The sequence below is a fragment of the Pseudomonas sp. B12(2026) genome (genome assembly GCF_057767015.1).
The window spans coordinates 3,442,697-3,556,661 of sequence record NZ_CM173430.1 but is presented as its reverse complement, the minus strand read 5'-3'; the positions used below and the strand labels follow the sequence as shown (position 1 = coordinate 3,556,661).

Sequence of the window (113,965 nt, the reverse complement as noted above, 5' to 3'; positions counted from 1 at the left end):
GCTTGCTGAGCTGCTCGATCACCATGCCGGCATCGCCCTCGCTGACACCGAAGCGGATGCGGTCGCCGACCTTCAGGCCGTCGGCCAGCTCGGGGCGGGCGAGGGCGTAGGGCATGGTCATGGCGGGCATGCCCAGGGTGTTGATCGGACCGTGGCTGATGGTCAGCCCTTGCGCGTCGATCTCCACGATGCGGCCTTCCGCCTCATGCACGGCGGGCATCGCCGTGGCCTGGGCGGGCTCTTGCGCCGTGCGCGCCTCGATGCCTTTCAGGCTGGCTTCCGAGTCGATCAGGAACTGCCCGGAGGCGACCACCCGCTGACCTTCCTCCAGCCCCTGCAGGACCGCCACCAGGCCGCCGTTCTCCTGGCCGAGACGAACCTCGACCGGGCGGAACCGCCCCTGGTCCTCCGCCAGCATCACCAGGTTGCGCTTGCCGGTGCGGATCACCGCTTCGCTGGGGACCTGCAGCACGGCGGCCTGGCCGGCGAGGTCGAGGCTGACCTCCACGGTCATGCCCGGGCGCAGCTGGCCGTCGGGGTTGGGCAGCTCGATGCGCAGGCGCAGGGTGCGGCTCTGCTGGTCGTTCTCCGGCAGGATGCTGGCCAGGGTGCCGGTCACCGGGCGATCGGGGAACGCCGGCAGGCGGGCATCGACGGTCTGGCCGACCTTGAGCCCCCCGGCCTGGGTCTCGGGCACCGCCGCTTCCAGCCAGACCTGGCGCAGGCCGTTGATCCGCGCCAGCGGCGCGCCGGCGGACAGGGTCATGCCGGGGCGCACGTCCAGCTCGCGGATCACCCCGGCGATCGGCGAACTGAGGGTGATCACCGGGCGCGTCCGGCCGCTGCGGGCGATCTGCGCCACCAGCGTGTCCGGCATCCCGGCCAGCAGCAGGCGTTGCCGCGCCGCCTCCAGCAGCGCCGGTTCCGCGCTGCCGCGCAGGGCGAGGTATTCCTCCTGCAGGCCGGCCCATTCCGGCACCAGGATGTCGGCGACCGGTGCCCCGGCCTTCACCACATCGCCCGGCGCCAGGGCGTAGGTGCGCTCGACGAAGCCGCCGGCGCGCGCCTGCAACAGGGCCACGTCGCGGTCATTGAAGGTCAGCAGGCCGGTGACCTTCAGCGTGCGGTCGAGCTTGCCGCGGCTGACCGTGGCCAGGCGCATGCCGAGGTTCTGCTGGATGCCCGGTTCGATGCGCACCGCCAGCGCGCCGTCGCCCGCCTCGGCGTCGTCGGCGTACTTGGGCACCAGCTGCATGTCCATGAACGGCGACTTGCCGGGCGCGTCGAAGTGCTGCTGCGGGGACATCGGGTCGTACCAGTAGAGCGGCTTGCGTTCCGCCGTGGCCGAAGCCGCCGGTGCCGGCGCGTGGCCTTGCCCTTGCTGGGCGAACCAGTAGCCGCCAGCGCCGCCGGCGGCCAGCGCGAGGGTCAGCGCGACGGGAGTCTTCCAGGGGAAACCGCTCATGCGTGTGCCTCCTCGTAGGTGAAATACAGGCGCGCCGCGACCAGCGCGAGGGAGCCCTGCAGGTCGATGTGCCGCAACCTCGCCTCGACCAGTTGCTGGCGGGCGCCTATCACGTCGTTGAGTTCGAGCTTGCCGGCGCGGTAGCCGGCCGTGGCCAGGCGTACCTTCTCCTCGGCCAGTGGCACCAGGGTGGCGCTGCTGCGCTCGACCGCGCGCTGCAGGCGCCGGTACTCCGCCAGGTCGTCTTCCAGCGCCTGCTCGTGTTCGCGGGTCAGCGCCTCGCGCTCGGCTTCCAGCTGCCGGACCTGGGCGCGCCGTGCGGCGATCTTCGGGTCCTGGCGCGTGCCGGTGAACAGCGGCAGGTCGAAGCTGACCTGCAGCGTCATCATGTCGCCGAAGTCGCGGCCACGGCGCTGGTAGTCGACCTGCCAGCTCCAGTCCGGCTTCTTCTCCGCCACGGCCTCGCGGACCAGCGCTTCGGCCTCGCGGGTCATCGGCCCGTAGGCGGCGAGTTCCGGGTGCTGGTGCAGCGCCTGCTGGTAATGGGGAGCCTCGATCGACCAGCGCGGGAAGTCGCCGCTCAGTGCGTCCGGCGCCTCCTGGCCGATCCAGCGCCGGAGCGCCGCGCGGGCCTGGGCCTGCTGGCGCAGCAGGTCATCCTTCTGCTCGTCCAGCAGCGCGGCTTCCTGGCGCGGCGCCACCGCATCGACGGTGCTGGCGCCGCCGCCGGCCAGCCGCGCGCGGACGGTCGCCTCCAGCAGGCGGTTCTCGCGGTAGAAGTCGTCGAACATCGCCAGCTTGCGCTGCAGCGTGTAGGCGGTGATCCAGGCCTGCGCCGAGGCGCCGCGGACCTTCAGGCGCTCGACGCCGGCTTCGGCGTCCGCGCGTTCGACGGCGGCCTGGGCGGTCTCGATGCGTGCCTTGCGCTTGTCGCCGTTGGGCATTTCCTGCATCAGGCCGACCACCTGCATGCTCATGGAGTCGCGCTGGGTGGTCCAGCGGTCGTCACCCTCGATGGGGACGTTCTGCAGGCCGAGGTTGAGCTTGGGGTCGGGCAACTCCCCGGCGGGGATCGCGGCGCTTCTCGCCGCCGAGACTTTCTCGCTCTGCGCGAGCAGCGACGGGGCGTTGCGTTCGGCCAGCGACAGGGCTTCGTCCAGCGACAGGGACGCGCCCCGGGCGGACAGGCTGGACAGCAGGACGAGCAGCATCCAGCCCGGGTGGATACGGATGGAAGTCACGGTGATTCCTCTGGAAAACCGGCGCATGGGCGCGTGCCACCCGGCAGCCTTCGGGGCCGCGGGAGGGGTTCAGGTCGGAAGAGGAATCAGGCGCAGGGAGGTCGCCAGAGGTCGGCGGGCGCCTGGCTGAGGACCAGGTCGGAATAGTGTGCGGGGTGCTGGCGCGCGGCAGCGGCGGGGAAGGTGGCTTTCAGGACGCTGACCTGCAGCACGCTGCTGGTCTTGCACTCCGGCCCGCTCTTGCAGTCCTTCTTGCCATGCTCGGTCATCTTGCCCATGTCCTGGCAGCCGTCATGGTCCATGTCCGCCATCCGGCCCATGTCCATGTCCTGCATCGGGCAGGGTTCGGCCGGCGCCTCGATGCCCGCCATCCCGGTGAGGGGAAGCGCGAAGCTGAGCAGCAGGATCAGGAGCAGGCGAAGGTGACGGAGCATGCCGCGCAGTTTATTCGCGCCCATCCGTGGCGGCAACAGACTCCCGGGGGGATTGTATCGACATGTAGTCGCAGGGCTCGGTGTCCGCTATTGGTCCAGGCAGTTCCCGTGGGGGGGGTAAACAGCCGTTCCCGGCCGGACGCCATGGACGTTCGTGCGCCAGGAAACGTATCTCAGTTTGCATCGACAATTGAACGGAGTGATCTGAAGTAGAGACTCGGCTGACGACGGATTGTCATCATCTGCCCATGTGTGTACCAATCGCTGCTGCTCGTTATATGGGAGTCCCGTCACCAACAGGAGGCAGGCGAGTGAAGTGCGTCAAGAGGATGATTGGGAGTTGTCATGAAGTCGAGTGCGTCCATGAGTGATTCCAGACTTTCCGTCAGTGATCTGAGCCGATGGGAGCACGCGGTGAACCCGGTTGTCTCAATGGCGAAAGACTATCCTGCCGGGAACAGGATTGATTGGCACCGGCACCCACGTGGGCAACTGATTTACGCCAGTTCTGGAGTGATGAAGCTACGCACACGTGATGCATACTGGGTTTTGCCACCTATGCGTGGAGTTTGGATGCCGCCTGATACCGAACATTCAATGGCGAATTCCACCCCGGTTGCGTTGCGCACGCTATACGTTAACATTGATAGCTTTTCTTCCGCTTTTTCGGATCGTCCTGTCGGTATTTTTGTTTCCCCTTTACTTCGGGAATTGTTGCTAAGAGCTGCCAGCTTTTCGGTGGATTATCCAGATGATAGTTTTGATGCGAGATTGTTGGCGCTGGCTATCGAGGAAATGAAAGCCTCTTCTGAATGCGGCATCAATTTGCCAATGGGGCGGGATCGGCGTTTGATCAGGCTTTGTGAGTCTCTGATGGAGAATCCCGGGGATACCCGCTCACTTTCAGATTGGGCGACAATCGTCGGCGCGACTACTCGCACCTTGACAAGATTGTTTCATGATGAAATTGGCGTGTCTTTTCTAGCTTGGAAACAGCAGTTGCGTATTGTAGGCGCTGTGCCGAGATTGCTCGCGGGGGAGAAGATCGGTGATGTCGCAATGAGTCTGGGCTATGGGACTCAAAGCGCCTTCACGGTAATGTTCAAGCGGGTAACGGGAAAACTGCCCAGTGACTATCAGATACGTTAGTCCTTTTTTCAAAAGGAATTGTCCTGTTTGAAATAATCGTGTGTGAAATTTCGAATTTATGATGGCGGAGTACAATCTGTACCATCTGAGAAATTACACATGTCGAATATTCACGGTGATCCTAGGCAATACTTCTCTTTGATTCTGGTATCGACCTTCTTGCAAGGATCGTCTTTTGTCAGTACGAAAGTGGTATTGGAAGATGTCGCGCCATTATGGGCCGCCGCATTGCGTTTTTTTCTGGCGGGACTGTCGCTTATTCCTTTTGTTTTGGTCCTGATGCAACGGCGGCGATTGACGTTGTGCGATATGCCATGGTTGCACCTCATCGCCATCGGGATATTGCAAACGGCTGGCGTCATGTCGTTTTTGAATATTGGTTTGACTGCAACAACGGCAGCAGCGGCTGCCATTATCATGGCAAGCAATCCGCTGCTCGTGGTGATTCTTGCTCGTGTGTTCTTGGGTGAGAAAATATCTGCAATCGCACTTTTTGGACTGGTATTTGCCTTTGTTGGCGTGGTTGTCTGCGTTGGCGCGACTGGGGGCGCCGGCCTGGGTGTCGGGCGTGGCGAAATACTGGTTGTGCTGGCTTCGGCTTGTTGGGCAGGTTCAACGGTCTTGAATAAGAAATTCAATCTCGACCTTTCCCCCTGGATTGTGAACTTCTGGCAAATGCTGATTGGTGCATTTGTGCTGGGAATTGTCGCCCTTGTATACCATCAACCCTTGTCATGGCCTGCAGGAACTTATCATTGGATCGCTTTTATCTGGCTTGCGATTCCTGCCTCTACGGGGGCAATGGGGCTATGGTTTGCCGCACTGAAGATTGGCGGGTCTGTGCAGACCAGTGGCTTTCTTTTTCTCTGCCCGCTGTTCGCCGCGATCATCGCTTTTGTGATAACGCATCAAATACCGCAGCAGCATGAAATGGTCGGGGGTGTTTTGATTGGACTTGGGCTGTATGCCATGTCCAGGCAGCGACGCACAGTGCCAGTGAGGCGGGGCTTGGTGCGGAAGTGATTTTGTCACTGCCATCCTGAGGACTGCGTTAATCAATTGGTTTAGGGGGTAATTCAGGATGGCAGTTTTCAAGAGTGCTACTGTGTTGAAAGGTATTTGATTACTGGATTCCGATGCTTCGGCTTGGCAAGTTGTCGATCAAGTTCAGGAGATTTTTGCAATTTTCCGGTACGCCGCCACGAATTCCCATATCGGCCACTTCGCCATCGGCGATTGCAAAACGACGGCAGCCCAAAATACGGATAACTCGAAAAAGGGATGGGTCTGTTTTCGACGCTCTGAATCCTGATCCACTGGCCCGCTTCCGCGTGGAAAAAATGGATCCGAGACGCCAGACCGACTAAGGGCGGGCTTTTTCTCCTTTCCTCGCCCCTCCGGGCCGGGCTGCCAGGCTCTCTGCCCCGCGGCTTCGCGCCGCATCGGCGGTGGACCGGATGCTGGCAATTACACATTACTGTCACAACTCTTTCATATCCTCTGCACGCATTTTCCCCAGCTCGGCAGAGCATCACAGTGGTAGTGGTATTTGTGATGAAGACCCTGAAGCACTTCCTCGCCCGTCTTGCCCGTTGGCAACCCATGCGCCGCCTGCGCATCGGGCATCGCACGCTGCTCTGTTTCCTCGTCTGTGCGTTGCTGCTCGGCGGCGTCGGCAGCTACGGCCTGTACCAGATGGCGACCATCCGCGCCCAGGGCGCGGCCATCGACAGCGTGCAACTGCCGAGCATCGCCCTGGCCGACAGCATCGCCCTCCACCTCGCGCAGCTGCGCGTGAATTCCCTGCAGCAGGTGGCCAACCCCGATCCCATGGTGCGCAGCGGCAACAAGGTGATCATCGAGCAGTTGGCCATCGACATCGAACAGGAATTCCGCGACTACGCCGCGCTGATCACCGACGAGAGCGAGCGCGGCGCCGCCGATGCGTTGCACGAGGCCTTCAAGCAGTTCGTCGAGACCATCCGCCAGGAGCAGCAGTTGCTCGACCAGCAGAAGCTCGACGACGCCAGGGTGCTGCTCACCGCCAACATCGACCAGCAGGCCGGCATGATCGACACCCAGGTGCAGCTGCTGCGCGAGCTCAACAGGCAGGCCGCGGCCAGCGCCACCAGCGAGGCGGCGGCGACCTACGAGAAGGCCCGGCGCATCGTCCTGGCCACCCTCGGCGGCGCGCTGCTGCTGATCCTGCTGCTGGCCTGGAGCCTGACCCGCAGCCTGGTGCGCCCGCTCGCCGAGGCGCTGTCGGTGGCCGAGCGCATCGCCGCCGGCGACCTCAGCGAGAGCGGTCTCAACGCCCGCGGCCGCGACGAGGCGGCGCGCCTGCTCGACCGCCTGGGCTGCATGCGCGACAACCTGCGCGGCACCATCCGCCAGATCGGCGAGGCCGCCGAGCAACTGGCCACCGCCAGCGAGCAGATGAGCGCGGTGATGGAGGAGGGCACCCGCGGCCTGCACCAGCAGCACGACGAGATCGACAACGTCAGCCGCGCCATGAGCCAGATGAGCGAGGCGGTCGGCAGCGTCGCCGAACACGCCCAGTCCACCGCCCAGGTGGCGCGCCGGTCCAGCGACAGCGCGCAGAGCGGCCAGGAGCAGCTGGCGGTCACCCTGAGCTCGATCCAGAACCTCGGCAGCGGCGTGCGCCACGCCGCCGAGCAGGCCCAGGGCCTGGCCGAGCAGACGCTGAACATCAGCAAGGTGCTCGACGTGATCCACTCGGTGGCCGAGCAGACCAACCTGCTCGCCCTCAACGCGGCCATCGAGGCGGCGCGCGCCGGCGAGGCCGGGCGCGGCTTCTCGGTGGTGGCCGACGAGGTGCGTGCGCTGGCCAAGCGCACCGGCGACTCGACCCGCGAGATCGAGCAACTGATCAATGCCATCCAGAGCGGCACCGGGCGCACCGTCGAGGCCCTGCAGAGCAGTGCCGAGCAGGCCGACCACACCCAGGGCCAGGCCGGCGCCGCCGACCGCGCGCTGGCGGTGATCATCGACGCCGCGCACAGCATCGACGAACGCAACCGGATGATCGCCGAGGCGGTCGAGCGCCAGGCCGACATGGCCCGCGATATCGAGCGCAACCTCAGCAACATCCGCGACCTGTCCAACCAGAGCGCCGCCGGCTCGCAGCAGACCAGCACCGCCAGCCAGGAACTGTCGCGCCTGGCGGCCGGGCTCAGCGGCCTGGTGCAGCGCTTCAGCCTGTAAGCCGCGCGGCGTTCAGGCGCCGGGAAAGCGGATCAATTGGCGAGCGACGGCAGCCTGATCGAACCTTCACCCGGTGCGGCGAAGGTGACCTCCACATAGCGGCGCGCATGGATATCCGGAGCGGGCACGATGGGCGCGTCGAGCGCCGCCCCGGAGAAGCAGCGCAGGTGGTTCGTCACCATGTCGTAGCCGGAAAGCTGGCTGAACACGACTCCCCCGGAAAAGCGCGGGTTGATATCCATCACCAGGGACCGGCCGCCGCCGACGAGAAACTCGATATTGATGCAGCCGTCGACGTCCAGGGTCCGGGCGATCTGGTTCGCCGCATCGAGCAGGGCCGGCTCGTCCAGCATCCGCACCGTCAGGCCGGCGCCGTTGGAGCTTCGCACCAGCTCCTGCCTGGCCATGCCGGCCCACTGGCCGGTATCGCGCTGGCGCACGATGTCCACGACGCAGACGTCGCCATCGAGCAAGGGCTGCACGATGTACGGACGACCCTTGAGCTTCTTGCGCAGGTAACGCAGGTCCTCGGCGTCGTGGATGCGCGCCAGCCCCTCGCTGCTGCGGCCATCCCGCGGCTTGGCGTGCAGGGGGAAGGGCAGGGCGTCCACCGCGGGGTCTTCCATCCGCCAGGTCGGGATCGGGTGAACGTCCGGATGGTTGCGGAAGGCCTGGTGGACGAGCCACTTGTCCCGGCTGATGCGAACGGCCTCGGCGGGCGCCATGCAGAGCAGGATGCCGTGGTTGGAAAACGCCTCGCGATAGCGATTGAACGCATCGACCTCGAGGTCGATGAGCGGCAGTACGTGGGTGACCCGTTCCGCCTCGCAGATGCCCAGGATGCGGTTGATGTAGGCGGGTACGTCGCGCGCCGGGGGAACCCGGTGGAAGGCATCCAGCAGCGCGGACGTGGCGCTCCATTCCCGGGGCAGCGTGCTGACCCCCACGACCCGCGCCTGAGGGTCGCGCCGCAGCGAATGGATGACCGCTTCGGCGGAGAGCGAGCCTATCGCGGTGATCAGGTAGATCGCTGAGAAACCTGAGCAAGATCGTCTGTTCAATGGATAACTCTGCCGGCAGCACGCCAGTTAACAGAACAATGAAGATCTATCCCGACCTGGACCTGCCTGCGTTCCATCCGGTGATGGTCGGAGAACGTCCCGAGGGGGCGCTCCTGCCGTCCTCAGTCGCGTTGTAGCCTGGAGCCTGCGCCAGGCACCTTAAGACAGTGTGAAGAGGCGGGAGTGTTTGGCGGTCGTGAGCCTCGGGGGATGAGGCGGGCGGCATGTTCCCCCCGGCTGCGCGTTGCGTGCTGCCGGGGCTCGGGCCTGGATGTGCAGCCCGACGGAGGGGGGGCGGGTGAGGGGCGATTCGAGTCAAGCGACCGCTCTTCCGACTCATCAACCCCCCAGGGCGATGATCGCGAACAGCAGGGCCGTCCCCACTACCGCCAGGGCCACTCCGCTCGCCCAGGGGTTGCCGCCGGAGTGGCGGGCGAGGAGCCAGCCGGAAATGAACAGCATCCCCAGGGCCACGAGGTTGGATGCGCGAATGGCCGGTCCGGTCTGGTCGATCAGCAGGAACGGGATGACCAGTGGGAACGTCGCCAGCACCACCAGCAGGAAGGTGCCCAGGGCCGCCTTGAAATCGTCCAGCCCAAGCCTTGCGGAAACCGGTGTACCGGCACTGGCGAGCAGGCGAAGACGCAGCATCTCCAGCCCCTCCGCTCCCGCCGCCTCGGCGATGCGCGGCGGCAGGGCATCGGCGATCAGGCCCTGGCCTTCCTGCGGGGCGGCGTTGCCCTGCAAGCGGGCAAGGAGTGTCCGGCTGCGGGTGCGCTCGGTCCAGGTGCGCAGCAGGTAGATGACGGCATCGGCCAGACCCCAGGCGAGGTTGCAGCCGAGGGCTGCGATCAGCATGGTTCGTGCCTCTTCGCGGCCCGCCGTCGCTACGCTCAGCGAGCCGATGAAGGTCATCGCCATCAGCAGGCCGAATATCACCTCGGTAACGCGGTCAACGGGGTCGAGGACTCGGCGCCACGTTCCATCTCCAGATCTGTCCATTGCGCTCTCTCCAGAACGGCGGCGCATTGCACCGCCTGACCGCATCAGAGGTTGGGGGCCGTTGCGCAGGCCGCACTCGGCCAATCAGCACCATTGCGAAGATCAAACGTTCCACGGGAGTCAAGACCGGCCAGGCTTTCTGGAGAAGCTTCGCCGGGATGCCCTCAGTGTAGTGAACAAATGGAAGGCAACCGGGCAGTTGGCCGGTTCCCGGATGCTTCGTTCTGCGAAGGATCAGCGAGTCTCTGGTTCTGTCCGGCGTCTGAGGGCGCGGACTGTCACCACGCCCCCTTTTCCTCATCTATCAGCATTCCAGACAGGACAGATTTAAAAGGCTGTGTTGAAGAATCATCGCTTCCCGACTGTTGAGTGATGGGGTTGGATTGCCTTGCCAGCCACAACAAATCCCAAGTTGGAAATCAAGAACCCTAAGCTTTTGAGGAACATGAATAGCTATATGGATCGCATGTTGTTGCGTAAGTCTTGAAGCCAACTTTGGCGGCCCCTGATGGGGTGTCAACTGCTCCATTTATTATTTTCAGGTGATGGCTCATGGATGACTCGGATATCGCTATTGCATCGGTATTGATCTCGGCTGTGATGCATGCCACTTGGAATGCCGTTGTCAGGGCGGGTAGCAGTCGCTTCATGACATTGGCAATGGTCGATGCAAGTGCATTGATAATTTGCTTGGCGGCTCTTCCCTTGGTCAATGTGCCAAGGTTGGAGGTGTGGATTTATGTATTGATATCCGTGGCGCTGAATACTGTTTATCGCCTGTTCCTGATAAAAGCCTATGAGATAGGGGATTTTGGTCTGGTCTACCCGGTCATGCGGGGTGTTCCACCGGTCATCGTGGCCGTACTTTCATATTTCATGTTGGGTGAAGAGCTTGCCCCTTATGCTTTGCTGGGCGTGATACTGATTTCCCTTGGGATTGTCAGTCTCGTATTTGTCCGGAACATGACGGCGAGCATGCTCAAGCCAATCGTGATGGCTGTTTGTGCGGGTGTATTCATTGCCTCCTATACAGTGGTGGATGCCAAGGGTGTCAGGGCCAGCGAGACGGTTCTCCAATATGTCATCTATCTGACTGTCTTTCAGAGCATTCCTATTCCTGTTCTTGCCATTTCTCAATACCGCCTTCAGTTTTTCCAAACTGTTCGTAGTAAATGGCGTATAGGGGGACTTGGAGGGTTGTTCTATCTTGCCTCTTATGGTCTTGTTCTTTTTGCCTTGTCGTTGGATGCCGTTGCAAAAATATCGGCGCTACGCGAATGCAGTGTAATTATTGGCGCAATCATCGCCGCTTTGTTCTTTCGTGAACGATTTGGTTGGAGGCGGATGGTTGCCGCATTCGTCATTTTCAGCGGTATTGTCATGATCAAGATGAGTATCCGATGACGTTACGGCCCCCGCCAACGACCATGTTGCAAGCCTTTGTCAGTGCAGGCAGGGCCGGAAGCTTTGCCCGGGCAGCAACGGAGTTGAACTTCACTGCCAGCGCGATAAGCCATCAGATCAATGGACTGGAAGAGTGGTGGGGCATCCAGCTATTCGAACGTCATTCCCGTGGGGTAAAGCTGACCGCATCGGGTCAAGCACTGCTTCCCGTTGCGGAAAGATTCTTCATCGATTTGGAACATGTCTTACAGACCCTGAATCCTGGGAAGCGCACCCCGTTGCAGCTGTACAGCACTTCCTCGCTTTGCGCGGCCTGGCTGATTCCACGCCTGTATGCTGGCCAGGAGGATGAAAAATTCAATTTGGATGTGGTTTTGACAAGCGCGGACTTGTCGGAAGGCAACCTGAATTCCAGCCAATATGATGTGGCTGTTGTCATGGGGTATGGGAGTTACCCGGGAAATCATGTGCAACTGTTGATGCACGATGCGGTTTTCCCGGTCTGCTCACCGGATTTCCTGAAAAGGCACGGTGAGATTCCACTTGCCGATATAGCCAGCTGTCCCCTGATACATCGGGTCGATGATCCGCTATGCCCGGGCTGGGAAAGCTGGTTTTCCTGGCAGGGTCTGACTCCACCTCCTTATCACCAAGGCCCTCGTTTCCCTGATTCAAACCTGGCCATCGGGCTGGCGGCAAAAGGCGGCGGGATTGCGCTGGCGCGTGCATCCCTGGTTCATGAAAAACTGCGTGACGACAGTCTGGTGAAATTGGCGGGTCCGGCGATGCGCTCACCCTCCGCCTATTACGTTATTTGCCGGAGCGGCCGGGAATCCGAGCCTGAAATATCCAGGCTGATGGATTGGCTGAAAATTCAAGCCTCTGATTTCCTGGAGGAGTTGAGGCTTGAATTTCCGGAGTTATACGCGGCCACGATTCCGTAGATCGAATTAAGCCTCCCTTTTCCTATTGCGGCTCGACGCTGACGGCGATGGCGGAGGTGATGCGCATCACCAGTTCGCGGCCCACGTATTCGGGCTTCATTTCCACGTCCGGGCGAACCTTGACGGTGTGCAGGCTGCCGTCGGCGAACTGCAGGGTGGCGGTGCGCTGGGTGGTGTCGATGGACTTGACCCGCGCCGTGATCTCGATGGCATCGGCCGACAGCATGCCCGGCTTGTCGCCCAGCCGCGTCGTGGCCAGCATCCCGGCGGCGGCGTTGGTGGCCGCCTCGCCGGGTTCGCGCAGGTAGACGACGCGCTCCATGGCGACGATGGCCCTGACCCGGTCGCCGACCTTGAGCTGGTCGAAGTTGCGCATCTGCGGCGGCGCCTGGAGGGTGCGACTGTTGCCCTGGTCGTCCTTGAGGGTGAAGCTGCGCTTGGCCGGGTCGATGGCGCTGACGGTCGCCTGGAGTTCCTCCGTCTCGGTCACCGCGCCGCCCGGCACGCCTTTGGCGACGGCCTCGGTGCGGTCGTATTCGGTGTTCAGTTCCTTGTCGGCCTGGCTCTGGCAGCCGGCGAGCAGGCTGGCGGCCAGGGCCAGCGGGATCAAACGCAATGCACTCATGGGCGAATCCTTGCTTCAGGGTGTTTGGGGACTGGTGTTGCGGATCTCGTAGACGGCATCGTCGGCGCGCATCGGCGTCACGTGGATCAGGTAGCTGGGGCCGGGCTGGCCGAGCACCATTTCGCTCAGGTTGAAGCGCACGGCGAGCTTCAGGTACTTGATCTCGCCCGGAGCGATGGAGAAGGTCTGCTTGATGTCCCGTGGCTCCCAGTTCGCCTCGCGGGTCAGGCCGGTCACGCGCAGGTTGTGGCGGCCCGGTCGCAGCTCGACGCGGCGATAGGAGTTGAACTTGAGCGTGCCGACGCTCTGTTCGTCGATCAGCACGTCCGGATAGGAGAAGCGCAGGGGCTGCCGGCCTGGGTTGTCGGCCTCGGGGCGGTACAGGTAGAGGGTCGCCAGTTGCGGGTTGCTGGGCGGTACGGGTTCGAAATATCCAGGGCCGGAACAGCCCGTGAGCAGGAGGAGGGTGAGCGGGAGAACGGCTGGGCGCATGACGGTCCTTCGTGGCCACTTCGGTCAACCCAGCGTAGCAGGGCATCGGTGCTCTCGCCCGGCTGCGCGGCAATATGATGCGAGGCGAAGGCGCCTCGTCATTGGCCGCTCTCTTCTTGTGTGGGGCGGGAAACCCGGACGAACAGCGCCCCCGGCGCGAGGGCGACGGGGGCGGGATTCGTCGGGGACGACTCGATGCCGGCGCGCGGGGCGCCGCTCGCCGGGCCCGCGCGCGACAACGCGCAGGCCGCGGCCGGAGGGTGGCGTCAGGCCACCGGGATCAGCGGGTCGGCCGCTGCCAGGGCGGTGCTGCGGTCGGCTGCCGGGGGGTAGATCCACACGCTGTTGATCTGCGTCTTGAGCTCCTTGGCCTCATCCTTGACCAGCTTGACCTGGCGGTCCCAGCCCTCGGTGTACACCGCTCCCCAGGCGCCCAGGTCCAGGCAGGTGACGTACTTGGGCTGGCTGTAGGGCGTGGCCGGCACGCCCAGCAGGTCGGCGGCGGCGTTGTTGCCGGCGTGGCGGCCCAGGGAGATGGCGTGCTGGCAGGACATCACCGCGAAGTTGCCGAGATCGTCGGTGGCGGCATAGGCCACGTCGCCGGCGGCGAACACCTTGTCCTGGCCGCGCACCTTCAGGCTACCGTCGACGTGCAGGCGGCCCAGGGCATCGCGCTCGCCGTGCACCTGCTCGGTCAGCGGGCTGGCGCGGAAGCCGACGGTCCAGATCAGCGTGTGGCTGTCGATGCGGCGGCCATCGGCGAGGGTCACGCCGTCGGCGTCCACCGCCGCGACGCTGGCACCGAGTATCCATTCGACGCCCAGGTGCTCGGAGGCCTCGACGATCGACGGGCGGATGCCGTCGCCCATCGCCGCGGCGATCTGCGGGCCGCGGTCGACGATGACCACGCGGATGTCCTGGTCAGCGCCGAGCGCTTCGCGCAGGCGCGCCGGCAACTCGGTGGCGGTCTCGATGCCGGTGAAGCCGCCGCCGGCGATCACCACGGTGTTGCGCGCGGGGCTGGCGGGGCGGCTGGCGAGGGACTTGAGGTGCTGCTCCAGGCGCACCGCGGTCTCGATCTGGTCGACATCGAAGGCGTGTTCCTGCAGGCCGGGCACCGGCGGGCGGGCCAGTTGGCTGCCGGTGGCCAGCACCAGGCGGTCGTAGCTCAACTCGCCCGGGCGGCCGCTGGCGTCGCGGTAGCCGACGGTCTGCGCCTGGCCATCGATGCGCTCGGCGCTGCCCTGGACGAAGCGCACGCCCACGGTGTCGAACAGGGCATCCAGCGGGGCGAACATCCGGCCCACGCCAGGCTCGTAGAAGCGCGGGCGGATGCGCAGTTCTGCCTGGGGTGCGAGCAGCGTGATCTGCACGTCGTCGCGGGCGTGCTTGTCCAGCAGGCGGGCCGCGCTCAAGGCGCTCCAGACACCACCGAACCCGGCACCGATAACCAGAATCTGCTGTTTCATGAGTTGCTCCCGAGAATTGAAGTGGTAAACGGCCCTGAAGTTTTCGCTTCAAGTCCAGCGTGACGATTCCCACTTTCCAGATTCGCCGGATCGGCTCGCCCGCTGTGGAAAACATGCTATTCGGGAGTTGCGCGGCACACACTTCTACATGCGACTAGCGGGATCATGCATTGGTGTAGCGGATATATACCCAGGTATATGTCAGGCGTGCCGGCGAACGTGCGCGGGCAACTTCAGCGGGGCTGGCGCAGGGCGATCTCGACGCACTCCAGCAGGCGCTCGGCGTCGAAGGGCTTGGGCAGGCGGGCGACCACGCCGGGAATGCCGGTGGCGGGGCCCAGGGCCGCCCCGGGGGAGGCGCTGACGAACAGGGTGGGAATGCGCAGGCCCCGGGCGACGAGCCTTTCGTGCAGCTGCAGGCCGCTCATGCCGGGCATCTGGATGTCGGAGATCAGGCAGTGGGCCGCCTCCGGCGAGTCGGAAGCGAGGAAGCCGGCGGCATCGCCATAGCTGCGCACGCAATAGCCGCCGGACCTCAGCAGGCTCTCCAGCGCGGCGCGAACGGACTCATCGTCGTCGACGACTGCGATGACGGTTCGGGTACGGCTCGCTGTTTCCTCGGACATGTCGACTCGCTGATGACGGTGCCTCTCGTACATTCAAAAATACGCCGTCGGATAATGCAGAGAAGTACACCTAGGTATAGTCGGCGGATATTCCGCCAATGAACTTCCGCCGTTCGTTGAGCGTGTTATTGCCGGCAACTTTCCGCCGTTGCGTGTGGCGCCCTCGGGGGGAACTTCATACCTACGGGCCTTGGAGTGACAGGTGCGCACCTTGTCGTAGAAATAGCCGGAAAATGTGGCTTTGGCCTATCGGGTCTGACGAAAAAGAACCAACCGGCTTCGGAAGCGACTGGCATACGTCTTTTAGCGTGACTGCTCCCATGCGTGGCTTTCCTGCCATGAACGGAGTCCGCAGTGTCCACTACGCTCACCGCCCACCATTTCACCCTCGACATTCCTGGCGTCCGCCATGACCTGGAAGTCCTGTCCTTCCGCGGCGAAGAGGCCCTGAACACGCCGTACCGCTTCGTCATCGACTGCATCAGCGAGCGTGCCGACCTGGACCTCGAAGTGCTGCTGCACAAACCGGCCTTCCTGCAGTTCGATGACGCCGGGCAAGGCGTTCACGGCCTGCTCCAGCAGGTCAGCCAGGGCGAGAGCGGACCGCGCCTGACGCACTACCAGCTCGAACTGGTGCCGCACCTGGATTACCTGAGGTTTCACCACCAGCAACGTATCTTCACTTCCAAGTCGGTGCCGGAAGTGCTTCGCGAGGTGCTTCAGCAGCACGGCATCCTCGAAGGCGACGGCTTCCGCTTCCAGCTCAGCCAGCAATATCCCAAGCGCGAGTACTGCGTGCAGTACGAAGACAGCCTCCACTTCGTCAACCGCCTGTGTGAAGAGCTGGGTCTGAGCTACCACTGGCGCTGGGAACGCGACCGCCACGTGCTGGTGTTCGGCGATGACCAGACGGTGTTCCCCAGGCTCGCGCCGGTCGCCTACCAGCCACACAGCGGCCAGGTCACCGATCAGCCGGTGATCCATCAGTTCGGTGTGCGCGTGGCGACCCGCAGCAATGCCGTCGTGCGTCGCGATTACTCCTTCGAAAAGCCCCACATCCAGCTTCAGGCGCGGAAGAAGCTCGACGGTCTGCCTGTGCTGGAGGATTACGCCTTTCCCGCCGCCTTCAGCGACGAAGCCACCGGCAAGCAGCGCGCCGCCCGCACCCTGGAGCGCCACAGCTGCGACCGCATCCAGGCCGACGCCGAGAGTGACCAGCCTCTGCTGCACAGTGGTCGTTTCCTGCCGCTGACCGACCATCCCCGTGCCCAGTGGAACGAGCTCTGGCTCATTACGGGGATCATTCACCAGGGCCGCCAGCCCCAGGTGCTGCAGGAGGACGGCCTTGACCAACCGGTCGACCCGGACTTCCGCCAGGGCTACCGCAACCAGTTCCAGGCCACGCCCTGGGACGCCATCTGGCGCCCGGCCCTGCGGCATCCCAAGCCGCGCATCCATGACACGCAAACCGCCCGCGTCACCGGCCCGAACGACGACCAGACCGGCATCCACACCGATGAATACGGCCGCATCAAGGTGGTCTTCCCGTGGGATCGCCGGGACGACGAGAATCCCGAGCAGAGCAGTTGCTGGGTGCGGGTGGCCTCCAACTGGGCCGGCGCCCGGTATGGCAGCGTGGTCATCCCGCGCATCGGCATGGAGGCGCTGATTGTCTATGAAAACGGTGATGTGGATTTTCCGATATGCATCTCTGTCATTGCTAACCGGCAAACGCCGGTTCCCCATCCACTGCCCGCCCACAAGACCCGCAGCGTCTTCCGCAGCCACAGCACGCCGGGCAGCGGCGGCTACAACGAGTTGTACCTGGAGGACCGCACCGGCAGCGAGCTGATCTCCGTGCGCGCCCAGCGCGACATGCAAACCCATATCCTCAACGACAGCCGCACCCACATCGACAACGAGCGTCGGCAGAACATCCAGGGCAACAGCTACAGCGAGCTGCACGCCGAAGAGCAGCGCCTTACCCACGGCGAGCGCAAGGTGCAGTTGGGCGGCAGCGACCACCTGACCGTCGCCGGCACCAGTCATCAGCAGATTGGCCAGGTACTCACCGTACAGGCCGGGCAGCAAATCCACCTCAAGGCCGGTGCGAACATCGTCATCGATGCCGGCGCCAGCCTCAGCCTCAAGGGTGGCGGCCAGCACATCCTGATCGGCCCCGGCGGCATCTGGAGCAGCGTGCCCATCGTCCTGGGCGGCGCGCCGATTCCCGGTACGCCGGCCGTCCCGTTACTGCCCACACCACTCTCGCCGGCCACTGCCGGCACCCTTGTCCCCGTACCGGCCGCCATGTCAATCGGTCTGCCCGATTCGACTATCGCCACGCTCACCGCCTGCGCGGATAAGCCCCAGCCCGTGGTGTGCAAGGAATGCCTGGAACTGGCCCGCAAGCAGCAACAAGCCTTGGTAGCCCGCTAACCCACGTCAAGGAACGACCCATGCCCCAGACCCATGCCTGGCTCGACCTGCTGCACCGGCAGGCCGACAGTCACCAACTGCCCTGCGTCGACCTGCTGATCGATGCCACCGGGCTCGATACGCCCCTGCCCGAACCCATCGAAGGCGTCGCCACCATGCGCCTGCTCGACGGCACCCCAGAGCAGGCCATCGCCGAATTCGGCCCCCACTTGTGGCGCCTGCGCCTGGACGTCCCCAAGCACAACGGCATGCTTCGTCAGTTGGCCATCGACCTCGGGTGCAGCCGCTTGCTGGCACTGTTCAGCCGCTGGCCGTTCGACGAACTGGCCAGCCACTTGCGCCACTTCACCCAGGCCCACTGGGGCAAAGGCGACAGTGGCCTGCTGCGCTACTTCGACCCGCACCTGTTCCTCGCCTGCTGCGAAACGTTGAGTCCGGAGGAGAGTCGCGTCTTCCACGCCGCCGCCCTCAGCTGGCACTGGCGCGACCGCGACGGCCAGCCTGCGCAGTTGCCTGGCCGGCCGCAGGCCGCGCATGAGTTGCCCGCCGAGCTTGCGCCGCTGACGCTGAAGCCGGCGCAGATCGCCGAAATCCTCGACTGGCACTACGCCCACCAATACCGGGAAACCCATTCCCTGCGCCGCCAGGACTACGGCATGCAGAGTGAAGAGGCCTTGCTTCGCCTCCTTGTGCATGGCCTGCGCGTCGCGAGGCGCGAGGCCGTGCCCACCGCTGAGCAGGATCGCTACCTGCACACATGGCTCACCGCATACGCGAGCCCCACGAACTTCGCCTGACCGCACGGAGCAACCATGCAACGCCTCGATATCTTCCAGCGCGCGGTTCGCGCCGTGCCAGTCCTGCTAGCCGGGCTTTCGCTTACTGCCTGCTCGGCGCAGACCCCTGAATACCTGGGGGCGCCTATCACTGGGTACAACCACACCCAGGCGGCCATCAACTCGTTCAGCGTCAATGGCGCCGGCGGCCCCAATCTCGGGCCGAACCAGGGCGGCGGCGGTGAAACCTGCTGCGCCGTGATGCCTGTGAAATGGCGTCCCGGCCTGACCGTGGTGGTGGAGTGGGAGAAAGACCCTACCCCTTACGCCTCAAAAAACTGGCCTCAGCCACCGTTTTCCGAGGCCTGGAACAAAGCGGCGGCCGAAGATGAAAAGCTAAATAGCCGCCACCGCGCCGTGGTTGAGGTGGCGCCTTATGAGGCACTCGGTGAGGTCGGTGTGCATTTCCTGCCGTGCAACCAAATCAGGGTCACTGCCGGAATCGAGATCTACGGACATCCGAATTACCCCTACAAATTCCCCGGGAACATGGAGGAGCCCAAAACATGTCCAGCTACATAACTCGCTTGAATCGCCTCGGCTGCGTTCTGCTCGCCGGGTTTTCGCTCGCCGCCTGTTCGGCGCAAACGCCCGAATACTTGGGTGCGCCTATCACTGGGTACAACCACACCCGGGCGGCCATTAACTCGTTCAGCGTCAATGGCGCTGGCGGCCCCAATCTCGGGCCGAACCAGGGCGGTGGTGGGGAAACCTGCTGCGCCGTGATGCCTGTGAAATGGCGTCCCGGTCTGACTGTGGTGGTGGAATGGGAGAAGGACCCTAACGTTGGTGCATCTCGCCAATGGCCGGAACCCATGTTCTCCGACGCTTGGAACAAGCGCATGGAAGAGCATGAATCCCACTACACCCGCCACCGCGCCGTTGTTGAAGTGGCGCCTTATGAGGCACTCGGCGAGGTCGGTGTGCATTTCCTGCCGTGCAATCAGGTGAAAGTCGCTGCCGGGACTTCTTATCTCGGTCGTCCGGATTATCCCTATCAGTATCCAGGCAACATGGAAGAGCCCAAGACATGTCCAGCGCAATGAGTCGCTTGAGCTCGCTCGGCTGCGTCCTGCTCGCCGGGCTTTCGCTTACCGCCTGCTCGGCGCAATCACCAGAATACCTGGGGGCGCCCATAGAGGGTTATAGCCATACCTCGGCTGCTATCAATCATTTCAGTGTTAACGGCGCTGGCGGCCCCAATGTTGGTCCCCATGGTGGCGGAGGACAAAACTGCTGCGTGACCATGCCGATGAAATGGCACCCCGGCCTGACCGTGGTGGTGGAGTGGGAGAAGGACCCTCAACCTCGTGGATATGGCAAGTGGCCCGAGCCAATGTTCTCCGATGCCTGGAACAAGCGCATGGAAGAGCATGAATCCCACTACACCCGCCACCGCGCTGTTGTGGAAGTCGCGCCCTATGAGCGCCTTGGAGCAGTTAGCGTGCATTTCCTGCCCTGCAATCAGGTCAATGTCACCGCATCAGTTGAGGTATACGGCCACCCTGCATACGCCGTGAAAGATTCGCTCGATTTGGAGGAGCCCAAGACATGCCCAGCCGCATAACTCGCTTGAGTCATCTCGGCTGCGTCCTGCTCGCCGGGCTTTCGCTTACTGCCTGCTCGGCGCAAACGCCCGAATACCTGGGCGCGCCCATCGTTGGCTACAACCACACCAGCGCGGCCATCAACTCGTTCAGCGTCAATGGCGCCGGTGGCCCCAATGTCGGGCCGGGGCAGGGCGGTGGCAAGGAAACCTGCTGCGCCGTGATGCCTGTGAAATGGCGTCCCGGCCTGACCGTGGTGGTGGAGTGGGAGAAGGACCCCAACGTTGGTGCATCTCGCCAATGGCCGGAACCCATGTTCTCCGACGCCTGGAACAAGCGCATGGAAGAGCATGAATCCCACTACACCCACCATCGTGCCGTCGCGGAGGTGGCGCCCTACAACGACCTGGGTGCTGTCGCGGTGCATTTCCTGCCGTGCAACCAAATCAAAGTCACCGCCGGGATCGAGGTCTACGGACATCCGAATTACCCCTACAAATTCCCCGGGAACATGGAGGAGCCCAAAACATGTCCAGCTACATAACTCGCTTGAATCACCTCGGCTGTGTCCTGCTCTCCGGGCTTTCGCTTACTGCCTGTTCGGCGCAAACGCCCGAATACTTGGGCGCGCCCATCGTTGGCTACAACCACACCAGCGCGGCCATCAACTCGTTCAGCGTCAATGGCGCCGGTGGCCCCAATCTCGGGCCGAACCAGGGCGGCGGTGGGGAAACCTGCTGCGCCGTGATGCCCGTGAAATGGCGTCCCGGCCTGACCGTGGTGGTGGAGTGGGAGAAGGATCCGGATCCCTACGCCTATGGGAAGTGGTCGGAAAAAGTATTTTCCGACGCCTGGAACAAGCGCATGGGGGAGCATGAATCCCACTACACCCGCCACCGCGCCGTGGTTGAGGTTGCGCCCTATGAAGCCCTTGGCAGGGTTAGCGTGCATTTCCTGCCGTGCAACCAAGTGAAAGTGGCCGCCGGCACAACGTATGTCGGCCGGCCAGATCATCCCTATCAGTATCCAGGCAACATGGAAGAGCCCAAAACATGTCCAGCACAATGAATCATCCAGTCCCTCAATCCGCCCTCAAGGCGCCGAAAATGCGGGAAGGTGGCTTGCTGCCTTCCACTCCCCAGCAAGTGGCCGCCAATTTCCGCGTGCAGAACCAGCGCTACCGGCACGCTGAACTGCTTGAGCAGCAGCTCGGTGCTGAGCAAGGCAAAGTGGTCCTTCCACCCTGCGCCAAGACGCTATTCGTGACCCTGTGCTTCGATGGGACCAACAACCATGAGCCATCTGACAGCAAGGCAAAACCGCCCACTACCACCAATGTGGCACGGCTGTTTCACGCCAGCCTGGATAAGGAAGTGGTGGGTAAAGGCGACGGCAAACGTGTGTTCTATCGTTACTACCTGCCGGGCGTGGGCACCGTCTTCAAGGAAGTCCACGAATACAAGCCGGAGGCTTGGGGTCTGAAGGCGGCCTTTGGAGGCGAGAATCGTATCAACTGGGGGCTGACCCGCCTGGTCTATGCCCTCAAGCAGGAGCTGGGGTTGTCATTGCTGGAGGACGATGAGGCCTACAAGCTCGTGGAAGCCATGGCCAGCAGCGATGTGCTGGACTACGCCACCCTGGGCAATCTGGACAACGGCACCGGCAACCGCGAAGCGGCATTGCGCCCCGAAATCGAAGAATTGCAGGCCGCCATAGCCGCGCGGCCAAAACCGCAGCTGCTGGGCATCCAGCTGTATGTCTACGGCTTCTCCCGTGGTGCGGCGGAGGCGCGCACCTTCGTCAACTGGCTGGCTGAACTGTGCCGGCAGGAGGATGGCCGTTACTTGTTCGCCGGTGTTGAAATCTGCGTGGAATTCCTCGGCATCTTCGACACCGTCGCGACCGTGGGCCTGCCGGACCTGGTGCCGTTCTGCAGCGGCCACATGAGCTGGGCCAATGGCACCCAGCGGCTGCCCGATGATGAGCATTTCCTCAAGCGTTGCGTGCACCTGGTGGCGGCTCATGAGCAGCGCGCCTGCTTCCCGCTGGACTCCATCCGGCGCCCGCAGGACCCGAAGGCCGACGACAGCCCCTCGACCTATCGCGCCGGCACCGAGGAATGCCTCTATCCCGGCATGCACTCGGATGTTGGCGGCGGCTATCCGCCCGGCGACCAGGGCAAGGCCAGGACAGGGATGGAGCATGTGTTGTCTCAGGTGGCGTTACATCACATGTATGACGAAGCCTTTCGGGCCGGTGCTCCCTTGCAAGTCCCAGAATATGCAATGGACGATAACCAGATGCAGAGCTGGCCATGGCTGAAAATGGGTGCCAGCACAGCTAAGGAGTTCGCCATATCTGCCGAACTTGTCACCCGCTTCAACACCTGGGCCGATCACCTGCAAGGCGGCCCGCTGGAAGACATGCTCAAACGGGAAACCGCACTGATCACCGGCTGGCGCATTTCCCGCTTCGCCGAGCACGGGCAGGAGCATCTGAGTTACTACCAGAGCTGCAGGACCGATGTCGGGCCGGAGGAGCGCAAAGCCTTCGAAACCCTGCACAGGCTGGAGCTCAAGCAGGAAGCGTACAGGCTCGAAAATCCCAAGGACCCCAATCCCCTGTCGCTGAGCGCCGCCGAAGAAGCCGAACGGGCCAGGGCCCAGGCCGTTGCCGACAAGTACTTCCGCCGTACCGGTCAGGCGCCCAGCGCGCCCAACACCAATAAGGACTACGACCCCAAGCTCGACCACTGGCAATTGCAGAAAGGCGCGGAAGAATTCCTCCGTGATTACTACCAGCAGTGGTCGCTGGCCACCGATTGCGGTTTCAGCATCGGCAAGCTGGCCAACGTGCTGCTCGGCGGCATCGTCTACATGACCAACGAGGTGGATGAAGCCGAGGAATACCAGCGCATCCGCGAGGAGGGCACGGCGCAGTTCGCGAGGATGTTCCACGACGGCAGCGACACGCCGCGCGGCGAGCCGATGGCGCGGATCGTCGCGCTGTTCGACGACCAGGTGCACGACTCCCGCGCCTGGTTCATGAATGCGCAGATCAACGACCGCGAAATCTGGAGCGACTATTTCCGCGACCGCTGCGTGTTCTTCGACAACCGCAGCAACAAGCACCTCGGCCTGCTGGCCACCGGTGTGCAGGTGATGGGCGTGGCCATCGCGCTGGCCAGCATCGGCCTGACCATCAAGCGCCGCGACCCGCGCTGGCTGGTGGGGCTGTCGCTGCCCTCGCTGGCCACCCCGGTTCTGCTGGGCCGCACCGGCTTGCCGGAGCTGGGTGTTCCGGCGATCAGCGCGTTCGACACCCTCAGCGGCATCGCCCTGCCCATTCAGGAAGTTCCCAAAGCCTTGCGCAGCTTCAGCCAGGACACCGGCGACCTGCTCGGCATGGCCGCCGCCCTGCCGCCGCCCGTCCCGCTCAGCGAAGCCACCGCCACCACGCCGGACCTGCAGAGCATCCTGCGCGCCCACCAGAAGGCGGACGCGGCCCGCGTGGCGAAGGAGAAGACCGACTGGCTGGCCGTGGCCGGCGAAGCGCTGGATGGCGCACTCAACTGACCCTGGAGGAGCCTTCTGCAATGGGGCGCCACCGCCCTGTTGCTCGCCAGCCAGGACCTCGCTGCCTGGGTAGCCTGCCTTTCCCTCCCATCTGTGGCTGACTTGTCCGGAGTTTCCCTACGGCGCCAGGTACCGTGGCTCACCCGTAGGAAACTTCGGCCGGTTCCCGGGCACTAATGACGAATGCCCGCGCCCGCCGCGGCATTGCCGCCACGGCGCGGGTCGACAACCCGGAACCTCCACCCTGGTGGGCCCGGCGGCGCGGCGCTAACATCGGCGGCTTCGCCGGCGTCCGGCCTCCCGCGTGTCACCTGTCCGGCCGGCGTGCCGGCGCGTTGTCGGGCCGGGTGTCATGGACTAGATTTTTCGCGCGCATCCGGTCACAGGAGAGCAAGTCAAATGAATGGGTCGCAACCGAAGGCGGGCCATGCAGCCGCCGGCCCCAACGACCCGGTGGTCTACGTGGTCGACGACGACGAGTCGATGCGCCTGGCGCTCTCCGGCCTGCTGCGTTCCATCGGCCTGCAGGTGGAAATCTTCGAGTCCACCGAGGACTTTCTCGCCTTCCCCCGCGAGGACGCGCCCAGCTGCCTGGTGCTCGACGTGCGCCTGCGCGGCGAAAGCGGCCTGGCCTTCCAGGAGCGCATCGAGAAGAACGGCCTGCGCATCCCCATCGTGTTCATGACCGGCCACGGCGATATCGCCATGACGGTGAAGGCGATGAAGGCCGGCGCGGTCGACTTCCTCGCCAAGCCGTTCCGCGACCAGGACATGCTCGACGCCGTGGCCAGCGCCCTGGCCAGGGACAGCGAACGGCTCGCCGCCGAGCGGAGCAGCGCCGGGCTGCGCGAGGCCTACGCCGCGCTGACCAGCCGCGAGCGGGAGGTCATGGGCTTCGTGGTGGCCGGCCTGATGAACAAGCAGATCGCCGCCGAACTGAACCTCAGCGAGGTGACGGTGAAGGTCCACCGCGGGCAGCTGATGAAGAAGCTGGCGGTGCGCTCGGTGGCCGACCTGGTGCGCACGGCCGAGGCCCTGGGCGTCGCGCCGCAGTTGTGCCGGTCGTCCTGAAGCGGGGCGCGGGGATGGACAGCGCACGGCAGCTTTCGTGGGGCGACGGCGAGCGGGTCTTCAGCCGTGGGCCGCACCCGCGCCGCGAGGGCGTCGCCGTGCTGCTCGCGCGGCCGGCCGCAGAACCCGCGTCGGCCGCCTGCCTGGAGCGGCTGAGCCACGAACTCGGCCTGCGCGACGAACTGGACGACGCCTGGGCCCTGTGCCCGCAGGAGCTGCTGCGCGAAGACGGGCGGACCCTGCTGGTGCTGCGCGACCCCGGTGGCGAGCCGCTTTCCGCCCTGCTCGGGGCGCCCATGCCCATCGAGCGCTTCCTGCACCTGGCCGTGGGCATCGCCGCCGCGCTGGGCCGGTTGCACCAGCGGGCGTTGCTGCACAAGGACCTGAAGCCCGCGCATATCCTGGTCGACTGCGCCGACGGCGGCCCGCGCCTGACCGGCTTCGGCCTGGCCTCGCGGCTGCCGCGCGAGCGCCAGGCGCCGGAGCCGCCGGAGACCCTCGCCGGCACCCTGGCCTACATGGCGCCGGAGCAGACCGGGCGGATGAACCGCTCGATCGACTCGCGCAGCGACCTCTACGCCCTGGGCGTGACCTTCTACCAGATGCTCACCGGCGACCTGCCGTTCGCCGCCAGCGATGCCATGGAGTGGGTGCATTGCCATATCGCCCGCCAGGCGGCGCCGCCCGACCGGCGGGTGCCGGGCATTCCCGCGGTGCTGTCGCGGCTGGTCATGAAGTTGCTGGCCAAGACCGCCGAGGAGCGCTACCAGAGCGCCGCCGGCCTCGAATACGACCTGCGCCGCTGCCTGGCGGACCGGGAGGCCGGGCGGCCCCTGGAGGAATTCGCGCTGGACGCGCACAGCGTGCCGGACCGCCTGCTGATCCCCGAGAAGCTCTACGGCCGCGAGGAGGAGGTGGCCACCCTGGTCGCCGCCTTCGAGCGCAGCGTCGCCGGCGAGGCGCCGGGGCTGCTGCTGGTCAGCGGCTATTCCGGGATCGGCAAGTCCTCGGTGGTCAACGAACTGCACAAGGCGCTGGTGCCGCCGCGCGGCCTGTTCGCCGCGGGCAAGTTCGACCAGTACAAGCGCAACATCCCCTACGCCACCCTGGTGCAGGCGTTCCAGAACCTGGTGCGCATGCTGCTGGGCAAGCGCGAGCGCGAACTGGCGCGCTGGCGCGAGGCCCTGGCGGAGGCGCTCGGGGACGAGGGGCGGCTGATGACCGAGCTGATCCCCGAACTGCGGCTGATCGTCGGCGAGCAACCGGAGCTGCCGGCGCTCGACCCGCAGCAGGCGCACCGCCGTTTCTTGCGGGTGCTCAAGCGCTTCATCGGGGTGTTCGCGCGGGCGGAGCATCCCCTGGCGCTGTTCCTCGACGACCTGCAATGGCTGGACGCGGCGACCCTCGACCTGCTGGACGACCTGCTGAGCGGCGCCGAGCTGCGCCACATGCTGCTGGTCGGCGCCTACCGCAGCAACGAGGTGGACGACAGCCATCCGCTGAGCCTCACCCTGCGCAAGCTGGCGGCGGCGCAGGTGCGGATCGAGGAAGTCAGCCTGGCGCCGCTGGGCCGCCGGCACATCGAGCAGCTGATCGCCGAGGCGCTGCACTGCCCGCGCGGGCAGATCGAAGCGCTGGCGCAGCTGGTGCTGGAAAAGACCGCCGGCAACCCGTTCTTCACCATCCAGTTCCTCCAGGCCCTCGCCGAGGAGGGCCTGCTGGCCTTCGACTACGAGGCCCGGGCGTGGCGCTGGGATACCGCGCGCATCCACGCCAAGGGCTACACCGACAACGTCGTCGACCTGATGCTCGACAAGCTGGCGCGCCTGCCGGCGCAGACCCGCCAGGTCCTGCAGCAGCTCGCCTGCCTGGGCCACCTGGCCGACAGCGGCACGCTCTCCAGCGTGCTCGACCTGCCCCGCACGCAGTTGCGCAAGGCCCTGTGGGAGGCGATCCGCCAGGAGCTGGTGGAGCCGCTGGAGGACGCGTTCGCCTTCGCCCACGACCGCATCCACGAGGCCGCCTATTCGCTGATCCCCCCGGACGAGCGCGCCGCCGCGCACCTGCGCATCGGCCGCCTGCTCGCCGCGCAGACGCCGCCGCAGCAGCGCGAGGAGTCGATCTTCGAGATCGTCGGCCAGCTCAACCGTGGCGCCGGGCTGATCGGCACCGCCGCCGAGCGGGAGCAACTGGCCGAGCTCAACCTGCTCGCCGGGCAGCGGGCCAAGGCGTCCGCCGCCTATGTCTCGGCGCTCAGCTACTTCGCCAAGGGCGTGGAACTGCTCGACGCCTCGCACTGGCAGCGGCGGCGCGAGCTGCTGTTCGCCCTGGAATGGGGCTGCGCCGAATGCGAGTTCGTCGGTGGCCAGCTGGCCGCCGCCGAAGCGCGCCTGCACCGGCTTGCCGGGCACGTGGAAAACATCGCCGAGCGCACCCAGGTGGCCTGCCTGCTGGTGGACATCCACCTGCTGCTCGACCGCCGCGAGGACGCGGTGGCGACCTGCCTCGACTTCCTCCGCGGCCAGGGCATCGACTGGCCGGTCCACCCGGACGACGCGGCGGTGCAGCGCGAGTACCAGCGCATCTGGACGCAACTCGGCGAGCGGCAGATCAAGCAGCTCATCGAACTGCCGCCGATGCGCGACGAATCCGCCCTGGCCGCCATCGAGGTGCTGACCACGCTGTTCTCGCCGGCCCTGCACACCGACGAGAACCTGGCCTGCCTGACCATCTGCCGGGCCATCACCCTCAGCCTCGAATACGGCAACAGCGATGCCTCCTGCGTGGCCTACGCGAATATCCCGCGCATCGCCGGCCGGCGCTTCGGCGACTACCCGGCGGGCTTCCGCTTCGGCCGGCTCGGCTGCGAGCTGGTCGACCGCCGCCGCCTGGAGCGCTACGAGGCGCGCACCTGCCTGTCCTTCGCGCTGTTCGTGGCGCGCTGGGCGCAACCGGTGCGCGACTGCAGCGCCTTGCTGCAGCGCGCCTTCAACGCGGCGAACCGCGTCGGCGACCTGCCGTTCGGCGCCTTCGCCTGCAACATCCTGGTGTCCAACCTGTTCTTCGCCGGCGAGCCGCTGGCGGCGCTGCACGCCGAGGCCGAACGCGGCATGGCCTACGCCAGCCGGGTGCGCTTCAGCCTGGTGATCGCCTTCCTCGACAGCCAGCTGGCGATGATCCGCATGCTGCGCGGCGCGACGCCCGTCTTCGGCTGCCTCGATGCCGACGGCTACAGCGAGGCCGCGGTCGAGCGGGAGCTGGGCGGCGCCTCCAAGGTGCTGGCCTGCTGGTACTGGGTGCGCAAGCTGCAGGCCCGCTACCTCGCCGGCGAATACCAGGCCGCCAGCGAAGCGGCGGCGCAGGCCCAGCCACACTTCAGCACGTCCGACTCCTTCCTCGAAGAGGCCGAATACCACTTCTTCGACGGCCTGTCCCGCGCGGCCCTGGCCGGCGCCGACATTGAGGCCGGCGACCATCTGCGCGCCGTGCGCGCGCACCGCGACGACCTGCAGGCCTGGGCGCGGCTGTGCCCGGAGAACTTCGCCTGCCACATCCTCCTGCTGGACGCCGAGATCGCCCGCCTGGAGCGGCGCCTGGCCGACGCCGGGCCGCTCTACGAGCAGGCCATCCATGCGGCGCAGGCGGGCGGTTTCACCCAGGTCGAGGCGCTGGCCAGCGAGCTCGCGGCCGGTCATTACGCCGCGCAGGGGCTCGGCCGGATCGCCCGGGTCTACCTGCTGGAGGCGCGCGACTGCTACCGGCGCTGGGGCGCCGACGGCAAGGTGTCGCAACTGGAGGCGCGCCATCCCCAGCTCGCGCTGGAGTCGCCCGCGCCCGGTGCCACGGCGACCATGGCCGCGCCGGTGGAGCAGCTCGACCTGGGCACGGTGCTCAAGGTGCTGCAGACCATCTCCGGCGAGATCGTGCTGGAGCGGCTGGTGGACAGCGTGATGCGCACCGCCATCGAGCAGGCCGGCGCCGAACGGGGCCTGTTGCTGCTGTGCCGCGACGGCGAGCCGCGGGTGGTGGCGGAGGCGACCGTCGACGACGCCGCGCCGCGCCTGCAGCTGCGCGACACCCCGGTGGACGGCGCGCTGCTGCCGGAAACGATCCTCTACCAGGTGCTGCGCACCCGGCAGAGCCTGGTGCTCAACGATGCCGTGGCCGACCCCGGGTTCGCCGCCGACCCGTACGTGCACGGGCGGCAGGCGCGCTCGATCCTCTGCCTGCCGCTGATGAACCAGGGCCAGCTCAGCGGCGCGCTGTACCTGGAGAACAACCTCACCGCGCGGGCCTTCAGCCCGGCGCGCACGGCGGTGCTCAAGCTGGTGGCGTCCCAGGCGGCGAGCTCCCTGGAGAACGCCCGGCTGTACCGCGACGTCGCCGAGCGCGAGGCGAAGATCCGCCGGCTGGTCGACGCCAACATCATCGGCATCATCGTCTGGAGCGCCGACGGCGACATTCTTGAAGCCAACGACGCCTTCCTGCGCATGTTCGGCTACGCGCGCGAGGATGTCGCCGCGGGGCGCCTGCGCTGGCGCAACCTGGTGCCCGCCGAGGTCCGCGCGGAAAGCGAGCTGACCGTGATGGCGGCGATCCGGGACGGCAGCGCGCCGCCCTTCGAGCGCGAATACCTGAAGCGCGACGGCAGCCGGCTGCCGGTGATCATCGGCCTGGCGCCCTTCGAGGCCGGGCGCCGGGAGGGCGTGGCCTTCGTGCTCGACCTCAGCGAGCGCAAGCGCGCCGAGGAACAGGTGCGCCAGAGCGAGCGGCGCTACCGCGAGGTGCAGACCGAACTGGCCCACGCCAACCGCGTGGCGACCATGGGCCAGCTGGCCGCGTCCATCGCCCACGAGGTGAACCAGCCGATCGCCGCCACCGTCACCAACGCCAATGCCGCGCAGCGCTGGCTGGGTGCGCAGCCGCCGCAGCTGGGCGAGGTGGGGCAGGTGCTCGGGCGCATCGTCAAGGACGCCAACCGCGCCGCCGAGGTGATCCAGCGCATCCGCGAGATGCTGCGCAAGGCGCCGTCGCAGCGCACGGCGGTGGACGTCAATGCGGCGATCCTGGAGATGGTCGAGTTCACCCGTGGCCAGGCGCTCAAGGGCGGCGTGAGCGTGCGCACGCGGCTGGCGCCGGACCTGCCGGCGGCGGCGGGCGATCGCGTGGAGCTGCAGCAGGTGCTGCTCAACCTGATCATCAACGCGGTGGAGGCGATGGGCGAGGTGGCGGACGGCGAGCGCCAGCTGGATATCGTCACCGCGCAGGACGACGACGGCGGGCTGCTGGTCAGCGTCAGCGACTCCGGGCCGGGGTTCGCCGCGCCGAACGCCGAGCAGCTCTTCACGCCGTTCTACACCACCAAGGCCACGGGCCTGGGCATGGGCCTGTCGATCTGCCGCTCGATCATCGATTCCCACGGCGGCCGCCTCTGGGCCGGCGCCAACCCGCCGCGCGGGGCCGTGGTGCAGTTCACGCTGCCGGCGCAAGGCGGCTCCTGAGGCGTCCGGCGGCGGCGCCCGCGCAGTTCTGGCGCTTTTCGGATAACGCCGTGATTCACGGGAGCGCCCAAGTCCCCGCCGGCTCCTAGGATCGGCATTGCCTGCTGTCGCTGAGCGGATCGGCGCGCATCGTCCGTGTCGATGCCCGCTCCGGGCGGCGGCTGGCGCTCAGCCATCCGACCCGGAGCCGTTCCGTCATGAAAGCCTGTATCCATTCCGTCCGGCGCCTGGCCGCCGTCGTGGGGAGCCATCGTCCTGCCAAGGGGGTGCCGCGATGAGCGCCTGTCTGCAGTGTCTTTCGCACACGCCCCTGGTGGGTTACGTCGACCCGGCCGCCGAGGTGTTGGCCGAGGTGGACGAGGTGATCGCCGCCGCCCGCGCGCGGATCGCCGCGTTCGATCCGGAGCTGGTGTTCCTCTTCGCCCCGGACCATTACAACGGCTTTTTCTACGACCTCATGCCGCCGTTCTGCATCGGCGCCGTGGCCCACGCCATCGGCGACTTCCACAGCCTCGCCGGGCCGTTGAGCGTGCCCCGCGAGATCGCCGAGGCCTGCGCCACGGCGGTGCTGGAGGAGGGCGTGGACGTCGCGCTGTCCTACCGCATGCAGGTCGACCACGGTTTCGCCCAGCCGCTGGAGCTGCTGTTCGGCGGCCTCGACGCGCGGCCGGTGATCCCGGTGTTCATCAACTCGGTGGCGGCCCCGCTGCCCGGCTTCCAGCGCACCCGGCTGCTCGGCGAGGCCATCGGCCGTTTCGCCCGTTCCACCGGCAAGCGCGTGCTGTTCCTCGGTTCCGGCGGCCTGTCGCACCAGCCGCCGGTGCCGGAGCTGGCGAAGGTCGATGCGCGCATGGCCGAGCGCCTGCTCGGCGGCGGCCGCCAGTTGCCGCCCGACGAGCGCCAGGCGCGCCAGCAGCGGGTGATCGACGCGGCGCTGAATTTCGTCGCGGCCCCGGATTCGCTGCACCCGCTCAATCCCCAGTGGGACAACCATTTCCTCGACCTGCTGGAGCGGCGCCGCTTCGCCGAGCTGGACCCGCTGGGCAACGCCGAGCTGTCGGCGCTGGCCGGCAAGTCGACCCATGAGGTGAAGACCTGGGTCGCCGCGTTCGCCGCGCTGTCGGCCTTCGGCGAGTACCGCAGCGGCAGCCGCTACTACCGGCCGATCCCCGAGTGGATCGCCGGCTTCGGCGCGCTCGCCGCACGATCCGTTTGACTCGCCGCCCACTCCGTCTAAGAGGACCCGCGCCATGACGCTCGAAATCAGCGAAGCCGCCAGCAGCCGTTTCGCCCGCATCCAGGAAGGCGAGCTGGACCTGCAGCTGCACTACAACGACCTCGGCGAGGGCGCCGAAACCCTGGTCATGCTCCACGGTTCCGGCCCCGGCGCCAGTGGCTGGGCCAACTTCAGCCGCAACCTGGAGCCGCTGCTCGCCGCCGGCTTCCGCGTGCTGCTGGTGGACTGCCCGGGCTGGAGCCGCAGCGACCCCGTCGTCTGCCGCGGCTCGCGCTCGCAGCTCAACGCCACCGCGCTCAAGGGCCTGCTCGACGTGCTCGGCCTTGAGCGCGTGCACATCCTCGGCAACTCCATGGGCGGCCACAGCGCCGTGGCCTTCGCGCTGACCTACCCGCAGCGGGTCGGCAAGCTGGTGCTGATGGGCGGCGGCACCGGCGGCGCCAGTCCCTTCGTGCCGATGCCCACCGAGGGCATCAAGCTGCTCAACGCGCTGTACCGCGAGCCGACCATCGACAACCTGAAGAGGATGATGAACGTCTTCGTCTTCGACCCGAGCGACCTCACCGAGGAGCTGTTCCGGATTCGCCTGGACAACATGCTCAGCCGCCGCGACCACCTCGACAACTTCGTCGCAAGCCTCGCGGCCAACCCCCGGCAGTTCCCCGACTTCGGCCCGCGCCTGGCCGAGATCCAGGCGCGGACGCTGATCGTCTGGGGCCGCAACGACCGCTTCGTGCCGATGGACGTCGGCCTGCGCCTGCTCGCCGGCATCCCGAATTCCTCCCTGCACGTGTTCAACAACTGCGGCCACTGGGCCCAGTGGGAACACGCCGAATCCTTCAACCGCCTGGTGCTGGACTTCCTCCAGCACTGAACCGAGGTGCCCCATGAGCATTTCCCGAGACACCCTCGAACGCCTGGCCGCCGACCTGCGCCGCGCGGAACAGCAGGGCGAGGCCATCGCTCCGCTGCGCGAGGTCATCGGCGCCGAGAACGGCGAGGCCGCCTACGCCATCCAGCGCATCAACCTCACCCATGCCCTGGCCGCCGGCCGGCGCCTGGTGGGCCGCAAGATCGGCCTGACCAACCCCAAGGTGCAGGCCCAGCTGGGCGTGGACCAGCCGGACTTCGGTTGCCTGTTCGCCGACATGGCCTACGGCGACAACGAGACCGTGCCCTTCGGCCGTGTGCTGCAGCCGAAGATCGAGGCGGAAATCGCCCTGCTGCTGGAGCGCGACCTGCCCAGCGCCGACACCACCTTCGCCGACGTCCTGGCCGCCACCGGCTGGGTCGTGCCGGCGCTGGAGATCGTCGGCAGCCGCGTGCAGGGCTGGAACATCCGCTTCGCCGACACCGTGGCCGACAACGCCTCCAGCGGCTGCTTCGTGCTCGGCGGCCCGGCCCGCCGGATCGACGGCCTGGACCTGCGCGGCGCGGCCATGCGCATGACCCGCAACGGCGAGGAAGTCTCCGCCGGCAGCGGCGCCGAGTGCCTCGGCCACCCGCTCAACGCGGCGGTCTGGCTGGCGCGCACCATGGCCGGCCTGGGCGACCCGCTCAGGGCCGGCGACATCATCCTCACCGGCGCCCTCGGGCCCATGGTGGCGGTGGCCGCCGGTGATCGCTTCGACGCCGAGATCGACGGCCTGGGCCGCGTCGGCGTGACCTTCAGCGGCGAATGAGCAGGGAGAACCCCATGAACCAGAAACGCAAAGCCGCGATCATCGGTTCCGGCAACATCGGCACCGACCTGATGATCAAGATCCTGCGCAACGCGCAGCACCTGGAAATGGCCGCCATGGTCGGTATCGACCCGGCCTCCGACGGTCTGGCCCGCGCATCACGAATGGGCGTGGCCACCACCCACGAAGGCGTGGAGGGCCTGACCCGCCTGCCGATCTTCGACGAGATCGACTTCGTCTTCGATGCCACCTCCGCCGGCGCCCACGTGAAGAACGACGCATTCCTGCGGGGCCACAAGCCCAATCTTCGCGTGATCGACCTGACCCCGGCCGCGATAGGTCCCTATTGCGTGCCGGTGGTCAACCTGGAGCAGCACCTGCAGGCGCTGAACGTGAACATGGTGACCTGCGGCGGGCAGGCGACCATCCCGATGGTCGCGGCGGTGTCGCGGGTGGCGAAGGTCCACTACGCGGAAATCATCGCCTCCATCGCCAGCAAGTCCGCCGGCCCCGGCACCCGCGCCAACATCGACGAATTCACCGAGACCACCAGCAAGGCCATCGAGGTGATCGGCGGCGCGGCCAGGGGCAAGGCGATCATCATCATGAACCCGGCCGAGCCGCCGCTGATCATGCGCGACACCGTGTACGTGCTCAGCGAGGCGGTCGACCAGGCCAGGGTCGAGGCGAGCATCGAGGAGATGGCCGCCGCCGTGCGGGCCTACGTGCCGGGCTACCGCCTCAAGCAGAAGGTGCAGTTCGACGCGGTGCGCGACCTCGACATCCCCGGCCACGGCCGCTTCAGCGGGCTGAAGACCTCGGTGTTCCTCGAAGTCGAAGGCGCCGCCCACTACCTGCCGGCCTACGCCGGCAACCTCGACATCATGACGTCCGCCGCGCTGGCCACCGCCGAGCGCATGGCGCTGGCGATGGGGGCCTCGGCATGAACGGCAAGAAACTCTATATCTCCGACGTGACCCTGCGCGACGGCATGCATGCCATCCGCCACCAGTATTCGCTGGACGACGTGCGCGCCATCGCCGCCGCGCTGGACATGGCCAGGGTCGATTCCATCGAGGTGGCCCACGGCGACGGCCTGCAGGGTTCGAGCTTCAACTACGGCTTCGGCGCCCACACCGACCTGGAGTGGATCGAAGCGGCGGCGGACGTGGTGAAGCACGCGAAGATCGCCACGCTGCTGCTGCCGGGCATCGGCACCATCCACGACCTGAAGAACGCCTACAACGCCGGTGCGCGGGTGGTCCGCGTGGCGACCCACTGCACCGAGGCGGACGTCTCGAAGCAGCACATCGAGTACGCCCGCGAGCTGGGCATGGACACCGTCGGCTTCCTGATGATGAGCCACATGCAGACCCCGGAAGGTCTCGCGCAACAGGCGAAACTGATGGAGAGCTACGGCGCCACCTGCATCTACGTGGTGGACTCCGGCGGGGCGATGAACATGGACGACATCCGCGCGCGCTTCCGCGCGGTGAAGGCCGTGCTCAAGCCCGAGACCGAGACCGGCATGCACGCCCACCACAACCTCAGCCTCGGCGTGGCCAACTCCATCGCCGCGGTGGAGGAGGGCTGCGACCGCATCGACGCCAGCCTCGCCGGCATGGGCGCGGGGGCGGGCAACGCGCCGCTGGAGGTGTTCATCGCCGCCGCCGACAAGCTCGGCTGGGACCACGGCACCGACCTCTACGCGCTGATGGATGCGGCGGACGACCTGGTGCGCCCGCTGCAGGACCGCCCGGTGCGGGTCGACCGCGAAACCCTCGCCCTCGGCTATGCCGGCGTCTATTCCAGCTTCCTGCGCCATGCCGAAGTGGCCTCGGCGAAGTACGGCATCAAGGCCGTGGACATCCTCGTCGAGCTGGGCAAGCGGCGCATGGTCGGCGGCCAGGAAGACATGATCGTCGACGTCGCCCTCGACCTGCTCAAGCAGGCGCGCTAGACCCCCGCCAGCCCGGCCGCCACTCGCCAAGGCGCGGTTCCCGAACGGATTCGGGAGCCGCGCCTTGGCGTGTCCGCGTTCGGGTGGCCGGCGCTTCCCGCGCCCCGCCCGCAACACTCCAATTCGTGCCTTGATCGCAATCAAGATTCTGCGCATAGCGGATAAGCCGTGCAGTACCGGGATAGTCCCCCCGGCCGCCCGCTACCTAGAGTGGAGCTGCCTTGGTCGTCAGCCCCTGGACGACCGCAGTGTGCGGACTCTAGCCATGACAAAGCTCATCAGTATCGATGAATCCCCGACTGCACCCGTGCAGTCGCCCGCGAGCGCCGGCCGGCGCGCGCTCAATGCCCTGGTGGTGGTGCTGCCCTGGGCGATCATCGGCGGCCTGCTGTGGGCCGGCCTGTTCATCAAGCCGCGCTCGGTGGGCGCCAGCGTGACCCCACCGGCGCTGGAGCGCCGCGACCAGTTCTACGGCCTGGCGCAGCTGCCCTCGGCCGGCGTGCTGGCCTGCGGCTCCAACGGCAAGATCCTCGCGGTGGGCGCCGACGGCCGCATCCAGAGGCTGCCGACCCCGACCCGCAACACCCTGCAGGACATCGCCGCCTGGGACGCCAGCCACCTGGTCGCGGTGGGCAACGACGGGGTGATCCTGCGCAGCGAGGACGCCGGGCGCAGCTGGAAGCAGGTGGCCGACGTGCCGCGCTCGGAGGTCGCCAACAAGCTCAACCGCGTGCGCACCGGCAAGGACGGCCTGGCCGTGGCCAGCGGCGAGATGGGCGCGTTGCTGGTCAGCCGCGACTACGGCCGCAGCTGGCAGCGCCTGCGCGACGAGGAAGACGTCGCCTGGAACGACCTGGCCCTGCTCGACGACGGGCGCCTGCTGGTGGTCGGCGAGTTCGGCCGCATCCTGCTCGGCGATGTCCGGGGCGGGCAGTGGGAGGACGTCCCGCCGCCGGTGCCCGGTTCGCTGATGGCGGTGGCCCTGCGCGACGGGCTCGAAGGCGTGGCCGTGGGCGTGGAGGGCACTTTGCTGGTGACCCGCGACGGCGGCCGCCAGTGGAGCCCGGTCCAGCTGGGCATCAGCGAGCACCTGTTCAGCGTGCAGTGGAGCCCCGAGCGCAAGCAGTGGCTGGCCTTCGGCGCCATGGGCCGCTGGGTCACCGGCACCCCGACCGGCGCCGGCATCGACTGGAAGGCCGGCACCCTGGATGCCCGCGACCTGACCTGGCACACCGCCTCGCTGGTCGCCGACGGCCAGGTCTGGCTGGCCGGCGCCGGCCTCGGCCGCTGGGACGGCCAACGCTGGGCACCGCTGGCCCGCTGACCCTTCGATCCCCCATTCGAGACTCAAGAACATGATCGAACGTATCGCCACATTCTGCATCGAGCGGCGCGCCTGGGTGGTCTCCGTCCTGGCGGGCCTGACCCTGGCGCTGGCCTGGTTCGCGCTGCACATCGAGGTGCGCACCGTCTTCGAGGACATGCTGCCGTCACGCCACGACTACGTGCGCACCCACGAGAAATTCAAGGACACCTTCGGCGGCTCGAACATGGTCACCATCATGTTCGAGGTCGACCAGGGCGACATCTTCCAGACGCCGGTGCTGCAGAAGGTGCGCGAGGTCACCCTCGGCCTGCGCCAGGTGTCCGCGGTCAACCAGTACCAGATCACCTCCCTGGCCTCGAAGAAGCTCAAGGAAGTGCGCGCCTCCACCGACGGCATCGAGAGCCGCCCGCTGATGTGGCCGGACATCCCCGCCGACGCCGCCGGCATGGAGCAGCTGCGCCAGGCGGTGCTGCGCAATCCGCTGGTCTACGGCCCCTACGTGTCCAAGGACCTCCAGGCGACCCTGGTCACCGTCGACTTCATCGACCAGAAGGTCGACTACGCCAAGGTGTTCGAGCAGGTGCGCGGGCTGATCGCCAAGGTCGACGACGGCAGCGTGAAGATCCGCGTGGTCGGCGATCCGATCCTCTACGGCTGGGTCAGCCACCACGTGCCGGAAACCCTGCACCTGGTCCTGGCCGCGGTGGCGGTGACCCTGCTGCTGCTGTTCATTCTCCTGCGCACCTGGCGCGGGGTGTTCCTGCCGCTGCTCGCCGGCGCGGTCAGCGCGGTCTGGGCGCTGGGCATCTGCCGCCTGCTGGGGATCAACTTCGAGCCGCTGGTGATCGTCGTCGCCATGCTCATCACCTCGCGGGCGGTGTCGCACTCGGTGCAGATCGTCAACCGCTTCGACGACGAACTGGAACTGCTGCCGGCCGGCGCCGATGTCTCGCGCATCGCCGCGCGGGTGGCGCTGGCCGACCTGTTCCGCCCGGGCATGCTCGGGGTGATCGCCGATGCCGCGTGCATGGCGGTGGTGGCGCTGAGCCCCATCCCGATGCTGCAGAAGCTCACCGTGCTGTCGGTGGTCTGGGTGTCCACGCTGACCATCAGCGCGGTGATCCTGACGCCGGTGATGCTCTCCTGGATCCGCAAGCCGCACGGCTATGCGCATCCGTTCGACTGCCTGCCGCTGCTGCGCCGGGTGCTCGACCTGAGCGTGCGCATCACCCTGTCGCGCGGCCGCTACCTGGTGCTCGCCTGCAGCCTGCTGGTGGTGGTCTGCGCCGGCCTCTACGCGCTGAACCTGAAGATCGGCGACGCCAATCCGGGTTCGCCGATCCTCTGGCCGAACGCCCAGTACAACCGCGACTCGGCGGCGATCAACGCGCGCTTCGAGGGTGTCGACCGGATGTTCATCGTGCTCGGCGACGACGCCCAGCCGGGCCTGGTGAAGAACAACGAGGCGCTGCATGCGATGAGCCGCTTCCAGCGCTTCATCGAGGCGCAGCCGGAGATCGGCGGCTCGCAGTCGCTGGCCGACGTGCTGCCGCAGGTCAACGCCAGCCTGCGCGAGGGCAACCCGCGCTACCTGGAGCTGAGCGACAGCGACGCGATCAACGCAAGCCTGGTGGCCATGCTCGATTCGGTCTCCGAGCCGGGCGACATGGACCGCTTCAGCGACGCCAAGTACGCCAACGCCTCGGTGACCCTGATGTTCCGCGACCGCCAGGGCGAGACCATCCGCACCGCGGTGTCGCGCATCCAGGAATTCATCGCCGCCAACCCGCTGTCGGCCGGGCACTGGCAGCTGGCCGGCGGGGTGATCGGGGTGATGGCGGCGGTCAACGAGATCATCCTCTCCAGCCAGATCGAGGCCATCGCCCTGGCCCTGCTGGTGCTCGCCGTGCTCTGCACCCTGGTCTACCGCTCCGCGGTGGCCGGCATGCTGTTCATGGTCCCGGTGATCATCTCGAACATGCTGACCTTCAGCTTCATGGCCTGGAAGGGCATCGGCATGAACATCAACACGGTGCCGGTGGCGGCGCTCGGCATCGGCCTGGGGGTGGACTACGCCTTCTACATCGCCGACCGCATCAAGGAAGAGATCGCCGCCGGCGCCAGTGCCGAACACGCCGTGCGCCAGGCGCTGCACTCCGCCGGCATGGGGGTGATCGTCACCGCCAGCGTGCTGATCATCAGCACCCTGCTGTGGTGGCTGTCGTCCCTGCGCTTCCAGGCCGAGATGGGCCTGCTGATGGCCATCTGGCTGAGCGTCTCGGCGATGTCCGCGCTGTTCGTCATGCCCGCCCTGATCTACGTGTTCCGCCCCCGCTTCATCTTCGGCGACTCGCCGCGGCCGGTGGCCGCCGGCGAGCCGTCGGCACCCCTGCGCCTGGCCTGAGGCGCGCTGTACGACAACAAGAACGAACCCAGCAGCCTGACTGCCAACCACACTAGGGGAACGATCGTGATGCACCAACCGACCAAGTCGGCACGGCCCGTGGGCCTGCCGTTGCACAAGCTCAGCCTGGCGCTCGCCCTGGCCTCGGCCTCGGCGCCGCTGCTGGCGGAGGACGCCCTGAAGGTCGACGGCTACCTGCGCCAGGAACTGTCGATGAACACCAAGGACTGGAAGGACACCCCCGGCTACGACGACGCCGGCAAGCTCTCCATGGCCCGCAGCACGGCGCGCCTGAACCTCGACTGGCAGGCCACCGAGGACGTCTCGGTGGTGGCCAAGCTGCGTGCCTCGCGGGAGATCAAGACCGACTTCCTCGAACACCTGGAGGAGATGGGCGCCAACAATTACCACTCCGGCTCCCGCGGCGACATCATGGATCTCTACGACAACCAGGAGATCCGCGAGCTGTACGTCGACTTCCCGGTCGGCGAGCGCACCCGCTTGCGCATCGGCAAGCAGCAGATCGCCTGGGGCGAGACCGACTTCTTCGCCGCCAACGACCTGGTGCACGGCTTCGACTACACCTGGCGCAGCTTCCTGGAACCTGCCAACGAGGAACTGCGCAAGACCAACAACATCGTCAAGATGAACATCGACATCCCCGAGGCCGACGGCGGCATCGAGGCCTTCGTGCGTCCGGGCCTGGACGCCAAGGACGACATCGGCACCGAGCTCGACATCTACGGCGGACGCTGGTCGAGCCAGCCCTACGCCGGCGTCGATTTCCGCAACATCGACCCCTACAACTTCGAGAACGACGAAGGCGACTACCGCGACTGGACCGGCGGCGTGCGCTGGAGCGGGCTGTGGGGCGACACCAACTACTCGCTGTCGTACCTGCGCACCTTCTACAACTCGCCGATCCTCAACGCCTCGGACAACCTGGCGATGTTCGGCATGCCCGGCGTGCCGTCCGGCGCGAAGACCGTCGGCACCGACCAGACCCGCGGCGTGGCCGGCGAGATCATCTACCCGATCGTCGACATCTTCGGCTTCACCGCCAGCCGCTATTCCGACGCGGCCGACGCGGTGTTCAGCACCGAGGTGGGCTACATCAAGGACGCGCCGTACCAGATCCAGCTGCCGGTGCCGACCCTGATCAGCCAGACCGTCGCCCCCGGCTTCGACGGCTACGAGACCAAGGACGTGGTCGCGCTGATGCTGCGCATGGACAAGAACATCGCCGCCAGCCAGACCCTGCTGGGCACGGAGAAGCCGATGTTCTTCTCGGTGCAGCTGTTCGACAAGTGGATCCAGAACTTCGACTCCGACGACCAACTGCTCTACAGCGTCGGCTGGGGCGGCAAGGTCAAGGAACACTCCGCGCTGGCCACCACCATCTTCGGCCTGAGCTACGACAACGGGCGCATCCAGCCGCAACTGGTGCTGGGCGCCGACCTCAGCAACAACGGCGGCTTCGCGGTGCCCTCGGTGACCGTCGAGCTGTCCAGCAAGTGGCGCTGGAAGGTCGAGTACGACGCCTTCTGGGACGACGCCTGGCGCGACGGCGACAAGTGCACTCCCGGCAAGGCCGTCAACTGCGACGACACCACGATGTTCGGCTACTTCCACAACCGCGACCAACTCTATACCAGCCTGACCTACCTGTTCTGACCAGCAGGGGAGAACCGACCATGAAGATCACCCGATTCGCCAAGCAACAGACCCTGGGCCTCGGCCTGGCCATCGCCGGCCTCGCGCCCCTGCTGGCCGGCGCCGCCGAGCTGGCCCCCGGCACCGTGATTTCCGCCGCCAACCTCGACCAGGTGAAGAACGACACCTTCGAAGGCCACAGCATCGCCAGCCTGCTCACCGAGAAGATGGAGTGGCGCATCCGCAACAACGGCTGGCAGCTGCCGCTGGCCAAGTCCCAGGAGGTCAAGCTCGACCCGCGCTGGGTCAAGGCCTCGCAGGCCAACGCCGGCAGGTCGACGATCAACAAGGACGCCTGCCGGGTGGACAACTGGGGCGCCGGCGAGCCCTTCCCGGACATCGATCCGAAGGACCCGCAGGCCGCCGAGAAGCTGATGTGGAACTGGCACCTCGGCCAGCTGGTGGGCGACGTGTCCCAGGTGCCGCAGTTCACCCAGCTGCTGATCGACGGCAAGAAGGGCGTCCACGCCGAACCCGTGGCCGAGTTCAGCCGCTACTCGATGAAGGGCCGCCTGACCGGCGACCAGGCGGAGGGCGACGGCAGCGAGCGCGGCCGCCAGCTGCTGTACTTCAAGTCGCCGTCGGACATGAAGGGCCTGGGCACCTACACGCAGATGTACGACTCGGAGAAGGTCAACGACGTCTGGGCCTACATCCCCGCGGTGCGCCGCGTGCGGCGCCTGTCGGGCGGCGCGTGGATGGACCCGGTCGGTTCCTCCGACCAGCTGCAGGACGACCTCGACGCCTTCAACGCGCGGCCCTGCTGGTACCCCGAGTACAAGCTGGTCGGCACCCGCTGGGTGCTCGCCGCGGCGAACAGCAAGACCGGCCTGTGGAACACCAACGGCAAGACCTTCGCCGAGAAGTACCCGGTGCTCGACGACCAGCCGCCGTACTGGAACATGAACCACAACAACTTCGAGCCGCGCGAGGTGTACGTGATCGAGGCGGTGACCCCGTCCATCCACCCCTACAGCAAGAAGGTGCTGTACATGGACGTGAAGTACCCGCGCTTCTATTACGCCGAGGCCTATGACCGCAAAGGCGAGTTCTGGAAGTTCATGGAATTCCACTCCTACTCGAACATCGCCGACGGCGACGTGCGCACCACCGCCAGCGCGATCATCGACTTCCAGCGCAACCACGCGACCGTCTCGCTGATCGACACCGCGAGCTGGAAGACCAACTTCCCCGCCAAGGCCACCAACTTCTCCCTGCAGACCCTGCAGGCGGCCGGCCGCTGACGCCCGCGCGGCGCCCCGTCGAACGTGGCGGGGCGCCGCCGGCAAAAGCGCAGAAGCATCCGGGCGGCGGCGCCGCCCACTCTTTCCAGCCACCACGGGCCTGGCGCCGCCGTCGCGGCGCCAGGTCCTTTGGAGAACACGAACATGTCGACCATGAAGGCCGCGCGCCTGCACGAGATCGGCGGACGCTTCCGCATCGACGAACTGCCCCGGCCGGCCCCCGGCCCCCACGACGTGCTGGTGAAGGTCGAGGCCAGCGGGATCATCCCCAACCTGAAGAACGTCACCACGCACTTCCCCGAGTGGTATCCCTTCCTGCCGCTGCCGGCGCTGCCGGCGACCTTCGGCCTGGATTCGGCCGGGGTGGTCGCCGAGGTCGGCTCGGCGGTCAGCGCCTTCAAGCCGGGCGACCGCGTCTACGTCAACCCCGGGGTCGGCTGCGGCGAGTGCCGGCACTGCCGGCAGGGCGAGACACCGCGCTGCGAGTCCTACACCTTCCTCGGCTACTTCGGCTTCGGCCCCGGCTCGCAGGCGATCTTCGAGCGCTACCCGCATGCCGGCTACGGCCAGTACATGACCGCGCCGGCGCAGAACCTGGTGCGCCTGCCGCAACGCCTGAGCTTCGCCCAGGCCACCCGCTTCGGCTATCTCGGCACGGCCTACTCGGCGATCCGCAAGTCCGGCCTGCGCCCGGGGCAGGACATCCTGGTCCTCGGCGCCTCCGGCACCCTGGGCGTCGGCGCGGCGTTGCTGGCGCTGGCTTTCGGCGCCTCCAAGGTGCTGGTCGCCGCCCGCGACGGCGGCGCCCTGGAACGCCTGCGGGCGCTGGCGCCGCAGCGCATCGTGCCGATCCGCATCGGCGAGCGCAGCGTCCACGAGCAGGTGCTGGAGCAGGTGCCCGGCGGCGTCGACGTGATGCTCGACACCCTCGGCGCCAAGGCCCCCGCGTCGCTCTCGGTGGAGGCGATGCAGGCGGTCGGGCGTGGCGGGCGCATCGTGCAGATCGGCGGCGTGGCCGGGCCGATTCCCATCGACCCGCACCCCTTCATGTGCGCGCAGCTGCAGTACATCGGCTCGCTCTGGTTCACCACGGTGGAGGGCGAGGAGATGGCCAGCATGATCGACTCCGGCACCCTCGACCTGGGCCTGCTGGAAGAGCGCGCCTACCCGCTGGAGCGGCTCAACGAGGCGCTGCAGGACATCCAGGCACAGGCCAGCGGCTTCAGCAACTTCCACATCGCCCACGCCTGAGTGCAACCCCGCGCCGGCCCGGCCGGCGCGGCCACCCGAGGGACAACCGACCATGAATACCCGCCGCATCGTCACCGGCCACGACAGCCGTGGCCTTTCCCGTATCGTCAGCGATGGCCCGGCCCCGGGGGCCGAGCCCTTCGAACACTCGCCGGGCTTCCACGCGGCGCTGCTCTGGCGGACCGCCGCGCAGCCCCATCTGGGTGCGGACGGCCAGGCCCCGTGGGCCGCTTCGGTGCTGCCGGAAGTCGGCGGCAGCTGCGCCATGCTGGTCACCTTCCCGCCGCAGGACCAGCCGCTGCCGGCGAACTTCGACCCCGCCGCCGCGGCCGCCGAAATCTGCCAGCGCCTGCCGGGGCTCGGCGAGCTGTTCGAGGCGGACAATCCCGGCTTCCACCGCACCGACAGCATCGACTACGGCGTGCTGCTCGAAGGCGAGCTGTGCCTGGAGCTGGACGAGGGGCAGGGCACCCATCTGCGCCCCGGCGATGTGGTGGTGCAGATGGGTACCCGCCACGCCTGGCGTAACACCGGTAACACGCCGGCGCGGATGCTGTTCTTGATGCTCGGAGCCCGGCGCTGAAAACCCTGGCCGGCGCTTCCCGCCGCGCCTGGACGGAACCTCCGGACGGGTCGCCGCGAGGCCCGGCGCAGAGCCTTGTGCCGGGCAGGGAAGGGCGCCGGCCCACGGCGGCAGCGGCGTTGCCAGGGAGCGCCGGCCGCCACCGCCGTACGGCTGCGCTCAAGGCATGTTTCTTGCCTGACTAGCCAGTCATCATTGCCTTGCCCCGCTGAACGGGGGCGGCGGGTGCCGGCGGATTCGACCCGGCGCCTGACCGGATTTCGCAGGAAGCGATTCGCGATAACAAAAAAGCGGGCACCTCCCCGGTGCCCCGTACAACACGTGAAAAGCTGTCCGGCCCGTGCACCGGACAGAGGAGGTCGCAGCATGGAAAACCTGTACTTCTCACCGGCGGTGCCGCCGGATGTGGTCCTCTCGCGCTTCGAGGTCTGCCGTACCCGCGACCTCGACGAGGCCCGCCAATGGGGCGAGAAGATCTTCTGCGCGAACCGGCTGTGCAGCCTGGATACCACCCGCAGCTCGCTCAACACCCGCATCTACTACCGGCGCCTGGGCGGCATCGGCATCGGCCGCATGAGCTACGGCGGCGACATCAGCATCGACCCCGGCGCCATGGAGACCTTCAGCCTGGTGCAGATGCCGATCCGCGGCCAGGAGCGCATCGAGCTCGGCGCCCGCCGGGTGCTCTCCGATCCGTCCACCGGCTCGATCCTCAACGCCCATTCGCCCTTCGTGATCAACCACAGCAACAGCACCGAGAAGCTGGTCATCCGCATCGACAACAGCGTGCTGGAGCGGCACTGCCAGCAGCACCTCGGGCGCTCGCTGGGCAAGCCGGTGGAGTTCCAGCCGGAGATGCCGCTGGACACGCCCCAGGGCCGCCGCTGGATGCGCATGGTCGGCTGGATCTACGACAGCCTCTCGGCCGACGACGGCGACCTGCCGCCGATGCTGGTCAGCCAGTTCGAGGGCAACCTGGTCAACATGCTGCTGGCCTGCCAGCCGCACAACTACAGCGGCGAGCTGCTCGCCGACGACGGCCCGGTGATCGCGCCGTCCTTCGTCAAGCGGGTGGAGCGCTACATCGAGGAGCACGCCCACGAGCCGATCTCCATCGTCGACATGGCCGAGCACGCCGGGGTCAGCAGCCGCTCGCTGTTCACCGGTTTCCGCCGCTACCGCAACACCTCGCCGATGCACTACTTGAAGGAAGTGCGCCTGCGCAACGTGCACGAGGAGCTCGCGCGGCAGGGTTGCGGCAGCACCACCGTCACCGAGGTGGCCTATCGCTGGGGCTTCAGCCACCTCGGCCACTTCACCACCGACTACAAGCGCCGCTTCGGCGAAAGCCCGTCGGAGACGCTGGCCCGCTGAACCCGCGGGCCGGGTGCCGGCGCGGAGGATTTTCTGCGCTGGATGGATAAGCCCCTCAGTCCCGGGAGCGTCAGCCCCCGGCCGGCTTCCTAGGATGGCCACAAGCGCACCGCAGCAAGCGGTGCCTTCAACGTCAGCCTTCCTGGAGAGCCTACATGTCCGACCAACCCATCATCCGCCGCCGCCAGGTCAAGACCGGCATCAGCGACGCCCGCGCCAACAACGCCAAGACCCAGAGTCAGTACCAGCCGTATAAAGACGCGGCCTGGGGCTTCATCAACCACTGGTACCCGGCGCTGTTCACCCACGAGCTGGCCGAGGACCAGGTGCAGGGCATCCAGATCTGCGGCGTGCCGATCGTGCTGCGCCGGGTCAACGGCAGGGTGTTCGCCCTCAAGGACCAGTGCCTGCACCGTGGCGTGCGGTTGTCCGAGAAGCCGATGTGCTTCAACAAGAGCACCATTTCCTGCTGGTACCACGGCTTCACCTTCGACCTGGAAAAAGGCGACCTGGTGACCATCGTCGCCAACCCGGACGACAAGCTGGTCGGCACCACGGGCATCACCACCTACCCGGTGCATGAAATCAACGGGATGATCTTCGTCTTCGTCCGCGAGGACTCCTTCCCCGACGAAGACGTGCCGCCGCTGACCGATGACCTGCCGTTCCGCTTCCCGGAAAACAGCGAGCGCTTCCCGCATCCGCTGTGGCCGGCCTCGCCGAGCGTCGCCGACGACAACGCCGTGGTCCACGGCATGCACCGCACCGGCTACGGCAACTGGCGGATCGCCTGCGAGAACGGTTTCGACAACGCCCACATCCTGGTGCACAAGGACAACGCCATCGTCCACGCCAAGGACTGGGTGCTGCCGCTGGGCATCCTGCCGACCAGCGACGACTGCATCAGCGTGGTCGAGGACGAGAACGGTCCGAAGGGCCTGATGCAGTGGCTGTTCACCGACAAGTGGGCGCCGGTGCTGGAGAACAAGGAACTGGGCCTGAAGGTCGACGGCCTCAACGGCCGCTTCTACCGCACCTCGGTGGTGCTGCCGGGCGTGCTGATGGTGGAGAACTGGCCGGAAGAGCACGTGGTGCAGTACGAGTGGTACGTGCCGATCACCGACGACACCCACGAATACTGGGAAATCCTCGTGCGCGTGTGCAACACCGACGAAGAGCGCGCCAAGTTCAAGTACCGCTACGACTACATGTACAAGCCGCTGTGCCTGCACGGCTTCAACGACTGCGACCTGTACGCCCGCGAAGCCATGCAGAACTTCTACTCCGACGGCACCGGCTGGGACGACGAGCAACTGGTGGCCACCGACGTCTCGCCGATCACCTGGCGCAAGATGGCCTCGCGCTGGAACCGCGGCATCGCCAAGCCGGGCCGTGGCGTGGCGGGGGCCCTGAAGAACACCAGCCTGATCTTCAAGGACACCGCCGACGGGCACCGTCCGGGCTACAAGGTCCGCCAGATCGAAGAGTGATGCCCACCGGGCCGGCGTCCCCCGGCGGACGCTGGCCCGCCGACTTTCTGGAGGCTGTATGTCGCCTATCCCTTCCGGCGAAAGCCGGTTCGTTGCGGTCGATGGCGTGCGCTTGCACTACCGCGAAGTCGCCGGGCCGGATGACCGCCCGCCGGTGATCTTCACCCACGGCGGCGGCCCCGGCAGCACCGGCTGGAGCAACTTCCGCCTGAGCGCCCCGGCCTTCGCCGCGCGCCATCGCTGCTACTTCCTCGACCTGCCGCAGTTCGGCGGCTCCGACATGGTGCCGGTGGACGGCCCGCTGTTCAGCTGGCACGCGCGCAAGCTGCTCGGCTTCATGGATGCGCTGGGCATCGGCCGCGCGCACCTGGTCAACCAGTCGTTCGGCGGCTGCGTGGCGATCCGCCTGGCCGCCGAGCATCCCCGGCGGGTCGCCAGCCTGCAGCTGATCGCCTCGCAGCCGGTGGCGCGCGGCGTCCTGCAGCCGCTGCCGCTGTTCAGCAAGCATGCCGCCGGCATCCTCTCGGACTATTACCTTGCGGGCGGCGGGCCGAGCCTGGACAAGATGGCCGCGCTGATCCGCCGCTACGAACTGCACGACGACGCCCGCCTCGACGACGAGAACCTGCGCCTGCGCTTCGCGGCCAGCGACAACCCGGCGTTCATCGACCTGCTGCGCACCCCCGGCGCCTTCGGCGAATGGGAGGACCTGACGCCGCTGTTCGCCCGCGTGCAGGTGCCGACGCAGATTCACTGGGGGCTGCACGACTGGTTCGGCGGCATCGACGTGCCGATGCTGATGCTCAACCAGTTCGCCGACGCGCGCCTGCATGTCATGGGCAACGCCGCGCACCACCTGCAAAGCGAATGCCCGGACGAATTCAACGCCCTGGCGCTGGCCTTCATCGGAGAGCGGCAATGACCGACACCCCGTTGCACTACCTGGAAATGTACGAACTGTCGCTGCTGCTGCGCAGCCGCAAGCTGTCCCCGGTGGACGTCACCGAGGCCATGCTGGCGCGCATCGACAGCCTCGACGGCGATCTGCACAGCTACGCCACGCTCACCCCCGAGCTGGCCCTGGAGCAGGCGCGCCAGGCCGAACGCGAGCTGCTGCGCGGCGAGTACCGCAGCCCGCTGCACGGCATTCCCTTGGGCTACAAGGACCTGTTCCATACCGCCGGCGTGCCGACCGCGGCGGGCATGCCGATCCACCAGGGCTTCGTGCCCGGCGAGGACGCCACCGTGGTCGCCCGCCTGCGCGAGGCCGGCGCGGTGATGCTCGGCAAGCTGCAGATGACCGAAGGCGCCTTCGCCATCCATCACCCCGACTGCACGCCGCCGAACAACCCGTGGCACGCCGGGCACTGGGCCGGGGCGTCGTCCAGCGGCTGCGGCGTGGCCACGGCGGCGGGGCTGTGCTACGCCTCGCTGGGCAGCGACAGCGGCGGCTCGATCCGCTTCCCCTGCGCGGCCAACGGCCTCACCGGGCTGAAGCCGACCTGGGGCCGGGTCAGCCGCCACGGCTGCTTCGAGCTGGCCGCCAGCCTCGACCACATCGGGCCGATCACCCGCAGCGCGCGCGATGCTCTGTTCCTGCTGTCGACCATCGCCGGGCACGACCCGCGCGACCCCACCTCGCTGCCCAGCGTGTGCCTGGAGATTCCCGGCATCGACGAATCCTTCCGCGGCCTGCGCGTGGGCATCGACGAGCAGTGGCTGAGCGACGGCGTGGACCCGGCGATCCAGCAGGCGCTGCAGCAGGTGATGGCGCTCATCCAGGCGGGCGGCGGCACGCTGGTGCGCATCCGCATGCCCGACACCCGCGCGGTGAGCGCCAACTGGGAAGTGCATTGCGGCGTGCAGACCGCCGTCGCGCACGCCGGCACCTACCCGGCGCGGGCCGCCGAATACGGCCCCGCGCTGAGCCGCCTGATCGACGGCGGACGGGACCTGTCGGGCATGGACTACCAGCGCGTGCTGCTGGCCGCGCAGCGCTTCAACGGCGAATTCGAGGCGCTGCTCAAGGACCTCGACCTGGTGCTCGCGCCGGTGCAGCCCTACGCGGCGCCGACCCACGGGCAACTGGCCGACCTGGCCCAGGACCCGGAGGCCAACCGCCGGCTGATCCAGTTCACCTCGCCGTTCAACGTCAGCGGCCACCCCTGCCTGAGCCTGCCTTGCGGCTTCACCGCCGAGGGCCTGCCGATCGGCTGCCAGTTCATCGCCGGCAAGGGCGCCGAGGGCGTGCTGTGCCGCGCCGGCATGGCGCTGCAGAAGGCCAGCGACTGGCATCGCCGGCATCCGCCCGGCTTCTGAGTGCTCCGTTGAGCCCCCGCGCCCGTCCGGGCCGGGGGCTTTTTTTCGCTGCAAGGTTGCGCTGCCGGGATAAGCGCTGCGCTCACGGGAGTGTGCCGGTCGCTGCCCGTGGCCTGCGGCCGGCGAGCATTTGTGCACTGGCGGGATAAGCCCGTACCGCATTGGAGCGCGAAGTCCTCCGGGGCCTTCCTAAGATCGGTCCATGTCAGCGGGAATCCCACCAGCCGGGAGCCCGCGGCCGGCGCCTCCGCGGCCGGCCACCGCAAACGCCATGGAGCCACCCGCATGAAAGACCAGATGCACCACGTCACCGTCAACTTCACCGATGGCGTCAGCCGCAGTTTCGATGTCGCCGCCGGGACCAGCATCCTCGACGCGGCGCTGGAGGCGGAGATTCCGCTGCTCTACCAGTGCCGCTCCGGCAGCTGCTCCAGTTGCATCGCCCAGCTCACCGACGGCGAGGCGCACACCCGCCCGGGCGCCAGCTCGACCCTGCTGGCCAGCGAATACGCCGCCGGCCAGCGCCTGCTGTGCCTGTGCCAGGCGCAGGGCGATTGCAGCTTCGACGTGTCCTACGGCAGCGAGGTGGGCTCCAGCGCCGCCCATGAAGTGCACGCCTTCATCGACAAGGTGGAGCGCATCGCCAGCAACGTGGTGCGCCTGACCCTGGAGCTGGCCGACGGCGAGTGGCTGGAGTTCCGTCCCGGCCAGTTCATGCAGATCCAGGTGCCCGGCTTCGGCGTGGTGCGCAGCTACTCGCCGTCGAGCACTGCCGCGGCGCTGCCGAAACTCGAATTCCTGGTGCGCCTGCTCCCCGGCGGCGCCATGTCCAGCTTCCTCGACGAGCAGGCCGCGCCCGACCAGGTGCTCAGCCTCAGCGGTCCCTACGGGGCGTTCTTCCTGCGCGAGGAGAGCAAGCGCGCGCCGCACATCTTCGTCGCCGGCGGCACCGGGCTGGCGCCGATCCTGTCGATGATCGACAGCCTGCGCCAGGGCGGCGGACGCAAGCCGCCGATGCTGCTCAGCTTCGGCTGCGCCCATCCCGGCGCGCTGTTCTGCCTCGACGACATCGAGCTGCGCCGGCAGTGGCTGCCGAGCCTTGAGGCGCGCATCTGCGTCGACCACGAGCCGCAGGACGGCCTGCACCACGGCAGCCCGGTCAGCGCCCTGCGCGAGGGCGACGTCACCAGCCCCGACACCGTGGCCTACCTGTGCGGCCCGCAGCCGATGATCGACGCCGCCACCGCGCGCCTGATCGCGCTGGGCGTCAACCCGGCCAACATCTTCGCCGAACAGTTCGTTGCCAGTCATTGAGGACCCACCGATGCAACCCACCACCGCCGTGCCCTTTTCCGCCGAGCAGATGAAATGGTACGAGCAGGCCTGCGCGAAGATCGATCCGCGCCGCCTGCAACAGCTGCTCTTCGAACTCACCGACATCCACAGCCCGACCGGCTCCGCCCGCGCCGCCAGCGAATTCATGGCCGGGCACCTGCGCAGCATCGGCATGTCGGCGCGCTACCTGCCCATGGGCTTCACCAGCGGCAACGTGCTGGGCGAGCTGCGCGGCAGCGGTGGCGGCGCCAGCGTGATGCTCTACGCGCCGATCGACACCCACCTGGAGTGCGACGAGGCCGAGCGCCTGCTGACCGGCGGCGGCGGTGAAGCCGACATGCTGCCCATGGCCCAGCAGCTCGACGACTGGGTCTTCGGCCTGGGCGCCTCCAACCCCAAGGGCATGATCGCCACCCTCACCGAGGTCGCCACCGCGCTGATCGAGGCCGAGGTGCCGCTGACCGGCGACCTGCTGCTGGGCCTGGCCGACGGCGGGATGCCGGTGGACATCTCGGCGCGGCAGCACGCGGGCATGTCCAACGGCGTGCTGCACCTGCTCAACCGCGGCGCCGCGCCGGACTTCGCGATCATCATGAAGCCCTGGAACTGGGTGTACCACGAGGAGCCGGGCATGGCCTGGTTCAAGCTGCGCGTGTTCGGCAGCCTCGGCTACGCCGGGGTGCCGCGCGGCACGCCGGGCTTCCGCAGCTCGGTGGTGCCGGCGGCGACCGTGGTGCAGGAGCTGGAGCAATGGATCATCGACTACGCCGAGCGCAACACCTCCGGCGTGGTCAAGCCGCACGGCTGGATCGCCGGCATCCGCGGCGGCGACGTCGAGCGCCCGGCCTTCCCCTCGGCGGTCACGGAAATCTTCTTCGACGTGCGGGTCAACCCGCGCACCAGCCCGGCGGAGGTCAAGTCGCAGTTCGCCGGGTTCGTCCGCGAGTTGCAGGCGCAGCGCCCGGAACTGCAGCTGGAGTGGGACATGTACGGCTCGGTCCCCGGCGGCAGCACCGACCCGCAGAACTGGATCGTGCAGTCCTGCAAGCGTGGCTGGGAACACCTGGAACAGCGCCCCCACGGCCAGCCCGAGTTCCTCGGCGGGCAGACCGACGGCGCCGCGCTGCGCCGCTACGGCGTGCCCACCGCGCGCATCGGCTGGCCGTGGCCGGCGCAGGGCGCGCCGCTGCCGGTGGCCGAAGGCCTGGGCGGGATGGGCGCGACCTACGTGCCCGACCTGATCCCCTGCGCGAAGAAGATCCTCTACGCGCTGATCGACACCCTGACCCGCCCGCGTCACGAACTGGGCCTCTGAGCCCCCGGAGCAGAGCATGAACCGCAAGCGCGTGAAGATGATCTTCCCGGTGCCGATGAGCGAAGCGACCCGGCCGCTGGTGGAGTCGCAACTGCCGGCGCACCTGCTGCGTCCGGACATCGAGGTGTGCTTCGTCGGCGCCGGCCAGGTGCTGAGCCTGGCCGACAGCTACTACGACATGGCGCTGATGGAGCAGGCGGTGATCGCCGCGGGCCTCAGCGCGGAGGAGGAGGGCTTCGCTGCCGTGTGCATCAACACGGTGAGTGATTCCGGCCTCGCTGCGCTGCGTTCGCGCCTGTCGATCCCGGTGCTGGCGCCGGCGCAGAGCGCCTTCCACCTGGCCTGCAACCTCGGCCACAAGTTCAGCGTGCTGAGCATGTGGCCGCGCTGGTTCCCGCTGTACCGCAAGGCCGTGCGCGAATACGGCCTGGAGGGGCGGCTGGCGTCGATGCGCAGCATCGACGTGCGCCCGGACAGCGAAGCGCTGCTGCAGGGCAAGGAGGAGGTGGTGTTCGGCAAGCTGCTGGAGGCCGCCCAGGCGGCCATCCGCGAGGACGGCGCCGACGTGCTGGTGCTGGGCTCGACCACCATGCACCAGGCCCACGCCTTCCTCGCCGGGAACCTGCCGGTGCCGGTGCTCAACCCCGGGGTGGTCGCCTACAAGCTCTGCGAGCTGCTGCTCGACCTCGGCCTGAGCCACAGCAAGCTCGCCTACCCGAGCCCCGAGCAGTGCCAGGACCACGCCTTCCTCGCCCCGACCGGGAGTGCCCGCCCATGAGTCCGTTCGAGCCCATCACCCAGCCGCTGGCCGGCGACCTGACCATCGCCGAGGCACAGGCGGCGTTCCGCGACGGCGTGCTGAGCAGCAGCGAGCTGGTCCGCGCCTGCCTGGAGCGCGCCGACGACGGCAGCGAGCTGAACATCTACGTCACCCTCGACGGCGAGGGCGCGCTGCGCGCCGCCGCCGAGGCCGACGCCGCGCGCCGCGCGGGCCTGCCGCTGAAACCGCTGAGCGGCATCCCCATCGTGGTCAAGGACAACATCCACGCCGCCGGGCTGCCCTGCACAGCGGGCACCCCGGCGCTCGCCGGCTTCGTCCCGGGCGAGGACGCCACCGCCCTGCGGCGCCTGCGCGAGGCCGGCGCCATCGTCCTGGGCAAGACCAACCTGCACGAGCTGGCCTTCGGCGCCACTGGCTACAACGGCGCCTTCAACACCGGTGGCGAAGTGGGCGTGCGCAACGCCTACGACAGCACGCGCATCGCCGGCGGCTCGTCCTCCGGCAGCGCCGCGGCGCTCGGCGCGCGCATGGCGCTGGCGGCGCTGGGCACCGACACCGGCGGCTCGATGCGCATTCCCTGCGCGCTGAACGGCTGCGCCTCGCTGCGCCCGAGCGCCGGGCGCTATCCGCAGGCCGGCGTGGTGCCCATCGCGCGCAGCCGCGACACCGTCGGCCCGATGGCCCTGTGCATGGCCGACGTCGCCCTGCTCGATGCGCTGATCAGCGGCGAGCACGCGCTACCGGCGGTGGTCCTCGGCGAGCTGCGCCTGGGGGTGCCGGCGGAATTCTGGAGCAGCCTCGACGACGACACCCGCGAGGCCGCCGAGGCCGCCCTGGAATGCCTGCGCCGCCACGGCGTGACGCTGGTGGAGATCGCCGACGCCGGGCTGCTGGCGCTGAACCAGCCGGTCGGTTTCCCGGTGGTGATCCACGAGGCCTACGACGACATGCGCGCCTACCTGAGCGAGGCGGGCGTGGGCATCGACATCGAGCAGCTGGCGAGCCAGATCCACAGCCCGGACGTGCGCGCGCTGTACCACGAGTGGGTGCTGCCGCGCCGGCTGCCGAGCGCCGACGGCCTGGTGGACGTCGCGCCGCTGTACGCAGCGGCCTGCAACGGCGGGCGCCAGGCGCTGAAGGAGCGCTACCACGACCTGTTCGAGGCGCACGGCCTGCATGCGCTGGTGTTCCCGACCACCACCCGCGTGGCGCCGCTGGCCGGACCCGAGGTCAACCAGCCGGAACAGTTCGAGGGGCTGATCCGCAATACCGAACCGGCCGCCAGCGCCGGCCTGCCGTGCATCCAGTTGCCCATCGCGCTGGGCCGGCGCACTGGCCTGCCGGTGGGCCTGGAGCTGGACGCGCCGGCCGGCAGCGACCGCCGCCTGCTCGCCGTCGGCCTGGCGCTGGAGGCGCTGCTCGGGCGCATCCCCGGCCCGGCCTGGCAGCCGTGAAGCATTCCATTCACTGACAACCATCCACTGACAAGAGGAGCAGCGCATGAGCACGGACAACTCGTTGCGCGACAAGGTGATCCTGGTCACCGGCGGCGGCAGCGGCATGGGCCGCGACGCCTGCCTGGCCCTGGCCGCGGCCGGGGCCCGCGTGGTGCTCGGCAATCGCAGCGCCGGGGCCGGCCTGGCGGTGGTCGAGGAGATCGTCGGCGCCGGCGGCCAGGCGGTGTTCCGGCCGACCGACGTGGCCCGCCCGGCCGACTGCGAGGCCCTGGTGGAACTGGCCCTGGAGCGCTTCGGGCGGCTCGACGGCGCCTTCAACAACGCCGGCCTGCAGCGCGCCTTCAACGACCTGCATGAAACGCCGCTGGAGGACCTCTCCGAGGTCGTCGACATCAACCTCAAGGGCGTCCTCTACATGATGAAGTACGAGGCCGCCGCGATGCTGCGCAGCGGTGGCGGCAGCATCGTCAACAACGCCTCGATCTTCGGCCTCAAGGCCATGCCGCGCACCGCCTATTACGTCGCCGCCAAGCACGGCATCGTCGGCGCCACCCGCGCCGCCGCGCTGGACTACGCGACCCGCGGCATCCGCGTCAACGCCATCTGCCCGGGGCCGATCAAGACCCCCAGCTTCGACCGCGTCACCGGTGGCGACGACCACCTGTACGACGACGGGGTGCCCATGCACCGCATCGGCACCCCGCGCGAGACCAGCGCCGCCGTGCTCTGGCTGCTCGGCGGGCAGTCGTCCTACGTCACCGGCGCCACCCTTTCGGTGGACGGCGGCATGGTCGCCCAGTGAGCGAAGGAGCCACGCCATGATCAACGCACTGAGCTATGTGATCGTCCACACGCCGCAACTGGCGAGCTGGCTGGAAATGGCCGGCGGCCACGTCGGCCTGCAGGTGGAGGAATTGCGCCCGGGCGCCGTCGCCCGCCTGCGCATGGACGCCAAGGTGCAGCGCCTGCTGTTGCAGGCCTGCATCGGCGAGCCCTCGATGGGCATGGGCTTCGAGGTCGCCGACGGCGCCGAACTGGCGCGGGTCGGCCGGGCGCTGGAGGCCGCCGGCTACCCGGTGCAGCCGGGCACGGCCGAGGAGCTGGAATTGCGCGGGGTCGCCGGGATGCTGCACTTCCGCGACCCGGACGGCCTGCGCATCGAAGTGGCCTGGGGCCTGGCCGATGCCGCCACGCCCTTCGTGCCCGGCCGCCCGCTGGGCGGCTTCCGCACCGGCGAGCTGGGCATCGGCCACGTCGCGCTGATCACCGCGCACTTCGAGGAAATGTGCCGGCTGTACAAGGAGGTCCTCGGCTTCCGCGTCAGCGACCGCGCCAGCGCGCCGTTCCGCGTCGAGTTCCTGCACGTCAACCCGCGCCACCACACCCTCGGCATCGCCCACACCGGCGGGCCGGCGAAGGTCTACCACCTGATGCTCGAATACAACGACTTCGACGACCTCGGCCGCGCCTACGACCTGGCCCTGGAGAAGCCCGAGTGCATCGGCGTCACCCTCGGCCGGCACATCAACGACCACGTGACCTCCTTCTACCTGAAGAACCCCGACGGCTGGATGTTCGAGCTCGGCTGGGCCGGCCGCACCATCGGCCCCGACTGGCAGGTGGAAGAGCTGCAGGGCATGAGCCTGTGGGGCCACGACCGCACCTGGCTGCCCGACGACAAGCGCGAGCAGGCCCGGCAGATCCTCAAGAAACTCTCGGCCGCGGGCGTGCGCGCCCCGGTCGTGACCACCACCCAGACCGCGAAGGCCCTCCAATGAACGCGACCGCATCCCCCGAGATCGCCCGGCAGCTGACGCTTGGCGACTGCACCATCAACTACCACGACCAGGGGCAGGGCGCGCCGGTCCTGCTGATCCACGGCTCCGGCCCCGGCGTCACCGCCTGGGCCAACTGGCGCGGGGTGATCCCCGAACTGTCGCGCCGCGCGCGGGTGATCGCCCCGGACATGCTCGGCTTCGGCTACACCCGCTGCCCGGCGCAGATGACGCTGGACCAGGACGCCTGGGTCGCCCAGCTGGTCGGCCTGCTCGACGCCCTGGACCTGCCGAGGGTCTCGGTGGTCGGCAACTCCTTCGGCGGCGCCATCGCCCTGGCCCTGGCGCACCAGCACCCGCAGCGGGTCGAGCGGCTGGTGCTGATGGGCGCGGTGGGCGTTTCCTTCCCGATCAGCGCCGGCCTGGAAAAGGTCTGGGGCTACCAGCCGTCGCTGCAGGCGATGCGCGAGCTGATGGGCGTGTTCGCCTACGACCAGGGGCTGATCAACGACGACCTGGTGCGCATGCGCTACCAGGCGAGCATCCGCGACGACGTGCAGGAGCGCTTCGCCCGGCTGTTCCCGGCGCCGCGCCAGCGCGGCGTGGACATGCTCGCGCTGCCCGAGGCGGCGCTGCGCGCGCTGCCGCAGCAGACCCTGATCATCCACGGCCGCGACGACCAGGTGATCCCGCTGGAGGTTTCCGAGCGCCTGCTGCGGCTGATTCCCCATGCGCAGCTGCACGTGTTCGGCGAGTGCGGCCATTGGGTCCAGATCGAACGGGCGCAGGCCTTCACCCGCCTGCTCGTCGACTTCCTCACCGGCGAACAACCACGGAGCGATTCATGAACAAGGCAGACATCCAGGGACGCTGGGACATCCTGTCCTGGGAGCAACTCTACGACGACGGCCGGGTGGTCCACCCGATGGGCACCGAGCTTGAGGGTTTCATCGAATACGGCGCGCACGGCATGTTCTGCGTGATCGCCCGCGCCGGGCGCGAGCCCTTCGCCAGCGGCGGGCAGTGGTCCGCCGACCAGGCCGAACAGGCCGCGGCCTATGCCAGCTACCTGACCTACGCCGGGGACTACGCGGTGGAGGACGGGCAGATCTTCCACCACGTGCGCCACAGCCTGTTCCCCAACTGGGTGGGCGGGACCCAGCGCCGCGTGGCGCTGCTGGACGGCGACGAGCTGGCGCTGACCGCGCGCCTGGAGGAGGGCACGCCCGAGGCCCGCACCGCCCGCCTGAGCTGGCGCCGCCGACGCGCCTGAGCCGGGCCGGATGACCCGCAGGAGGTAGCCGATATGAGCGACAGAATCCGCTGCGCGATACTGGGCACGGGCAGCCTGGCCATGCAGGTGCTCCGCGGGCTCGCCGACAGCCGCGAGCTGGCGCCGGCCTGGATGGTCGGCGACGCCTCTGCTGGATTGACGGAGGCGGCGGGGTTGGGGCTCAGGACCAGCGAGCGTGGCATCGCCGGGCTGATTCCCCAGGTCGTCCCCGACGCCGTGAAGATCGCCTTCGCCACCCAGGCGTTCGACCCAGCGTCGGCGGACATGTACACGCTCCGCGCGCTGGGTGTGCTGGTCATCGACCTGACCGGCAGCGCGGAGGCGCCGCTGAGCGTGCCGGCGCTCGATGGTCCGAACGCTGCGGTGCAGGACCCGCGCCATCTGCGGGTGGCGCCGGCCATCCTGCAGCTGGGCGCGCCCCTGGTCCGCGCCGTGTCGCGGGTGCAGGAAGTCGTCCATGCCGAGCTCATCGCCAACCTGTCGCTGGCTGCGCCCGTTGCGCCGGATGGCGGGATGATCGACGCGTTCGACGCCGGGGCGGCCGCCGCGCTCGTCGAGGTGGGCAGGGTCGCCAGCGCGAAGGTGGCGCTCAGCTTGAATCCCGCTCCCGCCGCCACCGGCGAGCTGTGCTGTACGGTCACCTGCCTGGCCGCCACGGCCCTGGACCGGGAAGGCATCGAGGCCTCTCTGGCGAGCATGGTCGCCGAGGTCCGGCAGTACCTGCCGGGCCTTGAGGTCAACGATCGGGTGATCCTCTCCGGCGCGCGCGTGGTGATCCTCGCGACGCTCCCGCTCGCGGCCGGCGGGCATGGTCGCCAGGCGTGGGACAACGCCATCCTGGCGGCCTCGGCGGTTAGGTCGGCGGAAGGATTGGCCGAGCGAATCAGGTCCACCCGCCGCCTGTCGTCGGACTTCGATTTCCTGCCGACCTGATACCGGCCATGGGATCGTTGCGCTGGCCGAACAGACGAAGGTGCAGGTGGAACAGGGCGCGGCAGACAGCCTTTCACGCTGCACTTCCCTATGCCCGTTGGCGGCGGGACTGGCCCGCCGCCGAGCGTGCCGGGCTCAGCCCTGGTGGCTGCCGAGCATGGTCTTGGCGTACTGGATGCCGATGCCGAAGGCGCCACCGAACTTGATCGAGATGCCGGTGGTGAGGTCGTAGGTCTCCACCCGCGCCCAGTCACGCTGCAGTTCCAGCAGGTAGGTGAGGGCGGTGATCGGCCGTGCGCCGGCCTGGAGCATGCGCTGCACCGCGCGCTCATGGGCCTCGGGGGTGCAGTCGCCGCAGGCGTCGGTCACCACGTAGACCTCGAAGCCTTGTTCCAGCGCCGAGAGCACCGGGCCGTTGCAGCACACCGAGGTCCACAGGCCGCACATCACCAGGCGCTGCTTGTCGGTGGCGTTGATGGCGGCGATGAAGTGTTCGTCTTCCCAGGCGTTGGACGTGGTGCGGTCGATGATCTCGGCGTTGGGGAAGGCTTCGCCGACCTCGGGGAACAGCGGGCCGGCGAAGCTTTCCCGGGAGATGGTGGAGATGACGGTCGGTACGCCGAAGCCCTTGGCGGCGTTGGCCAGGATGGCGGTGTTGGCGCGCAGGCTGGTGATGTCGATGGACTTGGTGTTGAAGGCCATCTGCGACTGGTGGTCGATCAGCACCAGCGCGTGGTCGTGGGGGCTGAGCAGGGAACGGGCGGGCTTGGCGGACGCTTTGATGCTCATGGGGGAGTCCTCCTCGGGGGGATGCCGGCGGCGGTGGCTGCCGATCTCCGCCGAGTCTATGGACCTGGCGCGGCGTATGGGTGTGCGTTTGCGCGGAGCCGAATCCGCAGGATTGCGGATCGCGTCGGCGCTAGCGGTCGGGCAGGGCGAGGGAGGCGGGGCGCAGTTCGCGGCCTTCGATGAAGTCGCGCTGGCGGACGATGGCCTCGGCGCAGTGCGTCAGGAAGGCGTACACCCGGCCGGACTTGCGGATGTCCGGGTGGGTGAGCACCCAGAGTTCGTCGCGGACCTCCGGCTGTACCGGGCTGATGCGCACCAGGCCGGGCACCAGGTCGCCGTGTATGCAGGGCAGGAAGCCGATGCCCATGCCGGCGGCGATGGCCGCGGCGACGCCGGCTACCGAGTCGCTGCGGTAGCCGATCCGCTGCGGCGCGACGTGCTGCTCGACGAAGCCGTACGCGCGCAGGCCGGCCAGGCCGCGGCCGTAGGACACCCATTGGCGCTGCCAGAGTTCGTCGAGGGCGGGCGACTGGCCGACATGGTCGACGCGGCGCCCATAGATGGCCCAGGCCACGGTCGCCACCTTGCGCCCGAACAGGTTCTCCGGCGGCACCAGGGTGGCGCGGAAGGCGATGTCCGACTCGCCGCGGGCCAGGTTCAGCGGCTGGTTGCTCACCAGTACCTCGATGCGGATTTCCGGGTTGGCCGCCTGGAAGCCGGCGATGATGGGGGTGAGGAAGTCCAGCAGCAGGGCATCGCTGGTGGTGACGCGCAGGTCGCCCTTGTGCCCCTGGGCATGGCTCGACACCCGCCGCGCCGCGCTGAGGATGTCCTGCTCCAGGCGCGCGCCCAGTTCGACCAGCTCGGCGCCGGCGGCGGTGGGGGCGTAGCCGTTGCGGCGACGGTCGAAGAGGGCCACGCCGAGGGTGCCTTCCAGGGCCGCCAGGCGCCGCGAGACGGTTGAATGGTTCAGCCCCAGCGCGGCAGCCGCGGCGACCAGGCTGCCACCCTCGCCGATGGCCTTGACGATGCGCAGGTCGTCCCAGGAAAGCTTGTGCAGGGGATCGGTCATGGGGCTTCTCGGAGGACTCTTCGCGGGCCGGGGACCCGGAAGGTAGCAGCAAAAGGCCCTGGGGATCACCACCGACCCCGGCGTCACCTGGGCGACGGGAGGCGGTTAGCCATGTCTAAAGGCAGGTCCGGGGCGACGTAGCGAGCGTTTGAGTGCATGGCGGCGCTGCCTGTCTCAGCGCCAGCAGGTTTCCACGCTGCCGGCGGTGACGCCCCGAGTTCCTTCATTGTCGAGGGTTAAGTCGCCGCACTCGCTGTCGTTCGCCTGGGCTCCCCGGCGCACGGCGGTCATCACGTAGCCGTGGAACTCTCCGTAGACGTACTCGATCTGCAATTCGTAGAACTTGTGCGGCGAATAGCGTTTGCCGTCGGCGTCCTGCGGGTAGCTGAAGGCGAGCATGGCTGGGTTGTCGGTGTAGATGCTGTATTGCGCGAGGTAGCGCTCCTGCAGGGCGGCGGCATCGCGCAGGAGTATCTGGGCATCGCTGCGGTTGGCGCGCAGCACGTACTGGCGGTAGCTGGGCACGGCGATGCTGGCCAGCAGGGCGATGATGGCGATCACCACCATCAGCTCGACCAGCGTGAAGCCACGCACGTGGCGCCGGGGGGCGGCAGTCTGGAGGCTCATGGGTAATCCGGCAGCAGGCCGCTGCCGCCTATAATCTTCCAGTTGAAGCGGCCCTGGTTCTTCGGGTCGAACAACCGTACCGGGATTTTCTTTCCGCTCGGGGTATAGAGGTTGTCGCCGATGCGGGTCACCGGGCCGTCGATCGGGATGCCGCTGGCAGCCTCGCTGAAGGAGCCGTCGCCGGCCAGGTCGAAGACATTGAACTTCAGCGCGCCGCCGGTCTTCGGGTCTATCGCCAGCAACCAATAGTCGATGCCGGCGCTGCAGGGGTCTTCGTTGGGGTGGATAACGGTGACGAAGAGCACGTCACCCAGCATGAAGGGCTGGTCGACGATCATCTCGCCCTCCGGCAGGTCGAGGTACCAGCCGCGGATGCCGGCGCCCCTCCTGCCGCTGTTGTCCCAGGCCACCCGGTTGCTGCTGAGTTGCCTGACTCCCTCGCTCTCGGTCAGTGTCTGCTGTTGCAGATCGCTGAGGCTGTTCAAGGTTGTTGGCGATCCAACGTCACGCCAGGAGAGATCTGTCAGATAGTCGGTCTGGTCCCACAACCCGTAGAGGGACTGGGCGGTGCCGCCGGGTTCCTTGTCGCTGGCCTCGAAGAATTTGCCCGTTCCCACGATCACCAGTTGACCGCCGCGTGGATGACCGGTGACTTCGGCGACTGCGCTGACGGGTTGCCCGCGTGTTTCGGCGATGCTCGACAGGAGAAACTCCCCATTGGTCCCATACTCCGCACCGGCCCCGCCGTCGCCAAGGTAACGGTAGACCTTCCCCGAAAGACCGCTGTAGTAGAAGTAATTGTCAGCAGTCGCTCCCGGGGAAAGATAATTGAACCAGGCAACCGGTCCGCCCAATTCCCCATGACCGCGGCCTCCGCCTCGGGTCCAGCCCGCCCACTCCCCCGACCCCAGGTCCAAATCAATGAACATGCTGTCGGAAACCCCGTATCCCGTGGTGGTGTAGACCTTTGAAGTGGGACCAGAGGCACGTGAGTCTGTTCCAGTAGCGATCACCGGTCGATCAAGAATGTTGCCGAACTCAAGGGTATTGAGGTACCGGTCGGTATAGCTCTCCAGGTACTCCCAGAGCAGGTCGGGGCTATCCGGATCCGTGATGTCCAGGGCAAACAGCCCCTTCCCGCCACGGCCGGGGGCCATGACCAGTACGGTGTGCCAGGCGCCATTGAAATAAGCGTCGCGGATGACGGCCGTGCCGTCGACGAAGAAGCGGTGCAGGCTGTTGGTGTTTTCCGCTTTCGACTGCGCCGCGTAGAGGGGCGAGGGAAGGTAGTTCAGGTGATCAATCACCGACGCCGGGATGAACGCCCACTTCTCGTTTCCCTGTTCGTCGAAGGCGTGCAGCATGCCGTCGTTGGCGCCGACGTAGATGCGTTTCTCCCGGTCGGCGTGTTGCTTCTTGAACGCCTCGTAGCCTGAAGCGCTGGCCCCCTTGTCCATGTAGTAGCTGACACCGTCCGGGGGACCGACCACTACCGGTGAGGAATAGATGATGTCGCCGAGCAGGTGCTTGCGGGTTCGGAACGTCGTGCCCTCCTGGCTGCGATCACCACGTAGCCAGTCGACACGCGCAGAGCCCAGGCCATCACCGGCCGAGGCACCCGGCGCGCGGTTCAGCATCGCCTGTTGTTTTGTGTCGAGGTTGGCCCAGGTGAAGGGCTGCAATTGGCCACTGGACTGCCCCGGGCGGGTATTGGTGTAGATCGTCCGGCTGCCGGCCGAGCGACGGTCCAGCTTGTCGCGGAACGACAGCCCGGTGTTTTGCTGGGCACTGCCCTGGCTGTCCAACTCGTACTGGATGAGATCGCCGCTCCAGTCCGAGGGATCGTAGCTGCCCCGGTACAGGTGGGTATCGGTACTGAGGCTGGTGGAGCTGGCGCCGGCCGCCGCCACGGCCTGCTGGCTGCTGGAGATACCGTTGACGATCGACTGGAAGGCCGACACCAGCCCGGTGGTGGAGTCGGCACTGAAGAACTCGCCCCGTGAGTTGAGTGCTCCGTGCCAGAGCACGGCGACATTGCCTTCGGCGGCGCTGGTGGGCGGTCCGGACGGGAGCTTGCCATCGAGGGCTGGCCAGCTCTTGGTGCCGTCGAGCAGTTGCGCATAGGAGCCCGAGTAGGTATCGCCGCCCCAGGTCAGGTAATTGAATGTCGATCCGAGCCCCAGGCCCACCGTGTAGGTGCTCACATGCTGCCAGGTGGCGGGGTCGTTCTTCGGGTTCCAGTAGTCCTTGCCTTCGCGGTAACGCGGCGGGACCTTGTTCGGCAGATCGTCGCGCGCGTCGTCGGCCCAGCCCTTGAACATGACATCGGCCAGGGTGTACCAGCTATCGAAATAGGGCTCCTTGGCGGTGTAGAGCGTCTTGTCGGGAAGCATCGTGCCCTTGGTGCCATCGGTATTGCTGACGCCGTTGGTATCCGTATCCGTGGCGATGCCGTCGGTCATCAGCAGGTGGTAGGTCGGCCGGCAGGCGTATTCGGTCTTCGTGTCGCGAGTGGCGCCGGGGACGCGCGCGTAGGGGTTGTAGGCGGATTGGCTGCGCAGGTAGTTGTTGACCCGCTTCTGCGCCGCATTCAGTAGCGTGCCACGAGGGTCGGTCTTGAGGCCGTTGACGAAGGTGTAGAAGTCGGCCTTGTGCTGGTCGGCGAACGGCGCCAGGGTCTGCTTGCAGGTGCTGTCGTTGAAGTCAGCGCTGGTGCAGTTGTTGAGCGCCTGCCAGGTCACCCGAATGTCCTCCGGCAGGTTGAACAGCGCCAGGTTGGCCGCGCTGCGCGTCGCGAGCAGGCGGGTACGGTAGAAGGAGAACCAGTTGGCGTAGTTCTGCTTCTCGGTGTCGCTGGTGACCCAGCGCTGCGTGAAGCAGGTGCTCATGCAACTGCGGCGGCCGCCCTCGCTCAGGTAATCCTGTGCGCAGTTCTGTACGGCGCTCAAGGGTGGTGCGGCGATGTTTTGGGGATGGGGACAGTTGGCATCGAACTGGGTGTAGTGGCCGAAGGCACCGGCGGCGACCTCCTTGGTGCCGAGGCCGCTATCCGTAAAACCGTCGCCGGTCTTGACCCGCAGGTCGAACGTATAACTCGTGTTGGGCTGGAAACCGTCGACGTAGGCCTTGTCGAACCGGGTGGTGAATCGCTGGCTGACCAGTTGGCCGCCTTCGAAGGTCACCTTCCAGGGGGCTTCGTAGGTGATGGCCGGGTTGTAGTAGAGCGGGTTGTAGGCACTGGACGCGGCAGGGTCGGTGGTCTTGAACATGCCATCGGGTATGTAGGGGTAATCCATGCTGGCGGAGTCGTCCAGCGTTACGATCAAATTGGGCGAAACGCCCTCGACGAGGAACAGCGGGGCCTGGCTCGGGGTCGCCGCCAGGAGTTTCCCGGCGACGGTCAGCAGGGCAGTCGCCACGGCGATGCGACAGAACAGCGCCGTGGCAACGCGACAGAACAGCAAGGGACGGTCAGCGTTGCACACGGGCGTACTCCTGTAGGCCGATCACTGCCTCGTCGGTGATCCCGGTGGAAATGGCGTTCATCTGCAACAGGAAGGTGCCCGTGTCCCGCAGGCAGTCCGCCATACCGGAAGAGGAGCGGCTTTCGCATTGAGCCGCGATGTACCAGCGTGGCGCGCGGCTCAGTTCGGACAACTGGCCGGGCGCGGCAACGTCGTTGCTCTTGTAGGTCCGTGACGTGGTCATTAGCTTTTCCTGGGGGGGCTCGCCGCCACCTCCTACCCCCGGCATCCACCAGAGCTGGTCGCAGAAATCGACCTGTTGCTCCTGCTGATCCGAGCTGGCACAGGTGCTGTCATTACTCACCACCAGCGACGGCGCCTGCGTGGCGCGGTAGTACGCCTCCTCGATCGCCGAGGTGGCCCCGGCCTGGGCGGCCTGGTAGTCGCGGCTGTCCGCCAGGGAGTGGTCCAGCAACATGCCGTTGCGCAGGGCGCCGAGGGTGAGGATGGTCATGCCGAGCAGCAGGATCAGGGCGATCAGCAGGGTGCTGCCGGTTTGCCGTGGACGAGTTCGATTCACGGAATGTTCCTCAGGTAGAGGGTCTGACTGAAGGCCGCGCAGAGCCCGCGATTGCCGGTGCTCTTGTCCGAGCCGGTGAGCGGGTCCTGGTAGGTGCAGTTGGCCGGCAGCAGCGGGCGCTCAGAACTGAGCACCAGACCGACGCGGATACGGTTGGCGGCGGTTTGCTCGAAGCGCAGGTCGAAGATGCCGTCTGCGACAGGGGCGCCACTCATTCCCGCGAACGTAATAGTCCCGTTGCCCGCGGTGAGCATCAGTTGGCGACCGGACAGATACAGATGGTCGCTCCCGCTCCCATTATTCCCGCGGCGCACGCAAAGTCCCTTGCCGTCGTTATCGACCACGACCACCTCATCCGCGGCGAAGACACAGCCGGTGGATTGATCGGTCTGCGCGGGGATATCCCGATCGATGCGTATGCTTTCAGTGTCAGTCCTCAGACAGCTGCCCCAGGAGTCCTTGGTGCACATGAATGCGGGCCCGGTATCCACGCCGACGTAACCGGCATAGCTCGTTGCCACCTCCAGCAGGCCGAAGATCAGGCGGGCATTGTGCTGGTTCTGCTGTTGCGCGTAGTTGAAGGCGGCGTGGTTGCTGTTGGACAGGTAGATTTGCAGGACGCCGAAGAGCACCATCAGGCCCAGGGCGATGCCCACCATCAGTTCGATCAGGGAGAACCCGGCCTGGGGACTGTTTCGGGGGAAGTTCGTCATGGCTGGAGGCTCGCGCGGTAGCGCTCCACGCCGCCGCTGTCATCGGCCGAGAGGCAGGCGGCATCAGCACCGGTGGGACTGCCGGTCCGGCAGTTGCGGCTGTGCCATGCCAGCTGGACCAGCACCATGGGGACCGAGGCGTTGGTAGCACAGGTCCTGCCGTTACTGGTGGCGCAGATGTAGCTGTCGTTCGTGAGCAGGGTGTCGTCGGTGTCCAGTGTGCGTTTTACCTCGGCGACCCAGCAGGCCAGTTCCCGCGAGGCCCTGTCGGTCACGCTCAGCCCGTGGGTGTCACAGTTCTGCCCGCTGGCGGGTGTAGGAAACGAGCTGCCTGCGGCAACGAGGTAAACCGAACCGCTCTGCAGGCGGCCGTTGCGGGCCCAGGCTTCTCGATTGGCCTGCATCCCACGGGCGAGGTCGGCGACGAGCTGAATGGCGTTCTGCCGCTGTTGGCTGTCATGGCCGTAGGCGATGCTGCGGGTTTGCAGGGCGAGTATGCCGAGCAGAGACAGGCTGGTGAGCAGCACGGCGACCAGGACTTCGATGAGGTAGAAACCCCGTTGGGAGGGAAGACGGCGCGGGCTCATTCGCAGTCTCCAAATTCCATTGCACCGCTGCGTTGCAGGCAGACGCTTTGGGTGTACGAGCCGGACTTCAGGACGAATATTATTGGGCCATCAAAGGCCTCCTTCCAATACCCGGCCTCGATACCGCTCCTTACGGCACCAGAAAGATCGAACGCCAGCCATGAGATCTTCCACGGACCCCGTTCAACGCTACTGATCGATACCGTGCCGGAGTCATCGATGCGGCGTTGGAGGACTCGTCCCGTCCCCATACTCACCTGCAACGGGGAGTTCCAGTCGGCCGTGTCGCTGCCCCAACTGCCATCTAAACCAATAGGGGTGATAGATGTAGCGCTATTCCTGATCAGAGCCTCTGCCTGTGCGTACTGCAGCAGGCCGATCAGGTGCTTGCTGGCTGTTTGCAGGCGATTGCGAGCGATCAGGTATTCGAAGGACGGTACGGCCATCGCGAGGATGATCGCCAGGATGGCGATGGCGACCAGCATCTCGACCAGGGTGAAACCGCTCGGGCTCATTCCTCTTCGGTGGCGGGCGACGGCTGAAGGTTTGCAGGCAAGATGCCGTGAGGAGTCGTACATAGAGGCGCGCGTCTTTGCTTATGCATTGGCGGCGGAAATCTACGGCTCGCGCTGCACCCGGAAAATAAGACAAGTCCTAGAGTCGGTAAGAAATGTCCTAGAGGCGCACAGGAGTGTCCCCGGGGCGTCCTTCAGGCACGCGAGACCATCCAGCTGGACAGCGCCGCGACGGGCCTGGAAGTCACCTGGGCGACGGCGACGGATAGAGCCCCGCAAGCCGGGCAATCAGCACACCGACGTAAAACACCCCGGTGAACTCCTCGATCATCACCAGCGAGCGGGCGTGGTTGGTCATGGGCACGATGTCGCCGTACCCGGTGGTGGTGAGGGTGGTGAAGCTGAAATAGAGCAGCTTGAAGAGGGTGCCGGGCTGGGTGAAGTCGAGACGGGCGGGGCCGAACGAGGCGGCGGTGGATATCTCGGTCAGGGCGTAGATGAAGCACCAGGCGAACGCGATCATGATGTAGCCGGCAAGCGCGCCATGCAGTTTGTCGGCGGTGATCTGCCCGCGCCGGAGGACATAGCGGAGCACGCCGCTGATCGTGACGGCCAGGGAGGCCGCATAGACTATCCCGGCAAGCTCCAGCAGCGTCAGGTTCGCCTGCCACAGCGCCAGCCACTGCAGCGCGATCCCGGTCAGCGCCAGGCCCAGTTTGAGGATGAACGCCCGCCGGGTCTGCGGGGTCGCGAAGGCGCCCACGAGCAGGACGCTGGAGAACAGGATGCCGAGCAGCGTGCGCGCGAACAGGCCTTCCTCCAGGTAGGGGAACACCAGCACCAGGCCGATCAGCAGCAGCAACAGGTAGGTGCAGGGCCCCACGCCGATGATCATCTGCGCCAGGTCTTCGTCGGATTCCATCCTGTCTGTCGAATGTGTCATGCGTTTCTTCCTGGCGGGCGGATGTCGATCGCAACGGGCTGCTGCGCGGTCGTCCGGGGGTGACGCTGGAAGTCTAGACAGTGCCGCGACGGGCCGGGGGCAACCCGGGGGCCGGCTCGGAAAATATTCGCTTCGCTGGCCGCCTTCGGTGGCGGCGCCGCCGGATGATTGAAACCGTCACGGGAGAACGATCCCCGGCGGGCCGCTCTGGCTCGCGGCGGGGCCGGGCCGGCGGGAGGCGCCGTCGCTCCCGGGCATGTGACCGCGCCGGGGGGATGGTCTATATCCAATAGGCCCGGGAAGGAGCGCCTGAAGGAGTCTTCCGGGTTCACACCCACCCCGCGACAGGAGGACTCCCCGTGATCAACCTTTCCACGGCCAGGTTGCTGACCCACTACAAGCGCTGGGCCGACCAGCAGTTCTTCGCCAGCCTGGCCACGCTGGCGCCCGAGGAGCTCGACCGGCAGCGCGCCGGGCCGATGAAGACCATGATCGCCACGCTCAACCACATCCATGTGGTGGACTGCATCTGGCAGGCCCATCTGCAGGGCGGCGAGCACGGCTTCACCTCGCGCCAGGCGCTGCCTTACCCTGAGCTTGCCGACCTGCGGCAGGCGCAGCTGGAGGTGGACGACTGGTTCATCGACTGGGCCGACGGGCAGACGGAGGCGGCGCTGGATACGCCGATCGATTTCGCCTTCGTCTCCGGCAACCGGGGCACCATGAGCGCCGGCGCCATGCTGCTGCATGTGGTCAACCACGGCACCTATCACCGGGGCTGGCTGGTGCAGATGTACTTCGAGATTCCCGCGATGCCGCCGATGACCGACCTGTCGGTGTACCTCACCGAGGCCTGCCCGGCGCCGCTCGCCAGCTGCTAGGCGTCCGGCGTGGCCATGTGTTCGACGATCTTGCCGCGCAGCCAGCGCTCGGCGGGGTCGTTGTCGGTGACTTCGCCCCAGACCATGGACAGCTCCGAGGTGACGATGGGGAAGGGCGGGTCGTCGGCGCGCAGGCTGCTGCCGTCGATCAGCGCCGCCGCCGCGTAGTCCGGCACGCAGGAGAGCAGTTCGGTGCCCGGCAGGATCGCGCGCAGGCCGCTGAACTGCGGCACCGCCAGCATCACCCGGCGGGTGCGGCCGACGCGGGCCAGGTCGTTGTCGATGTTGCCGCTCAGGTCGCCGGAGAAGGACACCAGCGCGTGCGGGCGCTCGCTGAAGTCATCCAGGCTGAGGGGGCCGGGGCGGTCGTCGCCGCGCAGTACCTTGACCGTCATGTCGCGCAGCTTGCGGCGCTTGGCGTTGGCCGGGAGGTCGGTGGTGTAGCTGACGCCGACGGAGATTTCCCCCGAGGCGAGCATCGCCGACATCAGCAGGAAGTTGACCCGCCGCACCACCACGACCACCTCCGGCGCCTCCTCGCGGATCTGCTTGAGCAGTTGCGGGAACAGGCCGAACTCGGCGTCGTCGGAGAGGCCGATGCGGAAGGTGTCGCGGTTGGTCGCCGGGTCGAACTCCCGCGCGCGGCTGACGGCGCTGGAGATGGTGTCCATCGCCGGCTGCAGTTCGCGGAGGATCGCCAGGGCGCGCAGGGTGGGCTCGTAGCCCTTGCCGTTGCGCACCAGCAGCGGGTCGTCGAAAAGGTCGCGCAGGCGGGCCAGGGCTGCGCTGACGGCCGGCTGGCCGAGGAAGAGCTTTTCCGCGGCGCGGGTCAGGTTCCTTTCGAACATCAGCGTCTCGAAGATCACCAGCAGGTTCATGTCGACGCGGCGCAGTTCGTTGCGGTTCATCCCGGTTTCCCTATGGTCTTGTTGGCGTGCAGGCAGGGCGATTCAGGCAGCAATTATTGCGCACATCGGCGGATTGTCCCGTCGCCGGCCCGGCTTCTGGTCCGAGGCGGAGAGGCTAGCCGGCGAAGCGCCGGAGGAAGTCGTTCACCGTCTCCAGCACCACCGCCGGCTGCTGGCGGTGCGGGACGTGGCCGCAGTCGGGCAGCAGCTTCAGTTCCGTGGGCACGCCGGGCACCGAGGTGAGGCGCTCCGGGTGCAGCGCCGAGCCGTATTCGTCCTGCTCGCCGTGCAGGCTGAGGACCGGGCAGCGCACCTGGGCCAGCTCGGCGTCGAGGTTCCAGTCGCTGAATTCTTCCGACAGCCAGGTGTCGACCCAGGCGCGCAGCACCCAGAAGGCCTTGTCGCCGTGATACTTCTGCAGGCGCTCCAGCTGGCCTTCGCGGGCGAATTCCTGTTCGGCGGCGCGGATGCCGTCGCGGGTCCGGTGCTCGACGAAGGCCTGCGCCGATTCGGTGACCAGCGCCGCGCAGGCCGCCGGATGCCGCGCCGCGCAGGCCACCGCCATGGCGCCGCCGACGCTGTGGCCGAACACCACGCAGCGGGCGAAGCCGAAGTGCTGTTGCAGCGCCGGGAAGTGTTCCCGCGCCTCGTCGTCGATGAAGGCCAGGGGCAGGGCGCCGGGGTAGGCGTCGGAGCGGCCGAAGCCCAGGCGGTCGTAGGCGATCACCGCGCGCCCGGTGCTGCGCGCGAGGTTCTCCGGGAAGTCCCGCCACAGCGCCACGCAGCCCAGGGAGTCATGCAGCAGCAGGATGGGCTCGCCACGGGGCGCGGCGGGCGCCCAGTCCTGGGCGAAGAGCTGGCCCTTCTCGGTGCTGATCCAGTGTTCCCGGGTGCTGACTTGCAACGGCATGACGCTCTCCTGTGCTGCGGGCCGACGCGCTTTGGTCCGACCATGGTATTCCGGCGAGCGGTCCGGGGGCGATATGCGCAAGGGCGGCGGGGCCGGTCGGGTCCCAGAGGGAAATTGCAGATCCTGGCCGGCTACTAAGGAAACCTTAAGGCAGCCACGGGATGATGGCGACTCGCGGCCGGAGTTGTCCCGGAAAGTGCTCACACCGGGTCCGGCCGTCTTTTTTCCCCTCGGGCGTCCTGCCTAGATCGATTGCCGCAGCTCCGAACCGCGAGCCGTCCGGTATCACCCGGCCTGCAGTGCCGATCGATAGGCGAATATCCCCGGCGCCCCTCCCGTCATGACCAGCAGGATGTTGTCGCCCCGCGCGTACCGGCCGTTGTTCAGGTCGGTGACCAGGCCCGCGAACGCCTTTCCGGAGTAGACCGGATCGACCAGCAGCCCCTCGGAACGCGCCATCAGCTGCAACGCGGAGAGCATGGAGGACGTCGGGATTCCGTACCCCTCACCGCGTTGCGTGCCATCGACGTCGATCATTTCCGGCCCGATGCCGTGCTCACTGCCAAGCAGCTCCAGGGTCTGCCGGGTCAGTTCAAGAGTCCGGCGCTGCGTTTCAGCCGCGTCGGCGAGCACCGCATAGGACTTGATGAACGCGGTATTTCGCCCCATCGCGGCGAAGCCGGCGGCCAGGCCGGCATGGGTGCCCGAACTACCATTGGCCATGACCATCCGTGTGAAGCGCAGGTCCAGGCTTTCTTCCTGCCGGGCGATTTCAAGGGCTGCCTTTGCGTAACCCAGGCAGCCAACGGCGGTGGAACCACCCGTGGGGATGACCCTGACCTTGCAGCCTGATTTGCCGAGTTCCTCCGCGCGGGCGTCGGCGTAAAGCGCGGTGGTCGTTCCCGGCGGCGCTATGTGCACGGTTGCACCAAACAGCTGATTCAGCAGGACGTTGCCGTTGTGCTCGTAATCGTCATCGTCCCGGGGCACGGCGCGGCCCAGGACCAGCTCGCAACGAAGGCCCAGCTTCGCGCACGCCGCCGCGGTCAATCGAGCGTGGTTGGATTGCAGCCCGCCCATGGTGATGACGACATCCACCTTGTCGCGGAGCGCTTCGCCCAGGTGGAACTCGAGCTTTCGCAGCTTGTTCCCGCCGCCGCCCAGGGCCATGTAGTCGTCACGCTTGGCGAAGAGCTTGATGCCGCGCTCCAGCAGCCCGAGGGAGCGCTCGACACCGGCCAGGCGCTGGATGGGGGTTGGCTGTTCAAGCAGGCCTACCTGTGGGAAGCGATCGAGCAGCGATTGCAGGGGAAGCATGGTGACGAACCTCGTGCATGACTTGACGAGGTCACGGTATTCAAAAACTATTTGTTAATAAATAAAGTGAATATTCAATCATATTTAATCAGAGATTAAAGATGGATCGTCTTCGCGCAATGGAGGTGTTCGTCGCTGTCGCCGAACAGGGCAGCTTCAGCCAGGCGGCCGAGAGCCTGGAGCTGTCCACCGTGATGGTCAGCCGGTATATCCGCGGGCTGGAGGATGCGATGCGGGTCGAGCTGTTCCAGCGCAGCACCCGGCGCATGCATATCACCGAAGCCGGGCGGATCTTCTACGAAGAGTCCCGGCAGGCGCTGGAGCAGGTCCGCAGGGCCTACGAGCGCGTCGAAAGCCTGCAGCAGGCGCCCAGTGGCCTGCTGCGCATCAGCGCCCCGATGACCCTCGGCGCGTCCCTGGTCGCTCCCCTGGTTGCCGACTTCCTCCGTGAACACCCGCAAGTGCGGGTCGACCTGGTGCTGAGCAACAGCGTCGTCGACCTGATGGCGGAAGGCTTCGACGCGGCTTTTCGCATCGGCAACCTGGGCGATGCCGACCTGATCGCCAAGGCGCTGCGTCCCTACCGCATGGTGATCTGCGCCGCCCCCGGGTACCTGGCAACGCACGGCCGGCCAGGCGCGCCGGCAGGGCTGGCGGATCACCGGTTGCTGGTGCATTCCACCTGGACCAGCCGCTTCACCTGGCCATTGCTGGACAAGGACAAGGAATATCCCTGGCCGGAACATTGGGTGCTGAAGAGCAACGACGGCCAGGCGTTGCGGCTCGCGGCGCTGAAAGGGAACGGAATCCTGATGCAGCCCGAGTTCCTGGTCGCCGAGGACCTTCGCGCGGGGCGTCTGGTCTCGTTGCTCGACGACTTCCTGCCCGCCGCGCGCCCGGTCAACCTTGTCTACCTGCGTCAGCGGGGCGCCCTGCCCAAGCTGGATGCCTTCGTTCGATTCGCCCAGCAGCAGATGGGGTAGGGACCGTCCCGAGGGCTCCGACGCTCCCTCCGGCGCTCTACAAGTGGGGCAAGGTGCATGCGGGCATCTGCCGCGAAGCAGCCGCCCCAATAACCGGCGCGGCCGGGCCAACGCTCCGGGCCCCGTGATCCGGCCCGGGCCGCGGGTTGCAATCCCGAGGGGCGTTACACCTGTAAGGGCCGGTCTGCGGTATCAGGGCTGGGCATTGGGCGGGACGATGTTGTACAGCTTCATCCAGCGGTACAGCGTGGGGCGCGACATGCCCAGTTCCCGCGCTGCCGCACTGACGTTCCAGCGCTGGTTGCGCAGGCAGTTCTCCAGCTCATGGGCATGGCCTGATGCCTGCGCCGGCGCGGTACGCGCGCTCTGGCGCGGATTGACGCTGGGCAGGCATTCCTCCGGCAGGTCGTTGACGGTGATTTCGTCACTCTCTGCGGTGGCCAGGGCGTACTGCAGGGCGTTGCGCAACTCGCGGATGTTGCCCGGCCAGCCGTAGGCGAGCAGGGCGCTCATGGCGTCGCCGCGAATTCGCGCGGGCCGCTGGCGTTGCCGGGAAAGTTCGCTGAACACGCGCTCGATCAGGAAGCCCTTGTCGGCCCTTTCCCGCAGCGGAGGCAGGCGCAGGATCGCGCCGTTGAGGCGGTAGTAGAGGTCCTCGCGGAAGCGCCCCGAGTCGATCAGCTGGCGCAGGTCGCGGTGGCTCGCGGCGACCACGCGGATATCCACCTTGATCGGCTTCTCGCCGCCCAGGGGCATCACTTCCTGTTCGGCCAGCACCCGCAGCAGCCGGGTCTGCAGGTGCAGGGGCATGTCGCCGATCTCGTCGAGGAACAGGGTGCCGCCATCGGCCTGCTGGATCAGCCCGCGCATGCCCTTGCTGCGGGCACCGGTGAAGGTCCCGGGCTGGTAGCCGAAGAGTTCGCTCTCGATCAGCGATTCAGGCATCGCCGCGCAGTTGATGGCGACGAAGGGGGCCTTGCGGCGATTGCCGCTGTCGTGCAGGGCACGGGCCAGGCGTTCCTTGCCGGTGCCGGTCTCGCCGTTGAGCAGCACGTTCAGCGGCTCGCTGCACAGGCGCTTGGCGCGGCTGAGCATCTTGCGCATGGCCGGGTCGTCGTCGGCCAGCTCGTCCAGCGCGCAGCCGGGCGCCTTCGCCTCCGCGCCGGGGACCGCGGGCGAGGTGCGCGCCGGCTCCATCAGCGCGGCGAAGAACAGGGCGCCCTGCCGGTGGGTGCGGAAGGCGCGAACCTGATCGGCGCTGGCCAGGGGGATGCTGAAGATGTCGTCAGGCTCGCAGTCGAAAAGCTCCTGGATGCGCACCGGTCGCGCCAGGATCGAACGGCTCTCCGGTATCTGCAGGCCGCACTCGGCGAGCAGCGCGCGGGCGGCGGTGTTGGCGGCCAGGAGCGTGCCGTCGCCGTCCAGCGCGAGCAGGTACTGGCGGTTGATGAGGACGAACTCGCGGGAGCTGTCGAAGCAGAGGATCGGGCAGTCGCGGTAACGGCGCAGGAAGTAGGCGTCCTCGATCATCCGGGCGTACTGCTTCACCAGTTGCAGGGCGAACTGCTGGGAGTCCTTCGACGGCGGAGACTTCAGCGCCGAGATGTCGAGCACCGCGAGCAGTTGCCCCTGCGGGTTGAAGATCGGCACTGCGGTACAGGTCAGGCTGATGTGGTGGGCGCTGAAGTGGTCCTGGTGGTGGCAGGTCAGCGGCTGCTGCTCCTTGATGCAGGTGCCCACGGCGCAGGTGCCGGCGTGATCCTCGCTCCAGTCGGCGCCGAGGTAGAGGCCGGTGCGCCGGTGCGATGCCTCGTCCATGGGGTCGCCGAGGAACTGCACGGTGATGCCACGGCTGTCGGTGAGCAGGATCACGTAGCCCAGCTCGGCGATGTGCCGGTACAGGTGTTCGACTCCGGAACGCGCCACGTTGAGCAGCTCGTCGGCCTGGCCCTGGTGTTCGCGCAACACCTGGCGCGGCACGAAGCGGGGCGGGGCGGGCTTGGCCGGGTCGAGGCCGTAGTCCTGGATGCAGCGCTTCCAGGAGCGCGTGATGATCGGCTCGTGGCCGTTGGCGCGGACACGGTCGCTGGCGTAGGACAGCACGGTGTCGATGTGCAGGCTAGGGGTCGAAAGAGTGCTCATGCGGCCTCCCCGGACGCCGGGGGTGAGGGCCCGGAAGTCCGTGACGATCTTGTTATTTTCCGGCGGCTGCACCTGGGCGCGCGCTGGCAAGGTTGCGAACACCTTACGAGTTTAATACCACGGCGTCACCTGCCCTTTGGTCGCCTGTCGGCGCCGCCGCCGGAACCGTCCTGACACCTGTAAAGCCGCCGGACGCATGCCTTACACCTGTAAAGCCGGTTCTTTACAGGTGGCACTGCATGATGTTGCGCGAATTATTTAAAAATGCACTTAAAACAATGACTTAAATACTGATCGAGGTGTTGGCATACAAGCTGCTCCCAGGTTGGCCAGGGGCTGGAAAGCTCCCGAGACCAATAACAATTAACGCCGCGCCCCTTCGGTTCCCGCCTTGCCGAGCGGTCCGGCGCCAGCCTGGAGTTCTGCCATGCCTGACTCATCGTCCATGAGCACCGCGCTCAGCCGCAGGCGTTTCCTCAGCCTGTCGGGCCAGTCCGTCCTGATCCTCGGCGCGCTCTCCGTGACCAGCCAGCTCATTCCCGTGACCGCCATTGCCGACGACGCGCTGCCCGTGCTGCCCGCCGGGCTCCTGCGCATGGGCCGCGACATCTATCCGCACGACCGCCTGGGCGACGCGCCCTATGCCAAGTCCCTGTCCGGGCTGGTCGACAAGCAGCCCGGCCTGGTCCAGGGCGGCCTCGCGGCGCTGCAGGCCCGCGCCCGCGCCGTGCATGGCCAGGCTTTCGAGGACATCGCCAGCGAGGATGAGCGTGTCGCCCTGCTGCGCGAAATCGAGACCACGCCGTTCTTCCGCGAGACCCGCAGCGCCCTGATGTTCGGCATCTACGACGACAAGACGCTGTTCCCGCTGTTCGGCTACGAGGGTTCCTCGGCGGAGAAGGGCGGTTACCTGGCGCGCGGCTTCAACGATATCGACTGGCTCTGAGCCACCCAACCCGACAACAACTCCAACAACGAGGGCTGACTTCATGGCAGCGAAATTTTCCCAGGACGACAGCGACGTCGTCGTGATCGTCGGTTCCGGCGCGGGCGGCGGCACCCTGGCCCACGCGCTGGCCCGGCAAGGCATCCGCGTGGTGGTGCTGGAAGCGGGCAAGCGCTTCGAGATGAGCGACATCGAAAACGATGAATGGGCCATGTTCAACAAGATCTCCTGGCTCGACAAACGCATCGCCACCGGCGGCTGGGACGTGGCCAGCAATCACCCGAACCTGCCGGCCTGGATCGTCAAGGCGGTCGGTGGCAGCTCGGTGCACTGGGCCGGCGTGGCCCTGCGCTTCCGCGACTTCGAGTTCCGCATGCGCACCGAGAATGGCGATATCAAGGGTGCCAACGTGCTCGACTGGCCCGTCAGCCACGAGGAAATGGAACCCTGGTACGTCAAGGCCGAGAAGCACATGGGCGTCACCGGGCCGAGTACCGGCATGCCGTACCACCAGTGGCACAACTCCTTCAAGGTGCTGGCCACGGGCGCCCAGCGCATCGGCTACAAGGAAATCCAGTCCGGGCCGATGGCGATCAATACCCGGCCCTACGACGAGCGTCCCGGCTGCATGCAGATCGGCTTCTGCATGCAGGGCTGCCGCATCGGCGCCAAGTGGTCGACCCTCTACACCGACATCCCCCGCGCGGAGGCCACCGGCAACTGCGAGGTGCGCCCGCAGAGCATGGCCCTGCGCATCGAGCACGACGCCCGTGGCCGCGTCACCGGCGTGGTCTACGCCGACGCCGAGGGCCGCCAGCAGCGGCAGAAGGCGCGGGTGGTGTGCGTGGCCGGCAACTCCATCGAGTCGCCGCGCCTGCTGCTCAACTCCGAGTCGTCGATGTTCAAGGACGGCCTGGCCAATTCCTCCGGCCAGGTGGGGCGCAACTACATGTGCCACACCACCGCCGGCATCTATGCGGTGATGCCCAAGCCGGTGCACATGTACCGGGGCACCACCTGCGCCGGGATCATCTCCGACGAGTCCTACAACGACACCTCGCGCGGTTTCGTCGGCGGCTACCGGCTGGAGATCCTCTCCCTCGGCCTGCCGTTCATGTCCGCCTTCCTCGACCCGACGCCGCAGGGCTGGGGCCGGGGCTTCGCCTCGCGGATGGAGCGCTACGACCACATGTCCGGCGTCTGGCTGTGCGGCGAGGACCTGCCCCGGGAGCAGAACCGCATCACCCTGCACGGCACCGAGAAGGACCAGTACGGCCTGCCGGTCCCGGTGGTGCACAAGGACGACCATCCCTTCGACAACGCCATGCGCGACCACGGCGTGGAGCAGACCCGCAAGTGCTACGAGGCGGTGGGGGCCACCGAGGTCATCCGCCTGCCGTCCTACCCGGCCAGCCACAACATGGGCACCAACCGCATGAGCGCCAAGGCCGCCGACGGCGTGGTCAACAAGTGGGGGCAGAGCCACGACATTCCCAACCTGTTCGTCTCCGACGGCAGCCAGTTCACCACCAGTGGCGGGCAGAACCCGACGCTGACCATCGTCGCGCTGGCCCTGCGCCAGGCCGAACACATCGGCTCGCTGATCAACCAGCGCGCCCTCTGAGGAGCCGATCCATGACCATTCCCAGCAATGCCCAGCGCCTCTGGATGCTCGAGCGGATGCTCGTCAGCCGCTACCTGGAGGAGTCCATCGAGCGCATCTACATGGAAGGCAAGACCCCGGTCTTCAACATGGCCAACGGCCCCATCCCGGGCGAGATGCACCTGTCCAACGGCCAGGAGCCTTGTGCCGTGGGCGTTTGCGCCCATCTGGAGGCCGGCGACATCGTCACCGCCACCCACCGTCCCCACCACATCGCCGTGGCCAAGGGCGTCGACCTCGACGGCATGGTCGCCGAGATCTTCGGCAAGAAGACCGGCCTGGCCGGCGGCCGGGGCGGCCACATGCACCTGTTCGACGAGCGGGTGAACTTCGCCTGCTCCGGGATCATCGCCCAGGGCCTCGGCCCGGCGGTGGGCGCCGCGCTGTCGCGCCAGTTGCAGGGCAAGCCGGGCGTCGCCGTCGCCTTCCTGGGCGAGGGGGCGGCCAACCAGGGCGCCTTCCACGAGGCGCTGAACCTGGCGGCGGTGTGGAAGCTGCCGGTGGTGTTCGTGATCGAGGACAACGCCTGGGGCATCTCGGTGGCCAAGGCCTCCTCGACCGCCATCGAGCGCAACTACCTGCGGGCCGCCTCCTACGGCATACCCGGCGTCTTCGTGCCCGGCAACGACCCGGAGGCGATCTTCGCCGCCGCTGGCGAGGCCATTGCCCGCGCCCGTGCCGGCCAGGGGCCGAGCCTGCTGGAGCTGGAAACCTCGCGGCTGGCCGGTCACTTCATGGGCGACGGCGAAACCTATCGTCCCGCCGGCGAGAAGGCTGCCCTGCAGGAGAAGGACCCGATCCCGGCCTACCGCCGGCGCCTGCTGGAGCTGGGCGTGGCCGACGCCGCGACCCTGGCCGGCATGGAGGAGCGCGCCCGCGGCCGCGTCGACGCCGCCGTGCAGTTCGCCCGCGACAGTGCCTATCCGGCGCCGGAGGAGGCGCTGGAAAAGGTCTTCGTCTGAACCCCAGGCCCATCCCGACAACAAGGACAAGATCATGAGCCAACCCACGACCATGAAAGCCGCCGTCTGGCACGGCCGCCGCGACATCCGCCTGCAGGACGTCGCCCGCCCGCCGCAACCCGCCGCCGGCTGGGTGCAGATCCGCGTGCACTGGTGCGGCATCTGCGGTTCCGACCTGCACGAATACCTCGCCGGCCCGGTGTTCATCCCCACCGCCGAGGCCCATCCGCTCACGGGCATCCAGGGCCAGTGCATCCTCGGCCACGAGTTCTGCGGCGAGATCGTCGCCCTGGGTGAGGGTGTCAGCGGTTTCAGCGCCGGCCAGCGCGTCGCCGCGGACGCCTGCCAGCACTGCGGCGAATGCCTGTTCTGCACCCAGGGCCAGTACAACCTCTGCGAGCGCCTGGCCTTCACCGGGCTGATGAACAACGGCGCCTTCGCCGAGCTGGTCAACGTCCCGGCGAACCTGCTCTACCCGCTGCCGGACGGCTTCCCCAGCGAGGCCGGCGCGCTGATCGAGCCGCTGGCGGTGGGCATGCACGCGGTGAAGAAGGCCGGCAGCCTGCTGGGCAGGACGGTGGTGGTGGTCGGCGCCGGCACCATCGGCCTGTGCACGATCATGTGCGCCCGCGCGGCCGGGGCCGCCCGGATCATCGCCCTGGAAATGTCCACGGCGCGCAAGGCCAAGGCGCTGGAAGTGGGCGCCAGCGAGGTGATCGACCCCAGCCAGTGCGACGCCGTCGCCGCCGTGCGCGAGCGCACCGGGGGTCATGGCGCGGCGCTGTCGTTCGAGTGCATCGGCCACAAGAGCACCGCGCAGCTGGCCATCGACGTGATCCGCAAGGGCGGGCGTTGCGTGATGGTGGGCATCTTCGAGGAAGCCAGCAGCTTCAACTTCTTCGACATCGTCGCCAGCGAGAAGGAGGTGGTCGGTGCGCTGGCCTACAACGGCGAATTCGCCGACGTCATCGCCCTGATCGCCGACGGCCGCCTGGACGTCACCCCGCTCATCACCGGCCGCATCGAGCTGGAGCACATCCTCGAACAGGGCTTCGAGGAGCTGGTGAACAACAAGGACCAGAACGTGAAGATCATCGTCAGGCCCGCCACTGCCGCGGCCGGCGCCTGATCCGTCGACGAGGAATACAGACATGTCCGCAGCGATCAAAGAACGCAAACTCACCATCGCCCGCGCCATGGCCGAGGCGCTGGCCCAGGAAATGCGCGTTGACCCCAGGGTCTTCGTCATGGGCGAGGATATCGGCCAGCTCGGCGGGGTCTTCGGCAACACCCGCGGCCTGCACGAGGAATTCGGTAGTGCGCGGGTGCGCGATACGCCGATCTCCGAAACCGCCTTCATCGGCGCCGCCGTGGGCGCGGCCTCCGACGGCATGCGGCCGATCGTCGAACTGATGTTCGTCGACTTCTTCGGCGTGTGCATGGACGCCATCTACAACCTGATGGCGAAGAACACCTACTTCTCCGGCGGGCGGGTCAAGGTGCCCATGGTGCTGATGGCCTCCACCGGCGCCGGCTACTCCGATGCCGGCCAGCACTCGCAGTGCCTCTACGGCACCTTCGCCCACCTGCCGGGCATGAAGGTGGTGGTGCCCAGCAACGCCTATGACGCCAAGGGCCTGATGACCGCCGCCATCCGCGACGACAACCCGGTGGTCTACCTGTTCCACAAGTCCCTGCAGGGCATGGGCTGGCTCGGCACCGAGAAGGGCGCCACCGTCGCCGTGCCGGAGGAGCCCTACGTGGTGGAGATCGGCAAGGCGAAGACCGTGCGCGAGGGCCGCGATGTCACCCTCGTCAGCCTCGGTGCCGGCGTCCACCACGCCCTGCGCGCCGCCCAGCAGCTGGAGCAGCAGGGCGTCAGCGCCGAGGTCATCGACCTGCGCAGCCTGGTGCCGCTGGACCGCGAGCACGTCATCGAGTCGGTGAGGAAGACCGGCCGGCTGATCGTGATCGACGAGGACTACCACAGCTTCGGCGTCAGCGGCGAGGTGATCGCCAGCGTGGTCGAGCACGATGTCCGCATGCTCAAGGCCAGCCCGCAGCGCGTGGCCTTCCCGGACATCCCGATTCCCTTCACCCCGCCCATGGAGCAGTGGGCACTGCCCAATGCGGCGAAGATCGTCGCCGCCTACCAGACACTGAAGAACGAGGAGTAAGACATGACTACCCCCATCCTGATTGCCGATGACCTCTGGGAAGGCGATGCCGAAGCCGTGATCACCTCCTGGCTGGTCACCGATGGCGCGGAGGTCGCCCAGGGCGACCTGGTGGCCGAGATCATGTCCGAGAAGGCCCAGTTCGAGATCGAGGCCCCGGCCAGCGGCGTGCTGCGCATCCTCGAAGCGGAAGACGCGGTGGTCGCCAAGGGCGCGACCATCGCCCGGGTGGAGTGAGCCCATGGGCCAGATGCAGACGCCGGCTTCCGCCGGCCCGGTGACGGTGCCGCTCAAGGGCATGCGCAAAATGATCGCCGCGAAGATGAGCGAAAGCCTGCAGACCGCGGCGCAGCTGACCCACCACGCCGAGTGCGAGCTGACCGCCCTGCAGGCCAGGCGGGCGCAGCTCAAGGCGGCGGGCAGCCAGGTGTCCCTGCAGGACCTGCTGCTCTTCGAGGTCGTGAGCACCCTGAAGAACCACCCCGGGCTCAACGCGACCCTGGTGGACAACCAGATCACCCGGCATGCCCAGGTGCACCTCGGCCTGGCGATCCCGTTGCCGGACGACCTGCTGGTGGCACCGGCGCTGTTCGATGCCGACCAGCTCGACGCGGAGGGCCTGGCGCTGGCGCGCAGGGCCCTGGTGGACAAGGCCCTGGCCGGGAAGCTGTCGGTGAAGGAACTGACCGGCGCCACGGTGACCGTGACCAACCTGGGGCTGTCGCGGGTGCGTTTCTTCACGCCCATCCTCAATGTCCCGCAGGTGGCCATCGTCGGACTGGGCGGCGTCCAGCGTCGGCTGCAACGGCTCGCCGACGGGACCCTGGTGGAGCGGGACTTCATGGGCCTGTCGCTGACCTTCGACCACCGGGCGGTGAACGGCGCGCCGGCCGCGGACTTCCTCGACGACCTGTGCCGGCGGATCGAAGGGGGCGAGCCGGCGTGAGGCGGACCTGGCGTGTCGCCGTCGAGGCCGGGCCGGCAGCCGAGCGGTAATTGCCGGACCGGGTGCACGCCGCAGACGAGGCGTGGGGGTTGCTGCTAAGGCGGCCCTCCGACTCCGCCCTGGACCTGCGCTGCCGGACTTCCATCCATGTGAGTGCTTGACGCCGGCATGGGCGTCGGTGGAAAGCCTGGCATCGCGCTTCGACGCCTTGGGAGCCTGGTGGCCCGGCGGCGTGACCTCTGCGTCGGCCCCGGCGGGGCGGTGATCTGGGCTGCCGGCAGGCTCACTCCAGCCGCGAAAGAATGTCCCAGGCCAGCTTCACCCTCGCCTCGTTGGGGAAGTTGCGGTTGGCCAGCAACACGACGCCGCGCTGCTTCGCCGGCACGAACGCCACGTAGGCGCCGAAGCCGGCGGTGGCGCCGGTCTTGTTCACCCAGACCTTTTGCTGCGGCGGCAGCGGCGGGGTGATGGCGGTGACCGGCTGGCTGTCCTGGACCATCCGGCTGCCGTTGTACTGCTGCAGCTCCGCCAGCTTCGGCGGGTAGGCGTATTGCTCCCAGATCAGGTCCTGGGTCATCGGGCCGACCTTGTAGTAGCCGGTGCGGGTGGCGTCGAGCGCGGCCTGCAGCTTTTCCCCCAGCTTGACCCGGCCCAGCTGGATCTCGACGAAGCGCAACAGGTCGCGGCTGCTGGTGCGCACGCCATAGGCCACGTCGGCCAGCACGTCGGGGTTGAGCCGCACCGGCGCGTCGTCCTTGTCGTAGCCCTGGGCGTAGGCGCCCTGGCGCGTCACCGGCACCTCGATATGGGTGTTGGAGAGGCCCAGCGGGGCGAACAGGTTGCGCTGCATCGCCGTCTTGAACGGCACGTCCAGCGCCCGTTCGGTGGCGAAGCCGACCAGGGCGATGCTGGGGTTGGCGTAGGTGCGCTGGGTGCCGACGAGGTACTGCGGCTGCCAGTCGTTGTAGTAGTCGGTGAGCTGCGCGGGCGTCTGCACCGCGTCGGGAATCTGCAGCGGGAAGCCGCCGGCGGTATGGGTGGCGAGGTTGATCAGGCTGACCCCGTCCAGCGCGCTGCCGCGCAGCTCCGGCAGGTAGCGGGTGGGGCTGTCCTTCAGCGACAGCTTGCCGGCGGCCTGGGCGAAGGCGGCGAGGGTCGCGGTGAAGGTCTTGCTGATCGAGCCGATCTCGAACAGCGTGTCGCTGGTGACCGGCTGGTGGTTCTCCCGCGAGGCCAGGCCGAAGTTGTAGAAGCGCTGCTCGCCGTTGTCGGTGACGCCGATCGCCAGCCCCGCGATGCCGTGCTCGCGCATCACCGCCGCGGCGGCCTTCTGCACCCGGGCGTCGAAATCCGGCGCCATGGCGTAGGCCGGGGCAATGCCGGCGAGGGCGAGCGAGCAGCTGAGCGTGAGCGGGCCGGGCAGGCGCATGGCGAACTTCCTGTTGCGATGGGCAAAAGCTGAACCTGACCCTAGCACCGCCGCGCCCGGTGCTCCAGTCGCGCCCCCGGCGACGGTCTGCGCTACGCCGGCCGCCGCGCCGGTGGTAGCATGCGCGCCCCATGCGATTCGCCGACCTCGACCAACGCCTTGCCGACCTGGGCGCGCTGCCCATGCACCGCGCGCGGATGCTGCGTGCCTGGCTGCAGGGCCGGGCGCTGGACGCGGGTACCCGGCGCATGGCCAGCGAGGATTTCCTGCCGCTGCCGGTGCGCAACGGTGTGGAGGAAATCGCCGCCGAGCTGGAGGCGCTGGCCCGGGTGCATTCCCGCCACCCCGGCGCGGATGGCTCCGAGCGCCTGCTGGTGCGGCTGCGCGACGGGCAGATGGTGGAGAGCGTGCTGCTGCCGCGCGGCGGCGTGTGCGTCTCCACCCAGGTCGGCTGCGCGGTGGGCTGTCTGTTCTGCATGACCGGCAAGAGCGGCCTGCTGCGCCAGCTGAGCACCATGGAAATCCTCGCCCAGCTGGTGCTGGCGCGCCGCCTGCGGCCAGTGAAGCGCGTGGTGTTCATGGGCATGGGCGAGCCGGCGCACAACCTCGACAACGTGCTCGAAGCGATTGACCGCCTCGGCAGCGACGGCGGCATCGGCCACAAGAACCTGGTGTTCTCCACCGTCGGCGATCCGCGCGTGTTCGAGCGCCTGCCGCAGCAGCGGATCAAGCCGGCCCTGGCGCTGTCGCTGCACACCAGCAACGCGGCGCTGCGCGAGCAACTGCTGCCGCGCGCGCCGAAGCTCAGCCCCGAGGAACTGGTGGAGCTGGGCGAAACCTACGCGCGCCAGGTCGGCTACCCGATCCAGTACCAGTGGACGCTGCTCAAGGGCATCAACGACGGCCAGGACGAGCTCGACGGCATCCTGCGCCTGCTCAAGGGCAGGTTCGGCGTGCTCAACCTGATCCCCTTCAACAGCCTCGAAGGCGATGCGTACCAGCGCCCGGACGCCGGGCGCATCGTCGAGATCGTCCGCTACCTGCACAGCCGCGGCGTGCTGACCAAGGTGCGCAACAGCGCCGGGCAGGACGTCGACGGCGGCTGCGGCCAGCTGCGCGCCCGCGCCAGCGGACTGATCGCCACCTCGCGCCGGCGGACGCCCCCGTAGGCGCGCGATACCCCGGCAAGCCGGCGACGGACAACCGCAGGTCGGCCCCAGGCAATTCCCCCGCTGCGCGCGGACCTATGGTGACGGGCCTTTCACTGCATCGACCCGGAGCCGACGAAATGTCCGATTTCATTACCGTTCTGCGCGAAACCTGTCCGACCCCGGTGCTGGACGCCACCCGGTGGAAACGCATCGGCGGCGACCCGCACACCGTCAACCTCAACGCCTACGCCTCGGCTGACGGCAGCAAGATCATGGGCACCTGGATCTGCACCCCCGGCAAGTTCGAGGTGAACTACGAGAAGTGGGAGTACTGCCATTTCCTCGACGGCTACTGCGTCATCACCCCCGAGGGCGAGCAGCCGGTCCACCTGCGGGCCGGCGACGTGTTCGTCATCGAGCCGGGCATGAAGGGCACCTGGGAAGTGGTGGAAACGGTGCGCAAGTACTTCGTTTTCGCCTGAGGCGATCCGACGCAAAAAAGAAGGGAGCCGCTTGGCTCCCTTTTTCATTGGCGTGATCGCGCTTTCGAACCGGCCGCGCGGCCATCGGTTCCGCGCGACTGGCACAGCTTCGCTCCAGCCGCCTGCGTAGCGCGCCCTGGTGCGGACGCCGGCCGGCTGATCCGCCGGCGACGGGCGGCGCGGACCCGCGCGGACGACTCGCGGCTGGCCGGGGCCTGCGCATTTCCGTACCATTGCCGGCCTTTTTTGCAGTGCCTTGCCGAGTAGAAAAATGAAAGCCGTCCGCCTGCGTGCCGATGTCCTGGCCGGACTCACCACGTCCTTCGCCCTGGTGCCCGAGTGCATCGCCTTTGCCCTGGTCGCCCATCTCAACCCGCTGATGGGCTTGTATGGCGCCTTCATCCTCTGCACCCTGACCGCCCTGTTCGGCGGCCGTCCCGGCATGGTCTCCGGCGCGGCCGGCTCGATGGCGGTGGTGATCGTCGCCCTGGTGGTGCAGCACGGCGTGCAGTACCTGCTGGCCACCGTGCTGCTGGGCGGCGTGGTCATGATCCTGTTCGGCCTGCTGCGCCTGGGCAAGCTGGTGCGGATGGTGCCGCACCCGGTGATGCTGGGCTTCGTCAACGGCCTGGCGATCGTCATCGCCCTGGCCCAGCTGGAGCACTTCAAGGACGGCGGGCACTGGCTCGGCGGCAATGCGCTGTACCTGATGCTCGGCCTCGTCGCGCTGACCATGGCGGTGGTCTACGGGCTGCCGAAGCTGACCCGCGCGGTGCCGCCGGCGCTGGTGGCGATCCTCGGCGTCGGCCTGCTGGTCTCGCTGCTGCACCTGCCGACCCGCACCCTCGGCGATATGGCGCACATCGCCGGCGGCCTGCCGCAGTTTTCCCTGCCGGACATCCCGTGGAACCTGGAAACCCTGCGGGTCATCGCGCCCTATGCGTTCCTCATGGCCATGGTCGGCCTGCTGGAAACCCTGCTGACCCTCAACCTCACCGACGAGATCACCGAGACCCGCGGCTACACGAACCGCGAGTGCGTGGCCCTGGGCGCGGCCAACATGGTCTCCGGCGCATTCGGCGGCATGGGCGGCTGCGCCATGATCGGGCAGACCGTGATCAACCTCAGCTCCGGCGGCCGTGGCCGCCTGTCCGGCGTGGTGGCCGGGGTGATGATCCTGCTCTTCGTGCTGTTCCTCTCGCCGCTGATCGAGCGCATCCCGCTGGCGGCGCTGGTGGGCGTGATGTTCGTGGTGTCGCAGCAGACCTTCGCCTGGGCCTCGCTGCGGGTGTGGAACAAGGTACCGCTGAGCGACGTGCTGGTGATCGTCGCGGTGACCGCCATCACCGTGGCCACCGACCTCGCCATCGCGGTGTTCTGCGGCGTCATCCTCGCCGCCCTGGACTTCGCCTGGAAGCACGCCCGCGAGCTGTACGCCGACGTCCACGAGGAAGCCGACGGCAGCAAGCTGTACCGCGTGCACGGCACGCTGTTCTTCGCCTCCACCGCGCCCTTCCTCAACCAGTTCGACCCGGCGGGCGACCCGCAGCAGATCACCCTGGACTGCGCGCACCTGAGCTTCGTCGACTACTCGGCCATCGCCGCGCTGAAGACCCTGCGCGAGCGCTACGCCAAGGCCGGCAAGCACCTGCGCGTGGTGCACCTGTCCGAGCGCTGCAAGCAGCTGCTCAAGCGCGCCGGCATCCAGCACGCCTGAACGCCGATGCCGCCGTGACGGGGACCAGCGTCCCGTCACCCGGCGCTGATGGCGCTGGAGACCAGCGCGCCCAGGTACAGGCCGAAGCCGAACACCAGGTGCGTGGCCAGGCTCTTGATCCGTGCCTTGCGCGGGTCGGGCGCCCTGGCGGCGGCGATGCCCATGCCCAGCGCGGGCTGCATCACCAGGAACGGCAGGCCGACCGTGACCAGGCCGAACAGCAGCGCCGGCAGCGGGGCGGGCCGCGACAGCCAGTCGGGGCCGCTCAGCGCCAGCAGCGCCGCGGCGAAACCGATGCCGATCAGGTAGTGGGCGAGCCAGCCCAGCGCCCGTTCGCCGGCGACGGGCCGCGCCTTGCCGATGGCGGGGTGGCGGAAGCGGCCGTGGCCCATGTGGCCGATCCAGCGGCCGACCAGGGCGTAGTCCAGCGAGGGGATGGCGAAGAGGCGCCTGAGCAACAGTGTCCAGCCATCCATCAGCAAGGTCGCGATGGCGCCGATGAGCAGGCTGTGGAGCAGCAGGGTGACGATCGGGTTCATGGAAGTCTCCTGGAAAGGCTATGGTGAAGGTCCTGCCAACACAGCTTCCCAGCTCAAGTCGACTTGAGGTCAAGCATGAAAGAGATGGATATCGGCCAGGTCGCGCGCTGGTCCGGCCTGGCGGTTTCGACCCTGCGTTACTACGAGGAGAAGGGGCTGATCCGCTCCATCGGCCGCAACGGCCTGCGCCGGGTGTTCAGCGACGAGGTGCTGGCGCGCCTGTCGCTGATCGCCCTGGGGCGCGAGGCGGGATTCTCCCTGGAGGAGATCGCCGCCATCTTCGTCGGCGGCGCGCGGCCGGTGATCGACCGCGAGCGCCTGCGCGAGAAGGCGGATGAGCTGGACCGCAGCATCCGCCGGCTCAGCGCGATCCGCGACGGGCTGCGGCACGCCGCCGAATGCCCGGCGGCGGATCACCTGGCCTGCCCGAAATTCCAGCGGCTGATGAACGTCGCCATCCGCTCCAGCGCCCGTGGCCGCGCGGAGGCGCCGCGCAAGGTTGGCCGTCAGTCCCGTGGCCGCAGCGAGGCGCCGGCGACGTAGAAGAAGGCGCCGACGACGATGAAGCCGCCGAGCATGACGAACACCCAGTGCGGCGCGAACAGGCTCAGGGAGTAGCCCACCAGGATCGGCCCGAAGGCGCTGCCGAGGCTGGCCAGGTTCTGCGTGCCGTAGTAGACGCCGCGCAGGTGCGGCGGGGCAATGCGGTCGATGAACATGTACTCGGCGGGGATCACGATGATCTCGCCGAGGGTGAACACCACCATCGCCAGGCCCCAGTGCACCAGGGTGCGGGACAGGCCGAAGCCGACGATGCCGAGCACGAACAGTCCCAGCCCGACGATCAGCCAGCGCTGCAGGTGCGCGTCGCCGATGCGCCGGCCCAGCAGGTACTGCAGGCCGATCACCGTCACCGCGTTGACCCCCAGCAGGGTCTGGATCACCTGGTAGGCGAACTCCGCGGTGCCGGTGACCACCAGGTACTGCGCCAGGTACGCGGAGAACTGGCCGAACACCACGGCGGTGAACACCCCGCCGATGGTGAAGTACATCAGCCGGCGATCCTGCGACAGCACGCCCATCACCGCGACGAAGGAGGGCGGCGCGACCCCGCTGGCCGGGCGCATGTCGCGGTCGCCGTAGCGCAGGAAGGCCAGCACGAAGAGGCCGCCGAGCACGGCGGAGACCACGAACGGCAGCTTCTGGCTCCACTGCGCCAGAGCCGCGCCGATGAAGGGGCCGATGGCGTAGGCGAGGTTGATCAGGGTGTAGCGGATGGAGAAGGCGCGGCTCTGCTCGCCGGCCGCCAGCAGCCGGCCGAAGGCGGTCTTCACCACCACGTCGGTCACCGAGTAGGCGAAGTTGAAGCCGAGCAGGAACAGGAAGAACAGCCAGAGGTCGCCGGTCAGGCACATGCCGGCGAAGGCGGCGACGAAGCAGGCGCTGAAGCCGAGGATCAGCCGGTAGCCGGGCAGCCGGTCGATCAGGTAGCCGCCATACAGGCTGAGCAGCGCGCCGGCGATCATCGCGCCGCCCAGCAGCAGGCCGATGCGGCTGACGGCCAGGTCGAAGTGGCCCGCGAGGTAGAGCACCAGGTAGGGCAGGGTGATGGCGCGCGCCAGGGTCTGCAGGAAGGTGGCGCAGAGCAGCAGGTTGACCTGCAGCGGGTAGTGCTTGAGCGCGGCGAGCATTCCTTGCCTCGGCTGTCGGGCGGGTTAGCCGCGATCCTAGCAGCCCCCGGCGGGTGCGGCGCAATCGCCGGAGGCCCTGGCGGCCCCCCGGCGTGCCCGCAGCGTCAGCCGTCGCGCTGCTTCTCCCGCGTCCGCAGCGCCTTGACGGTCTCGCCGCCCACGCCCCAGCTGTCGGTGGGGATCTCCTGGATCACCACGAAGGTGCTCGCCGGCGGTTTTCTCAGCACGCGTTCCAGCAGTTCGGTCACGCCTTCGATCAGCAGGCGGCGTTCTTCGGCGGTCACCCCTTCGTCGGTGACCTGGATGTTCACGTAGGGCATTTCGGGTTCTCCTGTGGTTTACCAGGTGCCGGTGGTGGAACCACCGTCGACATTCAGGATGGCACCGGTGACGAAGGTCGAGTCGGTCAGGTAGAGCACGGCGTCGACGATGTCCTGCGGCGTGCCCGTCCTGCCGGTCGGCGCCAGGCCGCCGAGGAAGGCGCGGGTTTCGGCGTTGTCGGCGTGCATCGGGGTCTGGATGATCCCCGGGGCCACGGCGTTGACCTGCACCTGGGATGCCGCCAGCTCCAGCGCGAGGCCGCGCACCGCGCTGTTCAGGCCGCCCTTGATCAGCACCGGCAGCAGCGCCGGCACCTTGGCGTTGGGCTGCATGGCGATGGCCGCGGTGATGGTGACGATGTGCCCCGAGCCGTTGGCGGCCATGTGCTTCGCGGCGGCCTGGGACGGGTAGAAGAAGCCCTTGAGGTTGGTGTCGACGATGCTCTCGACCTCCGCCTCGGTGTACTCGGTCACCGGCTTGGCGATGAAGATGCCGGCGTTGTTGATCAGGATGTCCACCTTGCCGAAGGCCTCGATGGCCTGGGCGAACAGGCGTCTGGCGGTTTCCGGCTGGGCGATGTCGCCCTCCACCGGCAGGAAGTTGGCCGGGTTGCCCAGCTTCTGCGCAGCCTCCTGCAGGCGGGCCAGGCTGCGGGCGTTGCCCACCACGTTGTAGCCGCGCGCCAGGTAGGCCTCGGCGATGGCGAAGCCGAGGCCGCTGGAGGCGCCGGTGACGATGACGGTCTTGCTCATGATCGAATCTCCTCGGGTGAGGCGGGGCGGAATGCCCGCGTCCTTGAGATCAATCTAGGCTGCAAGTGCGGCTTGAAAAATGAGGCTCATGGCATTTGAATTGATACCTCATGTAATGAATTAGGCAGTGCCATGACCCGCCATTTCGACGACCTGCAACTGGGCAGCATCGAGCTGTTCTGTCTCGCCGCGGAGGCCGGCAGCTTCACTGCCGCGGCCAACGAGGCCGGCATCACCCCGGCGGCGGTGAGCCGTTCGGTGGCGCGTCTGGAGGAGCGCCTGGGCGTGCGCCTGTTCGTCCGCACCACGCGGCAGATGCGCCTGACCGAGGGCGGCCGCAACTACTTCGAGCAGTGCCGCCAGGCCCTGGGCCAACTGGTGGACGCCGAGCGCGAAGTCACCGGCGGCCAGAGCGTGCCGTCCGGCCGGCTGCGCATCAGCGTGCCGACGCCCTACGCGCATTACCGCCTGCTGCCGCTGCTGCCGGAGTTCCGCCGGCGCTATCCGCAGGTGCAGGTGGACGTCCACGTCAGCAACCGCAACATCGACTTCGCCGACGAGGGCTATGACCTGGCGGTGCGCGGCCGCGAGCCGGCGGATTCCAGCCTTGTCGCGCGGCGCCTGGAGGACGCCGAACTGGTGGTGGTGGCCACTCCGGACTACCTGCGGCGCGCCGGCGTGCCGCAGACGCCGGACGATCTTGCCGGCCACGACTGCATCCAGTACGACCTGCCGAGCACCGGGCGCCGCGTGCCCTGGTCATTCCGGGTCAATGGCCGGGCCGTGGAGGTGGAAACCTCGGGCAACTGCACGGTGCTGGAGGACTACCTGGCCACCGCGACCCTGGTGAAACACGGCGGCGGGTTGATGCAGGCCTATCGCTTCACCGTGCAGGCGGAGCTGGCGACCGGCGAGCTGGTGGAAGTGCTGCACGAGCACGGCGGCGCCACGCGCCCGTTCCTGCTGATCTATCCCCATGCCCGGCATGTGCCGTCGCGGGTGCGGGCGTTCATCGAGTTCATGCTGGAACAGCGGCCGGGGCGCTAGCCGCGAGACCCGCCGGTGGAGCTGCGGCGGGCCGTGGCGGTCAGTTCGCCGGCGTCTTGCTGGCTGCGAGGTAGGCGCCCAGGCGCCGGCCCATCTCCTCGCCGAGGGCCTGCAGGCCGCTCATGGGGCGGATCATCACCTCGAATTCGGCGATCTTGCCGGCCTCGTCGAAGCGGATCATGTCGATGCCCTTGAGCTCGCGGCCGTTGACCGTCGCGCTGAATTCCAGCACCACGCTCAGGCCGTCGGCGGTGGCCAGCTGGCGGTGGTAGACGAAGTCGCCGAACACCTGCAGCACGGTGTTGAGGATGGTCGCCGCCACCGGCGCGCCGGGGTAGGGCGTGTGGGCCATCGGCGAGCGGAACACGATGTCCGGCGCCAGCAGTTCCGGCAGCTTGGTGAAGTCCTTGCGGGCAATCATCTGGTGCCAGCGTTCCAGGGACGCGGCGGCCTGGGGATGCAGCTTGAGGGCGGACATGGGGTTTACCTCCTGATCGCTCTTGTCGTTCGTTCAGGACGATACGGCCGGGTGCGGAAGCGGCTCAATGATCGGAAATGACAGAAGACTGATCCTGCCGCACAACCGCCCGGCGGTCCGTCAATGCGTCCACGGGTTGATGAAGAAGCTCGCCAGCAGCGGATCATCGCCCGGCTCGATGTGCCGGACCGGGCGCGGCAGGGCGCCCAGCACCGCCTTCCAGAACGCCGTCGCGAGGACGTCGCCGGTGTAGTAGCGGACCAGCCAGGGGCCGGGGTTTTCCAGCAGCACGCGGGTGGCGACGGTGCGCCCGACGCCCTGCCGGCGGTACTTCTTCAGGACGAACAGGTCGGCCAGCTCCAGCGCGTCGATGCCCGGCAGCTCGCTGCCCTCGATCAGCAGGAAGCCGGCGATGTAGCCGTCGACGAGGATCAGGTTGGCGCTCCACTCCGGCTCGCTCCAGTAGCGCGCCAGGTGTTCCTCGTGGATGTAGAAGCGGCCGTCCACCTCCACGTCCTCCTGTTCCCAGTCCGAGGAGTCGTAGGCGTAGAACTGGTAGAGGTTGCGGATCAGCTCGATGTGTTCCGGGCCGGTCGGTACCAGTTCGATGGGCAGGTTGGTCATGTCGGTGCTCGTGGTGCGCAGCGGGGAGGGTGGATCGCCATTGTCGCGCAATGCGCCGGCATTGCCAGCGGCGGCTCAGATCATCGGGTCCCAGCGCTGCGACCAGTCCGGGTCCTGCGCCACCACTTCGCGCAGCAAGGTGAAGGCCTGCTGCAACACCTGCGAGTCGCGGTCGCGGGAATACACCAGGTAGGTCGGGTAGCTGAACTCCGGGGCCTTGGGCACCCGGCGCAGCACCTTGCGGTCGAGGTAGCTCTGCACCACCCGCGCGCGGAAGTAGCCCGAGCCGCCGTTCTCCAGGATGTACTGCAGCGCCAGCGGGCCGAGGTTGAACGACACCGGCGCCTTCGACAGCTCCGGCAGGGCGCTGTCGTGCTGCTGGCGGAAGCCCTCGCCCCAATCGATGTAGACGTAGGGCTCGGGGTTCTGCGCGCGCACCAGGATCAGCTTTTCCTCCAGCAGCTGCTCCACCTGCATCCCCGGCCAGTAGGTCGGGTGGTAGACCAGCACGGCATCCAGCGCGCCCAGCTCCAGCTGGCGCAGCAGGCCCTGGCCGTCGCCGATCTCGGCGCGCACGGCGTGGTCGCCGATCGCCTGGCGGAGGCGGCTGACCCAGCGCAGCATCAGCGGGTTGCACAGGCTCACCTCGCCGCCGATGTGCAGCACGTTGTGATAGCCCTGGGGCAGCGGCAGGTCGCGCTGGGCGGTTTCCCAGGTCTGCAGGATCTGGTTGGCGTAGGGGACGAATGCCTCGCCGTCGGGCGTCAGCCGCGCGCCGGCGCGGTTGCGCACGAACAGGGTGCAGTTGAGATGGTTTTCCAGCTTCTGCACCCGCGCGGTGACGGCGGTCTGGGTGACGTGCATGCGTTCGGCGGCGGCGACGAAGCTGCCGTGGCGGACGATTTCCAGGAAGGTGCGGGTGAGGTCGATGTCCATGGGCGGGTTCTGCGTGAATCAGGCGGCCAGTGTAGCGGAAAGCGCGGTCAGCCCAGGTGGCTGAGCAGGTCGCGCTGCAGGGCGGCGATCAGATCGGTCTGGGTGATTATCCCGACCAGCTCGCCGTGCTCCAGCACCGGCAGGCAGTGCAGGCCGCGGTCGGAGAGCAGCGGGATCAGCTCCACCACATGAGCGTCGGCGTCGACGTGCAGCACCGGGCTGCTCATCACCTCGGCCAGCACGCGGTCGCGGCGCAGGCCGAGGCAGCCGAGCAGGCCTTTCAGCCAGCCGCCCTGGCGTTTGGGGGCGAGCAGGTCGATCAGGCTGGCGATGCCCACCAGCCGGCGCTCCTCGTCGAGGATCGGCAGCGCCTTCAGGTGGTGCTTCACCAGCAGGCGCAGGGCCTGGCCGAGCGGGGTTTCCGGCGTGGCGCAGACCAGGTCGCGGGACATCACCTCGCGCGCGCGGGTGTCGCCCATGCTGCGGCGCAGGGCGTGGCGCTCGGTGCTGCGGACGATGCGTTCGAGGTCGTCGCGGGTGATGTCGACGAAGGCGCCCAGCTCGTCCAGCGCCTGGTCGAGGTCGGCGGCCTGGATGCCGACCCGCTCGCCGGGCGGCGGGTCCTGGGTCTGGTGGTTGTCCGTGGCGAGGGTGCGCCGGCGCGGGTAGGGCATGCGCGTGAGGTTGTTGAACAGCAGCGCCAGCAGCACCAGGCCGAGGCCGCCGCTGATGCCCGGCAGCGGCGCCATCCAGGCCGGCTCGCCGGGCAGCGGCGCGGCGAACACCATGCAGAAGGCCAGCGCGCCGCCGGGCGGGTGCAGGCAGCGCAGCGGGTACATCAGCAGCAGGCTCAGGCCCAGGGCGAGGGCGGCGCTGACGATGCCGGCCGGCAGCCAGAAGCCGACCAGCACCGCCACCAGCGATGCGCACAGGTAGCTGCCGATCACCGACCAGGGCTGGGCGAGGGCGCCGGAGGAGACGGCGAACAGCAGGATCGCCGAAGCCGCCCAGGGCCCGGCGAAGTGCAGCGCCATGGAGGAGCCGAACAGCAGCCCGCAGGTGGCGACGATCAGCAGGAAACCCAGGCTGGCGCCGCAGGATGCGCGCAGCCATTCACGGGGGCGGGTGTGGGGAATGTCGGGTAGATAGGCGGCGGCGCGTTGCCGCCAGCCGGGCAGGGCGGGCATCTGGGCGGGTCCGGTAAATCGCGGGGAAAAAAACGGGCTCTTGAGTGGAAGAGCCCGGCAAGGTGCCAAAAGGGCACTAGGGGAGGCCCCATCCCTGGGGCGGGAAATCAGGCCCGCAGGCGGTACGGCGGTGGCGGTTCCGGCAGCGGCCGGACGATCCGCTCGCAGCGCCGGCCGGTCGCCGCGGTCATGCGCCGGGCGGCTTCCGGATCGTCGGCGAAGGGCAGCAGTGCGGCCTGTTCGTCATCGCCGCCGTCGCGGCAGGCGCGCCAGCAGGCGAGGGTGCAGGCCAGCAGGCCGATGAGGCTCAGCAACATCGTCGCGCTCCTCAGGCCATGGCCGCCGTGCCCTGGCTCACCGGCTTGCCCGAGCGGACGGTGAGCCAGGTGTTCCAGGCCATCAGCAACATGCCGCTGGCGAAGGTGGCGCCGCCGATCAGGCGCACGATGTAGCCCGGATGGCTGGCGGCCAGCGCCTCGACGAAGGAGTAGGTGAGGGTGCCGTCGTCGTTCACCGCGCGCCACATCAGGCCCTGGGTGATGCCGTTGACCCACATCGAGGCGATGTACAGCACGGTGCCGATGGTGGCCATCCAGAAGTGCGCGTTGATCAGGCCGACGCTGTGCATCTGCTCGCGGCCGTAGAGCCTGGGGATCATGTGGTAGAGCGCGCCGATGGAGATCATCGCCACCCAGCCCAGGGCGCCGGCGTGCACGTGGCCGACGGTCCAGTCGGTGTAGTGCGACAGCGAGTTCACCGTCTTGATCGCCATCATCGGGCCTTCGAAGGTGGACATGCCGTAGAAGGCCAGCGAGACGACGAGGAAGCGCAGGATCGGGTCGTTGCGCAGCTTATGCCAGGCGCCGGAGAGGGTCATCATGCCGTTGATCATGCCGCCCCAGCTGGGCGCCAGGAGGATCAGCGACATCACCATGCCCAGGCTCTGCGCCCAGTCCGGCAGGGCGGTGTAGTGCAGGTGGTGCGGGCCGGCCCAGATGTACAGGGTGATGATCGCCCAGAAGTGCACGATGGACAGGCGGTAGGAGTAGATCGGCCGCTCGGCCTGCTTGGGCACGAAGTAATACATCATGCCGAGGAAGCCCACCGAGAGGATGAAGCCGACCACGCTGTGGCCGTACCACCACTGGATCATCGCGTCGGTGGCGCCCGAGTAGATCGGGTAGGACTTGAGCAGCGTCACCGGCACCGCCAGGTGGTTGACCACGTGGACCATCCCGGTGACCACGATGAAGGCGCCGTAGAACCAGTTGCCGACATAGATGTGGCGCACCTTGCGCCGGGCGATGGTGCCGAAGAACAGGTAGGCGTAGACCAGCCAGAGCACGGTGACCCAGAGCGCGATGGGCCACTCCATCTCGGCGTATTCCTTGGAGGTGGTGATGCCCAGCGGGTAGCTCACCAGCATCGCCACCAGGCTCGCCTGCCAGCCCCAGAACAGCAGGTTGGCCAGGCCGTCGGAGATGATCCGCACGCGGCAGGTGCGCTGCACCACGTAGAAGGAGGTGGCGAACAGCGCGCTGCCGCCGAAGGCGAAGATCACCAGGTTGGTGTGGATCGGGCGGATGCGCCCGAAGCTGGTCCAGGGCATGCCCAGGCTCAGTTGCGGCCACACCAGCTGGGCGGCGATGAACACGCCCATGAGCATGCCGAGGATGCCCCAGCCCAGGGTGGTCAGGGTGAAGCGGCGAACGATGTCGTAGTTGTAGGCGCTGCTGTTGAGGGTGTCTTGATCGAGGGGTATCGCGCTGGCCATCTTGATTCCGTCGTACTCCGGTTGACTGACGGCTCCCGGCCCGCGGGAGGGGACCGGCGGGCGGACGAACGGCGTGGGAGTCAATTCGTCACAGGGGAGCCGAAACAGTCTGAACAGACGGGATGGATGCAGCAAACGAATAATAATGCAGCCTTGGTGCAGTAATTTTGATATCAACGCCCGCGGCTGCCACGCAAGCGCTCTGGCGCGCCTTGCTCAGGATCAATGATGGCGTGCGCGGCGGCGCAGATCGTGAGCTGGAGCCCTCGGCGGATGCATTCGAAAAAGTGCTGCTTCAGTGCAATTCAATTCATTTAATCCATACCCGCGGGAGGTCTAGCATGGGCCTTCACGATCATCGAGGGACCTTCCATGGCCACCATCCCCGCCGACCTCATCGACTGGCTGCAGACCCTGATGCGCGCCGAGCGCGCCGGCGCGCGCGTCATGCTCGACAGCCTGCGGCAGACCGACGACCCCGCCGTGCGCCAGCGCCTGGAGCAACTGCACCAGGGCGAGGCGCAGAGCTGCCGGCACCTGCGCACCTGCCTGGAGCGCCTGGGCGCGCAGCCGGACAGCGGCGTCGGCGACTTCCACGCCCGCGCCATGGCCATCGACGACCTGACGCAGCGCTTCGACTTCATCGGCCGCGGTCAGCGCTGGGTGGCCCGGCAACTGCGCCAGCGCCTGCCGGAGATCGAGGCGCCCTGGCTGCGCGAGGAACTGGAAGCGGTGCTGCGCCTGCACGAGCACGAGGAGGCCTGAAACGGCCGATGACGCACCTCTGGCAGATGGTCTGAGAGGACGATTTAGCGCTGGCCAGACGCCGGCGCAGTCGCTACCGTGGCGGCCTTTTCCGACGGGCAGGGGTAAGCGGTAATGAAGCGCGGGGTGGTCTATGCGGGCATGGCGGGCGCCATCTGGGGCGGGGTGATCCTCGCGCCGTCGCTCGTGCCGGAGTTCAACCCGCTGCTGATCAGCTCGGTGCGCTTCGCCCTGTACGGCGCCATTTCCCTGCTGATCGCCCTGCCGGTGGCCCTCGGCCTGCTGCGCCGGCTCGGCCGCGAGGACCTGTCGATGCTGGTGCGCCTGTCACTGGCCGGCAACCTGCTGTACTTCGCGCTGCTTTCGGCGGCGGTGCAGTACGCCGGGGTGGCGGCGGCTTCGCTGATCAACGGCATCATGCCGCTGGCGATCAGCTACCGCAGCCGCTCGGAGCACGACTCGCTGCCGCTGTCGCGGATGAAGATGCCGCTGGCGCTGGTGGCCCTGGGCATCCTCTGCATCAACCTCGACCCGGCCGCGCTGACGGCGGCGGGCGGCACCCCGGGCGAGCGCATCCTCGGCGTGGTCTGCGCGTTCTGCGCGGTGGCCTGCTGGTCCTGGTACGCCACCGCCAACGCGCGCTACCTCAAGGCCAGCCACTTCAACAGCCACGAGTGGTCGACGCTGATCGGCGTGGTCACTGGGGTCATGGCCGTCGTGCTGGCGGGCGTGGGCGTGCTGGTCGCGCCGCAGGCGGTGCCCACGGGCATTTCTGCCGAGCGCTGGAGGGTGTTCGCCTGGGTGTCGCTGTTCCTGGCGGTGTTCGGCTCCTGGGTCGCCAACGGCCTGTGGAACGCCGCGACGCGCCGCCTGCCGATGAGCCTGGGCGGCCAGCTGATCGTCTTCGAGACGCTGTTCGCCTGCGCCTATGCGTACGTACACCAGCAGCGCCTGCCGAGCCCGGTGGAGGCGCTGGCCATCGTCCTGCTCACCGTCGGCGTGCTCTGGGCCATCGGCCTGCACCGCGCGCCCGCCGAGGTCGAGGGGCGCGCGGCGCAGTCCTGAGTCAGAAGCCCAGGTCGTTGCGGCGGTTGCCCGAGCCTTCGATGGGATCGTCGTCCAGGCGGATGCCCTCGACGCCGATCTCCGCTTCCAGCGCCAGCAGGTACTGGCGCAGGGCGTGGCGGGTGGCTTCCTCGCGCAGGCTGTGGTGCACGCGCTCGGCGACCTGGGCGTAGGGCAGCGGCTTGCGCTCCTGGCGCTCGTCGATGCTGACCAGGTGCCAGCCGTAGCGCGAGGCCAGCGGCCGTTCGTGCAGCCCCACGGGGAGCCGCTGCAGCGCCTGGTCCAGCTCGGCGACGGTCTGCCCGGAGGTCAGCCAGCCCAGTTCGCCGCCTTCGTCCTTCGATGGACAGGCCGAATGCCGCTGGGCCAGTTCGGTGAAGCGCTGCGGGTGCTCGCCCAGTTCGCGCAGCAGCTTCTCGCCCAGGCGGTAGTGCGCGTCGCGGGCGCGGGCGTCCTCCGGCGCGGCGGGCAGCAGGATGTGCCGCACGCGCAGCCGGGTCGGTTCGGAAAAGCGCTCGCGGTGGGTGTCGAAGTAGCGCCGGCAGGCGGTTTCGTCCGGCTCCGGCACGTTCAGCTCGCGCTCCAGCAGGGCGGCCACCGCCTGGTCGTTCTCCTCCTCGTTGCCCGCGCCCAGGCCGAGCATGGCGGCGCGCTGCCCGAGCAGCTCGCGCACCACCAGCGCGCGGGCGGCCTTGAGCTGGGCCTCGGCGAGGGTCGCCGAGGGGTGGAAGGGCGTCTCCCGGGCAATATCCGCCTCGGAGAGTTCGGTGTCGCCGACGCGGATCACCGCGATCGGGGCGTCGGGCAGGTTCTCGACTGCGATCATGTCCATGGGCGATTCCCCTTATCCGCGCCGGCGGACGATCTGGTAATTCCGCCCGAAATAGCCCAGCGGAATGCTCCACACATGCACCAGGCGGGTGAAGGGGAACAGCAGGATGATGGTCATGCCGAGGAAGATGTGCAGCTTGAAGATCAGCGGCGCCTCGACCATGAAGCTGGCCGCGTCGCCGCGGAAGAACACGATGGCCTGCGCCCAGTTGGCCAGGGTCAGCATCATGGTGCCGTCCAGGTGGCCCAGCGAGGCGACGATGGTGACCAGCCCGAGGATCGCCTGCAGCAGGAGCAGGGCGATGATCAGGTTGTCCATCATGCTGGAGGAGGCACGCACGCGCGGGTTGGTCATCCGCCGCCAGAGCAGCATGGCGCCGCCGATCACGCAGAGCACCCCGGCCACGCCGCCGAAGACGATGGCCATCAGCTGCTTGCTCCCCGCCGAGATGAACGGCGCGTAGACCCAGTGCGGCGTCAGCAGGCCGATCAGGTGGCCGAAGAAGATCGCCAGGATGCCGATGTGGAACAGGTTGCTCGCCATGCGCATGTTCCTGCTGGAGAGCATCTGGCTGGAGCCGGTCTTCCAGGTGTACTGGCCGTGGTCGTAGCGCACCAGGCTGCCGAGCAGGAACACGGCGCCGGCGAGGTAGGGGTAGATGCCGTAGATGAAGTGGATCAGGTAGTCCTCGAACATAGTAAGCCTCCGTTCATTGGCGCTCTCAGAGCCTGTTCAATGTCTGCCTGCGCTTGCTCATGCGGCGTTGAAAGCAGGCTCGAAATGCTCATTTGCCGCGCGCAAACTGCGCTTTCTCGCCTGCTTTCGCCTTGCCTGAGCCGCGCTCGGCGAGACCTTGAGCAGGCTCTGACGGCATGACCTGGATGACCTGTGGCAGCGCTTCGTACTTGCGCTCGGCCAGGCGTCGCCCTTCGGCGGACTGCAGGCTGCAGTCCTTGTCGGTTTCGGCGTTGAAGCGCACCGCTTCCTCCTCCCACACCGCGTCCAGCGCCTGGGGCGTGTTGTCGGGTGTTTCCCCGGCGGCGACCGGGCGCTGCTCGTCGATGGCGTCGGTGGCGCCGATCAGCGCGAGCAGGGCGCGCGGCACCAGCGCGTAGCGGGTGCCGCGTTCCTCCAGGCGCGCGGCGAGCAGGGCGAGGATGTGCCGGATGTCGCCCAGCCACTGGCCGATCTCCCCGTGGCTGCGGGTGGACAGGTACTCCAGGAACAGCGGCAGGTAGTCCGGCAGCTCGCGGGCGTCGAGCTGGAAGCCGGCGGCCTCGTACTCGGCCAGCAGGTCGACCATGGCCTGGCCGCGGTCGCGGGATTCGCCGTGGACGTGCTCGAACAGCAGCAGCGAGGTGGCGCGACCGCGGTCGAAGAGCTCGACGTAGGCTTCCTCCAGGTCGAGCAGGTCGCCGGCGGCCAGTTCGCGGCACCACTGCGCCAGTTCCGCGCGCAGCGTCGGCGGCAGGCGATCCTCGGCGTCGAGAATCCCGATGGCCTCGGCGCTGGCCGCCTGCAGCTCGGCGCTGGGATAGTCCAGCAGCCGCGCCAGCACGCGCAGGCTGAGCAGGCCCAGCGCCGGTCCGTCGTAAGCTTCGTAGTTACCCATGGCGGCTGTCCTCCAGCGGGTCGAAGGTCTGCACCGGCTTGACCAGGGTGGTGGTCAGCTTGCGTCCGCCGAACAGGCTGACCTCGTTGTTTCCGCCGTTGCAGCCGTCGCCGAAGCTGAAGCCGCAGCCGCTGCGTTCGGCATAGGCCTCGGGGATGTGCTCGCGGTGGCCGGTGGGGATGACGAAGCGGTCCTCGTAGTTGGCGATGGCCAGGTAGCGGTACATCTCCTCGACCTGGTTCTGCGTGAGGCCGACCTGGTCGAGCACCTCGGTGTTGAGCGTCTGGTCGACGTGCTTGGCGCGCATGTACACGCGCATCGCCATCAGCCGCTTGAGGGCCAACACCACCGGTGCCTCTTCGCCGGCGGTGAGCATGTTGGCCAGGTAGCGCACCGGGATGCGCAGCGACTCGACCTTCGGCAGCACGCCGTCGAACTCCACGTGCCCGGCCTCGGCGGCGGACTGGATGGGGGAGAGCGGCGGCACGTACCACACCATCGGCAGCGTGCGGTATTCCGGGTGCAGCGGCAGGGCCAGCTTCCAGTCCATCGCCAGCTTGTACACCGGCGAGGCCTGGGCGGCGGCGATCACGTTGTCGGGCACGCCGTCCTTGCGCGCCTGGGCGATCACTTCCGGGTCGTGCGGGTCGAGGAAGATCTCGCACTGGCGGTGGTAGAGGTCGCGGTCGTCCTTGGAGGCGGCCACTTCCTCGATGCGGTCGGCATCGTAGAGCAGCACGCCGAGGTAGCGGATGCGCCCCACGCAGGTCTCGGAGCAGACGGTGGGCTGGCCGCTCTCGATGCGCGGGTAGCAGAAGATGCACTTCTCCGACTTACCGCTTTTCCAGTTGTAGTAGATCTTCTTGTACGGGCAGCCGGAGATGCACATGCGCCAGCCGCGGCACTTGTCCTGGTCGATGAGGACGATGCCGTCCTCCTCGCGCTTGTAGATCGCGCCGCTCGGGCACGAGGCCACGCACGCCGGGTTCAGGCAGTGCTCGCACAGGCGCGGCAGGTACATCATGAAGGTGTTTTCGAACTGGCCGTAGATGTCCGCCTGGACCTGGTCGAAGTTGATGTCCTTGCGCCGTTTGGCGAACTCGGTGCCGAGCAGTTCCTCCCAGTTCGGCCCCCATTCCACCTTGTTCATCCGCTCCCCGGAGATCAGCGAGCGCGGCCGCGCCACCGGCTGGTGCTCGCCCTGCTTGGCGGTGTGCAGGTTCTGGTAGTCGAAGGTGAAGGGTTCGTAGTAGTCGTCGATTTCCGGCAGGTCCGGGTTGGCGAAGATGTTCGCCAGCACCCGCCACTTGCCGCCGATGCGCGGGTTGATCGAGCCGTCGGCGTTGCGCACCCAGCCGCCGTTCCATTTCTTCTGGTTCTCCCACTCCTTGGGATAGCCGATGCCGGGCTTGGTCTCGACGTTGTTGTACCAGGCGTACTCGATGCCTTCGCGGCTGGTCCAGACGTTCTTGCAGGTGACGGAACAGGTGTGGCAACCGATGCACTTGTCGAGGTTCAGGACCATGCCGACCTGGGAACGAATCTTCATTTCACGGCCTCCTGCTGGTAGTCGTTGCCCTCGCCGTCGAGCCAGTCGATGCGGTGCATCTTGCGCACGATGACGAATTCGTCGCGGTTGGAACCCACGGTGCCGTAGTAGTTGAAGCCGTAGGAGAGCTGCGCGTAGCCGCCGATCATGTGGGTCGGCTTGGGGCAGACCCGGGTGACCGAGTTGTGGATGCCGCCACGGGTGCCGGTCACTTCCGAGCCGGGCACGTTCAGGATGCGTTCCTGGGCGTGGTACATCATCGCCATGCCCGGGCGCACCCGCTGGCTCACCACCGCGCGGGCGGCGATGGCGCCGTTGGCGTTGTACAGCTCGATCCAGTCGTTGTCGGCCACGCCGATGGCGCGCGCGTCGTCCTCGGAGATCCACACGATCGGCCCGCCGCGCGACAGGGTCTGCATCAGCAGGTTGTCGCTGTAGGTGGAGTGGATGCCCCACTTCTGGTGCGGGGTGATCCAGTTCAGGGCGATCTCCGGGTTGCCGTTGCTCTTGGGCGCGGCGACGCTGGCGGCGGCCTTGGTGTCGATCGGCGGCCGGTAGACCATCAGGCTTTCACCGAAGGCGCGCATCCACGGGTGGTCCTGGTAGAACTGCTGGCGGCCGGTGACGGTGCGCCACGGGATCAGCTCGTGGACGTTGGTGTAGCAGGCGTTGTAGCTGACGTGTTCGTCCTCCAGGCCCGACCAGGTGGGGCTGGAGATGATCTTGCGCGGCTGCGCGACGAGGTCGCGGAAGCGGATCTTCTCGTCTTCCTTGGGCCGCGCCAGGTGCGTGTGGTCGCGCCCGGTGATCTTCGACAGCGCCTCCCAGGCCTTCACCGCCACCTGGCCGTTGGTCTCCGGCGCGAGGGCGAGGATCATCTCCGCCGCGTCGATGGCCGAGGCGATTTTCGGCCGGCCGGCGGCCGAGCCGTCGAGCTTGCGGTAGTTGAGCTTGCCGAGCAGGTCGACTTCCTCCTCGGTCTTCCAGGCGATGCCTTTGCCGCCGTTGCCGATGGTGTCCAGCAGCGGACCGACGGAACTGAAGCGCTCGTAGGTTTCCGGGTAGTTGCGCTTGACCTCGATGAGCGAGGGCATGGTCTTGCCGGGGATCGGCTCGCACTCGCCCTTCTTCCAGTCGCGCACTTCGGGCTGGGCCAGCTCGCCGGGGCTGTCGTGCTGCAGCGGCAGGGTCACCAGGTCGGTTTCCTCGCCCAGGTGGCCGACGCACAGGCGCGAGAAGGCGCGGGCGATGCCGTCGTAGATCTGCCAGTCGCTGCGCGCTTCCCAGGCCGGGTCGGTGGCGGCGGTGAGCGGGTGGATGAAGGGGTGCATGTCCGAGGTGTTGAGGTCGTCCTTCTCGTACCAGGTGGCGGTGGGCAACACCACGTCCGAGTAGAGGCAGGTGGTGGACATGCGGAAGTCCAGGGTCACCAGCAGGTCGAGCTTGCCCTCGATGGGCTCGTCCTTCCAGACGACTTCCTCGGGCTTGTGCTTGCCCGACTCGCCCAGGTCCTTGCCGAGCACGCCGTGTTTGGTGCCGAGCAGGTACTTGAGCATGTACTCGTGGCCCTTGCCGGAGGAGCCGAGCAGGTTGGAGCGCCAGACGAACAGGTTGCGCGGATGGTTCTGCGGGTTGTCCGGGTCTTCGCTGGCGAAGTGCAGCTGGCCGCTCTTGAGCTGTTCGACGGTGTAGTCCACCGTGTTCTTGCCGGCGGCCTGGGCGGCGGCGGCCAGGCGCAGCGGGTTGATCCCCAGCTGTGGCGCGGAGGGCAGCCAGCCCATGCGCTCGGCGCGCACGTTGAAGTCCACCAGGCTGCCGCTGTAGTCCTGCGGGCGGGCCAGGGGGGAGAGCAGTTCCTTGATCTCCAGCTTCTCGTAGCGCCACTGGCTGGAGTGGTTGTAGAAGAACGAGGTGCCGTTCATGTGCCGTGGCGGGCGGTGCCAGTCGAGGGCGAAGGCCAGCGGCGTCCAGCCAGTCTGCGGGCGCAGCTTCTCCTGGCCGACGTAGTGCGACCAGCCGCCGCCGCTCTTGCCGATGCAACCGCAGAGGATGAGCATGTTGATCAGCCCGCGGTAGTTCATGTCCATGTGGTACCAGTGGTTCATCCCGGCACCGACGATGATCATGGAGCGGCCGTGGGTCTTGTCGGCGTTCTGCGCGAACTCGCGGGCGATGCGCACCATCTGCGCCGCCGGCACCCCGGTGATCGCTTCCTGCCAGGCCGGCGTGTAGGGCTTGAGCTGGCCGTAATCGGAGGCGCCGTCGTCTTCACCCGCGCCGCCGACGGTGGCGGTGAGCCCCCGGTCGATGCCGTAGTTGGCGGCGGTCAGGTCGAACACGGTGACCGCCAGCACCTCGCGGCCATCGGCCAGCTTCAGGCGCTTGGCCGGCACGTGGTGATGGATGACGTCGCGCACCGGCACGTTGGGGAAGTGCTTGCGCTCGATGCCGCCGAAGTAGGGGAAGGCGACCCGCGCCACTTCGTCGTGATGGCCGAGCAGCGACAGGCGCAGGCTGACGTCCTTGCCGTCGGCGTCGACCTGCTCCAGGTTCCACTGGCCGCTCTGGCCCCAGCGGAAGCCGATGGAGCCGTGCGGCACCACCAGGCGCTCGCTGGTCTCGTCCCAGGCGAGGGTCTTCCACTCGGGGTTGTTGGCCTGCCCGAGGTTGTCCGCGAAGTCACTGGCGCGCAGTTGCTTGCCCGGCACCAGGCTGCCGTCCTCGCGCTGCTCCAGCTCCACCAGGATCGGCATGTCGGTGTAGCGGCGGATGTAGTCGGTGAAGTAGGCGCTGGGCTTCTCCAGGTGGAATTCCTTGAAGATCACGTGGCCCATGGCGATGGCCAGCGCGGAGTCGGTGCCCTGCTTGGCGCTCATCCACTCGTCGCAGAGCTTGGAGATTTCCGCGTAGTCGGGGGTGATGGCGATGGTCTTGGTGCCCTTGTAGCGCACCTCGGTGAAGAAGTGCGCGTCGGGGGTTCGGGTCTGCGGGACGTTGGAACCCCAGGCGATGATGTAGCCGGAGTTGTACCAGTCGGCGGACTCGGGCACGTCGGTCTGCTCGCCCCAGACTTGAGGAGACGCGGGAGGCAGGTCGCAGTACCAGTCGTAGAAACTCAGGCACACCCCGCCGATCAGTGACAGGTAGCGGGTGCCCGAGGCATAGGAAACCATCGACATCGCCGGGATCGGCGAGAAGCCGGCGACGCGGTCCGGGCCATGGGTCTTGATCGTGTAGACGTTGGCGGCGGCGACCAGGGCCTGCATCTCGTCCCAGTCGGCGCGGACGAAGCCGCCACGGCCGCGGATCGACTTGTACTGCCTGGCCTTCTGCGGGTCCTCGACGATGCTCGCCCAGGCCAGCACCGGGTCCTTGTGGGTGGCCAGCGCCTCGCGCCAGAGCTGCACCAGCGCCTTGCGCACCATCGGGTACTTGAGCCGGTTGGCGCTGTACAGGTACCAGGAATAGCTGGCCCCGCGCGGGCAGCCGCGCGGCTCGTGGTTGGGCAGGTCGGGGCGGGTGCGCGGGTAGTCGGTCTGCTGGGTTTCCCAGGTCACCAGGCCGTTCTTCACGTAGATCTTCCAGCTGCAGGAGCCGGTGCAGTTCACCCCGTGGGTCGAACGGGCGATCTTGTCGAACTGCCAGCGCTGGCGATAGCCGTCCTCCCAGGCGCGGCTCTCGTCGCGGGTTTCGCCGTGGCCGCCGGCGAACTCCGGCGGACGTTTGACGAGGTAGCGCAGGCGGTCGATGAAGAAGCTCATGTCTCTCCTCCTTAGGCTGGGTGCGCGCTGCCGGCTAGCGGCGCAACTCTTTAGCAGTGCACTTCGGCATTGCGACGGGTGTAGAAGAACCAGGTCAGCGCGATACACAGCACGTAGAACGCGATGAACCCGTAGAGAGCCCATTCCGGGCCGCCGGTGAGGTCGAACGAACTGCCGAACGACTTCGGAATGAAGAATCCGCCGTAGGCCGCCACCGCCGAGATGAAGCCCACCGCGGCGGCGGACTCCTTCTCGCTCTGCAGCGCCTGCTCCGGCGCGGGCAGGTTGGGGAACAGGCGCGGCGTCTGGATGCGGAAGATCGCCGGAATCATCTGCGTGGTGCTGGCATTACCCACGCCGGAGAACAGGAACAGCAGCAGGAACACCGCCAGGAAGCCCCAGAAGGCGCCCGGCTGGTCCTTGATGCCGATGAAGAACAGCACGCCGAAGACGCAGGCGGCCATCGCGACGAACACCCAGAGGCTGATCCGCGCGCCGCCGAAGCGGTCCGCCAGGCCGCCGGAGAAGGCGCGGCTCAAGGCGCCGATCAGCGGCCCGAGGAAGGCGAACTTGAGCACCTCGACATCGGGGAAGAGGTGCCCGGCGAGCAGCGGGAAACCGGCGGAGAAACCGATGAAGCTGCCGAAGGTGCCGGTGTAGAGCACGCTCATCAGCCAGGTGTGCTTGCGCTTGAAGATCGCCATCTGGTCCTTGAACGAGGACTTCGCGCTGGCGATATCGTTCATCCCGAACCAGGCGGCGAAGGTCGCGACGATGATGAACGGCACCCAGATGAAGCCGGCGTTCTGCAGCCACAGCGGGGTGCCGGCCTTGGTGACCTGCGGCTCGCCGCCCAGGCCGCCGAACACCGCCAGGGTGATCGCCAGCGGCACCAGGAACTGCATGACGCTCACGCCCAGGTTGCCCAGCCCGGCGTTCAGCCCCATGGCGGCGCCCTTGGCCTGCTTGGGGAAGAAGAACGAGATGTTGGCCATGCTCGACGAGAAGTTGCCGCCGCCCAGGCCGCAGAGCAGGGCGAGGATCAGCATCACCAGGTACGGCGTGTCCGGGTTCTGCACGGCGAAGCCGATCCACAGCGCCGGCACCAGCAGGGACGCGGTGGACAGCGCCGTCCAGCGCCGGCCGCCGAAGATCGGCACCATGAAGCTGTAGAAGATGCGCAGGGTAGCGCCGGACAGGCCGGGCAGGGCGGCCAGCCAGAACAGCTGGTTGGCGTCGTAGTCGAAACCGGCCAGCGGCAGCTTGGCCACCACCACCGACCAGACCATCCAGATGGCGAAGGCCAGCAACAGGTTGGGAATCGAGATCCACAGGTTGCGCGTGGCGATGCGCTTGCCCTTTTCCTCCCAGAACGCCGTGTCTTCCGGGCGCCAGTCCAGCAGCACGAAGCTGCTGGGGGTGGAGAGTTCCGGCAGGTCGCGGGTCTCGGTGTGGGTGGCCCATTCCACGCGCTCGGCCATGCGGATCGCGTAGTGCATCCAGGCCAGCGCGCCGGCGGCGATCAGGAACAGCAGCATGAAGCAGCTCTGCCAGATGCCGACCACGTCGTTGAGCATGCCGAAGGTCAGCGGCAGCAGGAAACCGCCCAGGCCGCCGATCATGCCCACCAGGCCGCCGACCACGCCGACGTGCTGCGGGTAGTAGGTGGGGATGTGCTTGAACACCGCCGCCTTGCCCAGGGACATGAAGAAGCCCAGCACGACGATGACCAGGGCGAAGCCGACCAGCCCGAAGTGCATCGAGAACTCGATGTCGCCGCGCACCCCGGTGACGCTGTAGCGGGTCGGCGGGTAGCTGAGCAGGAAGGTGCACAGCGCCGAGATGCCCAGGGTCCAGTACATCACCCGGCGCGCGCCGTAGCGATCGGACAGCCAGCCGCCGAGGACGCGGAACAGCGAGGCGGGCACCGTGTACAGCGCGGCGACGAAACCGGCGGCGGCCAGGCTCAGGCCGTAGACCTCCATCAGGTAGTGCGGCAGCCACAGGGCCAGGGCGACGAAGGCGCCGAAGACGAAGAAGTAGTACAGCGAGAAGCGCCAGACGCGCATCTCGGCCAGCGGTGCCAGTTGCTCCGACAGCGGGACGGCCCTGGCCTGGCGGGTGGCGGCCAGCGGGTCGGTCTTGGCCAGCAGGATGAAGCCGATGCCCATGATGCCCAACACCGAGGCATACACCAGGGCGGCGCCGCGCCAGCCCAGGGCCAGCAGCAGGAGGGGCGCGGCGAGGTTGGTCAGGCCGGCGCCGACGTTGCCGGCGCCGAAGATGCCCAGGGCGAAGCCCTGTTGCTTCGGCTCGAACCAGGTGGCGGTGTAGGCGGTGCCGACGATGAAGCCGCCGCCGGCCAGGCCCACGCCCAGCGCCGCCAGCAGCAGCATCGGGAAGCTGTCGGCGAAGGTCAGCAGGTAGACGCACGCGGCGGAGGCGAGCATCAGCAGGCCGAACACCCAGCGCCCGCCGTAACGGTCGGTCCACAGGCCGAGGAAGATGCGCGAGATCGAGCCGGTCAGCACCGGCGTCGCCATCAGCAGGCCGAGCTGGGTGTCGGTGAGGCCGAACTCGTTCTTGATCTGCAGGCCGAGGATGGAGAACACCGTCCATACGGCGAAGCAGAGGGTGAAGGCCAGGGTGGACAAGCCAAGTGCACGGTAACGGTCACTGGCTGGAATCGAAGTAGCCATACTGAGCACAGTCCCTTGAAGGTGTCGTCAGCAACGGTTCTCTAAATCCAGCCGCAACGGCGCCTCGCCACCTCAGTGGGGCCTGATGCTCGCAAGCGTCGCTGTGGGCCGAATCACGGTCGGTCTAACAGTCTCTTTATGGGTCTTGGCACTCGAAGGTGTTGCAGGGCGTCAGCGTAGACAGAGATCAGGGGCTTTTCCAAAAAACGACGGGATATCGCTTCGAGCCTGAAGGGCTTTTCAGTTCGTTGTGTAGGGAATGAAGTAACGGTGGCCATCCTGTCGCGACCTCGCGGCGGGCGCTGTAAACGCGGGGTCCCGTCTTCCGCCTGGCGCAGCTTCACCGTTCCGCTATCACGCCTTCCTTCTGCGCCCGGTAGTACAACCGGTGCTCCCGGACTCCGGCGCACGCGGAGTTATCTCCGCTGCCGGTTTTGCTACAGTAGTGGACTCTTTTGGCCAGCGGTGACGAATCGATGGCGTCAAAATGACATTAAAGGCACTTTAGTATCACTCGAAATGTGATAGATTTCTCGCTCGTAAGCTAGCCAGATCGCAGCGCCATGACGGCCGCTCGCCACCCGTTCAAGGAGGATGCCGGTGCAGTACCATCACGTCCGTCGTTCGTTGTCGACGGCCATTCGCTCGTTGATGCCCTTTGGCCGACGGCCTAATACCCTTCGCTTCGCCGCGGCGCCTGTCCGCCGTAATACATTGCCGCTCACTGCCCGCCTCTTTGCGCGGGGAGCCCGGCCCATCACGAATTTCCCACAGCGCAGTCATCCGCCCCGCGCAGCCTGACGCTCGCTACCTGCGACGCGCCATGGCGGCGCTCGTCGCACCTATTCATTCATCCGCCGACCCACGACGTAAGGGGAAGTCATGTTCAGCAACGCCATCCTGCGACCGACCGCGCTCGCCGTAGCCATTTCGCTCGGCCTGAGCGGCTGCGCCAGCATCGACAAAGGCCTTGGAGATTCCAATGGCGCCACCGCCTGCGCTCTCGGTGGGCTCGCCGGCGCGCTCATTGGCGGCGGGTTGGCGGCAGCCACCGGCAAGAATGTCGGCGCTGGAGTGGCGGTGGGCGCGGCGGTGGGCTGTGGCATGACCTACCTGTACCAGCAGCGGGTCAAGCGCCTGCAGGCCATTGCCAAGGAAGAGGGGATAAACATCCAGGTCACCGAGCTCACAGCCGCCGCGCCGGTTGGACAGGTGGCGCAGCCCGGCGCAGCTCCGTCGGTGGTCGGCATCGAGGCGCAGGTGCAGGACAGCTCGATGTTCGATATCGGCTCGGCGCAGGTCACCGTGGATGGACAGCGGCAGCTGCGCAAGATCGCCCAGGCACTGGCTGAAGGTCGCAACGATCCGAAGAACGCGGGCAAGAAGATTCTTGTTGTCGGCCACACCGATGCCACTGGCCCGGCCGAGTTCAACCAGCGCTTGTCCGAGCAGCGTGCTCGCGCGGTGGGCGGCATTCTCGCCGAGGTTGGCATTCCGGCCAGCGATATCTACTACCAGGGCGCCGGTGCATCCCGGCCTCTGGCGGACAACGCCACTGAGGCCGGTCGGGCGAAGAACCGCCGTGTCGAGATGACCGAAGTGGATAGCCAGCAACTGCTGGTGGAGCGCGTACGCGCCGAACGCAACAATCCCAAGTACCTGGCCCATGGCACTGCCAGCCCGGCCGCCAAGCCGGCAGACACGCCCGCCCGCACTCAGGCCAAGTCTGCGCCGCTGCCGGTTCCTCAGGTGCAGCCGGAAGAAACCGTCGAGGCGCAGGCGGCCCAGCCGAGCAGCATCAGCCTGCCGGGCAAGGGCAGCATCGACTTCGGCGGTAACCCGGTGCTCAGCACCACCTCGACTCTGGCCCAGGGCATCAAGCCGAAGGCCTCGACCTTCAGCCTGATCTCCCCGGCCTACGCGGCAGTACCCGCCAGTTCCTGCATCGGCGACATGCCGCGCAGCGAAGGCGAGGTGAAAAACCTCGCCACCGGTGCAGCGCTGGACGAGCCGGACACCACCGACTACCTGCCAGGCATGAATGGCCGGCCCTGGGGCAAGGTCGTGAACGGCCACGTGGCGCTGGTCGGTCCGGTGTCGATCCTGCGCGAAAACGCGCTGGTGGTGGCGCAACCGGAGATGCAGTTCATCGCCAACTACAAGGCCGGCGGCAAGAAGCAGTCCGCGAAATTCCCGGGCGTGGCCAACGCCTACGAGGGCGAAGACAAGGTGCTTTACCGGGTGTTCGCGACGGACCCGGCGGAGTCGCCGGTCACCTGCATGGACATCGTCTTCGACAAGCGTTCGGGCCTCGCCACCGGCGGGGAGATCTACTACCCGAAGCAGGGCCAGGCCTACGTCGCCAACTTCCAACCCATTCGCAAATAACGAGAGCTGACCATGTTCGATACGATTCGAGCGTTCTTCCTCGCCTACTGGTACATCGTGGTGCCGGTGGTGACCCTGTGCTTCCTGGCCATTCCGGTGATCGTGTACTGGAGCGAGGTGCGCTACTGGCTGATGAACGTGCGCATGCGTCTGCCGCTGGTGGGGCGCATCCGCGGCTGGGTTCGTCACCCGGGCGACCGTGACAAGTCCGGCTTCCTCTCCTCGGAGAAGGAGCTGTGCTCCTTCTATGCCAGCTACTACCAGGGGCACAAGGTCGACAAGAGCTTCTTCAAGAAGTGCGAGAACTACCTGGCCAAGGCCAACGAGGATGGGCGTCGCGAGAAGAACCTGGGCATCTGGGCACTGATCATCGTGCTGATGCTGATCGAGGCCACCGCCTTCGGCTACGCCCTGGCGCCGTTCGCCCTGACCCTGGCCACGCCGAAGACCGCCATGGTCGGCGCCTTCGCCATCGGTCTGGTGATCTCCATCATCTGCCTGCTGCTCTCCGAGTTCGCCGGGCGCGAGCTATACAAGAACTCCGTGGTCGGGCACATCATGTCCTTCGAGGATCTGCGCGGTGGCGGCGACATGGGCGACATGGTGCGCAAGAACATCATCACCATCGACAACACCAATGACGACGATGCCCGCCCCGAGTTCCAGCAGATGCTCAACCGCGTGCGCGCACCCAAGGACGGCGCCATGCCGGCCAAGCGCTTCCGCGTGGTCTCGGCCTACACCGTGTTCATCGTGGTGCTGGCCTGCGCCGCCTTCTGGGTGCGGACTGAAACCCTGAACGCCCAGGAAGCCGAGCTGATCGCCAATCCGCCGGCGGTGAGCCAGTCCGCCGACGATTTTCCCGCTGGCAGCGACAACGACTTCCCGCTCACCGACGACATGGCCAGCCTGAGCCAGAAGTCCGCCGGCAAGAGCGCACAGGACCAGATCGATGCGCTGCACCGTGCCTCGCTGGTGACCTTCGCTGTGCTGAGCGTGCTGTTCGTGTTCATCCAGACCACCTCGACCTTCCTCGCCTATATTTTCGGCTTTGCCGGCACCCATTCGCGCAAGGCCTGGGAGCTGACCCACGGCTTCGCCAACGCCGACGAGTTCCAGCGCTTCCACGACAGCAAGGCGCGTTCCATCGCGGTGGACGCCCAGGCTGCCCTGGGTACCCTGCAGGCACTGCAGATGAGCACCTTCCGCGTCAGCGCCGACGACAAGGAAAAGACCAGCCAGAACCTGCTGCAGCGCACCTTCGAGAACTATCTGAAAGTGGAGGACATCAGTGCTACCGAATCCATGGCCAGCCAGATGGCGCAGAAGTTCCTCAAGACGGCCATCGGCAAGGTTCAGTCGCTGATCGATGACGGTGAGCTGAGTGCGGCGGCGCGGGTGTTCAACGAATTCGCCCCGGGCGTTTCCAACATCAGCGATGACAACCCGGAACTGGGCAGCCTGAAGCAGAGCTTCGAGGCGTTCCGCCCGATGTTCCAGCCGGCTGCGGCGCCCGTCGCTGCCCCGGCCCCGGCTGTGGTTGCCACCCAGAACGTTGTGGTCGAGCCGGTCGTGGCCCCGGTCGCGCCAGGTGCTTCTGTGGCTGAGGCGGCCGCCGCCGCGCCGACGTTCGACAAGAACGCCTGGGGTGATCTGACCGACTTCGAGGACGAAGACCTGCCCCATGTGGCCGCCAAGCATGGCGTTGAAGTCACCCTGTTGCGCCGCGCACGCAAGCTGCAGCTGCTGGAGAAGGCCTGATGAAACTGCGAGGCCTGCTCCTGGCACTGGCTTTCGCGCCCGCCGCCCTGGTGGCGGCGGAGCGCAACGATGTGCCCAGCTGCTACGCCGCTGCCAAGGTCGAGGAGTTCCGTACCCCGGCATCGGGTCGGATGCTCACCGTGGTGGTGGACCAGACCACTCCACTGACCCAGGACCTGCAACGCGCGGCCTGGGGACACATCAAGCGTTTCATACAGCCGGGCGACAAGCTGCGCCTGTACAGCTTCAGTGCCTATCTGGACGGGCACTACACCCAGCTGCGCTTCGCCGGCGAGCTGGAACGTCCGCTGCAGGCCTCGGTGATCGAGGACGTGCCGATGATGTCCACGCGCAAGCTGGATAATTGCCTCAAGGGACAGCCGCAGGTCATGTTCAAGCGCTTCGGCCAGGCTTTCTCCCAGGCGATGGGGGCCTCCAGCAGCGATATTCCCCGCAGCGAGATCCTCTTCTCGCTCAAGGAGATTGGCCAGGACATGCGGAAGGCGGAGGGAGTGAATGACAACGTCGTCTTCCTCCTCTCCGACATGCTGGAGTACAGCGACTTCGGCAGCTTCTACATGGCCAACGGCATCCGCACCATCGACCCGACGGCGGAGCTGGCCAAGGTGCAGAAACAGAACCTGATGGCTGACTTCGCTGGCGCGCGGGTTTACGTACATGGCGCGGCCTTCGTTCCGACCACGGCGAAGAATGGCTACCGCAGCGGCAAGATGATCCAGAACCTGCAGGGCTTCTGGTCTGCTTACTTCGAGAAGTCCCACGCCGAGCTGCGCGGCTTCGGCAATCCCGAGCTGACCTCTGCCCTGGAGTGATCGATCGATGTCGGCCCCGGTGCGCCGCGTGGCGCCGGGGGCGGGCTCACTTGGGGCCTGAATGCTGAATCGTCTACCGGGATGCGGCGCCGCCACAGGGTTGCAGTTTCGGTTCGCCGCTTCGGGCCGAGTCGCGGACTCGGCAGCGATCTAGCGGGGATCGGCTGTCATCGCCGTGCAGAATGCGGTCCATTGTCGCGTTTGGAGGGGATGCGGGAGGAACGGGATGACTCGGCGATGGCAATTGGCCTACAGTTCGTAGGCCCTTTGCTGAGGGCTACCCAAGCGGCTGTTGCGGACAGGATGTCGGCAACAGCCGTTTTCTTTTGTGCGGCGCATCTGCCCGGCCCGTCGCGCCGCCGCGCCCGGGCCGAACCACGCGCGTTCCGGCCACCGCGCCGCTGCCCCTCCCGGCGCCGCCGGCCGCCCCTGCGGCGGCCTTTTGCCATGCACCGTCCGGGCCATTTTCGGTCGACCCCCGTGGCCTCGCATGTTACGGTCCAAAAGACTCCTTCAACCGTCCGTTGCGGCTTCACAGGCGCAACGGCACGAGCTGCAAACGGAGAAATGGCTTATGTCACGTCCCCCGCAACGAGGACCTGTCGACACGGCCATGGCCCCGCTCAGCGAGGTCTCAGCCGCTGCGCTGCTGCAACTCTGGCTTGGCCAGCACACGCAGACCGCAGTGTTCCTGGATGTCGACGGAACCCTTCTGGATATTGCCGAAACCCCCGACGCGGTGCGCGTCCCGCCCGGGCTGATCGATGCGCTCACCCAGCTGCACCGGCGTCTCGACGGTGCCCTGGCCCTGGTCAGCGGCCGCCCGGTCGAAGACCTCGACCGGCTGTTCCACCCCCTGCGCCTGCCCGCCAGCGGCGCTCACGGCGCCCACTGGCGCGAAACCGGCGACAGCCCGCTGCGCCGCACCACCCGCGACCTGCCGGCCTGCGTGCGCGTGCAGCTCAACGCGCTGGTCTGCGCCCACGCCGGCGTGCTCGCCGAGGACAAGGGCAGCAGTTTCGCCCTGCATTACCGCGCCGCCCCCGACAGCGCGCCGGCCCTGCGCGTGGCCCTGCAGGCGCTGCTCATCGCGCCGGAAGGCACGGGCCTGCGCCTGCTCGGTGGCAAGCGGGTCTACGAAATCGTCGCCGAGGACGTCGACAAGGCCGAGGCCATCCAGCGCCTGATGACCACGCCGGCCTTCGCCGGGCGCCGTCCGCTGTTCGTCGGCGACGACCTCACCGACCAACCCGCCCTGGCCCTGATGCCCAGCCTGCACGGGCTGGGGCTCTCGGTCGGGCGCATGCTGCCGGGGGCGAGTGCCGTCTTCGCCGACGCGGCGGCGGTCCGTACTGCACTCATCACGGCGGCAGGAGGAAACGATCGATGACTGAACGGCACGATGGAGCACTGGAACTGGGCCTGATCGGCAACTGCCGCGTGGCCGCCCTGGTCAACCCGCTGGGACGGCTGCTGTGGTGGTGCTACCCCAACTTCGACGGCGACCCGGCGTTCTCCCGGCTGCTGGCCGGCGACGAGGAAAAGGGCTTCGCCGACGTGCTGCTCGACGGCCAGGTCAGCCACGCGTCCGAGTACCAGCGCAACACCGCGATCATCACCACCATCCTGCGCGACGACAGCGGCGGTGCCGTGCGCATCACCGACTTCGCCCCGCGCTTCCTGCAATACGGCCGGGTGTTCCGCCCGGCCCAGCTGTGCCGGCTGATCGAGCCGCTGGAAGGGCTGCCGAGGATCACCCTGCGCGTACGCCCGACCCACGGCTACGGCAAGCCGCGCCGCAGCGTGGCCGGCTCCAGCCACATCCGCTACCTGGACGGCGACGAGCCGATCCGCCTGACCACCGACG

General features: G+C 67.5%; 99 protein-coding genes (2 of these 99 cut by a window edge). 60 read left to right on the top strand and 39 right to left on the bottom strand.

Features of this window, described 5'->3' with window-relative positions; all coding sequences use genetic code 11:
* The 3 genes from AC3B6A_RS16525 to AC3B6A_RS16515 all read right to left on the bottom strand — a co-directional run.
* Positions 1-1,465, bottom strand: the 5' portion of a protein-coding gene (locus tag AC3B6A_RS16525) for an efflux RND transporter periplasmic adaptor subunit (RefSeq protein ID WP_488398291.1). It extends 17 nt beyond the left edge of the window; 1,465 of the gene's 1,482 nt are visible here — the first part of the coding sequence; it begins with the start codon at positions 1,463-1,465; the stop codon falls past the left edge of the window.
* Positions 1,462-2,706, bottom strand: coding sequence for a TolC family protein (locus AC3B6A_RS16520; protein ID WP_488398290.1), 1,245 nt, complete (start codon positions 2,704-2,706; stop codon positions 1,462-1,464). Before AC3B6A_RS16520 ends, AC3B6A_RS16525 begins: the two co-directional genes overlap by 4 nt.
* Positions 2,707-2,792: 86 nt before the next feature.
* Positions 2,793-3,140, bottom strand: a complete 348-nt coding sequence (locus tag AC3B6A_RS16515; RefSeq protein WP_488398289.1) for a hypothetical protein — start codon at positions 3,138-3,140, stop codon at positions 2,793-2,795.
* A gap of 363 nt (positions 3,141-3,503) precedes the next feature.
* Here AC3B6A_RS16515 and AC3B6A_RS16510 point away from each other — a divergent pair, with 363 nt between their 5' ends.
* From AC3B6A_RS16510 to AC3B6A_RS16500, 3 genes are all read left to right on the top strand, one after another.
* Positions 3,504-4,289, top strand: coding sequence for an AraC family transcriptional regulator (locus tag AC3B6A_RS16510; protein ID WP_488398288.1), 786 nt, complete (start codon positions 3,504-3,506; stop codon positions 4,287-4,289).
* A gap of 99 nt (positions 4,290-4,388) precedes the next feature.
* The gene (locus AC3B6A_RS16505) at positions 4,389-5,312 is read left to right on the top strand and encodes a DMT family transporter (protein ID WP_488398287.1); all 924 of its coding nucleotides are present in this window, start codon (positions 4,389-4,391) and stop codon (positions 5,310-5,312) included.
* A gap of 531 nt (positions 5,313-5,843) precedes the next feature.
* Entirely contained in the window at positions 5,844-7,514 is a 1,671-nt protein-coding gene (locus tag AC3B6A_RS16500) for a methyl-accepting chemotaxis protein (protein WP_488398286.1), read from the top strand.
* Positions 7,515-7,546: 32 nt separating this feature from the next.
* On the opposite strand, the gene AC3B6A_RS16495 is transcribed toward AC3B6A_RS16500, so the two are convergent.
* Positions 7,547-8,575: an ATP-grasp domain-containing protein gene (locus AC3B6A_RS16495; RefSeq protein ID WP_488398285.1), complete on the bottom strand. Its 1,029-nt coding sequence runs from the start codon at positions 8,573-8,575 to the stop codon at positions 7,547-7,549.
* A gap of 339 nt (positions 8,576-8,914) precedes the next feature.
* Positions 8,915-9,577: a hypothetical protein gene (locus AC3B6A_RS16490; RefSeq protein ID WP_488398284.1), complete on the bottom strand. Its 663-nt coding sequence runs from the start codon at positions 9,575-9,577 to the stop codon at positions 8,915-8,917.
* 552 nt (positions 9,578-10,129) lie between these two features.
* On the opposite strand from AC3B6A_RS16490, the gene AC3B6A_RS16485 reads away from it, so the two are divergent.
* On the top strand, positions 10,130-10,981 hold the full coding sequence (locus AC3B6A_RS16485; RefSeq protein WP_488398283.1) for an EamA family transporter: 852 nt from the start codon (positions 10,130-10,132) through the stop codon (positions 10,979-10,981).
* The gene (locus tag AC3B6A_RS16480; protein WP_488398282.1) at positions 10,978-11,925 is read left to right on the top strand and encodes a LysR substrate-binding domain-containing protein; all 948 of its coding nucleotides are present in this window, start codon (positions 10,978-10,980) and stop codon (positions 11,923-11,925) included. The genes AC3B6A_RS16485 and AC3B6A_RS16480 overlap by 4 nt, the downstream gene beginning before the upstream one ends.
* 22 nt (positions 11,926-11,947) lie before the next feature.
* On the opposite strand, the gene AC3B6A_RS16475 is transcribed toward AC3B6A_RS16480, so the two are convergent.
* The 4 genes from AC3B6A_RS16475 to AC3B6A_RS16460 form a co-directional block, all read right to left on the bottom strand.
* Positions 11,948-12,550 (bottom strand): hypothetical protein, encoded by a 603-nt coding sequence (locus AC3B6A_RS16475; protein ID WP_488398281.1) that lies wholly within the window; start codon positions 12,548-12,550, stop codon positions 11,948-11,950.
* A 15-nt stretch (positions 12,551-12,565) separates the two neighbouring features.
* Positions 12,566-13,042 (bottom strand): hypothetical protein, encoded by a 477-nt coding sequence (locus tag AC3B6A_RS16470; RefSeq protein WP_488398280.1) that lies wholly within the window; start codon positions 13,040-13,042, stop codon positions 12,566-12,568.
* Positions 13,043-13,308: 266 nt separating this feature from the next.
* The gene (locus tag AC3B6A_RS16465; protein WP_488398279.1) at positions 13,309-14,511 is read right to left on the bottom strand and encodes an NAD(P)/FAD-dependent oxidoreductase; all 1,203 of its coding nucleotides are present in this window, start codon (positions 14,509-14,511) and stop codon (positions 13,309-13,311) included.
* Positions 14,512-14,744: 233 nt separating this feature from the next.
* The gene (locus tag AC3B6A_RS16460) at positions 14,745-15,137 is read right to left on the bottom strand and encodes a response regulator transcription factor (RefSeq protein ID WP_488398278.1); all 393 of its coding nucleotides are present in this window, start codon (positions 15,135-15,137) and stop codon (positions 14,745-14,747) included.
* A gap of 354 nt (positions 15,138-15,491) precedes the next feature.
* Here AC3B6A_RS16460 and tssI point away from each other — a divergent pair, with 354 nt between their 5' ends.
* The 34 genes from tssI (at position 15,492) to AC3B6A_RS16290 (ending at position 57,580) form a co-directional block, all read left to right on the top strand.
* On the top strand, positions 15,492-17,576 hold the full coding sequence (tssI, locus tag AC3B6A_RS16455) for a type VI secretion system tip protein TssI/VgrG (protein ID WP_488398277.1): 2,085 nt from the start codon (positions 15,492-15,494) through the stop codon (positions 17,574-17,576).
* Between the two features lie 20 nt (positions 17,577-17,596).
* Positions 17,597-18,373 carry a toxin Tle1 chaperone Tla1 gene (tla1, locus tag AC3B6A_RS16450; protein WP_488398276.1) on the top strand — a complete coding sequence of 259 codons (777 nt, stop codon included), beginning with the start codon at positions 17,597-17,599 and terminating at the stop codon, positions 18,371-18,373.
* A gap of 15 nt (positions 18,374-18,388) precedes the next feature.
* Positions 18,389-18,934, top strand: coding sequence for a Tli1a family immunity protein (gene tli1a / locus AC3B6A_RS16445; RefSeq protein WP_488398275.1), 546 nt, complete (start codon positions 18,389-18,391; stop codon positions 18,932-18,934).
* On the top strand, positions 18,919-19,458 hold the full coding sequence (gene tli1a / locus AC3B6A_RS16440) for a Tli1a family immunity protein (RefSeq protein WP_488398274.1): 540 nt from the start codon (positions 18,919-18,921) through the stop codon (positions 19,456-19,458). Before tli1a (AC3B6A_RS16445) ends, tli1a (AC3B6A_RS16440) begins: the two co-directional genes overlap by 16 nt.
* A complete protein-coding gene (tli1a, locus tag AC3B6A_RS16435; protein ID WP_488398273.1) occupies positions 19,443-19,979 on the top strand; it encodes a Tli1a family immunity protein in 537 nt (178 codons plus the stop codon). Before tli1a (AC3B6A_RS16440) ends, tli1a (AC3B6A_RS16435) begins: the two co-directional genes overlap by 16 nt.
* A complete protein-coding gene (tli1a, locus tag AC3B6A_RS16430) occupies positions 19,964-20,503 on the top strand; it encodes a Tli1a family immunity protein (RefSeq protein WP_488398272.1) in 540 nt (179 codons plus the stop codon). The genes tli1a (AC3B6A_RS16435) and tli1a (AC3B6A_RS16430) overlap by 16 nt, the downstream gene beginning before the upstream one ends.
* Complete coding sequence (gene tli1a / locus AC3B6A_RS16425; RefSeq protein ID WP_488398271.1) at positions 20,488-21,027, top strand: Tli1a family immunity protein; 540 nt, start codon at positions 20,488-20,490, stop codon at positions 21,025-21,027. The genes tli1a (AC3B6A_RS16430) and tli1a (AC3B6A_RS16425) overlap by 16 nt, the downstream gene beginning before the upstream one ends.
* Positions 21,012-23,534, top strand: coding sequence for a Tle1 family T6SS lipase effector (locus AC3B6A_RS16420; protein ID WP_488403618.1), 2,523 nt, complete (start codon positions 21,012-21,014; stop codon positions 23,532-23,534). The genes tli1a (AC3B6A_RS16425) and AC3B6A_RS16420 overlap by 16 nt, the downstream gene beginning before the upstream one ends.
* 399 nt (positions 23,535-23,933) lie before the next feature.
* The gene (locus AC3B6A_RS16415; RefSeq protein WP_488398270.1) at positions 23,934-24,605 is read left to right on the top strand and encodes a response regulator transcription factor; all 672 of its coding nucleotides are present in this window, start codon (positions 23,934-23,936) and stop codon (positions 24,603-24,605) included.
* 14 nt (positions 24,606-24,619) lie between these two features.
* A complete protein-coding gene (locus AC3B6A_RS16410) occupies positions 24,620-30,106 on the top strand; it encodes a trifunctional serine/threonine-protein kinase/ATP-binding protein/sensor histidine kinase (protein ID WP_488398269.1) in 5,487 nt (1,828 codons plus the stop codon).
* Positions 30,107-30,380: 274 nt separating this feature from the next.
* The gene (mhpB, locus tag AC3B6A_RS16405) at positions 30,381-31,322 is read left to right on the top strand and encodes a 3-carboxyethylcatechol 2,3-dioxygenase (protein ID WP_488398268.1); all 942 of its coding nucleotides are present in this window, start codon (positions 30,381-30,383) and stop codon (positions 31,320-31,322) included.
* Positions 31,323-31,356: 34 nt separating this feature from the next.
* Entirely contained in the window at positions 31,357-32,217 is an 861-nt protein-coding gene (locus AC3B6A_RS16400) for an alpha/beta fold hydrolase (RefSeq protein WP_488398267.1), read from the top strand.
* Positions 32,218-32,230: 13 nt separating this feature from the next.
* Positions 32,231-33,025, top strand: a complete 795-nt coding sequence (mhpD, locus tag AC3B6A_RS16395) for a 2-keto-4-pentenoate hydratase (protein ID WP_488398266.1) — start codon at positions 32,231-32,233, stop codon at positions 33,023-33,025.
* Between the two features lie 14 nt (positions 33,026-33,039).
* Positions 33,040-33,972, top strand: a complete 933-nt coding sequence (locus tag AC3B6A_RS16390; RefSeq protein WP_488398265.1) for an acetaldehyde dehydrogenase (acetylating) — start codon at positions 33,040-33,042, stop codon at positions 33,970-33,972.
* Positions 33,969-34,985, top strand: coding sequence for a 4-hydroxy-2-oxovalerate aldolase (gene mhpE, locus AC3B6A_RS16385; protein ID WP_488398264.1), 1,017 nt, complete (start codon positions 33,969-33,971; stop codon positions 34,983-34,985). The genes AC3B6A_RS16390 and mhpE overlap by 4 nt, the downstream gene beginning before the upstream one ends.
* 265 nt (positions 34,986-35,250) lie before the next feature.
* The gene (locus AC3B6A_RS16380; RefSeq protein ID WP_488398263.1) at positions 35,251-36,309 is read left to right on the top strand and encodes a YCF48-related protein; all 1,059 of its coding nucleotides are present in this window, start codon (positions 35,251-35,253) and stop codon (positions 36,307-36,309) included.
* Between the two features lie 31 nt (positions 36,310-36,340).
* Complete coding sequence (locus tag AC3B6A_RS16375; RefSeq protein ID WP_488398262.1) at positions 36,341-38,716, top strand: efflux RND transporter permease subunit; 2,376 nt, start codon at positions 36,341-36,343, stop codon at positions 38,714-38,716.
* Between the two features lie 69 nt (positions 38,717-38,785).
* Positions 38,786-40,390 carry a DUF1302 family protein gene (locus AC3B6A_RS16370; protein ID WP_488398261.1) on the top strand — a complete coding sequence of 535 codons (1,605 nt, stop codon included), beginning with the start codon at positions 38,786-38,788 and terminating at the stop codon, positions 40,388-40,390.
* 20 nt (positions 40,391-40,410) lie between these two features.
* Positions 40,411-41,673 carry a DUF1329 domain-containing protein gene (locus AC3B6A_RS16365; RefSeq protein ID WP_488398260.1) on the top strand — a complete coding sequence of 421 codons (1,263 nt, stop codon included), beginning with the start codon at positions 40,411-40,413 and terminating at the stop codon, positions 41,671-41,673.
* Between the two features lie 144 nt (positions 41,674-41,817).
* Positions 41,818-42,924 (top strand): alcohol dehydrogenase catalytic domain-containing protein, encoded by a 1,107-nt coding sequence (locus tag AC3B6A_RS16360; RefSeq protein ID WP_488398259.1) that lies wholly within the window; start codon positions 41,818-41,820, stop codon positions 42,922-42,924.
* A gap of 52 nt (positions 42,925-42,976) precedes the next feature.
* Entirely contained in the window at positions 42,977-43,507 is a 531-nt protein-coding gene (locus AC3B6A_RS16355; RefSeq protein WP_488398258.1) for a cupin domain-containing protein, read from the top strand.
* Positions 43,508-43,873: 366 nt separating this feature from the next.
* Positions 43,874-44,881: an AraC family transcriptional regulator gene (locus AC3B6A_RS16350; protein WP_488398257.1), complete on the top strand. Its 1,008-nt coding sequence runs from the start codon at positions 43,874-43,876 to the stop codon at positions 44,879-44,881.
* A gap of 155 nt (positions 44,882-45,036) precedes the next feature.
* Positions 45,037-46,371: an aromatic ring-hydroxylating dioxygenase subunit alpha gene (locus AC3B6A_RS16345; RefSeq protein ID WP_488398256.1), complete on the top strand. Its 1,335-nt coding sequence runs from the start codon at positions 45,037-45,039 to the stop codon at positions 46,369-46,371.
* Between the two features lie 58 nt (positions 46,372-46,429).
* Complete coding sequence (locus AC3B6A_RS16340; protein WP_488398255.1) at positions 46,430-47,293, top strand: alpha/beta fold hydrolase; 864 nt, start codon at positions 46,430-46,432, stop codon at positions 47,291-47,293.
* Complete coding sequence (locus AC3B6A_RS16335; RefSeq protein ID WP_488398254.1) at positions 47,290-48,690, top strand: amidase; 1,401 nt, start codon at positions 47,290-47,292, stop codon at positions 48,688-48,690. Before AC3B6A_RS16340 ends, AC3B6A_RS16335 begins: the two co-directional genes overlap by 4 nt.
* Before the next feature lie 285 nt (positions 48,691-48,975).
* The gene (locus AC3B6A_RS16330) at positions 48,976-50,004 is read left to right on the top strand and encodes an FAD-binding oxidoreductase (RefSeq protein WP_488398253.1); all 1,029 of its coding nucleotides are present in this window, start codon (positions 48,976-48,978) and stop codon (positions 50,002-50,004) included.
* A gap of 10 nt (positions 50,005-50,014) precedes the next feature.
* Positions 50,015-51,340, top strand: coding sequence for a M20 family metallopeptidase (locus tag AC3B6A_RS16325; RefSeq protein ID WP_488398252.1), 1,326 nt, complete (start codon positions 50,015-50,017; stop codon positions 51,338-51,340).
* A 16-nt stretch (positions 51,341-51,356) separates the two neighbouring features.
* Entirely contained in the window at positions 51,357-52,118 is a 762-nt protein-coding gene (locus AC3B6A_RS16320; protein ID WP_488398251.1) for an aspartate/glutamate racemase family protein, read from the top strand.
* Entirely contained in the window at positions 52,115-53,575 is a 1,461-nt protein-coding gene (gene iaaH / locus AC3B6A_RS16315) for an indoleacetamide hydrolase (protein WP_488398250.1), read from the top strand. Before AC3B6A_RS16320 ends, iaaH begins: the two co-directional genes overlap by 4 nt.
* Before the next feature lie 46 nt (positions 53,576-53,621).
* On the top strand, positions 53,622-54,380 hold the full coding sequence (locus tag AC3B6A_RS16310; RefSeq protein ID WP_488398249.1) for an SDR family NAD(P)-dependent oxidoreductase: 759 nt from the start codon (positions 53,622-53,624) through the stop codon (positions 54,378-54,380).
* Between the two features lie 16 nt (positions 54,381-54,396).
* Positions 54,397-55,356, top strand: a complete 960-nt coding sequence (locus AC3B6A_RS16305) for a VOC family protein (protein ID WP_488398248.1) — start codon at positions 54,397-54,399, stop codon at positions 55,354-55,356.
* Positions 55,353-56,201 (top strand): alpha/beta fold hydrolase, encoded by an 849-nt coding sequence (locus AC3B6A_RS16300; protein WP_488398247.1) that lies wholly within the window; start codon positions 55,353-55,355, stop codon positions 56,199-56,201. The genes AC3B6A_RS16305 and AC3B6A_RS16300 overlap by 4 nt, the downstream gene beginning before the upstream one ends.
* Positions 56,198-56,626, top strand: a complete 429-nt coding sequence (locus AC3B6A_RS16295; RefSeq protein ID WP_488398246.1) for a lipocalin-like domain-containing protein — start codon at positions 56,198-56,200, stop codon at positions 56,624-56,626. Before AC3B6A_RS16300 ends, AC3B6A_RS16295 begins: the two co-directional genes overlap by 4 nt.
* A gap of 33 nt (positions 56,627-56,659) precedes the next feature.
* Positions 56,660-57,580 (top strand): hypothetical protein, encoded by a 921-nt coding sequence (locus tag AC3B6A_RS16290; RefSeq protein ID WP_488398245.1) that lies wholly within the window; start codon positions 56,660-56,662, stop codon positions 57,578-57,580.
* 135 nt (positions 57,581-57,715) lie between these two features.
* On the opposite strand, the gene AC3B6A_RS16285 is transcribed toward AC3B6A_RS16290, so the two are convergent.
* From AC3B6A_RS16285 to AC3B6A_RS16245, 9 genes are all read right to left on the bottom strand, one after another.
* Positions 57,716-58,369 (bottom strand): hydrolase, encoded by a 654-nt coding sequence (locus tag AC3B6A_RS16285; protein ID WP_488398244.1) that lies wholly within the window; start codon positions 58,367-58,369, stop codon positions 57,716-57,718.
* Between the two features lie 130 nt (positions 58,370-58,499).
* Positions 58,500-59,441, bottom strand: coding sequence for a LysR family transcriptional regulator (locus tag AC3B6A_RS16280; RefSeq protein ID WP_488398243.1), 942 nt, complete (start codon positions 59,439-59,441; stop codon positions 58,500-58,502).
* A 174-nt stretch (positions 59,442-59,615) separates the two neighbouring features.
* Positions 59,616-60,068: a type IV pilin protein gene (locus AC3B6A_RS16275; protein WP_488398242.1), complete on the bottom strand. Its 453-nt coding sequence runs from the start codon at positions 60,066-60,068 to the stop codon at positions 59,616-59,618.
* Positions 60,065-63,553 carry a pilus assembly protein gene (locus AC3B6A_RS16270; RefSeq protein ID WP_488398241.1) on the bottom strand — a complete coding sequence of 1,163 codons (3,489 nt, stop codon included), beginning with the start codon at positions 63,551-63,553 and terminating at the stop codon, positions 60,065-60,067. Before AC3B6A_RS16270 ends, AC3B6A_RS16275 begins: the two co-directional genes overlap by 4 nt.
* The gene (locus tag AC3B6A_RS16265) at positions 63,540-64,112 is read right to left on the bottom strand and encodes a hypothetical protein (protein ID WP_488398240.1); all 573 of its coding nucleotides are present in this window, start codon (positions 64,110-64,112) and stop codon (positions 63,540-63,542) included. Before AC3B6A_RS16265 ends, AC3B6A_RS16270 begins: the two co-directional genes overlap by 14 nt.
* Positions 64,109-64,825: a PilW family protein gene (locus AC3B6A_RS16260; protein ID WP_488398239.1), complete on the bottom strand. Its 717-nt coding sequence runs from the start codon at positions 64,823-64,825 to the stop codon at positions 64,109-64,111. Before AC3B6A_RS16260 ends, AC3B6A_RS16265 begins: the two co-directional genes overlap by 4 nt.
* A complete protein-coding gene (gene pilV, locus AC3B6A_RS16255) occupies positions 64,822-65,412 on the bottom strand; it encodes a type IV pilus modification protein PilV (RefSeq protein ID WP_488398238.1) in 591 nt (196 codons plus the stop codon). Before pilV ends, AC3B6A_RS16260 begins: the two co-directional genes overlap by 4 nt.
* Positions 65,409-65,927 (bottom strand): GspH/FimT family pseudopilin, encoded by a 519-nt coding sequence (locus AC3B6A_RS16250; RefSeq protein ID WP_488398237.1) that lies wholly within the window; start codon positions 65,925-65,927, stop codon positions 65,409-65,411. The genes pilV and AC3B6A_RS16250 overlap by 4 nt, the downstream gene beginning before the upstream one ends.
* 244 nt (positions 65,928-66,171) lie before the next feature.
* On the bottom strand, positions 66,172-66,870 hold the full coding sequence (locus AC3B6A_RS16245; RefSeq protein ID WP_488398236.1) for a potassium channel family protein: 699 nt from the start codon (positions 66,868-66,870) through the stop codon (positions 66,172-66,174).
* A 359-nt stretch (positions 66,871-67,229) separates the two neighbouring features.
* On the opposite strand from AC3B6A_RS16245, the gene AC3B6A_RS16240 reads away from it, so the two are divergent.
* A complete protein-coding gene (locus AC3B6A_RS16240) occupies positions 67,230-67,751 on the top strand; it encodes a DinB family protein (protein ID WP_488398235.1) in 522 nt (173 codons plus the stop codon).
* On the opposite strand, the gene AC3B6A_RS16235 is transcribed toward AC3B6A_RS16240, so the two are convergent.
* The 3 genes from AC3B6A_RS16235 to AC3B6A_RS16225 form a co-directional block, all read right to left on the bottom strand.
* Positions 67,748-68,659, bottom strand: coding sequence for a LysR substrate-binding domain-containing protein (locus AC3B6A_RS16235; RefSeq protein ID WP_488398234.1), 912 nt, complete (start codon positions 68,657-68,659; stop codon positions 67,748-67,750). The genes AC3B6A_RS16240 and AC3B6A_RS16235 overlap by 4 nt on opposite strands.
* Before the next feature lie 115 nt (positions 68,660-68,774).
* Positions 68,775-69,569: an alpha/beta fold hydrolase gene (locus tag AC3B6A_RS16230; RefSeq protein ID WP_488398233.1), complete on the bottom strand. Its 795-nt coding sequence runs from the start codon at positions 69,567-69,569 to the stop codon at positions 68,775-68,777.
* Positions 69,570-69,854: 285 nt separating this feature from the next.
* Positions 69,855-70,877: a D-cysteine desulfhydrase family protein gene (locus AC3B6A_RS16225; protein WP_488403616.1), complete on the bottom strand. Its 1,023-nt coding sequence runs from the start codon at positions 70,875-70,877 to the stop codon at positions 69,855-69,857.
* A 110-nt stretch (positions 70,878-70,987) separates the two neighbouring features.
* On the opposite strand from AC3B6A_RS16225, the gene AC3B6A_RS16220 reads away from it, so the two are divergent.
* The gene (locus tag AC3B6A_RS16220) at positions 70,988-71,869 is read left to right on the top strand and encodes a LysR substrate-binding domain-containing protein (RefSeq protein WP_488398232.1); all 882 of its coding nucleotides are present in this window, start codon (positions 70,988-70,990) and stop codon (positions 71,867-71,869) included.
* 192 nt (positions 71,870-72,061) lie between these two features.
* Here the strand turns inward: AC3B6A_RS16220 and AC3B6A_RS16215 are convergent, their stop codons facing one another.
* Complete coding sequence (locus AC3B6A_RS16215) at positions 72,062-74,011, bottom strand: sigma-54-dependent Fis family transcriptional regulator (RefSeq protein WP_488398231.1); 1,950 nt, start codon at positions 74,009-74,011, stop codon at positions 72,062-72,064.
* A 427-nt stretch (positions 74,012-74,438) separates the two neighbouring features.
* On the opposite strand from AC3B6A_RS16215, the gene AC3B6A_RS16210 reads away from it, so the two are divergent.
* From AC3B6A_RS16210 to AC3B6A_RS16180, 7 genes are read left to right on the top strand one after another with little or no spacing between them, the layout of a single operon-like run.
* Entirely contained in the window at positions 74,439-74,957 is a 519-nt protein-coding gene (locus AC3B6A_RS16210) for a gluconate 2-dehydrogenase subunit 3 family protein (protein ID WP_488398230.1), read from the top strand.
* 43 nt (positions 74,958-75,000) lie between these two features.
* Complete coding sequence (locus AC3B6A_RS16205) at positions 75,001-76,581, top strand: GMC family oxidoreductase (RefSeq protein WP_488398229.1); 1,581 nt, start codon at positions 75,001-75,003, stop codon at positions 76,579-76,581.
* 11 nt (positions 76,582-76,592) lie between these two features.
* Entirely contained in the window at positions 76,593-77,582 is a 990-nt protein-coding gene (locus AC3B6A_RS16200; protein ID WP_488398228.1) for a thiamine pyrophosphate-dependent dehydrogenase E1 component subunit alpha, read from the top strand.
* Between the two features lie 52 nt (positions 77,583-77,634).
* Positions 77,635-78,711: a 2,3-butanediol dehydrogenase gene (locus AC3B6A_RS16195; protein ID WP_488403615.1), complete on the top strand. Its 1,077-nt coding sequence runs from the start codon at positions 77,635-77,637 to the stop codon at positions 78,709-78,711.
* Between the two features lie 22 nt (positions 78,712-78,733).
* On the top strand, positions 78,734-79,759 hold the full coding sequence (locus AC3B6A_RS16190) for an alpha-ketoacid dehydrogenase subunit beta (protein WP_488398227.1): 1,026 nt from the start codon (positions 78,734-78,736) through the stop codon (positions 79,757-79,759).
* Between the two features lie 3 nt (positions 79,760-79,762).
* Entirely contained in the window at positions 79,763-79,996 is a 234-nt protein-coding gene (locus AC3B6A_RS16185) for a lipoyl domain-containing protein (RefSeq protein WP_488398226.1), read from the top strand.
* A gap of 4 nt (positions 79,997-80,000) precedes the next feature.
* On the top strand, positions 80,001-80,705 hold the full coding sequence (locus AC3B6A_RS16180; RefSeq protein WP_488398225.1) for a 2-oxo acid dehydrogenase subunit E2: 705 nt from the start codon (positions 80,001-80,003) through the stop codon (positions 80,703-80,705).
* 283 nt (positions 80,706-80,988) lie between these two features.
* On the opposite strand, the gene ampC is transcribed toward AC3B6A_RS16180, so the two are convergent.
* Positions 80,989-82,134: a class C beta-lactamase gene (gene ampC, locus AC3B6A_RS16175; protein WP_488398224.1), complete on the bottom strand. Its 1,146-nt coding sequence runs from the start codon at positions 82,132-82,134 to the stop codon at positions 80,989-80,991.
* Between the two features lie 131 nt (positions 82,135-82,265).
* Here ampC and AC3B6A_RS16170 point away from each other — a divergent pair, with 131 nt between their 5' ends.
* The 3 genes from AC3B6A_RS16170 to AC3B6A_RS16160 all read left to right on the top strand — a co-directional run bounded on the left by AC3B6A_RS16170 (position 82,266) and on the right by AC3B6A_RS16160 (position 85,484).
* A complete protein-coding gene (locus AC3B6A_RS16170; RefSeq protein WP_488398223.1) occupies positions 82,266-83,303 on the top strand; it encodes an RNA methyltransferase in 1,038 nt (345 codons plus the stop codon).
* A gap of 119 nt (positions 83,304-83,422) precedes the next feature.
* Complete coding sequence (locus AC3B6A_RS16165) at positions 83,423-83,767, top strand: cupin domain-containing protein (protein WP_488398222.1); 345 nt, start codon at positions 83,423-83,425, stop codon at positions 83,765-83,767.
* A gap of 271 nt (positions 83,768-84,038) precedes the next feature.
* Positions 84,039-85,484 (top strand): SulP family inorganic anion transporter, encoded by a 1,446-nt coding sequence (locus tag AC3B6A_RS16160; RefSeq protein ID WP_488398221.1) that lies wholly within the window; start codon positions 84,039-84,041, stop codon positions 85,482-85,484.
* A gap of 35 nt (positions 85,485-85,519) precedes the next feature.
* Here the strand turns inward: AC3B6A_RS16160 and AC3B6A_RS16155 are convergent, their stop codons facing one another.
* Positions 85,520-86,023 (bottom strand): DUF2938 domain-containing protein, encoded by a 504-nt coding sequence (locus AC3B6A_RS16155; RefSeq protein WP_488398220.1) that lies wholly within the window; start codon positions 86,021-86,023, stop codon positions 85,520-85,522.
* 75 nt (positions 86,024-86,098) lie between these two features.
* On the opposite strand from AC3B6A_RS16155, the gene AC3B6A_RS16150 reads away from it, so the two are divergent.
* Complete coding sequence (locus AC3B6A_RS16150) at positions 86,099-86,566, top strand: helix-turn-helix domain-containing protein (RefSeq protein WP_488398219.1); 468 nt, start codon at positions 86,099-86,101, stop codon at positions 86,564-86,566.
* On the opposite strand, the gene AC3B6A_RS16145 is transcribed toward AC3B6A_RS16150, so the two are convergent.
* The 3 genes from AC3B6A_RS16145 to AC3B6A_RS16135 form a co-directional block, all read right to left on the bottom strand.
* Positions 86,530-87,714, bottom strand: coding sequence for an MFS transporter (locus tag AC3B6A_RS16145; RefSeq protein ID WP_488398218.1), 1,185 nt, complete (start codon positions 87,712-87,714; stop codon positions 86,530-86,532). The genes AC3B6A_RS16150 and AC3B6A_RS16145 overlap by 37 nt on opposite strands.
* 104 nt (positions 87,715-87,818) lie before the next feature.
* Entirely contained in the window at positions 87,819-88,034 is a 216-nt protein-coding gene (locus AC3B6A_RS16140; protein ID WP_488398217.1) for a tautomerase family protein, read from the bottom strand.
* An 18-nt stretch (positions 88,035-88,052) separates the two neighbouring features.
* The gene (locus tag AC3B6A_RS16135) at positions 88,053-88,787 is read right to left on the bottom strand and encodes an SDR family NAD(P)-dependent oxidoreductase (protein ID WP_488398216.1); all 735 of its coding nucleotides are present in this window, start codon (positions 88,785-88,787) and stop codon (positions 88,053-88,055) included.
* A 132-nt stretch (positions 88,788-88,919) separates the two neighbouring features.
* Between AC3B6A_RS16135 and AC3B6A_RS16130 the strand changes: the two genes are divergently transcribed.
* The gene (locus tag AC3B6A_RS16130; RefSeq protein ID WP_488398215.1) at positions 88,920-89,834 is read left to right on the top strand and encodes a LysR family transcriptional regulator; all 915 of its coding nucleotides are present in this window, start codon (positions 88,920-88,922) and stop codon (positions 89,832-89,834) included.
* A gap of 40 nt (positions 89,835-89,874) precedes the next feature.
* Here AC3B6A_RS16130 and AC3B6A_RS16125 read toward each other — a convergent pair whose 3' ends face one another.
* The 6 genes from AC3B6A_RS16125 to ccoN form a co-directional block, all read right to left on the bottom strand.
* Positions 89,875-90,312, bottom strand: a complete 438-nt coding sequence (locus AC3B6A_RS16125; protein WP_488398214.1) for a nuclear transport factor 2 family protein — start codon at positions 90,310-90,312, stop codon at positions 89,875-89,877.
* Between the two features lie 120 nt (positions 90,313-90,432).
* Positions 90,433-90,936 carry a GNAT family N-acetyltransferase gene (locus AC3B6A_RS16120; protein WP_488398213.1) on the bottom strand — a complete coding sequence of 168 codons (504 nt, stop codon included), beginning with the start codon at positions 90,934-90,936 and terminating at the stop codon, positions 90,433-90,435.
* A gap of 75 nt (positions 90,937-91,011) precedes the next feature.
* Positions 91,012-91,872 (bottom strand): LysR family transcriptional regulator, encoded by an 861-nt coding sequence (locus AC3B6A_RS16115; RefSeq protein ID WP_488398212.1) that lies wholly within the window; start codon positions 91,870-91,872, stop codon positions 91,012-91,014.
* Between the two features lie 47 nt (positions 91,873-91,919).
* Positions 91,920-93,059, bottom strand: coding sequence for an HPP family protein (locus AC3B6A_RS16110; RefSeq protein ID WP_488398211.1), 1,140 nt, complete (start codon positions 93,057-93,059; stop codon positions 91,920-91,922).
* Between the two features lie 107 nt (positions 93,060-93,166).
* Entirely contained in the window at positions 93,167-93,376 is a 210-nt protein-coding gene (locus tag AC3B6A_RS16105) for a hypothetical protein (protein WP_488398210.1), read from the bottom strand.
* 11 nt (positions 93,377-93,387) lie between these two features.
* Positions 93,388-94,833 (bottom strand): cytochrome-c oxidase, cbb3-type subunit I, encoded by a 1,446-nt coding sequence (ccoN, locus tag AC3B6A_RS16100; protein ID WP_488398209.1) that lies wholly within the window; start codon positions 94,831-94,833, stop codon positions 93,388-93,390.
* Between the two features lie 372 nt (positions 94,834-95,205).
* Here ccoN and AC3B6A_RS16095 point away from each other — a divergent pair, with 372 nt between their 5' ends.
* Positions 95,206-95,598 (top strand): DUF892 family protein, encoded by a 393-nt coding sequence (locus AC3B6A_RS16095; protein ID WP_488398208.1) that lies wholly within the window; start codon positions 95,206-95,208, stop codon positions 95,596-95,598.
* 114 nt (positions 95,599-95,712) lie between these two features.
* Complete coding sequence (locus AC3B6A_RS16090; protein WP_488398207.1) at positions 95,713-96,663, top strand: DMT family transporter; 951 nt, start codon at positions 95,713-95,715, stop codon at positions 96,661-96,663.
* 1 nt (position 96,664) lies between these two features.
* Here AC3B6A_RS16090 and AC3B6A_RS16085 read toward each other — a convergent pair whose 3' ends face one another.
* The 6 genes from AC3B6A_RS16085 to AC3B6A_RS16060 form a co-directional block, all read right to left on the bottom strand.
* Positions 96,665-97,495, bottom strand: coding sequence for a peptidylprolyl isomerase (locus AC3B6A_RS16085; protein ID WP_488398206.1), 831 nt, complete (start codon positions 97,493-97,495; stop codon positions 96,665-96,667).
* Between the two features lie 12 nt (positions 97,496-97,507).
* Positions 97,508-98,191 carry a respiratory nitrate reductase subunit gamma gene (gene narI, locus AC3B6A_RS16080; protein ID WP_488398205.1) on the bottom strand — a complete coding sequence of 228 codons (684 nt, stop codon included), beginning with the start codon at positions 98,189-98,191 and terminating at the stop codon, positions 97,508-97,510.
* Between the two features lie 88 nt (positions 98,192-98,279).
* On the bottom strand, positions 98,280-99,107 hold the full coding sequence (gene narJ, locus AC3B6A_RS16075) for a nitrate reductase molybdenum cofactor assembly chaperone (RefSeq protein WP_488398204.1): 828 nt from the start codon (positions 99,105-99,107) through the stop codon (positions 98,280-98,282).
* Positions 99,100-100,656: a nitrate reductase subunit beta gene (gene narH, locus AC3B6A_RS16070; RefSeq protein ID WP_488398203.1), complete on the bottom strand. Its 1,557-nt coding sequence runs from the start codon at positions 100,654-100,656 to the stop codon at positions 99,100-99,102. Before narH ends, narJ begins: the two co-directional genes overlap by 8 nt.
* Entirely contained in the window at positions 100,653-104,417 is a 3,765-nt protein-coding gene (locus tag AC3B6A_RS16065) for a nitrate reductase subunit alpha (protein WP_488398202.1), read from the bottom strand. The genes narH and AC3B6A_RS16065 overlap by 4 nt, the downstream gene beginning before the upstream one ends.
* Before the next feature lie 50 nt (positions 104,418-104,467).
* Positions 104,468-107,116 carry a nitrate/nitrite transporter gene (locus tag AC3B6A_RS16060; RefSeq protein ID WP_488398201.1) on the bottom strand — a complete coding sequence of 883 codons (2,649 nt, stop codon included), beginning with the start codon at positions 107,114-107,116 and terminating at the stop codon, positions 104,468-104,470.
* A gap of 882 nt (positions 107,117-107,998) precedes the next feature.
* On the opposite strand from AC3B6A_RS16060, the gene AC3B6A_RS16055 reads away from it, so the two are divergent.
* The 5 genes from AC3B6A_RS16055 to AC3B6A_RS16035 form a co-directional block, all read left to right on the top strand.
* Positions 107,999-109,504, top strand: coding sequence for an OmpA family protein (locus tag AC3B6A_RS16055; RefSeq protein WP_488398200.1), 1,506 nt, complete (start codon positions 107,999-108,001; stop codon positions 109,502-109,504).
* Positions 109,505-109,516: 12 nt separating this feature from the next.
* Positions 109,517-111,265 carry a hypothetical protein gene (locus tag AC3B6A_RS16050; protein ID WP_488398199.1) on the top strand — a complete coding sequence of 583 codons (1,749 nt, stop codon included), beginning with the start codon at positions 109,517-109,519 and terminating at the stop codon, positions 111,263-111,265.
* Positions 111,265-112,098, top strand: coding sequence for a hypothetical protein (locus AC3B6A_RS16045; protein WP_488398198.1), 834 nt, complete (start codon positions 111,265-111,267; stop codon positions 112,096-112,098). The genes AC3B6A_RS16050 and AC3B6A_RS16045 overlap by 1 nt, the downstream gene beginning before the upstream one ends.
* A 613-nt stretch (positions 112,099-112,711) precedes the next feature.
* Positions 112,712-113,488 (top strand): trehalose-phosphatase, encoded by a 777-nt coding sequence (gene otsB, locus AC3B6A_RS16040; RefSeq protein ID WP_488398197.1) that lies wholly within the window; start codon positions 112,712-112,714, stop codon positions 113,486-113,488.
* Positions 113,485-113,965, top strand: partial view of a glycoside hydrolase family 15 protein gene (locus AC3B6A_RS16035; RefSeq protein ID WP_488398196.1) — the start only. 1,319 nt of this gene lie beyond the right edge of the window; 481 of the gene's 1,800 nt are visible here — the first part of the coding sequence; the start codon lies at positions 113,485-113,487; its stop codon lies off the right edge, out of view. Before otsB ends, AC3B6A_RS16035 begins: the two co-directional genes overlap by 4 nt.

Excerpts from the sequence above, each read along its gene's own strand:
- AC3B6A_RS16150 (WP_488398219.1), top strand. The coding sequence starts at position 86,099 with ATGAAAGAGATGGATATCGGCCAGGTCGCGCGCTGGTCCGGCCTGGCG.
- tli1a (WP_488398272.1), top strand. The coding sequence starts at position 19,964 with ATGCCCAGCCGCATAACTCGCTTGAGTCATCTCGGCTGCGTCCTGCTC.
- AC3B6A_RS16185 (WP_488398226.1), top strand. The coding sequence starts at position 79,763 with ATGACTACCCCCATCCTGATTGCCGATGACCTCTGGGAAGGCGATGCC.
- AC3B6A_RS16355 (WP_488398258.1), top strand. The coding sequence starts at position 42,977 with ATGAATACCCGCCGCATCGTCACCGGCCACGACAGCCGTGGCCTTTCC.
- AC3B6A_RS16170 (WP_488398223.1), top strand. The coding sequence starts at position 82,266 with ATGCGATTCGCCGACCTCGACCAACGCCTTGCCGACCTGGGCGCGCTG.
- AC3B6A_RS16415 (WP_488398270.1), top strand. The coding sequence starts at position 23,934 with ATGAATGGGTCGCAACCGAAGGCGGGCCATGCAGCCGCCGGCCCCAAC.
- AC3B6A_RS16085 (WP_488398206.1), bottom strand. The coding sequence starts at position 97,495 with ATGGACATGATCGCAGTCGAGAACCTGCCCGACGCCCCGATCGCGGTG.
- AC3B6A_RS16365 (WP_488398260.1), top strand. The coding sequence starts at position 40,411 with ATGAAGATCACCCGATTCGCCAAGCAACAGACCCTGGGCCTCGGCCTG.
- ccoN (WP_488398209.1), bottom strand. The coding sequence starts at position 94,833 with ATGGCCAGCGCGATACCCCTCGATCAAGACACCCTCAACAGCAGCGCC.
- tli1a (WP_488398274.1), top strand. The coding sequence starts at position 18,919 with ATGTCCAGCTACATAACTCGCTTGAATCGCCTCGGCTGCGTTCTGCTC.
- narH (WP_488398203.1), bottom strand. The coding sequence starts at position 100,656 with ATGAAGATTCGTTCCCAGGTCGGCATGGTCCTGAACCTCGACAAGTGC.
- narJ (WP_488398204.1), bottom strand. The coding sequence starts at position 99,107 with ATGGGTAACTACGAAGCTTACGACGGACCGGCGCTGGGCCTGCTCAGC.
- tli1a (WP_488398271.1), top strand. The coding sequence starts at position 20,488 with ATGTCCAGCTACATAACTCGCTTGAATCACCTCGGCTGTGTCCTGCTC.
- AC3B6A_RS16325 (WP_488398252.1), top strand. The coding sequence starts at position 50,015 with ATGCAACCCACCACCGCCGTGCCCTTTTCCGCCGAGCAGATGAAATGG.
- AC3B6A_RS16205 (WP_488398229.1), top strand. The coding sequence starts at position 75,001 with ATGGCAGCGAAATTTTCCCAGGACGACAGCGACGTCGTCGTGATCGTC.
- AC3B6A_RS16165 (WP_488398222.1), top strand. The coding sequence starts at position 83,423 with ATGTCCGATTTCATTACCGTTCTGCGCGAAACCTGTCCGACCCCGGTG.
- tli1a (WP_488398273.1), top strand. The coding sequence starts at position 19,443 with ATGTCCAGCGCAATGAGTCGCTTGAGCTCGCTCGGCTGCGTCCTGCTC.
- AC3B6A_RS16235 (WP_488398234.1), bottom strand. The coding sequence starts at position 68,659 with ATGAACCGCAACGAACTGCGCCGCGTCGACATGAACCTGCTGGTGATC.
- tli1a (WP_488398275.1), top strand. The coding sequence starts at position 18,389 with ATGCAACGCCTCGATATCTTCCAGCGCGCGGTTCGCGCCGTGCCAGTC.
- AC3B6A_RS16380 (WP_488398263.1), top strand. The coding sequence starts at position 35,251 with ATGACAAAGCTCATCAGTATCGATGAATCCCCGACTGCACCCGTGCAG.
- mhpD (WP_488398266.1), top strand. The coding sequence starts at position 32,231 with ATGAGCATTTCCCGAGACACCCTCGAACGCCTGGCCGCCGACCTGCGC.
- otsB (WP_488398197.1), top strand. The coding sequence starts at position 112,712 with ATGGCCCCGCTCAGCGAGGTCTCAGCCGCTGCGCTGCTGCAACTCTGG.
- AC3B6A_RS16250 (WP_488398237.1), bottom strand. The coding sequence starts at position 65,927 with ATGAGCCCGAGCGGTTTCACCCTGGTCGAGATGCTGGTCGCCATCGCC.
- AC3B6A_RS16115 (WP_488398212.1), bottom strand. The coding sequence starts at position 91,872 with ATGGACATCGACCTCACCCGCACCTTCCTGGAAATCGTCCGCCACGGC.
- AC3B6A_RS16310 (WP_488398249.1), top strand. The coding sequence starts at position 53,622 with ATGAGCACGGACAACTCGTTGCGCGACAAGGTGATCCTGGTCACCGGC.
- AC3B6A_RS16090 (WP_488398207.1), top strand. The coding sequence starts at position 95,713 with ATGAAGCGCGGGGTGGTCTATGCGGGCATGGCGGGCGCCATCTGGGGC.
- iaaH (WP_488398250.1), top strand. The coding sequence starts at position 52,115 with ATGAGTCCGTTCGAGCCCATCACCCAGCCGCTGGCCGGCGACCTGACC.
- AC3B6A_RS16275 (WP_488398242.1), bottom strand. The coding sequence starts at position 60,068 with ATGAGCCTCCAGACTGCCGCCCCCCGGCGCCACGTGCGTGGCTTCACG.
- AC3B6A_RS16260 (WP_488398239.1), bottom strand. The coding sequence starts at position 64,825 with ATGACGAACTTCCCCCGAAACAGTCCCCAGGCCGGGTTCTCCCTGATC.
- AC3B6A_RS16345 (WP_488398256.1), top strand. The coding sequence starts at position 45,037 with ATGTCCGACCAACCCATCATCCGCCGCCGCCAGGTCAAGACCGGCATC.
- AC3B6A_RS16490 (WP_488398284.1), bottom strand. The coding sequence starts at position 9,577 with ATGGACAGATCTGGAGATGGAACGTGGCGCCGAGTCCTCGACCCCGTT.
- AC3B6A_RS16460 (WP_488398278.1), bottom strand. The coding sequence starts at position 15,137 with ATGTCCGAGGAAACAGCGAGCCGTACCCGAACCGTCATCGCAGTCGTC.
- AC3B6A_RS16410 (WP_488398269.1), top strand. The coding sequence starts at position 24,620 with ATGGACAGCGCACGGCAGCTTTCGTGGGGCGACGGCGAGCGGGTCTTC.
- mhpE (WP_488398264.1), top strand. The coding sequence starts at position 33,969 with ATGAACGGCAAGAAACTCTATATCTCCGACGTGACCCTGCGCGACGGC.
- AC3B6A_RS16130 (WP_488398215.1), top strand. The coding sequence starts at position 88,920 with ATGACCCGCCATTTCGACGACCTGCAACTGGGCAGCATCGAGCTGTTC.
- AC3B6A_RS16195 (WP_488403615.1), top strand. The coding sequence starts at position 77,635 with ATGAAAGCCGCCGTCTGGCACGGCCGCCGCGACATCCGCCTGCAGGAC.
- AC3B6A_RS16160 (WP_488398221.1), top strand. The coding sequence starts at position 84,039 with ATGAAAGCCGTCCGCCTGCGTGCCGATGTCCTGGCCGGACTCACCACG.
- AC3B6A_RS16050 (WP_488398199.1), top strand. The coding sequence starts at position 109,517 with ATGTTCGATACGATTCGAGCGTTCTTCCTCGCCTACTGGTACATCGTG.
- AC3B6A_RS16300 (WP_488398247.1), top strand. The coding sequence starts at position 55,353 with ATGAACGCGACCGCATCCCCCGAGATCGCCCGGCAGCTGACGCTTGGC.
- tla1 (WP_488398276.1), top strand. The coding sequence starts at position 17,597 with ATGCCCCAGACCCATGCCTGGCTCGACCTGCTGCACCGGCAGGCCGAC.
- narI (WP_488398205.1), bottom strand. The coding sequence starts at position 98,191 with ATGTTCGAGGACTACCTGATCCACTTCATCTACGGCATCTACCCCTAC.
- AC3B6A_RS16155 (WP_488398220.1), bottom strand. The coding sequence starts at position 86,023 with ATGAACCCGATCGTCACCCTGCTGCTCCACAGCCTGCTCATCGGCGCC.
- AC3B6A_RS16295 (WP_488398246.1), top strand. The coding sequence starts at position 56,198 with ATGAACAAGGCAGACATCCAGGGACGCTGGGACATCCTGTCCTGGGAG.
- AC3B6A_RS16375 (WP_488398262.1), top strand. The coding sequence starts at position 36,341 with ATGATCGAACGTATCGCCACATTCTGCATCGAGCGGCGCGCCTGGGTG.
- AC3B6A_RS16505 (WP_488398287.1), top strand. The coding sequence starts at position 4,389 with ATGTCGAATATTCACGGTGATCCTAGGCAATACTTCTCTTTGATTCTG.
- AC3B6A_RS16485 (WP_488398283.1), top strand. The coding sequence starts at position 10,130 with ATGGATGACTCGGATATCGCTATTGCATCGGTATTGATCTCGGCTGTG.
- AC3B6A_RS16140 (WP_488398217.1), bottom strand. The coding sequence starts at position 88,034 with ATGCCCTACGTGAACATCCAGGTCACCGACGAAGGGGTGACCGCCGAA.
- AC3B6A_RS16285 (WP_488398244.1), bottom strand. The coding sequence starts at position 58,369 with ATGAGCATCAAAGCGTCCGCCAAGCCCGCCCGTTCCCTGCTCAGCCCC.
- AC3B6A_RS16215 (WP_488398231.1), bottom strand. The coding sequence starts at position 74,011 with ATGAGCACTCTTTCGACCCCTAGCCTGCACATCGACACCGTGCTGTCC.
- AC3B6A_RS16400 (WP_488398267.1), top strand. The coding sequence starts at position 31,357 with ATGACGCTCGAAATCAGCGAAGCCGCCAGCAGCCGTTTCGCCCGCATC.
- AC3B6A_RS16335 (WP_488398254.1), top strand. The coding sequence starts at position 47,290 with ATGACCGACACCCCGTTGCACTACCTGGAAATGTACGAACTGTCGCTG.
- AC3B6A_RS16245 (WP_488398236.1), bottom strand. The coding sequence starts at position 66,870 with ATGACACATTCGACAGACAGGATGGAATCCGACGAAGACCTGGCGCAG.
- AC3B6A_RS16110 (WP_488398211.1), bottom strand. The coding sequence starts at position 93,059 with ATGCCCGCCCTGCCCGGCTGGCGGCAACGCGCCGCCGCCTATCTACCC.
- AC3B6A_RS16135 (WP_488398216.1), bottom strand. The coding sequence starts at position 88,787 with ATGAGCAAGACCGTCATCGTCACCGGCGCCTCCAGCGGCCTCGGCTTC.
- AC3B6A_RS16210 (WP_488398230.1), top strand. The coding sequence starts at position 74,439 with ATGCCTGACTCATCGTCCATGAGCACCGCGCTCAGCCGCAGGCGTTTC.
- AC3B6A_RS16360 (WP_488398259.1), top strand. The coding sequence starts at position 41,818 with ATGTCGACCATGAAGGCCGCGCGCCTGCACGAGATCGGCGGACGCTTC.
- AC3B6A_RS16190 (WP_488398227.1), top strand. The coding sequence starts at position 78,734 with ATGTCCGCAGCGATCAAAGAACGCAAACTCACCATCGCCCGCGCCATG.
- AC3B6A_RS16045 (WP_488398198.1), top strand. The coding sequence starts at position 111,265 with ATGAAACTGCGAGGCCTGCTCCTGGCACTGGCTTTCGCGCCCGCCGCC.
- AC3B6A_RS16340 (WP_488398255.1), top strand. The coding sequence starts at position 46,430 with ATGTCGCCTATCCCTTCCGGCGAAAGCCGGTTCGTTGCGGTCGATGGC.
- AC3B6A_RS16480 (WP_488398282.1), top strand. The coding sequence starts at position 10,978 with ATGACGTTACGGCCCCCGCCAACGACCATGTTGCAAGCCTTTGTCAGT.
- AC3B6A_RS16105 (WP_488398210.1), bottom strand. The coding sequence starts at position 93,376 with ATGTTGCTGAGCCTCATCGGCCTGCTGGCCTGCACCCTCGCCTGCTGG.
- AC3B6A_RS16120 (WP_488398213.1), bottom strand. The coding sequence starts at position 90,936 with ATGACCAACCTGCCCATCGAACTGGTACCGACCGGCCCGGAACACATC.
- AC3B6A_RS16370 (WP_488398261.1), top strand. The coding sequence starts at position 38,786 with ATGCACCAACCGACCAAGTCGGCACGGCCCGTGGGCCTGCCGTTGCAC.
- AC3B6A_RS16145 (WP_488398218.1), bottom strand. The coding sequence starts at position 87,714 with ATGCTCGCCGCGCTCAAGCACTACCCGCTGCAGGTCAACCTGCTGCTC.
- AC3B6A_RS16420 (WP_488403618.1), top strand. The coding sequence starts at position 21,012 with ATGTCCAGCACAATGAATCATCCAGTCCCTCAATCCGCCCTCAAGGCG.
- mhpB (WP_488398268.1), top strand. The coding sequence starts at position 30,381 with ATGAGCGCCTGTCTGCAGTGTCTTTCGCACACGCCCCTGGTGGGTTAC.
- AC3B6A_RS16305 (WP_488398248.1), top strand. The coding sequence starts at position 54,397 with ATGATCAACGCACTGAGCTATGTGATCGTCCACACGCCGCAACTGGCG.
- AC3B6A_RS16095 (WP_488398208.1), top strand. The coding sequence starts at position 95,206 with ATGGCCACCATCCCCGCCGACCTCATCGACTGGCTGCAGACCCTGATG.
- AC3B6A_RS16515 (WP_488398289.1), bottom strand. The coding sequence starts at position 3,140 with ATGCTCCGTCACCTTCGCCTGCTCCTGATCCTGCTGCTCAGCTTCGCG.
- AC3B6A_RS16280 (WP_488398243.1), bottom strand. The coding sequence starts at position 59,441 with ATGACCGATCCCCTGCACAAGCTTTCCTGGGACGACCTGCGCATCGTC.
- AC3B6A_RS16350 (WP_488398257.1), top strand. The coding sequence starts at position 43,874 with ATGGAAAACCTGTACTTCTCACCGGCGGTGCCGCCGGATGTGGTCCTC.
- AC3B6A_RS16200 (WP_488398228.1), top strand. The coding sequence starts at position 76,593 with ATGACCATTCCCAGCAATGCCCAGCGCCTCTGGATGCTCGAGCGGATG.
- AC3B6A_RS16055 (WP_488398200.1), top strand. The coding sequence starts at position 107,999 with ATGTTCAGCAACGCCATCCTGCGACCGACCGCGCTCGCCGTAGCCATT.
- AC3B6A_RS16390 (WP_488398265.1), top strand. The coding sequence starts at position 33,040 with ATGAACCAGAAACGCAAAGCCGCGATCATCGGTTCCGGCAACATCGGC.
- AC3B6A_RS16475 (WP_488398281.1), bottom strand. The coding sequence starts at position 12,550 with ATGAGTGCATTGCGTTTGATCCCGCTGGCCCTGGCCGCCAGCCTGCTC.
- pilV (WP_488398238.1), bottom strand. The coding sequence starts at position 65,412 with ATGAGCCCGCGCCGTCTTCCCTCCCAACGGGGTTTCTACCTCATCGAA.
- AC3B6A_RS16470 (WP_488398280.1), bottom strand. The coding sequence starts at position 13,042 with ATGCGCCCAGCCGTTCTCCCGCTCACCCTCCTCCTGCTCACGGGCTGT.
- AC3B6A_RS16500 (WP_488398286.1), top strand. The coding sequence starts at position 5,844 with ATGAAGACCCTGAAGCACTTCCTCGCCCGTCTTGCCCGTTGGCAACCC.
- AC3B6A_RS16330 (WP_488398253.1), top strand. The coding sequence starts at position 48,976 with ATGAAAGACCAGATGCACCACGTCACCGTCAACTTCACCGATGGCGTC.
- AC3B6A_RS16320 (WP_488398251.1), top strand. The coding sequence starts at position 51,357 with ATGAACCGCAAGCGCGTGAAGATGATCTTCCCGGTGCCGATGAGCGAA.
- AC3B6A_RS16510 (WP_488398288.1), top strand. The coding sequence starts at position 3,504 with ATGAGTGATTCCAGACTTTCCGTCAGTGATCTGAGCCGATGGGAGCAC.
- AC3B6A_RS16125 (WP_488398214.1), bottom strand. The coding sequence starts at position 90,312 with ATGTCCGCCCTCAAGCTGCATCCCCAGGCCGCCGCGTCCCTGGAACGC.
- AC3B6A_RS16230 (WP_488398233.1), bottom strand. The coding sequence starts at position 69,569 with ATGCCGTTGCAAGTCAGCACCCGGGAACACTGGATCAGCACCGAGAAG.
- AC3B6A_RS16290 (WP_488398245.1), top strand. The coding sequence starts at position 56,660 with ATGAGCGACAGAATCCGCTGCGCGATACTGGGCACGGGCAGCCTGGCC.
- AC3B6A_RS16060 (WP_488398201.1), bottom strand. The coding sequence starts at position 107,116 with ATGGCTACTTCGATTCCAGCCAGTGACCGTTACCGTGCACTTGGCTTG.
- ampC (WP_488398224.1), bottom strand. The coding sequence starts at position 82,134 with ATGCGCCTGCCCGGCCCGCTCACGCTCAGCTGCTCGCTCGCCCTCGCC.
- AC3B6A_RS16065 (WP_488398202.1), bottom strand. The coding sequence starts at position 104,417 with ATGAGCTTCTTCATCGACCGCCTGCGCTACCTCGTCAAACGTCCGCCG.
- AC3B6A_RS16220 (WP_488398232.1), top strand. The coding sequence starts at position 70,988 with ATGGATCGTCTTCGCGCAATGGAGGTGTTCGTCGCTGTCGCCGAACAG.
- AC3B6A_RS16465 (WP_488398279.1), bottom strand. The coding sequence starts at position 14,511 with ATGAAACAGCAGATTCTGGTTATCGGTGCCGGGTTCGGTGGTGTCTGG.
- AC3B6A_RS16180 (WP_488398225.1), top strand. The coding sequence starts at position 80,001 with ATGGGCCAGATGCAGACGCCGGCTTCCGCCGGCCCGGTGACGGTGCCG.